This window comes from Rhizobium lentis, assembly GCF_014200175.1.
Taxonomy (GTDB): Bacteria; Pseudomonadota; Alphaproteobacteria; order Rhizobiales; family Rhizobiaceae; genus Rhizobium; species Rhizobium mulingense.
Genome location: NZ_JACHBD010000015.1, coordinates 1 through 97,907, shown reverse-complemented (window position 1 = coordinate 97,907; position 97,907 = coordinate 1). Strand labels below are relative to the sequence as shown.

The following is a 97,907-nucleotide window of genomic DNA, read 5'->3' as shown; positions in this document are numbered from 1 at the left end:
AAATCGTCGGTGTGGCAGATGCCGGTCGCCTTGACCTCGACCAGCACTTCGCCGGCCTTCGGACCGTCGAGCTGCACGGTCATCACTTCGAGCGGCTTTCCGGCCTGAACGGCTACGGCGGCGCGAACGTCCATCTTGGATCTCCCTGCTGATTTTCTCTTTGTGAGTGCCTGTAGCGGAAGCTTGGCATGGCCGCCAAGCCCGGCTCAAGCGAATTCCATGATCACCGCGTCGACGGCCAGGCTTTCACCGGCGGCGGCATTGATCTTCGAGACGACGAGATCGCGATCGGCGCGCAGGACGTTTTCCATCTTCATCGCCTCGACGATCGCAAGTGTTTCACCGGCCTTGACCTCCTGGCCCTCGGCAACCGCGATGGACACGACGAGGCCGGGCATCGGGCAGAGCAGGAGCTTGGAGGTGTCGGGCGGCAGCTTCACTGGCATCAACCTGTCGAGTTCCGCATGGCGCGGCGAAAACACCTTGGTTGTGACGGACAGTCCCTGCCAGTTGATGCGCAGGCCGTTAAGGACGGGGCGGATCTGCGCGGCAATATCCTGGCCGCCGACCTTGCCGCTCCAGACCGAATCACCTGGTCTCCAATCGGTGACAACGTTCCAGGTTTCGCCCTCGATCTGCATGTCCATGTCGAAAGGAATGGAGACGTGGCCATCGAGCAATCTTACAGCGACGTAGCTGACGCCTGATTTGACCACCCAATGCTCCCGCAACGCTCCGGATGCGGCGCGCAGGCGATCGGCGAAACTTTCGCGGCGGTTCGCTTCGATGAGCGAGGCAGACAGCGCGATTGCGGAGAGCGTGGCTTCCTCCTGCTGATCCGGCTTCATCGGCGCGAAACCGTCAGGATATTCCTCGGCAATAAAGCCGGTGGAAAGCCGGCCCTCGCGCCAGCGCGGATGTTTCATCAGCGCCGACAGGAAGGGAACATTGTGCTCGATGCCGTCGACGACGAAGCCGTCGAGCGCCCGGCCCATGGCCTCGATTGCCTCGCTGCGCGTCGGCGCCCAGGTGCAGAGCTTGGCGATCATCGGGTCGTAATACATCGAGATCTCGGCGCCCTCGAAGACGCCAGTATCGTTGCGCACGACAATGTTGCCGGTCCTGCCTTCCGCCGGCGGGCGGTAGCGCGTCAGGCGGCCGATCGAAGGCAGGAAGTTGCGGTATGGATCTTCGGCATAGAGCCGGCTTTCGATCGCCCAGCCATCGAGCCTGACAGCCTCCTGGCCGAAGCCAAGCGGCTCTCCCGCGGCGATCCGGATCATCTGCTCGACGAGATCGATGCCGGTGACGAGCTCGGTGACGGGATGCTCGACCTGAAGGCGGGTGTTCATTTCGAGGAAATAGAAGTTGCGGTCGCGGTCGACGATGAATTCGACGGTGCCGGCGCTTTGGTATTCGACGGCTTTGGCCAGCGCCACTGATTGTTCGCCCATGGCCTTGCGGGTCTTTTCGTCAAGGAAAGGCGAGGGCGCCTCTTCCACCACCTTCTGGTTGCGCCGCTGGATCGAGCATTCGCGCTCGCCAAGATAGACGACATTGCCATGGGCATCGGCCAGCACCTGGATCTCGATATGGCGCGGCTCGACAATGAACTTCTCGATGAAGACGCGGTCATCGCCGAAGGAGCTTTTCGCCTCCGAGCGGGCGCGCTCGAAGCCATCGCGCACCTCCGCCTTGTTCCAGGCAATGCGCATGCCCTTGCCGCCACCGCCGGCCGACGCCTTGATCATGACGGGATAGCCGATGCTGCCGGCGATGGTTTCCGCATGGGCGGCATCCTCGATGATGCCGAGATGGCCGGGCACAGTGGAGACGCCGGCGGCATTGGCGAATTTCTTCGATTCGATCTTGTCGCCCATCGCCATGATCGCCTTCGGCTTCGGGCCGATGAAGACGATGCCCTGCTTTTCCAGCTCGGCACAGAAAGAGGCGCGCTCGGAGAGAAATCCGTAACCGGGATGCACGGCCTCGGCGTCGGTCGCCTTGCAGGCGGCGATGATCTTGTCGGCGACCAGATAGCTTTCCGACGCTGCGGCGGGGCCGATATGGACGGCCTCGTCGGCCATTTCGACATGCAGCGCATCCCGATCCGCATCCGAATAGACCGCAACGGTCCAAATGCCCATGCGGCGCGCCGTCTTGATCACGCGGCAGGCGATCTCGCCGCGGTTCGCGATCAGGATTTTCTTGAACATCGAGACTCCACCCAGAAATGCATTCCGGAGTTTTACGCATAAAACACCGGAACGTACAATCGGGCTTGGCGCAGGCACGCAGGAGACGTGGGATGACGCCGCAGAATGTCAGGCGACGGCGGCTTCCGCGACGGATTCCTCGTCGACGATGCGCAGCCAGCGGCTGCGCCGCGGTTCCGGTCGATCGCGCAGCGTGACGGCGGCCATGATCCCAGCCCAGTGCGGATGGTTGGCGCCTGGCAGCGTTGCCTGCTCGATCTGATGGAGGACGCCATATTCGGCCGGCGACACGGCGATGACGCCGCCTGCGGCGATGCTTCTGAAGATGCGCATCGCAAAATCGACGTCCTGGCGTGTGATGTTCTTGCGGTCGACGGCGCGCGACAGCTTGTAGCCGCCGATGCCGTCGGTGATCGCCAGGCGAAGCTGGTCGAGGGCAAGCGCTCTCAATTCACCCGGGACATCGGCCGAAATCTCCATGACGTGGAGAATGAGTTCGAGCTCCAGCGCCGAGTTGACGACGCCGTCGGTCGTGAACATGCGCCTGATCCAGGCAACGTTGATTTCATCAAGCGAGCCCTGCGGATAGGTGTAATGGACGATGAAGCCGGCGATCTGCTCCACGAAAAAGGTGTTCCACTCCGCACATTTTTCGGGACAGGAATTGTTGAGCGCCAACATTGCAACGACATCCTGGGATGTCCGGATCCCCTCGGGGAATGCATGTTTACGCAGCAGCACGATATCTTCGGCCGTCAGCCGATGCTTGCCGGCCACGACACAGGCCGGAAAAGCGAGACGGAATTCGCTCATGTTTTAACTCCAGGCTTCATCATGAAGCCGGAGACAGTTTTATTGCCCGCGAATTGACGATCCCTCAAGAAGAGGCGTTAACCCGATATTCCCGAAATCTGGAGGATTTTAGCGATTGTGCTGCTGCCGCTCGCGCCAGATGATGAAGAGGCCCGATGCAACGATGATGAAGATGCCGATCCACTTGGAAAAACTCGGGAAATCGTTGAACAGCGCGTAGCCGAGCACGGTGGCCGAGATGATTTCGAAATATTGGAACGGCGCAAGCAGCGACAGCGGCGCAAGCCGGAAAGCCCTGACTACCAGCATATGCGCATAGCCGGAGATCGAGCCGAGAGCGAGAAGCAGCGCGAGACCGAGACCGGAGGCGGGCAGGGAAATGGCGAAATCCTCATTGCCGGCGCCGCTGCCGACGAGAAGGGCGGCGGCCATGAAGATCGTCCCGCCGATGCCGGCCATCGTCTGCATGGTGAGCGGCGAATCGGCCTCGCCGATTGCGCGGTTGAGGAAAAGATAGAGCGAGAACAGAAAGGCGCAGGCGACCGGCAGCAGCGCCGTGAGGCCGAAAATCTCGTAACTGGGCTGAATGACGATCATCGCGCCGCCGAAACCGACCGCGATCGCCATCCAGCGGCGCCAGCCGACCTTCTCTCCGAGGAACACGGCCGACATGGCGGTCAGCATGAAGGGCTCGACGAAATAGATGGCAAAGACGTCGGCAAGCGGCATGTATTTGACGGCGACGAAGAACAGCAGGCTTGCAGCCCCGTGCAGCACGCCGCGCAGAATATTCATCCATGGTCGTTTGGCCGAAAACGCCTTGAACCCGAAAAGAGCGACGAGGATCGGCAGGGTGCAGGCGATCTGGAAAAAGAATCGGTAGAACGTCACCTGGCCCGGCGACATCGCCTCGAAGGTGGCCATGTATTTGGCGATGGCGTCCATGGTCGGCAGGATGAACATGGCGCCGGACATGATGGCCATGCCCTGCAGGGAGTTTTGATGGGACTCTGACATGGCGGCCGATTCTTGCGGGGACGGCGCCCATCAATCATGGGAAAGCCGGGCAAATCAAGCCGTCAAACCTCGCAAGCGATCACGACGCGTTGACCGTCTCGCCAAAAACCGTCTCGAAAGCGGCGCGCAGCCTGATATCGACATCGGCCATCATGACAGGCAGGCCGAGGTCAACGAGGCTGGTCACGCCATAGGCCGATATCCCGCAGGGCACGATGCCGCTGAAATGATCGAGGTCCGGATCGACGTTCAGCGACAGGCCGTGGAAGGTCACCCATTTGCGCAAGCGGATGCCGAGGGCGGCGATCTTGTCTTCAGCCATGGTTCCGTCGGCCAGCAGCGGTTTTTCCGGGCGGCGCACCCAGACGCCGACGCGATCCTCGCGCCGCTCGCCGCGGACGTTCATCATCTCGAGCGTGCGGATGACGACCTCCTCGAGGGCGGCGACGAAGGCGCGCACGTCCTGGCGGCGGCGCTTCAGGTCGAGCATGACGTAGGCGACGCGCTGACCGGGTCCGTGATAGGTATATTCGCCGCCGCGTCCCGTCGCAAAGACCGGGAAACGATCCGGCTGGACGAGGTCGCCGGCATTGGCGCTGGTGCCGGCGGTATAGAGCGGCGGATGCTCGACGAGCCAGACAAGCTCGTCGCCGCCGTCTGCGATCGCCGCTACCTCGCGCTCCATCGCTTGCACCGCTTCCTCATAGGCGACGAGCCCATCCGCGATGCGCCAGCGCACCGGACGGCTATCGAGTTTGGGGAGCATAGAGAATTCGAGATCGGTGCGAAGCATGGCCATTCCCTTGCCGCTTGCCCCGAAATGCCTGATAAATAGGGGCGGCAGGCAACGTATATGGACCCGTTTTCCAGCCAATTCAAATGCTGTGAAAGGTTTTCAAAAAAACTGTCACATCGCCCTTGTGCACCCCAAATGCTTTTGCTACATGCTGCCCCGCCGACGCAAATCGGCACCTACCACGATGCGGTCGTGGCGGAATTGGTAGACGCGCAGCGTTGAGGTCGCTGTGGGGCAACCCGTGGAAGTTCGAGTCTTCTCGACCGCACCATTCCTTTTCAGGGAACGCTCGCCGGGCGAAGATGTCGGTATAAGCTGATCACCTTATATATGTGTAACGCGGCCAGTTGGCCGTGAGTGCCGCCGCGTCGGACAAGCTTCGACGACGGTGAAACACGTCGCGCTGATTTGAACCGCGACTTAGAGCGACAAGTGATTCTCCAAAGATCGCGATCTGATTTGGAGACGCTCTGCGAGATCCCCGTAAACGCCTTCATGGCCACGACCCGTTACCGGCTCGTTCCGTTCGTGTTCTGAGGCGATCGAAGCGAATTGGAAGGAAGGGGCCGGTTTTGCAGCCCCTTCTATTGGATCAATGCGTTGCGCGGCAGGCTTCGGTACGCGAGGCGCCGCTGTCGGCACCCTTGGTATGGGAGCCCTTCGGGCCGACCATGCTGTGGCACGGGGGTAGAGGCTTGATGCTCGCGGTCGCCGTCTTGTCGACCGCGGGGGCGGTCATCGCCACTGGGGCGAAGCCGTCGCTGTCATTGGTGTAATCGCTGGAATAGGCCGGAGCCTTGTGGTTGCTGTAGTGAACCGGAGCGGGCTTGGCCATCGGGCTCGGTGCAAAGCCGTCACTGTCATTGGTATAGTCGTCGGAATATGTCGGCTGAGCGAAGGCAGCGCCTGTGAGGCTGACGGCGAACAGGGATGCGGCGAGGGCAAATTTGATGCGCATGGTTTCTTCTCCTCAATCTGTTGTTGAATTCAACAACATAAACCATCCCCGGCGAGTTAAGAGTTCGCGCCCCAATTAAGGCGAAAGTGTGAATGAAAAACGGTTGGTCCGCAGCCTTTTGTTCAAATGAAATCACAGTCTTGTCAATGAATTTGACGTTTTCGTTACGGCAGCCGCTTAACAAACGGGCCACGGATTGCCCCGCGCTTGCTGCAATCGGAAATTGTTAACTTTTGGTAATGTTGGACGGACCGAACGGGAGGCAGCAGCCCGCCTCCCGTCCTGATCGCCGTTCGCGTGACGCTCAGTCTTCATTGGGGATATGGGCGTCGACGCCGGTCAGCTGCAGCTTGTTGCGCACATGATGGACGCCGTCGACAGAAAGCGCACGGAGCTCGACCTTGCGGGCAATGCCGATCGTCTCCACCGAGCCTTCCAGGGTGATGACGTGACCGTCGGCATGGACCTCGATGCTGTTGATATCGACTTCGGGAATGTTTTCAAGATTGTCGTTTACCCGTGCCTCGAGCTCGTCGCTGTCGTCACGATCGATCGTGCCGGCGCGCAGCGAATCCTTCAGGCGATTCTCGTTGCCGTCCTTATCCGTGCCGTCGACGCGAAAGCCCTGGTTGGGATCGTTGTCGAAATTCGCTTTTGTCTCGCCGTAGGGGCGGTTAGCCGGATCGCTGACGGCGGTACCGTCGGCATAGGGCCAGCCATCGTCGAGATTGCGTTCTTCGAGGTCGCGATAATCTTCCTCACGGGAGAGCTCGGGGGCCTCGCGTGAAATCGGGGTCTTGTCGCCCATCCTTGCCATTATGGTCGCTCCTTGTTTCTCTGCGGGAGAACGCCGACAGAGGCGAATGGTTCGGTGTGCCGGGCGATTTGTCAGCCTTGCGTCTTTTCCCATTTTTTGACGAGGCGGTCGCGCTTCAGCCGCGAAAGCCGCTGCAGCCAGAAAATGCCGTCGAGCTGATCGACCTCGTGCTGGATGCAAATGGCGAGGAAATCTTCGGCGGCCTCGTCGTGCATCTTGCCGTCGGCATCCTGATAGCGGAAGCGGATCGCCCGCGGGCGCGTGACTTCGTCGGTCGCGCCGGGCATGGAGACACTGCCCTCGGCATGGATCATCGTCTCCTGCGACCGCCAGGTGATCTCAGGATTGACATAGAGGCGCACCCCGTCGACCCTGTCGAGCTCCAGCACCGTCACACGAAGGAAAACGCCGATATGGGCGGCGGTGATGCCGACACCGGGGGCCGCGCGCATCGTCGCCAGCAGGTCGTCGGCCAGCGCAGCGAGCGAGGCATCGAAGGCCGTCACTGGCGCGCAGACGGTCTTCAGGCCCTGATGCGGATAACGCAGGATCGGACGGACGGGCATGAAGCGGTGTTCCTCAGTTTGAACGACGGGGAAACTATCGCCGGTCGCAGGCATTGTCATCAAGAAGCACGGTTTGGCGCTTTACGGCAGGGATGCTTTGAGCTAGCAGAAGCAGGAATCCGACTGCGGGAAAGCTTTGCGCGGGATTTACTATCTACTTGTTGACAATGTGTTTTCGGCCAACATTTGCGAACGCGGCGCGGCAGTCGTTGAAATTCGAACCAGGTGCGAGGGCGGCAGATGACGACGACCGATACGGAAGAGCGCATTCGCCGCCGCGATGACGGGGAGGCGGATATTTACGACGAGGACGGCAACGTCCGTGGCGATTTTCTAGCCCTCGTCGGCGCCGCGATCGCCGATCGCGATACGCTGTTCCTGCGCCAGAATGTTGCCCGCCTGCATGAATCCGAAATAGGCGACCTGCTGGAATCGATCCAGCCGGATCAGCGGCTGGCGCTGGTGCGCCTGCTCGGCGAAGATTTCGACATGACGGCGCTGACCGAGGTCGACGAGGCGATCCGCCGCGAGATCGTCGACCAGATGCCGAACGAGCAGATTGCCGCCGCGATCGGCGAGCTCGATTCGGACGATGCCGTCTACATTCTCGAAGATCTCGACAAGGAAGACCGGGAAGAGATCCTTGCGCAGCTGCCGTTTACCGAACGGGTGCGGTTGCGCCGGGCGCTCGACTATCCCGAAAGCTCGGCCGGCCGCCGCATGCAGACGGAATTCGTCGCCGTGCCGCCGTTCTGGACGGTCGGCCAGACGATCGACTACATGCGCGACGAGGAGGATCTGCCCTATTCCTTTTCGCAGATCTTCGTCATCGATCCGACCTTCAAGCTGCTCGGCGCCGTCGATCTCGATCAGATCCTGCGCACCAAGCGGCAGACGAAGATCGAGCAGATCATGCGTGAAACCAACCATCCGGTTCCTGCCGAAATGGACCAGGAAGAGGCCGCCCAGCTCTTCGAACAATACGACCTTCTCTCGGCCGCTGTCGTCGACGAAAACGGCCGGCTGGTCGGCGTGCTGACCATCGACGACGTCGTCGACGTCATCCATGAGGAAGCGGATGAGGACATCAAGCGCCTCGGCGGCGTCGGCGACGAAGAATTGTCCGACAATGTGCTGTCGACGGCGCGCTCACGTTTCCTCTGGCTATTGATCAACCTTGCCACGGCGATGTTGTCGGCCAGTGTCATCGGCCTGTTCGATGCCTCGATCGAGAAGATGATCGCTCTTGCCGTGTTGATGCCGATCGTCGCCTCGATGGGCGGCAATGCCGGCACGCAGACGATGACGGTGACGGTGCGCGCGCTCGCCACCCGCGATCTCGATATCTACAATGCCGGCCGCATCATCCGCAGAGAGGCGGGCGTCGGCATCCTCAACGGCATCATCTTCGCGACGATCATGGGCGCGATCGCAGGCACATGGTTCCATGACTACCAGCTCGGCGGCGTGATCGCGGCGGCGATGATCATCAATCTGATGGCGGCAGCCCTTGCCGGCATCCTGTTGCCGCTGCTGCTCGACAAGATGGGGGCCGACCCGGCTATCGCCTCGTCGGTCTTCGTCACGACTGTAACGGATTGTACCGGCTTCTTTGCCTTTCTCGGCATCGCCACGTGGTGGTTCGGCATCTGACGGCCTGCCGAAATTGACTATTACGTAAAAGTCAATATTATTACCGGTTCGACGACGGGGAACACATGCCGGTGAACAAATATTATAGCATAACGGAGCTCACGCGCGAATTCGGTGTCTCGACGCGCACGCTCCGATTCTACGAGGACGAGGGACTGATCCATCCGGAGCGGCGAGGGCGCACCCGCCTGTTCCGGCCGGCGGACCGCCGGCTGATTGGAGAAATCCTGCGCGGGCGGCGGATCGGTTTCACCATCGCGGAAATTCGCGAGATCATCCAGGTCTACAAGGAGCCGCCGGGCGAACTCGGCCAGCTGAAGCTTTTGATGAAGCGCGTCGACGAGAAGCGTGAGGACCTGCGCCAGAAGCGCAAGGATATAGACGACACGCTGACGGAACTCGACAATATCGAGGAGGCCTGCCTCGGCCGCCTCGCCGAAATCGGCGTCACCACCTGACAGCGGGGGCAGAGTCTGCGTCGGTCCCTATTCCGCTTCGGCGCTGCATTCGGTGACGAGCGTCTGCACCCGTTCATCCTTCTGGACGTCGATCTCGTTTGCCTGCAGTGGAATCAACAGGTTTTGGGCCTGCAATTTTCCGAGCGTACACTGGCAGAAACTGCGGCAGAGCGCTTCACCTTGCTGCATCACGCAAGTGGAGTTGCATTGCCGTAAGTAAGTTTCCGCCGGATCCGGCGTCTGCGGTGGGACGAGAAGGGAAAGCCCGTAGGCGATGGCGATCAGCACAGGCTGGTGGATGAGATAGAAGGCAAGGCTGTGGCGGCCAAGCCGCGCCGGCCACCAGGAGCCGGCGCCAAGAGCGGCAAGCCGGTGCGGCAGACCGGTTCTGATGGCGATCGAGGCGATGCTCAGTCCGGCAAAGAACGGCGTTGCCCAGGGAAACAGCGGCACGTAGTCGTTCGATCGCTGAGGCATCTCGGCAAGGCCGATCCAGGCGAGATATCGCGGATCGAAAAAGGACGAGCGCAGCAAGCCCGGCGTGCCAAAATTATCGGTGATCCAGGCGGCCAGGAGTGCCAACGTGACGACGAGCGCGACGGCGAGCGGCAGCCGGATGAAAACGATGCCGATGAGCGTGAGCGCCGCGATGCAATGCAGAATGCCGAAATAGATCCACCCGTCCGGCATCGCGATGCGGGTGACGATCGAAATGGCCGCGGCTGCCGCGGCAATCATGCCGAAACGCTTCCAGAAGGACGGCCAGCGAATCGTCGGCGTGCTGGAAAGCACCAGACTGACGCCGACGATGAAGAGGAAGGTCGTGGCGATCGCCCGAGCATAGATCTTCAGCCAGCCGGTCTCGGCCGTGCCCGGCGCGAGATATCCCATGAACTCCATGTCCCAGGAGAAATGGTAGCTCGCCATGGCGATCAGCGCGATGCCGCGCGCCGTGTCCAGTAGACCGATGCGTGGCGGTCTTGCCGCCGCATCGGCCTGCATTGCCGGCATGGTCATCAAAGTCTCCCGGTCAGATCATTTCCGTCGTTCGACGGCATGTCGCGGCGAAGAGCGGAAAGGTGAAGATTGGATGGCGGGCCGGCATCCATGATCGCCAGCCGCGCCTCCGAGAAGAACTGCCGCCGTGTCAGCACGAAGATGACGATCGCCGTCGTCAGCATGAAGACATAAGGGTTGATGAACCAGCCGAGATAGCCGATCGACAGGAAGATCGCCCTGAGACCTTCGTTGAAATGGCTGCCCGCGATGACATTCATGCGGATGACCCGTTCGGCGGCGCGCTCGGCGGCGATGACGTCGCTCTCCGTGTCGCGCATCATCGGGATGGCACCGAAAAGGATGGTGCAATAGTTAAACAGCCGATAGGACCAGCCGAACTTGAAGAAGGCATAGCCGAAAAGCGCCGCAAGCCCGCCGACCTTCATCTCGAAGGCGGCATGGCCGCTGTGGAAGACGAAGGGCAGGTCGGCAAAGACGGCGTCGACCTTCTCCGTCGCGCCGAGCAGGGCGAAGCAGCTGCCGATCGCGAAAATCGAGGTGGAGGCGAAAAAGGCCGTGCCGTTCTGGAGGCCGGCCATGATCTGCGTGTCGATCATCTTCAGGTCGCGGCGCAGCGAATTGTAGATCCAATCTCGCCGCCGTTCGGTCATCGCATGGGTCAGGCTGGTACGGCCGAAGAAGGTGCGGCCCTTCAACAGCCAGGAATAACCCGCCCAGACACAGGCAAAGAAGGCCAGAGCGATATAGTCCGCCGTCGTCATCAACGATTCAGTCTCCGCATGAACGCGGCCACCTTACATATGCGCTGCAATGCTGCAATGACCGGTGAGCCTAGCCCGCGCGGTTTATGCGCGTAACTATGACAATCGAATTCGATTTCCGAGCGGATGATGGCCAAGGCAACGGGAGGGAACAGGGCGCGTTGACGAGGTCAGCCGGTTGCGCTAACGTTAGCAAAAATGGAGATCAACATGAAGCTTGTGCGCTACCGGTCCGTCGACGGAATTTACTATGGGGTTGAAAGTGAGGGCAGGATCGATCGCTTAGCCGGCGAACCGTTCGAAGGTATCGAGCGGACGGGGAAGGAGGATCACCTTTCCGACGTCCGTCTGCTGTGCCCAGTGGAACGGCCCCGGATATTTGGGGTCGCTTACAATTACCGACAGCACACCGACGAGTCCGGAAAGGAGCAGCCGACGCTTCCGGTGTTGTTCATGAAACCCAGCACCGCGGCGAGCGGCAATGGAGATGCCATTGAATATCCGAGCGATGGCGAAATCGTCCACTACGAAGCTGAGCTGGTCGCCATCATAGGCAAAGGCGGACGCCACATCAGCAAGGAAGATGCGTTGCGGCATGTGCTTGGCTACACATGCGGAAACGATATCAGCGACCGCATCATACAGCGGCAGGAAAGCAAGTTTGGCTGCCTGCTGGCAGGCAAGGGTTACGACTCCTTTGCACCGTTGGGGCCGGCCATCGTTACCGATCTCGATCCGACGAATCTTGACGTCATCCTTCGTCAGAACGGCGCCGTTAAACAGGCGGGAAATACGCGAGACCTGGTCTATCCCGTTGCTGACATCGTTGCTTATTTGAGCCGCTTCATGACGCTGTTGCCCGGTGATGTAATCATGACCGGTACGCCTGCGGGCGTTGGGCCGATCGTTCCCGGCGACGAACTCGAGGTGGAAATTCCCGGTATCGGTGTTCTGAAAAATCCGGTGGTTGCGGCATCGCACTAGCCGAATCTCTTATAGGGGGTCCGCCACGGCGCGAAAAAACTGATTGACCTCAGAGTTACCAATGGTATTATGCTAACGTTAGCACCTGTTGCAGAGACGGGTTCCGCATCGGACCACGTTGAACAGGGAGATTTGTCAAAGCAAAGTTGAGGGTGGAGAATTGGCACGAGTAAAATATGTCTCGAATACTGAGTTGGCCGAGACCCAACCTGCGCTCAATGAGCGTCTGCTGAAGGAGAGGAAGGTTCCGACCGGAAACATCTTTCTGGCGCTCGCCAACGCTCCCGCGATCCTCGGCGATTTCCTCACTTATGCCAATGCGGTGCGGGCGGCTGACCTCAGCCCGAAGCTGCGGGAGATGGCCATCCTAACGGTCGGGTACTGCACAAACTCCGAGTACGAGGTGAAGCATCATCATTCTCATGGGCTCAAGGCCGGCCTGACGGAGGAGCAGTTCCATGCAATCGCGCACTTCGAGACCTCGGATCTCTTTGACGAGCAGGAAAAGGCTGTGATGGCCTTTGCCAAGGAGTCCACGCTGGACGTCGATGTTTCCGATGAAGTGTGGAACGGCGTCGCAAAGTTCCTGTCGGAGAAGCAACTTGTCGAACTCTCGATCAATGTCGCCTGGTACAATTCCGGTGTTCGCCTCATGGGCGCGCTAAAGATCGATCTTGAAGAGGGATATCGCTGAGCAGGCCGGCGGCGCCCGGCCTGCGTTGCCTCGGCTTACCGTATGGTCTTGGCGGCGCTCATCAAGATAGTTCCAGAGCTTTCAGCGTCCGGCCCTGGATGCGGGATGAATCGCAGCCGATCGAAGAGAGGTGCGTGTCACGGGACGGGCGCCTCTCTCTGATTCCGCTTGCTGCGGCAGATCGACCGCTGCCGGCTTTTCACGGAGTGCCCGTGCTGCCGCGGATGACCAGGTGGGGCGGAGAGATGAAGCTGTAGGGCTTACTGAGATCACCCTTGTTCTGAAGGTGGTGCAGGAACCAAAGCCCGCAGGCGGTTGCCAGCTCTGAAACGGGCAATTGGACCGTCGTCAGCCCCGGACCCCACCATCGATACCCAAGCTCATCACCAAATCCGACGACTGAAATATCTCGGGGAACGCTCAGGGCCTGGTCCTGGATTTCGTCAATGACTCCGGAGGTATTTTGCACCGCGCCGATCACAAGCGCCGTCGGTCGATCCTTTTTTAAGGAAAGAAGGCGACGCACGGCCTCCCGCCCGAATTCCGGCGAGGAGGGCGCGCCAAGCTCCTCATGCACGGTGATCGCTTGGCTGGAGCTTTTCACCGCGTCCCGGAAACCCTGCACGCGAGCCGCACCGGTGGGCAGTTCTTCCGTGCCGCCGATGTAAGCGATCCGTTTGTGACCTGCGTTGATGATGTGTTCCGTGCTCTCGTAAAGCGCCCGTCTGTCATCAATCCCAAACCATTGGTCGCCGAGCAGCGGTGCCCTTCGCAGCAATTGGATGTGAGGTGTCATTTTCAGGATTCGCGCGGAATCAGGATGAGGTTTTGCGCTCGGGACCAGAATGATCCCGGCGACGTTGGCGCTCGTTAGTTCCTTGATGTGGCGAAGCTCGTGCATTCTGTCGTCATCGGTTTCGCACAAGGTCAGCTGATAATTCGCCGAAAGAAGGCACTGCGAGAGGGCGTGGGCAATCGTCGAATAAAAGCTGTTCCGGATATCTGGAATGATCAGCCCGACGAGATTACTCTGCACCCCGCGCATCATGCGGGCAGCACGATTGGCAACGTACCCCGCTTGCGCTGCGGCTTCATTCACCTTTCGCTTCATCTCAGCGCTGATGCGGCGATCGTCGGCAAGAGCGCGGCCCACGGTCGAGGGGGAAACTTGAAGGATCGCCGCGATGTCTTTAATTGTTACCATTGTGCTTGGCTCGGAATGATTATTTTAGCCAACGATAGCACTGACATCGCAGTTGTCAAACCTCTCATACCGTTTAAGTAGCAATCATTTAATTTTCGCCCTCGACGCCCGGGCGCGGCGACCAATCGCCATGTAAAATAAAAACCTTTCAGATGCTTAATCTTTTCGAACGGGCTTGCCGCACCGGTGGTGCTGGGCGCGCAGAGGCGCTTGACAATCAATTAACTTCTTTAAGGCCGTTGACATGAGAGCCGTGCTGTGGGACGAATGTTTGTGCAAACGTTAGCGCAAACGGGAGGAGGCATAACGTGGATATTCTGGTGTTCCCGGCGTTGATCATGTCCGCAGAGGGACGTAGATCCTCATGACCGTCGCTCTTTTCCTGCAATCCGCTGTTGGCGGTGTCTTGTTGGGCGGGATCTATGGCCTGCTGGCGATGGGTCTCAGCCTGAGCTGGGGCCTGTTGAAGCTTGTGAATCTCAGCCACTTCGCGCTGGCATTCCTCGGTGCCTACTTGACCTACCAGCTCGGCACCGTCCATGGCGTTCCGGCATATTTGAGCGCTCTTCTGATCGCTCCGCTGTTCTTCGCGCTCGGCATTGCGCTGCACAGCGTGTTCGTGCGCTTCAAGGTGAAGGAATTCGCCTCTCTCCTGGTGACCTTCGGCGTCACGATCCTGATCGAGTCGTTGATCCAGTGGATCTGGTCGGCCGATTTCCTTCGCTACGAAACGCCCTATGCACAGACCACCATCCGGCTCGGCCCGATCTTCGTGCCCGTATTGGATCTTTCCGCCTTTGTCTGCGCCGGCGTGCTTGCCGGAGCGGCCTGGTACGCATTGAACAAGACCATGCTCGGAAAGGCGCTGCGCGCTGCCGCCCATGACGCTCCCGTGGCGTCGGCATTCGGAATCAATTCCACGCGCGTGTCATACATTCTGGCCGGCCTCTGCTCGGCGACAGCGGGGATCGCCGGGGTCTTTATCGCCCTGATCGGAACTCTGGCTCCATCTCAAATCGAGGCTTGGATCGGGGTCGTCTTTGCTGTCGCCATCATTGGAGGATTGGGCAGCCCTATTGGCGCGCTGGGCGCCGGAATGCTGATCGGTGTGGCCGAGAGCCTTACCATGTCTGTCGTGAACCCCGCTTGGGCGCCGCTCGTGGCATTCAGCGTGCTCATCGTCATCCTCCTGCGCAAACCGGTGATTTGACCATGAAAAAGCTCCTGATTACAGCGCTTGTCGTGGCGATCCTCGCCTCGCTGCCTTACCTGGGAATGGCGGATTACTACCTTTCCTACCTGTACATCATTTTCTTCTGGGTCGTGCTGGCAACGAGCTGGGGCATCCTGAGCGGTTACACCGGCTACTGGAGTTTTGGTCATGCCGCATTTTTCGGTATCGGCGTCTATACGACGGCCACGCTGACGACGCAGCTGTCGTGGCCCTTCGTCGCGACGATACCTGCCGCGGCCCTGCTTGCGGCCGTGGTCGCCGTTCTGATTGGACTGGTTGTCTTTCGCTCGGGTGCTCTGCGCGGCGAGTTCTTCGCGCTGTTGACGCTGTCGGTGACGTTTGTCGTCGCGGCCATTGTGTCGAACACCGCGCTCGATTCGGGCACAGGCGTGTTCCTTTCAGGGATCGAAATCCCGATGATCGGCGCAACGGCGTCCGGCTCCCTCTACATGTTCGGGTTCATTGCGGCCCTTGTTGCGCTGGCGACATCCTATTTCATCTTTCACAGCAAATTCGGTCAGGGCTTGCTGGCAATCCACGACGATGAAGACGTCGCAGAAGTGAAAGGCGTTCCGACGTTCCGCTATAAGCTGATTTCGTTTGCGGTCTCGTCGGCGCTTGCCGGTGCAATGGGGGCGATCCACGCCGTATATGTCGGCTACGTCACCGTTGGCGAAACGTTTGCGGTGACCGTTCCTCTCTATGTCGTGCTCATGAGCATTCTTGGTGGAGCCCGCCATTGGGCTGGACCTGCGATCGGTGCGGTGATCATCACCGTGATGCAGAGCGCCATCGTCAGCGGCGCTCATGCGGAATTCGGCCGTGCGGGTGTGGCTCTTGCGCTGATCGTCGTCATCCTGGTGCTGCCGTCCGGCATCGTTCCCAGTCTTGTTCGCAGGTTTGCCCACAGGCGCAGCGGAGCTGGCGCACCGACGGGGTTTGCTCAGGTCGTCACGCAGTTCGCGCCTTCAGCCCAAGCAGGTTCCGGTCCGGTGCTTCTCAAATGCGAGGATGTCACCAAATCCTTTGGCGGCATCCGTGCCTTGACCGGCGTGACTTTGGAGGTCCGGCGGGGCGAAATCCTGGCTCTGGTTGGGCCAAATGGTTCCGGCAAGTCCACCCTGATCAACATGATCAGTGGTCACTACTCCATGACCTCGGGTAAAATCACACTGGAAGGCGTGGAGATTTCCGGTCGATCGCCGCATCTGATCGCGCAGCAGGGCGTGGCGCGCACCTATCAGATCCCGCGCCTGTTCGACAATCTGACGGTCCTCGAAAACGTTCGGCTCTGCGCGAAATTCGGCAGTGCAGACGGCAGGGGCGCAGCTGCCGTCGATGTAGCCACCGAGGAGGCGCTCGCCTTCACCGGCCTGGCCGATAAGGCCGACGTGCTTCCGGAAGCCTTGAACCTGCATGACCGTAAATTTGTCGAATTCGCCAGAGCGCTGGCTGCAAAACCACGTCTGCTCCTGCTCGATGAGGTGCTTTGCGGCTTGAATCCGGCCGAGGTCGACCATGCGGTCGAAATGATCAAGCGGATCAAATCCGGCGGTACGACGATCATCTTCGTCGAACACCTCATGCGTGCGGTTGTCGCACTGGCGGACCGTGTCGCGGTGCTGGATCAAGGCAAGGTTCTGGCGCTTGGGCATCCAGGCGAAACGATGCGAGATCCGGCAGTGGTCAGCGTATATCTGGGAGGCAGTCATGCTGCTTGAGGTCGATAAGATCGAGGTCGGCTACGGAGACGCGATCGCTCTGTGGGACCTGTCTATCAGTGTAGGGCCGGGCGAGATCGTTTCGGTCGTCGGCCCGAACGGAGCGGGAAAGACGACGCTGGTAAATGCCATCGCCGGCATTCTGCGGCCGCACAAGGGAACGATCGTCATCGAGGGCAACGACGTTTCCAAAGTGCCCAGCCATCGGGTCTGCGATTACGGCATCGCGGTGGTCCCGGAAGGGCGGCGCCTCTTCACGGCGATGACGGTCCTGGACAACCTGTTGCTGGGTGCATACCGCTCCCAGGCTCGTGCGGAGCGCGATGCGACGCTCGCAGAGGTGTTTCAGCTTTTCCCTGTGTTGAAAGAGCGTCAGGATTCGCTGGCCGGCTCCTTATCGGGTGGGCAGCAGCAAATGGTTGCCATCGGCCGCGGGCTGATGGCCAAGCCGCGCGTGCTGCTTATGGATGAACCGTCGCTCGGGCTGTCGCCTTTGATCGTCGGAGAAATGTTCAAAATCATCCAGATGATCAACGAGCGGGGCGTAGCCGTGCTGCTCGTCGAGCAGAATGTGAACAAGGCGCTTGAAATTGCCCATCAGGCCTACGTGATCGAGCAAGGCCGCGTGACGGCCTCCGGAGCGCCCGAGGTTCTCATCAATGATCCAAGCATCAGGGAGGCGTATCTTGGTATCTGAAAATTCGAGCGGGAGAGTTCCCGTGCATGTTCGCCGCGTCGTGACGGAACACAGCAGTCAGGGTATTGCCAGGTTTGCTGAGGACCGCGCCGTTCCGCGCACTGACATATTCAGGACCGTCCCAGGTCTGGTGTCGCGGATGGTTTGGGCGACTTCGGCTTCCACAGCCGTTCCGTTCAACGGAACTGATCCAACTCCTTTGGTGACGAGCTTCGTTCCTGAGCCGGGCGAAACGCGCTTTTTAGTGCTAACGTTCCCACCAGACTCCGTTTTTATGTCTCCGGATTTCGATGGTTCGGCGGCTATGGCGGAGAACCTTGCGGTCAGCCCCGGCTTGGCCGAACGCTTCGAGCCGGATGGCAAACATCAAACGCCTACCGTCGACTATGGAATCGTTCTCGACGGTGAGATCTGGATGGAGCTCGACAATGGTAATGAGACCCGCTTGGTCCAGTTCGACGCCTTCGTGCAGAACGGCACCCGTCACGCCTGGCGAAACAAAAGCGACAGGCCGGCAACCATCGCCGTGGTGCTGGTTGGCGCACCGACCCCCGATACGACGGATTACGATGACGGCCTGTGAGCCTCAATGATCCAAATCTCAATCTGACCTTGTGGACCAACTGAACATGAACAACACCGAAATCCGAAAAGTGCAGGGCCGTCGCGTCTGGGATTCCCGTGGCCGGCCCACTGTCGAGGTAGAGATCGAGCTGGCCTCCGGCGCGATCGGCCGGGCGATCGCGCCAGCCGGTGCATCGACCGGCACCGGCGAAGCTCTCGATCTTCGAGACGGCGGCAGCGCTCTTGCCGGCTTGGGGATCAACAAAGCCCTTGCCTCCGTCAACGGCGAAATCGCCAAGTTGCTGGTTGGCCGCGATGCCAAGGATCAAGCCGAACTGGACGGCGCCATCATCGCGCTCGATGGCACACCGAACCGGAGCAGGCTGGGTGGAAATGCGTCGGTGGCAACGTCGATGGCGCTGCTCCACGCCGCGGCGGCTGCGGCCGATCAACCGATCTGGCGGTATCTCGCGGGCTCCGGCAACGCCATAACCATGCCACTGCCGGAAATCCAGATTTTCGGTGGCGGCGCGCACGCGGCGCGCCGGGTAGACGTCCAGGATTTCATGATCATGTGCCCCGCCGCCTCGACTTTCTCGGAAGCCTTGGAATGGACTGCCGAGGTCTATCGCGCTGCGGGGGACATCATGAAGCGCGCCGGCAAACTTCAGGGCGTGGCGGACGAGGGAGGTTACTGGCCAGCCTTCACCAGCAATGAAGAAGCACTCGATGCCCTGGTGCGTTCGATTGAGGCTGCCGGTCTGAGGCCCGGCGGCGAGGTCGTGATATCGCTTGACATAGCGGCTTCCGAATTCGGCCGAGAGGGCAGATACTCGCTGGCACTGGAGGGGAGGCAGCTCGATACGGCCAAGATGATCGACATGCTCGGCGGCTGGTTGAAGGCCTACCCGATCGTCTCCATCGAGGATCCGCTCGCCGAGGACGATGCGGACGGTTTCAAGGAATTCACCGCCCGCTACGGCTCCAGATGCCAGATCATCGGCGACGACTTCTTTGTGACGAACGCGGCGCGGGTAAGCGAAGCGATCAAGGATAAAAGCGCCAACGCGGTTCTGATCAAGCCGAACCAGGCCGGCACCATCACCGAGACCTTCGAGGCGCTCTCCGTTGCCAAGAAGGCGGGCTTTCGGACGATCGTTTCGGCGCGATCCGGGGAGACGGAAGATGTGACGATCGCCCATCTGTCGGTCGGCTGGGATGCTAAGCAGCTCAAGGTCGGATCGTTCTCCCGCTCTGAGCGAATGGCCAAGTGGAACGAGGTTCTCCGGATTGAGGAGGCGCTTGGAAAAGAGGCTTCGTTCGCCGGATGGTCGGCGCTGGACCTGGCTGAAAAGCCAGCCGCTGTTGCTGCTGTAAGTTAGGATTTGGATGGGGCCGGATGCGGGTCTTGCGCAAAACAGGCATTGACAAAATACCCGGTCGTTTTATGCTAACGTTAGCAAAACCAAACGAGGATAACATGCTTCCGGCTGTTAATTTGAAGCCTCCCTTCAACATCACGCGCTTCAGTCACGTCGTGCTTGAAGTCAATGATGTGGGATGTAGCCGAGACTTTTACGTCAATGTCGGCGGCCTCGTCGAAACAGAATTCACGGATGGTGTTTCCTACCTTCGCGGGCTGTCCGAGGCCTGCCACCACAGTCTCGTGCTCGCACCCGCCGGCGACAAGCCGGCGTGTAGGCGGATAGGTTACCGGGTCTTCCTGGAGGAGGATCTGGACAAGGCCAAGGCCTTCTTCGAGGAGAAGGGCCTTCCGGCAGAATGGGTCGAGGTTCGAAACCAAGGGCGGACCCTGCTTGTCAGCGATCCCTCGGGCGCTCGCATCGAGCTTTGCTCCAGCATGAGCGTCCATCCCCGCAAGTTTCTCGCAGTGCATGAACATCGTGGCGCCCGAGCCCAGGGCCTGGACCATTGCCAGATCATGGTTGCGGATCCGCTGGGTCTCAGCGCGTTCTACGGCGAACTCGGCTTCCGGACTTCGGAATATATAGCAGCGGGCGACACTCTCATTGCGAACTTCATGTATCGCAAAGGTGTCTGTCTCGACCTGGCCTTGGTGCCTGGCATCGGCCCGCAGCTGCATCATTTTGCTTATACGGTTCCCGAAAGCAGCGACATCTTCGCCGTATGCGATTTTGCCAGCCGTTACGGATATGGAGACAGCATTGAGCGCGGGCCCGGACGTCATGGTCCTTCAGGAGTCCTGTTCGTCTATCTGCGCGATCCGGATGGGCATCGGGTGGAGTTCTTCAACAATCACTACACCACGATAGATGCGGAATTGGAGCCCATTCGCTGGGACGCGGCATCCCTTAGCACCAATGTCCATTGGGGAATGCCGGCCGTCTCGAAATGGTTCTTCGAGGCCAGCGAATTTGCGGGAGTACCGCTGGAGCACCCCGAGAAAATGCCGAACCCGATGACGCTCGAACGATACGCAGAAGGGCTCGCGAAGAGCTGAGAGCTGCCGCCGGCGGCAGGAGACCGACGCGCCGCGAGCCCGTGAGCGCGATGACATGCCGGAAGCACTTGGGAGGATGAGATGAATGTGAAATCCATTAAACTGAATAGACGTGCATTTCTCGGGTCTGCGGCCGCCGTGGCAGCTTTCAGCTCAATGCCGAGGGTTTTCGCCCAGGAGGGACCGATCCGCGTCGGCGGAACGCTGCCGTTGACAGGTCCGCTTGCGGGCGTCGGCGCAATCCATAAGCTCGCGGCAGAGGTGTTCGTCGAACAGATCAACGCCAAAGGCGGTATTCTCGGACGGAAGGTGGAGTTCGTCCTTCTTGACGACCAATCGCTTCCCGCCAATGCGCGAACCCTTTACGAGCGTCTGGTGACGGCCGACAAGGTCGATCTCCTGATGGGGCCTTACGGCACGTCCTCGATTATCGCAGCAATGGGTGTTGCCGCTCGGTTCAAGAAGATGCTCGTTCAGAGCAGCCTTGGCGACCCAAGCCTCGCACCCTATCCGCTGCAGTTCCCCTCGCTTCCGATCGGGGCGGAACCGCAATTGACCGACACCGAAGTCGTTCTCGATGCCTATGCCAGCCTGCCGACCCCTCCCAAGACGATCGCCTTCGTCACCAGCAAATTCCCGTCGGCTCTGACGATCGCCAAGGGCGGTCAGCAGGTCGCCGACAAGCGTGGCATAAAAAGCGTGCTGGACCTCGAATATGAATTCGGCACGAAGGACTTCGGCGCAATCGCAAACCGCATCAAAGCGGCTGATCCGGATCTGCTGTGGTCCGGTGCGATCGGCATGGAGGCAGTGCAGCTTCTCGATGCAATGAGCCGGATCGACTACCAACCAAGGAACCAGTTCTACCTGTTCCCGGCACCTGGCCCGACCGCAGCCCACCCCCAAGCGAATGGCTTGACCTCGCTGACCTGGTTCGAGGAGCACGAACCATTCCTCAAGTATTACGGCGCCCAGGAGTTCGTAAGCGCTTACGGCAGCAAGGCGAAGGCGGCAGGCTTCCCCTATCCGCGAACCGAGTATCAGGCCGCCGTCGAATATGCTGCGTGGCAAATCCTTGCGGCAGCAGCCGAAGGGGCAGGGAAGCTGGACGACGCCGCGATGGCTGCATGGTTGCGCTCGAATGCGGTCGAGACGGTGGTCGGGCCAAGGACTTTCGACGGCAAGTTCAATGCCGGGAAGGCATCGACAAAGCTCAAGCAGGTTCAGGGGAAGGACTGGGTGACTGTCTGGCCGGCGGACTTCCGACCGGCTGGAAAGGAGTTCCTGGTCCCCTGACGAATGCCGCTCGGCACTGCAGCGCACCTGTCTGAAACTAAAAAATGCATTCGGTCGGGCACGGTCCGACCGATGTCCCATGGAGGAGTTAATGGTTAAAACTATGATCGCTGCTCGGCTGCATGCTCTGCATCAGCCCATGTCGCTGGATGAGATTCCGGTTCCCGCGCCCCGGCCCAACGACGTCCTGGTGCAGGTCAGGGCTTGCGGCATCGTGCCCAACATGGCCAACGTCATCAATAACTGGCCAACCTGGTTTCCCCACCAGCCGCTGCCGAAGTTTCCGGCAGTGTTCGGCCTGGATCCGGCCGGAGTCGTCGCCGAAGTGGGCGAGGCGGTCACCAATGTCAAAATTGGCGATCGTGTCTATGTCAGCCCTCTCAGATCCTGTGGTTCCTGCAAGGCGTGCCGGTCAGGCAACCGTAGCCAATGCCGCTACTACACCTTAAACGGGTACTTCAGCACCAGCCGTGATGGTCAACGAATCTTCGATCTTTATCCCTACGGCGGCTTCAGCCAATACATGACCGCCCCGGAATATTCACTCGTATGCCTGCCGGACAATCTCAGCTTCGAACAGGCCGGCCGCTTCGGCTATCTCGGCACATCCTACGGCGCCCTGAAGAATGCACAGGCCGGACCCGGCCAGGTCTGCCTCATCGACGGGATTACCGGCACGCTCGGCGTCGCGGCCACCAAGCTCGCTCTTGCAATGGGCCTCTCCAAAATTCTGGGCACCGGCAGAAACAAGGAGTTGATGGACCGCATAAAGGCCATCGCGCCCGACCGCATCGACACGATCATGCTCGGTGAAGGCTCGACGGGAGAATGGGCGAAGGCCCAAACCGGCGGCGAGGGAGTGGATTTCGTCATCAGCGCGCTGGGCGCGAGAGCTCCTGCTGCGACCGTGGTCGATTCCATGCGCGGCGTTCGTCGAGGCGGCCGTGTGGTTGTCGTTGGCGGCGTGGCGGAAGATGTTCCGGTCGACGTGAAGTGGTTGATGGACGAGCAGGTTCAGCTCATCGGCTCCAACTGGTTCAGCGCTGCCCAAGGGCAAGAAATGGCCGACATGGTCCGCACCGGCGCGCTCGACCTCTCCTATCTCGAGCACAAGATCTATCCGCTCGAGCGGGTGAATGAAGCCATTTCCGGCATCGGCGAACGCGATGGCGGCTTCAGCAACTACGTGGTCATTCCTCCGGTCCCTGCCGCCTACCAATAACAATCACCGGTGCCGGCTGCGGCCGGCGCCGCCCTCACGCGAGAAGAGAGAACATGTCCAAGAAAGATATCGCGGTCCTGGTCGGAAGCCTTCGTCAGGCTTCTATCAACCTGAAGCTTGCCCGTGCAATGCAGAAAGTAGCGCCTGACGGGCTGAACCTGGAAATCGTGCCGATCGGCGATCTTCCGCTCTATAACCAGGACCTTGAGACCGAAACGCCGCCGGTGGAATGGGCGTCCTTCCGCGAACGCATCAAGGCTTGCGATGGGGCAATCTTCGTGACACCGGAATACAATAGATCCGTACCCGCGGCATTGAAGAATGCGATCGAAGTCGGCTCTCGACCGTTCGGGAAAAGCGTATGGGATCATAAGCCCGGTGCGGTGACCGGGGCTTCTCCCGGTCTGATTGGCGGCGCTGCCGCAGCACTCCAGCTCCGGGTTATCCTGACCAACATCAACGTGCCGACCATGCCCCAGCCTGAGGTTTACCTCAGCACGGCAGACAAATTGGTGGGCGACCATGGGGTATTCCTCAATGAAGGAACCCAGAAGTTCATCGAGAGCTTCCTGGTTGCGTTCGAAAGCTGGGTCGCCAGGTTCTGAGCCGCAGCAGATCAGGACTTCATCCGCCATCGCGAACACAGCGCGGTGGCGTTTTCTTTTTCATCTGACGTGAAAAGCGTATGGCTCCGGAAAGGCCTGCGTTCCTTACGGAAACCAGGCCTGCGCCACGTCAGCGAGCTTTTGCGGCGGCGAGGCGATCAACGGGATTGCGGCTTTGCGGACGGCCTCGCGCTGACATTCGTCGGTTATGTATTCGACGGGCGATTTGCCGTCGACCCGGGCGAGGAAGAGGGTGGGCAGCAGGCTTGCGGCCCGGGCCTCGAGGGCGTCCCGATCCTCCCAGTCGACCTGATCCATGTAGGCTGCCGTCAAGGCCGCGAATGACGATGCAAGCTCGGATGCCGCCTTTCCGGCAACGATCTTCTTCAGCAACAGATGGTTCAGGCAGAAGGCTAGGTCGAAAGCCGGATCGCCGAACCAGGCGCATTCGGCATCCAGGAACACAGGACCGTTTCTGCCCAACAGGATGTTCTTCGGGCTGACATCGCCGTGGACCAGCGCCAGCTTTGCTGCGGCGGTGCGCTCAACCAGCTCGGCGAGACGATCGCTGACGAAAGGATGTTTGGCGGCAGCGGCCACCAGATAAGGCTCTAGCCGAAGAGCATAAAAGTTCGATCCGGAGTCAAATTTTTCCGGCAACCCCGGTGTGCGGGCACTGACGGAATGGATCTGTCCAATCCGCTGGCCAATGACCGCTGCCGCCTTTCGGTCGACGCTTCCGTGAAGCAGGTTGGTCTTCCAGAGCGGGTAGTCGTCGCTCGGAAGAAACTCCATTGCGAAAACACCAGACGGCGCATCGTGCGCGAGAGGCTTCGGAACGGCAGAAGGGAAATGCTCCGCCACGAAGGAAATCCAGTTCCATTCGTATAGGTTTCTCGACACCGGCGCTTGCCAATCGGCAGATACTTTAAGCTTGGCAAGGGCGCGTTTCACGCAGATGAGCCGGCCGGGGAGCTCCACGCGATAGATATCTGAAGAAACACCACCCGTCAGGGGCTTGTAGATCGCTTCCTCGGAAGCGCTCTTCAGGCCGCTCTTCAGCAGGAAATCGTCGAAAATCGTCGTCTCGTCTACAGACATAAAATCATCGTCCTTGCGGCATTAGCGGCGGAGGCTGTTGCGGGGTTGTTCGGGCATCTCTCCGGAAAGAACCCTGACGACTTCCTCCGCCGCCCGGCGACGCAGTTCGATCAGCGAAGCGTCCGAGGAGAAGGCGACATGCGGCGTGATCATCGCGCCCGGGTGAGCAATCAGCTCCGGAGGAACGCGTGGTTCATCCTCGAGCACATCAAGGCCGACACCGCTCAGAATGCCGGAGGCCAAGCCCTCGATCACCGCGGCAGTATCCACGACGCCGCCCCGGCTGACGTTGATCAGCAGACTTCCGCGACGCATCTTCGAGATGGCGTCCTTGTTGATCAGATGACGCGTCGCCGGCGAAAGCGGCGCATGGACAATGACGATATCGCTCTTGGCCAGAAGCGTATCGAAGTCGGCAAGCTCCACATCTGCGGGGACATTGGAGGCATGGGGATCGTGCGCCACCACGCGGCATCCGAGCGCCTGCATCTTTGCCGCCGTCGCGCGGCCGATGCGACCGAAGCCAATGATGCCGCAGGTCAACTCGGAAAGCCTACGGAGATTTGCCGAAGCGGGGTCCCAGCGGCCTTCGCGAACTTCGCGATCGAAGTGGATCAGGCCGCGGGCCCAGGCAATTGCAAAACCGATTGCGTGGTCGGACACTTCTGCGACGCAATAGTCGGGAACGTTCGTAACCCAAATTCCTTGCTCGGTCGCCGCATCGACTGCAATATTGTCCAGGCCTACTCCGAGGCGGGCGACGATCTTGAGGTTGGGGGATGCAGCGATGGCCCTCTCGCTGACCTGGGCCCAGCAGGTCAGGATGGCGTGTGGCCGATGCTCTGCAGTCAAAGCGTCGATGTCGGCAGAGGGCAACGGCTCGGCAGGGCCGCTGATGAGGACAAATCCAGCCCTCTCGATCACCTCCCGCTCCACCTTGTCATCCGGCCAGGCGTAGTCCGTCAACAGCACGGTCCGTGTCATGATTTCCTCCCAGTTTGCGCAAACGTTAGCGCAATAATTTCGCCAAGGTCAAGAAAAAATAAGCTTGCGCCGCCTGCTTCGGCGGCGTGCTACCCACTGTTTCGCAGCCCTGCGGCGATTCCGTTGATGGTCAGATGCAGCGCCTCTTCCGTGTCCTGATCTCGTTCTCCTGCACGATGGCGGCGCAGAAGGTCGATCTGCATGTGGTTCAGCGGATCGAGGCATGGAAAGCGATGATGGATCGAGTGCTTCAGCGCCGGATTGTTCTCCAGGAGCGAGGTCTGGTCCGTTATGCCGAATAGTGCGGCCGTCGTCGCTTCCCATTCGTCTTTTATGCGCGCGAAGATTTTCTCGTGGGCGGATGTGTCATGGGTGAGGTCCACGTACCGCGCCGCGATCGCCATATTGGTTTTGGCAAGCACCATCTCCATGTTGGCGATCAGCGTCTGGAAGAAAGGCCAGTCCCGATGCATCCTTTGAAGGGTTTGCAATCCGTCGGGGTCTCCGGCCAGCCACTGTCCGACGGCCGAGCCAAATCCAAACCAGCCCGGCAGCATGATGCGGCTTTGCGACCAGCCGAATACCCATGGTATCGCACGAAGGTCTTCGATGCGACGGGACGAACTGCGTGAGGCCGGGCGGCTGCCAATGTTTAGTTTTGCGATTTCGCCAATGATCGTGGTTTCCCAGAAAAACCGTTCAAATCCCTCGGTTTCGTAGACCAAAGAGCGATAGACACCAAAGGCCAGGTCCGACAGCTTCTCCATGGCGCCGAGATATTCGGGATCCGGTTCTTGTGCGTCGGAAGGCAGCAAAGACGCTTCTAGGGTCGCGGCGATCAGCAGTTCGAGATTTCGGCGACCGAGTGCCGGATTGGAATATTTCGCTGCAATGACTTCGCCTTGCTCGGTCAGCCGGATCGAGCCGGCAACGGCGCCGGGGGGCAGGGCGGTGATGGCCTCATAGCTTGGGCCGCCGCCGCGTCCGACGGAACCGCCGCGGCCGTGAAACAGGGTGAGGCGGATACCTTCACGTTCGAAGAGCTGAATGAAGGCCATCTCTGCCTTATAGAGTTCCCATCCCGACGTCAGATAACCGCCATCCTTGTTGCTGTCGGAATAGCCGAGCATGATCTCCTGTTTGCCGCCGAGTGAGCCCAGGTACGCCCGATAGGCTTCGATGGCCAAAACTGTCTGCATCACGTCATGCGAGTTTCGAAGGTCCGAGATCGTTTCGAAAAGCGGTATGATGTTGACGGAGGCTGCTTCGGGTTCATCGGGCCGGAACAGCCCCACCTCCCGGAACAGAACCATGACCTCCAGAAGGTCGGAAGGGCTTCCGGCCTTCGAGATGATGTAATTCGGGATGCTGGCGCGGCCATAGCGCTTATGGGCTTCGGCGGCTTCACGCAGAACGGAAAGCTCCGACATCGTCTCGGGCGAATAGGTCTTAAGCGGTGTAACCAGCAGCTGGGACGACCGAAGTTCCTCGGTGAGCAAGCGGATCTTGTCGCTCTCGGCGAGCGCCTCGTAGCCTGTGCCGGGGCGCACCTTCTCGAAAAGCTCATGAACGACCCGCTCGTGAATCTCCGAATTCTGTCTCAAATCGAGGCTGACAAGGTGAAAGCCGAAGACTTCTATGGCGCGTTGGAGGCTGCGCAGTTTTCCAGCGGCGATCTTTTCTGCGCTATTGGTTATCAGGGATTTGCTGATCGTCGCCAGGTCTTCGGCGAATTCGGCGGGGCTCCTGTAGGAGGGGGCGGCGGCTACAGGCTCACGAACCAATTCCATGCTGCCGAATTTGCGGGCCGTGGCCGCCAGGCGAGCATAGATGCCTGAAATCGCAAGGCGATATGGCTCGTGCCGGCGCTGCTCCGATCTATCGGGAGAGTCAGTGGCGAGGCGCTGAAGGTCCCGCGAGACTTTTACATACCGATCATCCAAGGAAAGTTCGGCGCCAAGGCTGTGCAGCTCGCCGAGATAGAAAGAAAAAACCCTCTCGCTCTGCAGCCGGAGCGCCTCCTTCAGTGTCTCGCCATTGACATAAGGGTTGCCATCCCGGTCGCCGCCGATCCAGGAACCCATGCGCAGGAATGGCGGCAGCGCGTCCTGGCCAAACCTCCAGGGTGAGCCTCGAAGTTGATTTTCGAGATCCTCATAAACTTCCGGGATAACATGGAAAATCGTGCTGTCATAGTAGGACAGGCCGTTGAGGATTTCATCCACGACCTGCAATTTCCGTCCTCGCAAGCTGTTCGTTTGCCAAAGCGTGGTCGTCGCTCTTTCCAAATCTTCCTGATATCGATCCACTTCCTGCGCAGTCAGGCCGGCCTGGTCGAGCCGGCTCAAGCATCGTGCAAGCTCCTGCTCGATGTCGATAACGCTCTTGCGCCGAACCTCGGTCGGGTGCGCTGTAAATACAGGCGAGACCACAGCTTCAGAAAGCAGGTTGCAGACATCTTCCGCCTCTATCCCGGCGGCAGCCAGAACGGAAAGCGATCTGGCAATCGTCCCCGGCATGGCAGGTTCGCCATCGACGATGCTGAGGCGCTGCGCTCTGGCGTGATGAGCGTCTTCTGCGATGTTCACGAGCTGAGAGAACTGGCTGAACGCGCGGACCACGCGCTTCAGAGTGCGCGGAGGCATGCCGGCGCAGAAGGGAGCAAGATTGTCGTTCAAACGCGGGCTGGTCTTTCTGCGGCCTGTCGCCGACAGACTGCGGACCTGTTCCACAATCTCGCGGACCTCTTTGCCGTCGCTGGCCTCAATAGCCTCACACAACAGTCGGCCGAGAAGCCGAACGTCTTTGACCAAGGCTCTGGCCGTCAGGCGTCTTCCCTGCATGCCTGCTTTCCTCAATTGAAGATGCAAATGCCTATTCCTTGTGCTAACGTTAGCATAGGCTGGCAGGATTTGGCTGAAGAGTCAAGAACGCGTGCAATCGGGCATGAGTGAACGGTCGAATGGGCGCGTATTACAGGCTGCTATTGCAACCGCATTGCTGCATCAACCGGCAATGCCTTTCTGGTAATGCGCGACTTCTTCCAGAAGCCATGCGCGAAACGCCGCGACAGGACGGAAATCCTTCCTGCTGAGCGGCGCCACCGCATAGTAGGCGCTGGGGCTTTTGACCTGATGCGGGAAGGCTTGAGCGAGCTGGCCATTTGCAAGCTCGGAGTCGATAAGGAAAAGCGGCATCAAAGCGAGCCCCAGCCCGGCAATGCAGGCTTGTGCCACGCTGCTGAACTGTTCGAACCGCATCGCCTGCGATGGGGCGCCGCTGACCTGGAGGCTCTCGAAGAAGTGGCTCCAGGCTCCCGGCCGCGATGCCATCTGCAGCAGCGGAAGGCGTAGCAGATCCTCAGCCTTCAAGATGGGATGCGAACTCAGAAAAGACGGGGAGGCGACCGGTGCTACCATCTCCTCCATCAGAAATGTGCTTTCCGCACCGGGCCAATCAGGCTGGCCGATATGGATCGCCATATCGATGTCGTCGCGGTCGAAATCGAATAGCCCGATGCGCGTCGCGAAGTTCAGTGTGATCTCCGGATGTCTGGCGACAAACCGGGGAATACGCGGCATCAGCCAGCGCGTGCCGAATGTTGGCAAGATGGCGAGATTGAGCTGATCGTTATGCTGTTTGGTCATGGCCTGCAGTGAAGCAGAGCGGATTTCCGCCAAAGCGCCGGCAATAGCCCGCGCATAATCGGTGCCGGCCTCTGTGAGAATGACGCCGCGGCTGGTACGCTCGAACAGCAAAACGCCCAGTTGCTCCTCCAGCGCGGCGATCTGTCGGCTGATTGCTCCTTGCGTGAGGGAAAGCTCCTCAGCCGCGGCAGAAAAAGTGCTCAGCCGCGCGACGGAATCGAAAGCCGCGAGAGCGGAGGTCGAGGGAAGGAGTCTTCGCGAGAGGTTTGCCATAAGCTATTACTATAGCTCATAGGCCGATGAGTAAACCTCGCTTTCCCAGTCGCGGAAAAGCGGTTCTAATTCCATCAAATCGAACTGCGAAAACCTCAACGGGAGGATGACGATCTTGGCCTTTTCTTGGAATGACCCCTTTTTGCTTGATTACCAGCTGACCGAAGATGAGCGGATGATCCGCGAATCCGCCGCGGCTTTCGCAGAATCCGAACTCTTGCCGCGCATCCACGACGCCTATCTCGAAGAAGCGACCGACCCGGAGCTGTTCAAGTTGATGGGGCAGACCGGCCTTCTCGGTGTCACGCTGCCGGAGGAGTACGGGGCCGCGAACGCATCCTATGTCGCTTATGGACTGATCGCTCGCGAGGTCGAGCGTATCGACTCCGGATATCGCTCGATGATGAGCGTGCAGTCCTCGTTGGTCATTTACCCGATCTTCGCCTACGGCTCCGACGAGCAGAAGAAGAAATATCTGCCGGGCCTCGTCTCGGGTGATCTGATCGGCTGCTTCGGCCTGACAGAGCCCGACGCCGGCTCCGATCCGGGCGGCATGAAGACCCGCGCCGAGAAAATCGCCGGCGGCTACCGATTGCGCGGCTCGAAGATGTGGATCTCGAACTCGCCGATTGCCGATGTCTTCGTCGTCTGGGCAAAGTCGGAGGCCCACAACAACGAAATACGCGGCTTCGTTCTCGAAAAGGGTATGAAGGGCCTTTCGGCCCCGAAGATCGGGGGCAAGCTTTCGCTGCGTGCCTCGATCACCGGTGAAATCGTAATGGACGGCGTTGAAGTCACCGAAGATGCGCTTTTGCCCGGCGTTTCCGGTCTCAAGGGACCCTTCGGCTGTCTCAACCGGGCCCGTTACGGCATCTCCTGGGGTGTCATGGGCGCGGCCGAGGACTGCTGGTTCCGCGCTCGTCAATACGGTCTGGATCGCAAGCAGTTCGGCAAACCCCTTGCAGGGATGCAGCTTTATCAGAAGAAGCTCGCCGACATGATGACCGAGATCACGCTCGGACTGCAGGGCTCGCTTCGCGTCGGCCGCCTGATGGATGAGCACAGGATGGCTCCGGAAATGGTCTCGCTCGTCAAGCGCAACAACTGCGGTAAGGCGCTTGATATCGCGCGGCAGGCCCGGGACATGCATGGCGGCAACGGCATTCAGATCGAATACCATGTCATGCGCCACGCGCAGAATTTGGAGACGGTCAACACATATGAGGGCACCCACGACGTCCATGCTTTGATCCTTGGGCGGGCGCAGACGGGCCTCCAGGCGTTCTTCTAATTTCCATCGCCTGTTCGGCGCAGATCGTCCTTCAACCTACGCATCACCGAGAGGCCGCATGCCTAAAGCGAATAAGATTTCGACCGTCGCCGTCATTGGCGCCGGCCAGATGGGGACTGGGATCGCGGAAGTTTTAGCGAAACATGGCTATGAGGCTTTGATCTACGATCTCGATAAAAATCGAGTCCGTGCGAGCATCGAAGCAAGTGCCGGATATTTCAGACGTCAGGGCGAAACCGGCAAAATGCCGGGCGAGGCGGCTGAGCAGGCGATCTTACGCATAAAGGGAGCTTTTTCCCTTCCGGATTTGGCGAGCGCCGACTTGGTCGTCGAGGCTGTTAGCGAGAATGAAGGCATCAAGAGGAAGGTCTTTGCCGAGGTATGCACCGTCCTCAAGCCCGACGCGATCCTGGCGACGAACACATCGTCGCTCTCCATAACGCGGCTCGCCGCGTCAACCGACAGACCCAATCGTTTTATAGGGATACACTTCATGAATCCCGTACCGGTTATGAAGCTGGTCGAGCTGGTTCGCGGCATCGGAACGGATCAAGAGACCTTCGCTACAGCTAAGGCTTTTGCCGAGTCCATCGGCAAGACCGTCACTGTCTCCGAGGATTTTCCGGCTTTCATCGTAAACCGCGTTCTCATCCCCATGATCAACGAAGCGATCTACACCCTGTATGAGGGTGTCGGAAACGTGGAAGCCATAGACACCGGCATGAAGCTTGGCGCTAATCATCCGATGGGGCCGCTCGAATTGGCCGACTTCATCGGTTTGGACACATGCCTTTCCATCATGCAGGTCCTTCATGAGGGGCTGGCTGACAGCAAGTACCGCCCGTGCCCGCTGCTGGTCAAATATGTCGAAGCCGGCTGGCTCGGCCGTAAGGCGCAACGCGGGTTCTACGACTACAGCTACGTTCCGGCCCGGCCAACGCGCTGATCCCATCCTTTCCAATATCGAGATTTATCAGGCATTCATCATGACCGAAGAACACGCAGACGATAGTCGAGAGAGCATGGAATTCGACGTTGTGATCGTCGGAGCAGGCCCTGCCGGGCTTGCGGCGGCGATCCGGCTGAAGCAGGTCAATCCCGAATTGTCGGTCGTCGTGCTGGAGAAGGGGGCCGAGGTCGGCGCCCATATTCTCTCGGGCGCCGTCGTCGACCCTGTTGGTATCGACCGGCTGCTGCCCGGCTGGCGCGATGAGGCCGATCATCCCTTCAAGACGGAAGTCACCGCGGATCATTTCCTGCTGCTCGGCCCGGCCGGCTCGATCCGCCTGCCGAATTTCATGATGCCGCCGCTGATGAACAATCACGGCAACTACATCGTCTCGCTCGGCAATGTCTGTCGCTGGCTGGCCGGCAAAGCCGAAGAACTCGGCGTCGAGATCTATCCGGGCTTTGCCGCAACCGAGGTGCTCTACGACGACAAGGGCGCGGTGATCGGCGTTGCCACCGGCGACATGGGCATCGAGAAGAACGGCGAGCCTGGCCCCAACTACACCCGCGGCATGGAGCTGCGCGGCAAATACACGCTGATCGGCGAAGGCGTGCGCGGTTCGCTCGCCAAGCAGCTGATCGCCAAGTTCGATCTGCAGAAGGATCGCGAGCCGCAGAAATTCGGCATCGGCATCAAGGAGCTCTGGCAGGTCAAGCCGGAGCACCACAAACAGGGCCTGGTGCAGCACTCCTTCGGCTGGCCGCTCGGCATGAAGACCGGCGGCGGCTCCTTCCTCTATCACCTGGAGGACAATCTGGTGGCGGTCGGCTTCGTCGTCCACCTCAACTACAAGAACCCCTATCTCTACCCGTTCGAGGAATTCCAGCGCTTCAAGACCCATCCGGCGATCCGCGGCACTTTCGAGGGTGGCAAGCGGCTGTCCTATGGGGCGCGCGCCATCACCGAAGGCGGCTACCAGTCGGTGCCGAAGCTGTCCTTCCCCGGCGGGGCGCTGATCGGCTGTTCGGCCGGTCTCGTCAACGTGCCGCGCATCAAGGGCAGCCACAATGCGGTGCTGTCGGGCATGCTGGCGGCCGAGAAGCTGGCGGCGGCGATTGCATCAGGCCGCAGCCATGACGAGGTCGTCGAGATCGAGACCGACTGGCGCCAGGGCGACATCGGCAAGGACCTGAAGCGGGTCAGGAACGTCAAGCCGCTGTGGTCGAAGTTCGGCACCGCGCTCGGTGTGGCGCTCGGCGGTCTCGACATGTGGACCAACACGCTGTTCGGCTCTTCCTTCTTCGGTACGCTCAAACACGGCAAGACCGATGCGGAAAGCCTGGAGTCGGCCGCGCAGCACAAGCCGATCGCCTATCCGAAGCCGGATGGCGTGCTGACCTTCGACCGTCTGTCCTCGGTGTTCCTGTCGAACACCAATCACGAGGAAGACCAGCCGGTGCATCTGCAGGTCAAGGACATGGCGCTGCAGAAGAGCTCCGAACTCGGCATCTATGCCGGCCCGTCGACCCGCTACTGTCCGGCCGGCGTCTATGAATGGGTGGAGAAGGACGGCGACAAGACCTTCGTCATCAACGCCCAGAACTGCGTGCACTGCAAGACCTGCGACATCAAGGACCCCAACCAGAACATCAACTGGGTGCCGCCGCAGGGCGGCGAGGGGCCGGTCTATCCGAATATGTAGCGAAACGACGATCCGCCAACTTGTGAATGATCAGGGAGTTATCGATGCAGTCTCCGCTTGAAGGCGTTCGGGTCTTGGAACTGGCGCGAATCCTGGCTGGTCCGTGGGCCGGACAAACACTTGCCGACCTGGGTGCGACCGTCATCAAGGTGGAAAGCCCGGAGGGCGACGATACGCGTCGCTGGGGGCCTCCTTTCATCAGGGATGGCGATGATGTCGCTGCAGCCTACTTCCACAGCTGCAATCGCGGAAAACTGAGCATCACGGCGGATTTCCACGCTGTGGAGGACGTCGACAAGCTTCGCGCACTGGTCGCGAACGCGGACGTCGTCATCGAGAACTTCAAGGTAGGCGGGTTGAAGAAGTTCGGTCTTGATTACGAGAGCCTGAAGGCGATCAACCCAAGACTGATCTATTGCTCGATTACCGGCTTTGGCCAAACCGGTCCTTATGCCGGGCGTGCAGGATACGATTTTATCGTCCAGGGCATGGCGGGCATCATGGATCTGACCGGTGAACCTGATCGGGAGCCACAGAAAATCGGCGTCGCGTTCGCCGATATCTTCACGGGACTCTATTCGGTCATCGCTATCCAAGCCGCTCTGATCCTCCGAAATACGACAGGTGAGGGACAGTTCATAGATATGGCACTTCTGGACAGTGCGGTGGGTGTGCTGGCCAACCAGGCAATGAATTTCCTGGCCTCGGGAAAGGCGCCGACGAGACTTGGCAATGCGCATCCTAACATCGCGCCATACCAAGTATTCCCGGTGTCTGACGGCAATATCATTATCGCGTGCGGGAACGACGCTCAGTTTGCACGGCTATGCGATATCCTCCGGCTATCCGCTGTAGCCGACGACGTCCGTTTCAAGTCGAATGCGGAAAGAGTTCGTCATCGAGAGGAGCTGACATCGGTCATGGAAGCGCAGACGAAGCTTTTCAAGCGGACGGATCTGCTAGCCGACCTGGCGCGCGTGGGCATTCCCGCCGGCCCCATCAACACCGTCGAAGACGTGTTTGCCGATCCGCAAGTCGCGCATCGAAAGATGGCCGTGGACAATGAAGGGATAGCGGGCATCCGTACACCCATCATTTTCTCAGGGCAGGCGCTCTCCTCGCACCGCAAGTCGCCCAGACTTGGTGAGCACAATGGCAAGGTACAAGCGGATTGGACCTTACTGGACTGACGTTTTAAGCCGGCATTTTCGACATTGACGGCAATGAGAGGCCGCGCCGAAACTGCGCGTTTGAAAAGCGGTCGCAGAAGGCTCTCTGATCCGGGCTGGCCGAAAACCGCGCCGCTTTTGCCGAGCTTTCGTCTGAGCCTTTGCTGAAGCGACATCTTCGTGGCACGATGATCGTCTCTTGCGGTGAGGCGACGATATTCGTAACAATCGGTGCCGCATCGCTGCGTTGCGCGGGTTTTGTCTGTGTCATCCCGGTGTGCAGCCGGAATGTCGCACCCACTCTATGCGATGTCGGTTTGCCGCTTGGATCAGAAACCGGCGGCGTCTAAATTTGCATTCCAGTGTTCAGAAGGCGCATCCATGTTTCTCTCGGTATTCGACGTGTTCAAGATCGGTGTCGGGCCGTCGAGCTCGCACACGATGGGTCCGATGTCGGCTGCCAACCGGTTTCTCGATCTGATCCTGTCGAATGAATGGCCACGCCCGTCATCGGGCGCGCAGGTCGCCGCGATCAAGGTCAGCCTGCATGGTTCGCTCGCCCATACCGGAATCGGCCATGGAACGGGCAGGGCCGTCATCCTCGGGCTGATGGGCGAAGCGCCCGACAGCGTCGATCCCGACAAGATGGACGGTATCATCGATACGGTCGAGCGCACCGGCCGCATCACGCCGGCGGGACATCCGGCCTACCAATTCCAGCCGAAGACCGACTTGGTTTTCGACAAGAAGCAGCCGCTGCCCGGCCATGCCAACGGCATGATCTTTTCCGCTTACGACCGTGACGGCCGGCTGCTCTTGAAACGCATCTATTATTCGGTCGGCGGCGGCTTCGTCGTCACGGACACCGAACTGGAACAGATGCGGGCAAAGAAGAACGTCGTGGGCGCGCGCGTGCCCTATCCTTTCGCGACCGCCAGGCAGATGCTCGACATGGCCGAACGCTCGGGGCTTTCGATTGCGCAGATGAAGCGGGCGAACGAGGAGAGCCAGCGCAGCCGAGAGGAACTCGATCAGGGGCTCGACAGAATCTGGGAGGCAATGCGCTCCTGCATCGAGCGCGGCCTCAAAGTCGAAGGCGTCATGCCGGGCGGCCTCAACGTCAAGCGCCGCGCCCGCAGGATTCACGACAAACTTCAGGAGGAGTGGCGCAGCAATCGCGTCAATCCGCTGCTCGCCAACGATTGGCTCAGCGTCTATGCGATGGCCGTCAATGAGGAAAATGCAGCCGGCGGCCGGGTCGTCACCGCACCAACCAACGGGGCGGCCGGCGTCATTCCGGCGACGATCCGTTATTACGAGCATTTTCACGAGGACTGGGACCAGAACGGTATTCGCGATTATCTGCTGACGGCTGCCGCCGTCGGCGGCATCATCAAGCACAATGCCTCGATCTCCGGCGCCGAGGTCGGCTGTCAGGGCGAGGTCGGCTCGGCCGCGGCAATGGCTGCCGCAGGCCTTGCGGCTGTGATGGGCGGCACGCCGGAGCAGATCGAGAACGCCGCCGAGATCGCGCTCGAACATCATCTCGGCATGACCTGCGATCCTGTTGCCGGCCTCGTCCAGGTTCCCTGCATCGAGCGCAACGCGCTCGGAGCGGTCAAGGCCGTCACGGCGGCATCACTCGCCGTCAAGGGTGACGGCCAGCACTTCGTGCCGCTGGACGCCTGCATCGAGACAATGCGCCAGACCGGCCACGATATGAGCGAGAAATACAAAGAAACCTCGACCGGCGGCCTTGCCGTCAATGTCGTCGAATGCTGAGTTCGCGAGCGCGTTGGAACGGTTCGACATCTCAGCAGGCGCAAAACTGCTGCACAGTTTCGCCCGGCATGCCGTAGACGCTTGACGCTCGCCGCCAAAAGGATTTCAACGGCGGCATGGCATTGCATCTTATCAAGCTCTGTGTCGGCGCCGACTCGATCGACGATCTGCGCGAATGGGTGGCGGAGCGTTCGCTGCGCGCCATTGCCGCCGGGCTCGAGCCGCATTCCGTGCATACGACCCGCATGGTGCCCAAACGCATGGAGGAACTGCTCGACGGCGGCTCGCTCTACTGGGTGATCAAGGGGCAGGTGCAGGCGAGACAGCGGCTGCTCGATATCAAGACCTTCACCGACGACGAAGGGATTTCACGCTGCCGCCTGATGCTCGGTCCAGAAGTCATCGAAACCGCGGTGCAGCCGAAGCGGCCGTTCCAGGGCTGGCGCTACTATGCTCAGGATGACGTGCCGGCCGATCTGACGAGCCTCGGCGCCGGCATCGCCGAAATGCCGGCGGATCTGCGGCGCGAGCTGACTGAGCTCGGCCTGCTCTAACCTTTATCGTCCGAATTTCAGCGCAGCCGCAACTGCACTGGCGCACTGCCATCCGGCGAGGTTACATGCAGGTGAATGCGGGCCTCCGGCTGCGAATAGCGCCAGGCGCGCGCGCCGTGGCAAAGCAGCAGGTTGATGAGATCGCGGGTCTTGGCAGATTTCGCTCTCGGCCGCTGCAGGCCCATCTCAGCGAGCCGCAGCGCTGCTTCGTGAAGCGGATGCAGGGCTGAGCGCCCCTTCGCTCCGATGCGGCGGTCGCCTGGCATTCCTGGAACATTTTCGTTGATCGCCATTGTTTTCCCCGTACGCACTACTGATCGAGTTCAAGAATGGTGGCCGGAAACGCAAACACCGATTCCGGCCGTTACCAATGCCGCCGGCCATGTTGCAGGCAGCATCGAATAGCTCATTGTGCAGCCGCCCAGCACTTGATGCCGGCCTTCTTCAAGGCCTTGCAGGCGTTGACCGCATCGCGCTGATCGTCGAAGCCGCCGAAGCGGGCGCGGTAGACCTGGTCGTTGCCCGTACCGTAGGCGACGGCGAAGGGTTTTGCCGAGGCCAGCGCCTTGCCGACCTTGCTCTTGGCGCCCTCCAGGAGGTCCATGGCCATCTGCCGGTTGGGCGAGACGCCGACCTGTACGACCCAGCCCGCCGGCGCGGCGCTTACCGGGGCGGCGCTGGTCGAAGCAGTCGTGACGTGATCGACGGCGGCGCTCTCCGGTTCGGCAGGTGCTACGGCCGGAGCCTGCTGCTTGAAGCTCGTGGTTTTGACCTTGGTCGGTTCCGGCATGGCCTGGGCGACCAGCGGGTTGTCGGACTTCGTCGCGGATGTTTCGGTGTAGGCGACTTCGGTCGCGGCCACCTGATAGCGAGCGTCCGGCAGCGGTCCCTTGTGCGGCAGGCTGAGATCGGCGGCAGCCGCGGAAATCGGCGGCTGCGCTGCGGTGATCATCTTTGCGACCTGCTGGGAAGCAGCCTGCTGTGGAACGACCGTCTGCCGGGCGACCTGCTGGGCCTTCTGCGGCTGGACGGGGGCAGGCGTTTCGATCACCGCCGGGGCAGGGGTTGTCTGCGCCATCAGCTGCGAAGATCCGCCGCGGCTCGATGCTTTCGGCAGGTAAGCGGCGATCAGATTGCGCATCTGAGCGTCGCGAGCCGGCCCCGAAGCGCCGCCGAGTACAACGCTGACGATCGACTTGCCGTCTACCTGCACCGAGCTCACCAGATTGAAGCCGGCGGCGCGCGTATATCCGGTCTTGATTCCGTCGACACCGCGCACCGAACCGACGAGGCGGTTATGGCTGCGGATCGTGCGGCTGCCGAACTTGAAGGCGCGGGTGGAGAAATAGCCGTAATATTGCGGGAAGTGCTGGCGAAGGGCGATGCCGAGGCGGGCCTGGTCGCGCGCTGTCGTCATCTGTGCCGTATTCGGCAGGCCGTTGGCGTTGCGATAAGTGGTGCGCGTCATGCCGAGCGCGTGCGCCTTGGCGGTCATCATTTGGGCGAAACGGTCTTCGCTGCCGCCCAGCATCTCGCCGAGCGCGGTCGCGGCATCATTGGCCGACAGGGTGACGAGACCAAGGATGCCCTGCTCGACGGTGATTGTGCCGCCGGCGCGCACGCCGAGTTTGGTCGGCGCCTGAGCGGCCGCGTGAGCGGAGAAGGGTACCGGCGTATCGAGGCGGATGCGGCCCTTTTCCAAGGCCTCGAAGGTCATGTAGAGGGTCATCATCTTGGTCAGCGAGGCTGGATATTGCAGCCGGTCGGCGTTCTCGCTGTAGAGAACATTGCCGGTCTTGGCGTCGACAACAATGCCGGCGTATTTGGAGTTGGCCGCTTCCGCTTCGGCATTGACCGAATCGACCAGGACGACCGTGACGGCCACCGAAAGGATCGCCAGGAGCTTCGCGAAAAAGCTGCCGGACCGGAATGATGATACGGAGGAGACTGACCTTGACACTATTCCACTCTTCGCTTGCATTTCAGATATTGGGCAGGAACCGCACACCCCCCGCCGCACAGCTCGTCTTTTAAAATTACCGATTCAGCGTTACCAATCCGTTTATGATGAATCGTTTCACTCACCTTCCGGAAGTATTTTAGGCACCTGTCGCAGAACGGTTCATAAGACGCGCCTCCACAAAGGTGCGGATCGCGGCATCAATATGTTCCCAATCGTCGAGATGGCTGCTGGAGAAGCGGTAGAGCACGCTGAGATCCTTGCCGACCTTGATATCTCGCTGGCAATCACCGCTTGCCGCCTTGTCCGGGGTTGACGGCAATATGCAGCGTACGACGTAGTCCGGTCCGCCTTTGACGGGTGCCGTCAGCAGCACTTCGTCGCCGTAACCGGCGTCGGCGCGAAAACGGTGCAGCGTCAATCCGTCGCGAAAAGCCTCGGCCGGCCCTTCGATCAGATGCGAATAGATCGGCTCCAGCCGGCCGGACATGTCGCGCGACATGGTGCTCTGGGCGATCTGCATGAAGATCAGCCCGGAGGATTGGACGACGTCGTCGAATCGCAAATGGTTGCCCTTGCTGTAACCCCGCATGTCAGGCCAGGCGAGGTAAAGATCGACGCGCTCGGCCGCACCGTCATGCCGCTGACTCGGGAAGCGGATGGCATTTTCGGGGAGTTTCACGGTGTCGCGGCCGATGGTCAGTGTGATTTCAGCTGTGCTGTCGGTGTTGCCGGCAAGGGAGATGTGCCGGCCGAACCAACGGCCGCCGATGCTGAGGGCGACCGTCAGGACCGCCAGGACGGCGATCACCGCCGTCGTGCGGAGGAGAAACCCCATGGAAAGCAGCGGCTGCTCGTCGGGGACGCTTTGCGCGGTATGGCTCATGGCGGCTCGTCGGGTTTCGGTCCGCCGCAGGAAGAACATGAGCCGCCGGTGCCGATGATGAATCTGATCGGCATGATCAGACCGGCAGGGTTAATACTTCGCTAAGATCTCAGGGTCGGAAGCCGTCGCCTCGGCCTAAAATGAAGCGAGCCGTTCCCGGGACAGCAGGAACGGCTCTTGGGCACCGGTCGGGACGGGATGCGGGGACTGACCGGGCCGAAGCCAGCGCCGGCTCGGCCGGCAAGTTATGCTGCTATTTGACGCTGCCCACCGCGACGGTGCGGCCGTCCTGAAGCTTCGACCAGCGGGCCGGATCGTCGGCGGACTGGCGCTTCAGATAGGTGTATTCGGTGTCCGACCACAGCAGCACTTTGTTGCGCATATTGTCGAGGATGAAGTCTCCGTGATCGGTGCGCACCGTCAATACGGCGTGGCCTTCGCCGTTCGGCTGCAGCACGACGGTGATCAGCGTGTCGGATGGCGAGAAGCCATCCTCGATCAGCATCTTGCGCTTCAGCAGGGCGTAATCCTCGCAGTCGCCGACGCTGGTCGGATAGGCCCAGCGCTCTTCGACGCCGTAGATCTGCTCATCCGTTTCCGGCTGGATCGACGAATTGACGGTGTAATTGACCTTGAGGATTTCCTTCCAGCGATCCTCTGTGAGGATGGCCGGTCCGGCATCGCCTCCGGCATAGGCGCATTCCTTCGGGTTGGCCTTGCAGAATTCATAATGTCCGATCGGCGGGCTGGCATTGCCTGCCAGCGCCATGCTGGCGGGCATCGCCTGGCCAGAGCCCGCCATGGTCATCGCAAAGACACCGGCCAGAAGGCCGCCTTTCAGGATATTCGCAGTCGTCATTGCCGTCTCCCCTAAGTTGAGGCGACAATGGCACAGACGTTTTTATCTCGCGCAAAATTACGCAGTAGAATTAAAGGCTTAGTTGAATCAAATGCCGATAAAACTTGGCTCGAATACGAATAAAATTCGCCACGTATTTGTGTCGAAGTCGATTAAAATTGTAGTGGATGCGACAAGGACTTCGCCCCGGGAAAGCCCGTGCTCCGGTCGCGGCGTTAAGAGTTTTCGCTGAGCCGGATAAACGCCGGCGGCGCTGCGGCGTGATGCTCGCGGCGGCGATGCCGGTGGAATCGGCCGGTTGGAACGGGCCGAACGCAGAATATCGCTCGGATTCCGGGGTTCGGCATGAAGATTATTTTTGCGGAAAATCGCGAAATCGATCGGTGGCGGCGACGATTGCCGCGCTCATATCGGGGTTTGCAATGGAATGGGAAGCGTGCGGAAGGAGTTCGAGCTCGCTTTGCGGCCAGGCGCGGGCCAGTTCCCAGGCGGTGACGAGCGGCGCCTCGATATCGAACCGTCCCTGCAACAGGATGCCGGGAATGTCGGCAAGCCGCGCGGCGTTCTTCAAGAGCACGCCATCCTCCAGCCAGGCGCCGTTGACGAAATAGTGGGTGATGATGCGGGCGCGCGTCAGCACATAAGCCGGATCGGCCCAGCGGCGCGGCAGTCCTCCCGGATCGGCGAGCAGGATCGAGGCTGCTTCCCAATCATGCCAGTCTCGCGCCGCCTTGAGACGCGTTTCAGGATCCGGATCGTTGAGGAGGCGGTGATAGGCGCTGACTATGTCCTCGCCCAGCTCTCGCGCGCCGGAGGGGATTCCCTGATGGAAACGGTGCCATTCTTCCGGAAAAAGCGGCGCCATGCCGCGGCAAAGCCAGTCGATTTCCGATCGCCGCGTGGTGGTCACGCCCGATATGACAATCGCCGTGACGCGCTGCGGATGCGTTTCGGCATAGGCGAGTGTCAGCGTCGAGCCCCAGGAGTTACCGAAAAGCAGCCACCTGTCGATGCCGAGAAGCAGCCGCAGCTTCTCGATATCGGCGACGAGATGCCAAGTCGTATTGAGGGAGAGATCGGTTTCGGGATCTGCGGCACTCGGCAGACTCCGGCCGCAATTGCGCTGGTCGAAGAGGATGATCCGATAGGCCTCCGGATCGAACTGGCGGCGCGCCGCGGTCGAACAGCCTGAACCCGGGCCGCCGTGCAGGACGAGTGCCGGCCGTCCCGTCGGGTTGCCGCAGGCTTCCCAATAGATCAGGTTGCCGTCGCCGGTATCGAGCAGGCCGTGATCATAGGGTTCGATTTCCGGGTAGAGAGCTGCCATCGGTTCGGTCCACTTTCGGTCGGGCGGCCCCTTATCCATTACATCGCTGACAAAGGGAAGACGGGTGGCGCGTGACGCGGCGGACGCAAAATCACTGCACGATTTTATGCCACCTGCTTGGCGACGATCCTTGTCGCAACTTGTTCCACCCATAATATTAGCGGTTAATCGGTGGAACCACCTGCGGCAGCACTCCAAGCGTGCCTTCCAAAGCCGGATTTGTTGCCGCTTGCAGGTCTATTGACGCGAGGCGCAGGTGTCTTCAACGCGACCAGACCGGGAGCCCGCCGGACCTCGAAAGCGTCGTCGGTGGAAGTCCGTCGAGAATGCACTGCTGCGGAGATTGGGAAGGGCAGGAGGTTTCGCACCAGCCTGTTAAAGGAATTCCCGCAGCGTCTCGCGGGACTGGATCGACAGGAATTCGATCGCCACGCCTTCGACGAAATGGCGCACGACACGGCCGCGCATATTGCCGAGACGCACCGCCGTTCCGATGGAAGGACGCATCTCGACGTCGATGGCAGCGCCCGACAGCGAAAGGTCCATGATGCGGCAGTCATAGCGCGTGCCGTCATCCAACGTGAGCTCGGTCTTCGTATCGCGCGGCGTCAGGCGGTCGTGGCGCCGATCTTCCGGCAGGCCGAGCTCGTGCTTGTTGGCAAGCCAGGTGAGCTGGGCGGCGAGCTTTTCGCGCTTCCGTTCGGTGGCGTTGATCGACATGGTGAAGCCGCGACCGTCGATTGTCTGGACATAACCTTCGACACGCCCGAGATGGTCGATATAGGCGACGACGCGTTCATTTGCGCGCGGCCGGCCGGAGCAGATGACGTACATATCGCCGGGCGACATGTCGATCACGATGCATTCAAACTCCTCGTAGTTCGCAAGCATCAGCCGGCCCTGCATATTGATCGGCACACGCTGGAAAACGCCTTGTTCAGGGCGCGGCGCAGGTCTTTGCGTCTGAGCTGGCTGGAACGAGTGCATCAAAAGGCTTCTTCATGAAAATCTCAGAGGCCAATCTTTATCCCCAATCCATTAACAGAAGGTTGTCTCGGCGCCCGCCGACATAGCCGAAAACGAGTATGGCCGCGGTCCTGAAACGAGACGCTCAGCGCGCCTCGGCACTCAGGAGCTGCGACACCACGCGGCGCATGGCTTGGCCGAACCCGATGCTTTTTCCCGCGACGATCTCGTTGATCGGGCGCAGTTCGGCCGGCGTGACCTTGCTGGATTTTTCCGGCAGGAGGCGGCTGCGGTCGAGCGCTAGGAATTCGAGTGGCACGATCTCCAGCCAGCTTGCAGCCGCCACCGGCGCGATCGCGCCGAGCACCCGGTCGCAAGCACCGTGCGACGATCGCAGCGGCATCATGATGATCTCGAAGGAGGCCTGGTGCCCGACGGTGCTGTAGCCGGTGGCATTGAACAGGGCCGGCATGGCGTGGTCCATGACACCCATCGCGGTGCGTTCGATATCCGCGTGCTGGCCATGCGCCCAGAGCGATGAAAAGCGCTCGCCGCGCAGGTCCCGGCCAAAGAGATCGCAGATGCGGGTGCCGGCGAGCCGGAAAACGATGTCTCCGTCCTCGCGCGCCTCGAGGATGAAGAGACTTTGCAGTAGATGAGGTACGGCGGACGGTTCGACCTGGGATTTCAGCGGCGCGTCGGCGGCGCCGCGGATACGGTTCCAATAGTCAAAAATTTCGATGGTCGTTTGCACACGCATTTCACACCAACCTGTCCCATTCCGGAGCATTTGCGGGCACTCATTGCCCTTACAGCTTCTACCTTGCGGATTTCATGCCAAATCCCGGCCGTTAAGGTTAAGAAAGAGTTTCGGTTGAGGCGTGGCGTCTGTCGTGGCACTGTCGCGCCATCACTTCGACTTTCGAAGTTCTGCACAACCTGCCCGGGCCGAGATCTTTCCTCAGTGTTCCCGGTACGCCGTCCGACCTTTCGGGCGGCTTTTTTTTTGACCATCGCTCCTGTATGGCTGAGACCACAACGAGGCGAACACAGATGAATGAGCAGACGGGCGAGCCGCAGAAGGTGCCCGAACCTTTTGAGGCCCAGCCGCCGGCGCGGCCCCCGAGCGTACCGGTCTTCAACCTCCCACCGGCGCTGTTTTTCAGCCTTTGCCTGCTTGTCGTCATCTATGCGGTGCAGGCGCTCGTCCTGTCAGACGATGCTGTCAACTGGCTGCTCCTCACCTTTGGCTTCGTTCCCGCCCGCTACGTGATTCCACTGTCGCAGCAGGGTTTCGAGCTGTTCTGGACGCCGGCCACCTATTCGCTGCTGCACGGCAGCGTCCAGCACATCGTCTTTAACGCCTTCTGGCTGATGGCCTTCGGCGCGCCTGTGGTGCGCCGTATCGGGACATCGCGATTCGTGTGGTTCTGGCTGTTTTCCGCCACTGCCTCCGCCGCTCTGCACGCGGTGCTCAACTGGGGAGACGTGTCGCTGCTGATCGGCGCGTCCGGAGTCATTTCCGGGCTGATGGGGGCGGCCTGCCGCTTCGCCTTTCCCGCTGAGCGACGTCCAATGCTGGCGGCGCATCTCAATGCCCGGCTATCCATTGTCGAGGCGCTGCTGAACCGGACCGTCGTCATCTTCATGCTGCTCTGGCTGGTTGGCAACGCTCTGATCGCCGTCGGCATCCCGCTCGTCGGCGACAGCGATCAGGAGATTGCCTGGGACGCGCATATCGGCGGCTTCGTCTTCGGCTTCTTTCTATTTTCGCTGTTTGACCGGCCACCGCAGCCGCCCGAGGAACCAACCGAAGCGGAGAAGGATGTGTTGCAATCCTGAGCGGGGCAGTGCACCATCGAACCATTCGCGATCGGGGGGAGAAACCGTCGCGGATAGCTGTGACAAGCGTTACAGTTTCGACATAGGAGGTTCGAATGACCAGTTCAGTCAAAGCAATCCTCGACCTAAAGGGCAGGGACGTCATTACCGCCGGGCCCAACACGACCGTCGCCGAGGCAGCCGTCATCCTGAGCAAGAAAAAGATCGGCGCCATCGTCGTCGTCGGCATGGAGAATCGGATTTCGGGCATGTTCACCGAGCGCGATCTCGTGCATGCCATCGCCAAACACGGCAAGGACGGCCTCGATCAGACACTCGGCCAGGTCATGACCGCAAAGGTCTATCGGTGCCATGAGGAGACGACCGTTAACGAATTGATGGAACTGATGACCAGCCGCCGTTTCCGTCACGTGCCGGTGGAAAGAAATGGCAAGCTTGCCGGCATCATTTCGATCGGCGACGTGGTGAAATCGCGGATTGCCGAAGTCGAGCGCGAGGCCGAGGATATCAAGGCCTATATTGCCGGCTGAACTTGCCGATTGGTCCGAACGATGCCGTCGTGCCGAGCTGCCTGTTGCGGGACGACGCCTCATGGAGCGCTGGCGTAGACTTCCTGCATGCGCTTGATCTCGGGAAGCCTGGCTCTGGCTTCCTCGTAGCCGCGTTCGATCGCCTCACCGGCCCGGTGGAATTCTGAAAGGCCGATATAGCTGAGGCGCGGCTGCAGCGAAATGTCGGGCGGATCGCCGGCAAGGCGGGCGCGGGCAATCCTGTCTTGAATGATGTTGAAAGCCTGCACCATGACGCCGGTCATGCCGAGGCGGGCGTAGGGCGCCTCTTCCTGTTTCTGCACTTCCTGCGGCGAGAGGCTGGCATTGTGCCGGACGACGGCCGAGCGGCCGTAGAGGTCGTAATTGAGATTGACCGCGACGACCAGCGGCTGCTCATAGGCGCGGCAAACGGAGACGGGAACGGGATTGACCAGCGCGCCGTCGACCAGCGTGCGGTGATTGCTGCGCACCGGTTCGAAGATGCCGGGCAGGGCATAGGAAGCGCGCAGCGCCGTGATCAGTGAACCATTGGCGATCCAGACCTCGTGGCCGGTATTGACCTCGGCGGCGACCGCGACGAAAGGCCGGTCCAGATCCTCTACATTGAGGCCTTCGAGATGCTCCTGCATACGCTTGGTCAGCCGCATGCCGCCGAACAGGCCGCTGCCGCCGATGGTCAGATCGAGCAGGCTTGCGATCCGGCGCATGGTCAGCGAACGCGCGAAGGTTTCGAGTTCGTCGAGTTTGCCGGCAAGATAGCAGCCGCCGACCAGCGCGCCGATCGACGTGCCGGCGATCATGCCGATTTCGACCCCGGCTTCGTCAAGGGCACGCAATACGCCGATATGAGCCCAGCCGCGGGCCGCGCCGCCGCCGAGCGCGAGCGCGATCTTGATTTTCTTGGCAGGCGCAGGAGAAGGAATTGTCTCGAGTATCGTTGGCATGCCGGAACCGGAACCTTCGCCTTCAGCGCTTTGACGATGCAGACTCCAGTTCAGCATTGCGCTCTCCCCTCCCAGTAGAACACTTATGTCACACAATGTGGCCGATCAGTTGCCAAATGGTATATAGAAGCGGTTTCTGGCACAATAAGGGGCAGATGCCGGGAAAGTTCGACCTATTTTCCGTAGATGTCCTGCGGATCGAAATGACGCTCGTCGTCAACGATGTCGAGCATCGGCTTCCCTTCCTGCAGCGTGACCGTCCGGTAGAAGCAGGAACGGCGGCCGGTGTGACAGGTGGCGTCATGGCCGGCGACCTCGACCTTCAGCCAGATGGCGTCCTGATCGCAATCGGTGCGAATTTCCTTCACCGTCTGAAGGTTGCCCGAGGTCTCGCCCTTCTTCCAGATTTTGCCGCGCGAGCGGCTGAAATAATGGGCGGTGCCGGTCTGGATGGTCAGCGCCAGCGCCTGAGCGTTCATATGCGCCACCATCAGCAGTTCGCCGTCGCCGGCGTCGGTGACGATCGCGGTGATCAGGCCGCGATCGTCAAAACGCGGCGTGAAATCGCCGGCGTCTTCCAACGCCGACTTGTCCTCGGATGGTTGATTGAAGATCAGGTGACTCATCGCGGCCTCCTGCGAGAGCCGGTATCAGCGGCTCCGCACCATGCTCATGAAACGGGCCTGATCGGCCGGTTCCGTTTTGAAGGTTCCCGTGAACGTGGTCGTCAACGTCGTCGAACCCTGCTTCTGAACGCCGCGCATCGCCATGCACATATGTTCGGCCTCAATCATCACGGCAACGCCGCGCGGCTGCAGCGTATCGTCGATGGCGCGGGCAATCTGCGCCGTCATCGTTTCCTGCGTCTGCAGGCGGCGGCCATAAATCTCGACGACACGGGCAATCTTCGACAGGCCGAGCACGCGTCCATCCGGCATGTAGGCGACGTGGGCCTTGCCGATGATCGGGACCATGTGATGTTCGCAATGCGAGTAAAAAGGAATGTCCTTGACGAGGACCATGTCGTCGTAGCCAGCGACCTCTTCGAAGGTCCGTCCCAGCACGTCCTCAGGCGCCATATCGTAACCGGCGAAAAGCTCGCGATAGGCTTTGGCGACACGGGCGGGCGTCTCGATGAGGCCTTCGCGCGTCGGATCGTCACCGGCCCAGCGCAACAGAACGCGCACGGCTTCCTCCGCCTCCTGCTGGGAGGGGCGGTCCGAGTCGCGGTTCGGCTGCGGAAAGTTCTTTACGATGGCGTCCATGATCAATGGTCTCCTGGTCCGCACCGCGGACCCATCTGTCGGAATTGCCACTGGTCAGTCCCATGCGGGAATTCATGCACCTTTGGCAGGCTCCGGGGCTTTCGGGGCAATTCATGCCCGTCCGGCACGGTTTCCCAATCAAACTTACACAAGACCATTGCATTTTCATGGCCTTCGAACGACATACATATAGGAAGACGGCCATGGTATGTAAGTATCCTCAGGCGACACTGTGTGTTTTTTGTTTCAATAACAATAACAGCGCCATTAAGGCCGATCCGCAGCGATTTTGGAGCGGAAACCCAGCATGGATGACATCTACAACAGCAAAATCCTCGAATTCGCCGGCAATATTCCATTGACCGGCACGTTGGCGGACGCCGATGCGACCGCTCAGGCACACTCCAAGCTATGCGGTTCCAAGGTGCGGATATGGCTAAAGATGGACGGCGATGTCGTGACTGCTTTTTCGCATGACGTGAAAGCCTGCGCACTCGGCCAGGCATCGTCCTCGATCATGGCGCGCCATGTCGTCGGCGCCACATCGGGTGAATTGCGGCAGGCGCGTGAGGATATGCTTGCCATGTTGAAGGCAGATGGGGTGGGTCCCACCGGACGGTTCGAGGACATGCGCTACCTGTTGCCCGTGCGCGACTATAAGGCTCGCCATGCCTCGACGATGCTGACCTTCGACGCGGTCGTCGATGCGATCGGACAGATCGAGGCGAAACGGGCGGAAGTGATCGAGGCATAACCGAGATGTGCGAGTTCTGCGTCCGGCAAGCTGACGATGAGGGCGATGGCGGCGCGGCCGGATCGAGCCAGCCGCGCGAAAGGCTTGCGCGCTATTCCCGCAATTATACCGGCCCGTTCCGCAAGACCCCCGACCGCCTGCTCGGCATGGGGCTGATCCGCCTCTATCAGTTGACGCTTTCCGGCTTTGTCGGCAATTCCTGCCGCCATATCCCGACCTGCTCCGAATACGGCTATGAGTCGATTGCCCGGCACGGATTATGGGCCGGCGGCTGGATGACGCTGTTTCGCGTCGGCCGCTGCGGCCCGGGCGGCACCAGCGGCCTAGACCCGGTGCCCGAGGCGCTCGGCGACGGCTTCCGCTGGTGGACGCCCTGGCGGTATCTCTCCCTCGGACGCAAAAGCGGGTGAGCGCCATGACGACATTACGCGAAGACGTTCGCGTGGCAAAGTGCCGGGAGCGCCGACGGGCGATGTGCGGTCACCATTCGGTGACCGTGGTTTCTTACCTGGAATAACCGAGGAGTCCTGGCGGCCATGAGCACCTTCATCGCCCTCCTGCACAGCATCGTCCTAACACCTGATCGCCGCGTGATCATGGAAGATTTGCGCGCGCTTGCTAAAGAGCTGGGTTATCGCGAACCGCGCACCTTGGTTTCGACCGGCAATCTTGTTTTCGAGGCAGACGAAATGCGCCCGCATGAACTCGAGGTCGCGCTGGAAGAGGGCTTCGAAGAGAAGTTCGGCAAACATGTCGATATCATCGTGCGCAGCGACTGCACCTGGATGGCGCTTTGCAGTACCAATCCGTTCAGGGACGGCAGCGGCGACCAGGTGATCGTCCGGGTGATGCGCCTGCCGGTCGACCCTGAGAAGGTCGAGGCTTTGAAGCCGCTGATGACGGAGGGACAGCGCATCGCCATCGTCGGTGGCGACCTCTGGATCGATTTCGCCGGCAAGCCGAGCCAATCCAAGCTGCTTTCGGCACTGACGACCAAGCGGATAGGCATCGGCACAATGCGCAACTGGAACACGGTCTGCGGCCTCGCGCACATGATCATGTAGGCCGCTCCTTCTTTACTCCCGAGGGAAATCTGAGTATCAGGCGGCAGCGCATCCAAGGACGGAGGCGCTGTCGTTGCAACCACCCGCATTCGTTGGCGGGACTGGACAAGGAGAATTTCAATGTCCCAAGCTATTTCCCTGACATTCCCCGATGGTTCCGTGCGTAGCTTCCCGGCTGGCGCAACCGGCAAGGATGTCGCCGAATCCATTTCCAAGTCGCTCGCCAAGAGCGCCGTCGCCATTGCGATCGACGGCGCCGTGCGTGACCTTTCCGACGCCGTCACGGATGGCAAGATCGAAATCATCACTCGCAAGGACGCGCGTGCGCTGGAACTCATCCGGCATGACGCCGCGCATGTGATGGCCGAGGCCGTACAGGAACTCTGGCCCGGCACCCAGGTAACGATCGGCCCGGTCATCGAAAACGGCTTCTATTACGACTTCGCCAAGAACGAGCCGTTTACGCCCGACGATCTGCCGAAGATCGAAAAGAAGATGAAGGAGATCATCGCCCGCAACGCGCCCTTCACCAAGCAGATCTGGTCGCGCGACAAGGCCAAGGAAGTTTTTGCCGACAAGGGCGAACAGTACAAGGTCGAGCTCGTCGATGCGATCCCGGAAGGCCAGGATCTGAAGATCTATCATCAGGGCGACTGGTTCGACCTTTGCCGCGGTCCGCACATGGCCTCGACAGGACAGGTCGGCACCGCCTTCAAGCTGATGAAGGTTGCCGGCGCCTACTGGCGCGGCGACAGCAACAACGCCATGCTGTCGCGCATCTACGGCACGGCATGGGCCGACCAGGCCGATCTCGACAACTACCTGCATATGCTGGCCGAAGCCGAGAAGCGCGACCATCGCAAGCTCGGCCGCGAGATGGACCTCTTCCATTTCCAGGAGGAAGGTCCGGGCGTTGTTTTCTGGCACGGCAAGGGCTGGCGCATCTTCCAGACGCTCGTCGCCTATATGCGCCGCCGGCTGGCGGCCGACTACCAGGAAGTCAACGCGCCGCAGGTCCTCGACACGTCGCTCTGGGAAACCTCGGGTCACTGGGGCTGGTATCAGGAAAACATGTTCGCCGTGAAATCGGCGCATGCGATGACCCATCCCGAAGACAAGGAAGCCGACAACCGCGTCTTTGCGCTAAAGCCGATGAACTGCCCCGGCCATGTGCAGATCTTCAAGCATGGCCTGAAGTCCTATCGCGAGCTGCCGATCCGGCTTGCCGAATTCGGGCTGGTGCATCGCTACGAGCCGTCGGGCGCGCTGCATGGGCTGATGCGCGTGCGCGGCTTTACGCAGGACGACGCGCATATCTTCTGCACCGACGAGCAGATGGCTGCCGAATGCCTGAAGATCAACGATCTGATCCTGTCGGTCTACGAGGACTTCGGCTTCAAGGAAATCGTCGTCAAGCTTTCGACCCGGCCCGAAAAGCGCGTCGGTTCCGACGCACTCTGGGATCGTGCCGAAGCTGTGATGACCGACGTCTTGAAGACGATCGAGGCGCAGTCCGAGGGCCGCATCAAGACCGGCATCCTGCCGGGCGAGGGCGCGTTCTACGGTCCGAAGTTCGAATATACGCTGAAGGATGCGATCGGCCGCGAATGGCAGTGCGGTACGACGCAGGTCGACTTCAACCTGCCGGAACGCTTCGGCGCGTTCTACATCGACAGCAACTCCGAAAAGACGCAGCCGGTGATGATCCACCGCGCCATCTGCGGCTCGATGGAACGCTTCTTGGGTATCCTGATCGAGAACTTCGCAGGCCATATGCCGCTCTGGGTATCGCCGCTGCAGGTGGTGGTCGCGACGATCACCTCGGAGGCCGATACCTACGGTCTCGAAGTGGCCGAGGCGCTGCGCGAGGCCGGTCTCAACGTTGAGACCGACTTCCGCAACGAGAAGATCAACTATAAGATACGCGAGCATTCGGTCACCAAGGTTCCTGTCATCATCGTCTGCGGCAGGAAGGAGGCCGAAGAGCGCACGGTCAACATCCGCCGCCTCGGCAGCCAGGACCAGGTTTCGATGGGGCTCGACGCTGCGGTCGAGGGCCTGACGCTCGAGGCGACACCGCCGGACCTGCGTCGCAAGGCCGAAGCAAAGAAAGCCAAGGCGGCTTGAAAATACCCGGAATACGACAGCGCCGAACCTCGGCGCTGTCGAATAAAAGCGGGGCATTCCGAGCCCCAGCTACTCTTCGAAGTATCTTCCAGCCCATAATGGAAACTGACGATTAAAGCGCTGGCCGATCCGCGTGCGCGGTAAAATCAATCCAGGCTGGCGCCGTCACCGCCCTGCGGCACGAGCTGTTCGTAGGAGGGCAGGGGCGCTTCCGGAGCCGGCTGGACACCCGGCGGAGACGGCGTACCGGCCGGCACCTGCTGCACCGTGCGGGCCGCACTCTCCGGCTGCTGCGGCTGCTGGTCTTTCATCAGAACTTCGACATCGGTGTTCCTGCCGGCGACCACTTTGAAATCCCGCTGGTAGATCTTGTCCTTGTTGCGGGCGACGGCGGAATATTCGCCTTCGGCAAGCACCATGGTCGGAAAGGCGCTGACGCTTTCGCCGACGCTGTCGCCGGCTGCCGTCAGGATCGACCAGGCCGTATCGGCGATCGCCTCGCCGCCGGCTTCGGAGACCAGCTTGAAGGTGATCTGGGCGGCGCGATGCTGGATCGTCGCCTCGGTCAATTTGCCGGCCTCGACCTGGATGTCGGCGCGGATGACGGCATTGACGCTGCCATATTCGGACACGATGTGATAGGTGCCGGCATTGAGGCGCACGACCGTGTTCGGAGAGACGTCGGCCACGACGAGGCCGCGCTCGCCGTCGTCGCGGACTTCCGAGGAATAGATCGAGAAGCTCAACTGATCGGGGCGGATGCGGGCATCGGTGCCGGAGACGGCATTGAGCAGCAGGCCGCCGGCATCAAGCACCATCACCTGCTTGTCGACCTGGCCGTCGGCCGGCACCGTCAGCTTCTTGGTGACGCCGGCGCGGCCGAAGGAGACATTAACGAAATAATCGCCCGGAGCGAGCTGGAAGGCGGCGGGTCCGCCCTTGGCGCTAGCGATCAGCGGCAGCTTGCCGTCGGTCCCGGCGATCGGGCTGAAGACGTACCAGGACAGACCATCCTCGACAGGCGTGCCGTCGGCCGTCAGCTTGGCTTCCATCGCGACGTCGCGCAGCTTGGCGGCTTCGGGGGCGGTGCCGGGCGCGATGAAAGCGTTGAGCTTCGGCATCTTCGGCGTCGATTCGATCTGCTTGAAGTCCTTGAAAGCGTCCTGCGCGCCGGCGCCGAGGGGCGTCACTACCATCAGGGCGATGGCGAGGCCGAGGCGTGCAAAAGGCGAAATGCCAAACATCTGTTTCGTGAACCGATTGACTTCTGAAATCGCAAAGGCCACTTCAAGACCAACGCGATGGCAAATTCAAGACCCACGCTTTGCAGCAGCATAAAAATGAAAGCTTCTCCCGCATGAAATCCGACATCAAGCTGATTGACTATCTCGCCGTGCGTCGCTCCATCCCCGCTTTCCAGATGTGCGAACCAGGCCCCGAGAAGGCCGAAATCGAGGAAATCCTGCGTCTTGCCTCGCGTGTTCCCGATCACGGCAAGATCGCGCCCTGGCGCTTCATCGTCTATCGCGGACGGGAGCGCGTCCGCCTCGGCGAGGCGCTGCTGAGACTGGCGCTCGAGACGAAACCCGACCTCTCCGAAGAGATGATCCAGGTCGAACGCACCCGTTTCACCCGCGCGCCTGTGGTCGTGGCCGTCGTCAGCAAGGCAGGGCCGCACATCAAGATCCCGGAATGGGAGCAACTGATGTCGGCCGGCGCACTCTGCCTCAACGTCATCCTGTCAGCCAATGCCCATGGGTTCGTGGCCAACTGGCTGACGGAGTGGTTCGCCTATGATGAGCGCGCCTATCCGCTGCTCGGCGTCGAACCGGGCGAAAAGGTGGCGGGCTTCATCCATATCGGTTCGACGACATTTCCGGCAATCGAGCGGCCGCGGCCGGAGCTTGCCGACACCGTCACCTGGATCGGTGGCGAGGATTGATGTTCTACACCACCGACAGCAACCGCCATGGGCTGGCGCATGATCCCTTCAAGGCGATCGTGTCGCCACGGCCGATCGGCTGGATCGGCAGTAAGGGCAGGGATGGCTCGATCAATCTCGCGCCCTATTCCTTCTTCAACGCCGTCGCCGACCGGCCGAAGCTGGTGATGTTTTCCTCCGCCGGGCGCAAGCACAGCCAGCGCAACGCCGCCGAGACCGGCGTCTTCACCTGCAATTTCGTCAGCCGCGATCTTGCCGAAAAGATGAACCTTTCCTCGGCCGCACTGCCCTACGGCGACAGCGAATTCGGCTTCGCCGGGCTGACGCCGAAGCAGGCCGAACTCATCGATGCCCCCTATGTCGGCGAGGCGTTCGCGGTGCTCGAGTGCAGGGTTACCGAGATCATTGAGCCGAAGACGCTGTCGGGTGCGCCATCCGAAAACGTCATGGTGTTCGGCGAGGTGATCGGCATCCGCATCGACGAGGCGATTGTCAGGGATGGCCGCCTCGACATGTCGATCGCCCGGCCTGTGGCCCGGATGGGCTACATGGATTACAGCGAGGGTAGCGATGTCTTCGAGATGCTCCGGCCGCAGGTCGAGGGCTGACGCGAAGGCATACAAAGGCTTAAGAAATATGGTGAACGAATCTTAAACTTTTTGCCGCTACGGTCGCAGCAATGAAAGGAACGCGAGGGAATCGCGTTCAAGTGCTGGGGCGTCGCGTGATCGTAGAAGCTTTCCTTCGTTGGATCGAAACGGCCAAGACCGGCGATCGGGCCCGGGCCGCGAACGCACTCGGTCGAGCCTATCTGCAATCTCAGATGAGCGTGGAGGAGCGGGCGGCGGCCGAGATGGCAATGACCTTTCTGCTCGACGATCCGTCGCCGCGCGTGCGGCTTGCGCTTGCCGAGGCGATCGCCTGGTCGCCAGACGCGCCGCGCAGTCTGGTCCTTTCGCTTGCCGCGGATCAGCCTGAGATCGCCTGCCACGCCATCACCTGTTCACCGCTTCTGACCGACGCCGATCTCGTCGATCTCGCCGCACGCGGCAATGGCCCAACCCGGATGCTGATCGCGGCGAGGGCGCGTGTGACGCGGCCGGTTTCAGCCGCCCTTGCGGAGGTCGGCGATGAAGAGGAGCTGCTCTGCCTGCTCGAGAACGAGGGCGCTGTCATTTCCCGTCTTTCGTTGAAGCGCATCGCCGAACGGCTCGGCGACTGCTGCGAGATCCGCAATCTTCTCCTCGAACGCAGCGATCTTCCGGCCGATGCCCGCCAGCTTCTGACCCAGCATGTCAGCAATGCGCTGGTCGGTCTGCCGCTCGCTCAGGCGGCAATCGGCCTGCAGCGGCTCCAGCGGATCAGCCGCGAAGCGACTGAGGCTGCCATCGTTTCGATCGCCGGCGATATCGCGCCGCGGGAGATACCCAACCTCGTCGAACATTTGCGCCTCAGCGGCCGCCTGACGCCGTCCTTCATGATGCACGCCCTCTGCTCCGGCAAGGTGGACTTCTTCGCCGCAGCGATCGTCGATCTGACAGGCTGCGGCGAGCGCCGCGTGCGCTCGATCCTGGCGACGGGACGCATGCATGCGGTGCGTGCGCTTTATGAATCCGCCGGCCTGCCGAGGGATATCAGCGTGATTTTCGTCGAGGCAACGCTGCTCTGGCGCGAGGCCTCCAGAAAAGCGCCGGGCAGCGTGCTCGGCAATGTCTGCGGCCGTCTGCTTGAAAAATTCCGCCATCATAACGGCGAACATGGCGCGGTCGGCGAGCTGCTCGACATGGTGGAAAAGCTGCATGTCGCCGAACAGCGGCAGTCGGCCCGCGTCTATGCAGCGCTTGCGGCCGCTTAATCAGCGATCCGTGTCACCACCCAGGAATAGCTGGCGGATACGAAGTGCACAGGCTTAGAGAGTGTCTCCTTGACGTCTCGGCCCGACGGAAGATGTGCGCGGACCTGACCGGCGATGTTTTCAGCAAATCCGGCGAGTCTTCCCACGGGTTCCTCCACAGGCTCGGGTGCTGTAATGGTCGCAGGCACGGGCGCCGGCTTTGGCGGTTCGGCGGCGGCTTTCGGCGCCTCACAGACAGCGATCACCGAGGGGTAATTGACATTGGTATAGGCCTTTAGCCGGCGTTCGGCTTCGGCATCGCAAGCGGCAACCGTTTCCCAGCGTTTGTCGACGGTCGCAACATAATTGCATTGGCTGACGGAATCGTCGCAACCGAGAACGGTCATCACGATGAGCACCGCTTGCATATTCTGCTTCCTTGGCTATTGAACCTGATATCGCCTTAGACGGCGGAATTCCAACCGAAACAAGGCGAGAGCATTAACTCTTCGTCATGTCGAGGCAAAAGTTGCGTCTTGCAAGAATCGGGAGCCAGCATGTCCGTTCGTATTGCCCAGGAGCCGCCGCGGCAGGAGGGCGTCATCCGCCTTCTCGATCTCTCCGATGCCTATGCGGGGGCGCTCTATCCCGCCGAGAGCAACCATCTCGTCGACCTCTCCTCGCTGGAGGAGCCTTCGGTGAGTTTTCTGGTCGCGCGCCATGATGGGGCGATCGTCGGGTGCTGCGCGCTGGTCGAGGCCGGCGACGGCACGGCGGAGATCAAGCGGATGTTCGTCGACCCGCAGGCGAGGGGACTGAGGATCGCCAGCGGCCTGATGAACGCGCTGGAAGCGATCGCGAGGGAAAAGCGGCTGACGGCGGTCCGGCTCGAGACCGGCATCTACCAGCCCGAGGCGATCGCTCTCTACCGCAAATACGGATACCGGGACATCGATCCGTTCGGCGCCTATCTGCCGGATCCGCTCAGTCTGTTCATGGAAAAGCGGCTGGGATAGCAGCCCGCGAGCCCGTTTCAGCCTTCGGCTACACGGGGAATCGGCTTGGACGGCGGGGCCTGTTCATCGATGACGATCTGCGGTACCCGCTCGCTGCTCTCGACATTGCGGGCCTCGTGGACCCACTCGCGCCAGATCGCGACGATCAGCGCCATCAGCACCGGGCCGATGAAGAGGCCGAGGAAGCCCATAGTCTTGACGCCGCCGACCAGACCGAAAAAGGTCGGCAGGAAGGGTAGCTTGATCGGGCCGCCGACAAGTTTCGGGCGCAGCGTCTTATCGACGATGAAGAGCTCGACCGTGCCCCAGACGAAGAGACCGATACCGGCGACATGCGAGCCGCTTGCCAGGAGATAAATGGAGACCAGCGTGAAGGAGAGCGGCGCGCCGCCGGGGATCAGCGCCATCACGCCCGTCAGCACGCCAAGCGTGACCGGCGACGGCACACCGGCGATCCAGTAGGCCACGCCGAGCACGATGCCTTCGCCGATCGCAATCAGCGTCATGCCCATGACGGTGGAGCTGATCGTCGCCGGCACGACGCGGGAAATGCGCTCCCAGCGGTTCGGCAGGATGCGCTCGCCGAGCATGTCGATCTGCTTGGAGAAGGAGAAACCGTCGCGATAGACGAAGAACAGCGCAATCAGCATGAAGAGCAGCGTCAGCAGAAGGTGGAAGGCGCCACCGCCGGCTGCAAGTACGGCCCGATAGATGTTGCCGATATTGGCGCCGCTGACGGCTTGGATGAGTTCCCCCAAGGCGCCGGGACTGCCGATATATTTCGTCCAGACGTCATCGAGATAGGCCCCTGCCCAGGGCAGAGCAACGATCCAATTCGGCGTCGCGGCGCCGGCGCGGTTGGCGTGGATCGCCCACGTGACCCAGTTGCGCACCTCGCCCGTCGTGTAGGTGACCGCAAAACCGATCGGAATGACCAGGAAGGTGACGATGAGGAGGATGGCGATGGTCGCGGCGACCGTCGTATTGCCGCCGACGCGGGCAAGAAGCTTGCGGTAGAGCGGCCAGCTGGCGAAGCCGATGACGAGAGCCGCCAGCACCGGCACGAGGAAGCCGTAGAAGAAATAGACTCCGGCGGCGACGATCAGCACCAGCAGCCAGCGCGCCGCGGAGATGGAGGGGATCAGCGGCGTGCGTGTCTGCGCCGACGAGCCCAGCCATCGCGGTTCATGATTGCTTTTCTGACGGTCAAACACACCCACGCGCGCCTCTTCTTATTCTTGTCTTCTGGTTATGGGCTATGAACCCGGCGGTTTCAAGGTCCGCGCCGTGAAAGCGTCTACAAAGCGTCGCTATTCAACCATCAGAGCTGATGACTTACTATTGCGGACGACGCAAAATCTTGAAGGCGTAGAACTGCGTCTTCTGCGCGCCCGAGAAATTATTGTCCGAGCCGCGAATGAGGACGTCGGTCCATCCTTGGCCTTGCGAGCGACATGGCCTCGATATTGTCGGGAACGAGGCTGATTGCTCTGAGATCGAGCACCTGGCTCTTGCGGGCCGAGACGACGCGCTGGTCGTTCCTGGCGAGCGAGGCGATGGCGAAATGCTAAAACGTAGCGCGCCCATGGTCTCTGTCGAACCGTTCGGCGCGTCTCAGGCCTGCTTAAATATCCAGGTTTTCAGCGAAGGCGGCGCGCTCCTGGATGAAGCGGAAGCGGGCCTCCGGCTTGGTGCCCATCAGATCGTCGACGGCGCTGCGGGTGCCTTCGAAATCCACCTCGTCGATCAGCACCCGGAGCAGGGTGCGCTTGGACGGGTCCATGGTGGTTTCCTTGAGCTGGGCAGGCATCATCTCGCCGAGGCCTTTGAAGCGGCTGATTTCGACCTTGGCCTTGCCCTTGAATTCCGTCTGCATCAGTTCGGCGCGATGATTGTCATCGCGGGCATAGGCGGATTTCGCCCCTTGCGTGATCTTATAGAGCGGCGGCACGGCAAGGAAGAGGTGACCGCCACGCACCAGCTCCGGCATCTCCTGATAGAAGAAGGTGATGAGCAGCGAAGCAATATGAGCGCCATCGACGTCGGCATCAGTCATGACGATGATGCGCTCGTAGCGCAGGTCTTCCTGGCGATACTTCGCGCGCGTGCCGCAGCCGAGCGCCTGGATGAGATCGGCGAGCTGCTGGTTGGCGCCGAATTTCTCGCGGCCGGCGCTGGCGACATTGAGGATCTTGCCGCGCAGCGGCAGGATCGCTTGGTTGGCGCGGTTGCGCGCCTGCTTGGCCGAGCCGCCTGCCGAATCACCCTCGACGATGAAGAGCTCGGCGCCTTCGGCGGTATTCTGCGAGCAGTCGGCGAGCTTGCCGGGCAGGCGCAGCTTGCGCACCGCCGTCTTGCGGTTGACTTCCTTTTCCTTGCGGCGGCGCAGGCGCTCCTCGGCGCGCTCGATCACCCAGTCGAGCAGCTTGGCCGCCTCGTTCGGATTGTCGGCGAGATAGTGGTCGAACGGGTCGCGCAGCGCATTCTCGACGATGCGCTGGGCTTCGACGGTCGCCAGCTTGTCCTTGGTCTGGCCGACGAATTCCGGCTCGCGGATGAAGACCGATAGCATGCCGACGGCCGAGATCATCACGTCGTCAGTGGTGATCTGCGCGGCGCGCTTGTTCTGCGTCAGCTCGGCATAGGCCTTCAGGCCCTTGGTCAGCGCGATGCGCAGTCCCGCCTCGTGCGTGCCGCCCTCGGGCGTCGGGATGGTGTTGCAATAGGAATGCACCTGCGGATCGCCGCCATACCAGGTGATCGCCCATTCCATCGAGCCGTGGCCGCTGGCCTTCTCCGTCTTGCCGGCGAAGATCTCGCGGGTGACGGTAAACTCCTTGCCCATCGTCGCCTGGAGATAATCCTTGAGGCCGCCGGGGAAATGGAAGGTGGCCTTATCAGGCACTTCGGACCCTTCCGGAAGAACGCCGGGCTCGCAGCTCCAGCGGATCTCGACGCCACCGAAGAGGTAAGCCTTGGAGCGAGCCATGCGAAAGACGCGCGCGGCGTCGAACTTCATATGCTCGCCGAAGATCTGGGCGTCTGGATGGAAGCGCACGCGGGTGCCGCGGCGATTGTGAACGTCGCCCAATTCCTCGAGCCCGCCCTGCGGCAGACCGCGGGAGAAGCGCTGGCGGTAGAGCTTGCGGTTGCGAGCCACCTCGACCTCGAGGAAGTCGGACAGCGCGTTGACCACCGAGACGCCGACGCCGTGCAGGCCGCCCGATGTCTCATAGGCCTTGCCGTCGAATTTGCCGCCGGCATGCAGCTTGGTCATGATGACTTCGAGCGTCGATTTGCCCGGAACCTGCGGATGGTTCTCGACCGGGATGCCGCGGCCGTTGTCGGTGACGGTGAGATACCCCTGCAGATCGAGATGCACTTCGATGAAATTGGCGTGTCCGGCGACTGCCTCGTCCATCGCATTGTCGATGACTTCGGCAAAGAGGTGATGCAGCGCCTTTTCGTCGGTGCCGCCGATATACATGCCCGGGCGCATGCGCACCGGCTCGAGACCCTCGAGGACGCGGATCGACGAGGCGCCGTATTCATCCGAATTCGATCCGGCGGGCGCCGGGCGCACAGAAGCGGAGGGCGGCGTCGCGGCGATGGGCGCTGCGGCCGCTGGCCGCTCGGCCGGCGCCACGGGCTTCTGTGCCTCCTCGCGTTTTTCAGAAAGGGGCAGTCCGGAGAAAAGGTCGTTGCTGTCGTCCATGGAGCCGTTCAGATCTTCATCCTGTCTTGGGCTTGCATCCGCCGCCGATCCAAAATCACCGCATTTCATGTCACGTTTGCGAATCAGGCAGATTCTGCCAGAAAGCACCTCTATACGCGACACCGCCAATTCTGGCGGAGTCTGACACATGATTTGCGTTGCCGGGCGCGGAATGGCAAGCGGCGGCAGGCTTCAGGAAACCATCTGCATGCGAATGTCCACAAGTGATTGCACTGTTATATCAGCAATTGCGGCGTTTTTCCTGTCTGCGGTCACGCTGTCATCAGGCGGGCCGGCGCGGGCGGCTGGAGCGCTGGCGCCCTTCAAGGACGAACTGTTCTCGAAGCAGACCGTCCTGCAGACAGGCGACGACGGCGCTTTCGAGGTCATCGACTACGACGAAATGCGCGATATCAACGGCCGCGACCAGATCCCGCAAAAGCGGGTGCAGCAGAAATATGTGGCGCTCGGCATCCGCAAGGCGCAAGTCGACCAAACGCTCTCCCTCGATGGCGTCAGCCTCGATGTCACCAGGGTGGGACCGGCGCAAAATGCCGCCTTCACGGTGATCTTCATCCACGGCCGCGACGGCGACCGCCGACTCGGGGCCAACGACTACAGCTTCGGCGGCAACTTCAACCGGCTGAAGAACCTGGCTGCCGGCAATGGTGGTGTCTACTATTCGCCGACGGTCAAGAGCTTCGACAGCAACGGCGCTGCCGCCATCGCCGGTCTCATCCGCTATGCCAGCGCCCAATCGCCGGGCCGGCCGGTGATCCTCTCCTGCGCCTCGATGGGCAGCCAGGTCTGCTGGGGCATTGCCCGCGACGAGGCCAGTGTCCAGCGGCTGAAGGGCATGCTGATCATGAGCGGGGTTACCGATCCCGATTTCACCAGAAGCGCCTTCTACAGGGCGAAGCTGCCGCTCTGGTTCGCGCATGGCAGTCGCGATCCGGTCTATGCCGCCAGCGACCAGCAGGCGCTGTTCGAAAGACTGTACAAGGCAAAATATCCGACGCGCTTCACGCTGTTTCAGACCGGCAATCACGGAACGCCGATCCGAATGATCGACTGGCGCAGGGTGTTGAACTGGATTCTTGCGGCTTAGCAGCGGATTTTCGGGAAAATTTGCCCGAGAATGGCCGAGATTCCCCTTACGTCAAGGGCATGATGCTTTTCTTTGCCGCAAGCTTTTGATATGGCCGCAGGCATAAGCAGATTTTGGGAAGGCCGGCATGACACCTGACGTGCGCCCGCTCGTGGCGGGAAATTGGAAAATGAACGGCACCCGTGCCTCCTTGGATCAGATCAAGGCGATCGCCGAGGGTGTTCGCCCGCCGCTCGCCGATAAGGTCGAGGCGCTGATCTGCCCGCCTGCGACGCTGCTCTATGTGGCGACCGCGCTTTGCACCGACAGCCCGCTTTCGATCGGCGCGCAGGACTGCCATCAGAAGGCTTCTGGGGCGCACACCGGCGACATCTCGGCCGAAATGATCGCCGACAGTTTCGGCACCTATGTGATCGTCGGCCATTCCGAACGCCGTACCGACCACGCCGAAACGGACCATCTGGTGCGCGCCAAGGCGGAGGCCGCCTTTGCCGCGGGGCTGACGGCGATCATCTGCATCGGCGAGACGGCGGATGAACGCCGCGCCGGTCAGGCGCTCGACATCGTCAAGCGCCAGCTTACGGCTTCCGTTCCTGATGGCGCAACCGCCGAAAATACGGTTATCGCCTATGAGCCGATCTGGGCGATCGGTACCGGTGTTACGCCGACATCAGGCGACGTGGAAAAGGCGCATGCCTTCATGCGCGCCGAAATGGCGGCGCGCTTCGGCGACCAAGGCCGCAAGATGCGCCTTCTCTATGGCGGCTCGGTCAAGCCGGCCAATGCCGGCGAGCTGATGGGCATTGCCAATGTCGACGGCGCGCTGATCGGGGGGGCGAGCTTGAAAGCCGCCGACTTCCTCGCCATCTACCGGGCCTACGAGGGGCTGCTCGCCTGAGGCGTTGTTTATTCCCGGGTTATTCGTTCAATCCGCGACGTATTCTCGGCCGAAGGGCTTGGAATAGATGAACGCCTCATGTAAAGAGCCGCCAGAATTTTCAATTATGTCCGTCTTCCGGCGGGCAGGACTGGACCCATGCAGACAGTATTGATTGTCATCCATCTCATGATCGTGCTCGCCCTCGTCGGCGTCGTGCTCATCCAGCGCTCGGAAGGCGGCGGCCTCGGCATCGGCGGCGGTTCGGGCTTCATGTCGGCCCGCGGCACGGCCAATGCTCTGACGCGTACGACCGCGATCCTTGCCACGCTGTTCTTCCTGACGTCGCTCGGCCTCGGCATACTGACGCGTTATGAGGGCCGTCCAAGCGACATCCTCAACCGCATTCCGGCCACGAGCGGCCAGGGCAACGGCATTCTCGATTCGCTCGGCGGCGCACAGGCTCCGGCCAACCAGCCGGCGGGCAACGGCGTTCCGAGCAGCGGCGCCGCCGCGCCCGCTCCGCAGGCTCCGGCCGCGCAAGCTCCGGCAGCGCAGGCGCCGGCGGCCAGCGCGCCTTCAACGGATGCACCGGCAGCAACCGCTCCAGCAACGACTGCCCCGGCAACGCCCGCAGCTCCGGCCGCGCCGGCGCCGGCTCAGCCCTCCGGCGTCCCGACGGGACAGTAAACCGGTCCTCGACATAAACCGCCGGCAGGCCCTCGGGTCTGCCGGTTTTCTTTTGTTCAGATTCCCGCGTCAGGCTTCGAAAGTTCCGGAAAAGAATTTTTGGGCTGGTGGAATCGTTTTTGAAAAGGTATCCGGTGAATCCCATGGCGCGATACGTATTCATCACTGGCGGCGTGGTTTCCTCCCTCGGAAAAGGAATCGCGGCCGCGGCTCTCGGAGCCTTGCTGCAGGCTCGTGGTTATCGGGTCCGGCTTCGCAAGCTCGATCCCTATCTGAACGTGGATCCGGGCACGATGAGCCCGACCCAGCATGGCGAAGTCTTCGTCACCGACGACGGCGCGGAAACCGATCTCGATCTCGGCCACTACGAGCGCTTCACCGGGCGTTCGGCGACCAAGACCGACAACATCACCACCGGCCGCATCTACAAGAACATCATCGACAAGGAACGGCGCGGCGACTATCTCGGCGCGACGGTGCAGGTCATTCCGCACGTCACCAACGAGATCAAGGATTTCGTCACCGAGGGCAACAAGGACTACGATTTCGTCATCTGCGAGATCGGCGGCACGGTTGGCGACATTGAGGCAATGCCCTTCATGGAGGCGATCCGGCAGCTCGGCAACGACCTGCCGCGCGGCACCGCCGTCTACGTCCATCTGACGCTGATGCCCTATATTCCGGCGGCCGGTGAACTCAAGACCAAGCCGACCCAGCACTCCGTAAAGGAACTGCAGGCGCTCGGCATTCATCCCGATATCCTGCTGGTGCGCGCCGATCGCGAAATCCCGGAAGCCGAGCGCCGCAAGCTCTCGCTGTTCTGTAATGTTCGGCCGTCCGCCGTCATCCAGGCGCTCGATGTCGCCAATATTTACGACGTCCCGATGGCCTACCACAAGGAAGGCCTCGACGACGAAGTGCTCGCCGCCTTCGGCATCGAGCCGGCGCCGAAGCCGCGCCTTGACCAGTGGGAAGAGGTCTGCAATCGCATCCGGACGCCGGAAGGCGAAGTGACGATCGCGATCGTCGGCAAATATACCGGCCTCAAGGATGCCTATAAATCGCTGATCGAGGCGCTGCACCACGGCGGAATCGCCAATCGCGTCAAGGTCAAGCTCGAATGGATCGAGTCCGAGGTCTTCGAGAAGGAAGATCCCGCGCCCTATCTGGAAAAGGTGCATGGAATCCTCGTGCCCGGCGGCTTCGGCGAGCGCGGCTCCGAAGGCAAGATCCATGCGGCCCGCTTTGCCCGTGAGCGCAAGGTGCCGTATTTCGGCATCTGTTTCGGCATGCAGATGGCCGTCATCGAGGCGGCGCGCAATCTCGCCGATGTGCCGGCGGCTTCGTCGACCGAATTCGGCCCGACGAAGGAACCGGTGGTCGGCCTGATGACCGAATGGGTCAAGGGCAACGAGCTGCAGAAGCGCACCGCGGCCGGCGATCTCGGCGGCACGATGCGCCTCGGCGCTTACAAGGCGGCCTTGAAGAAGGGCACGAAGATCTCGGAAATCTACGGTTCGACCGACATTTCCGAGCGTCATCGCCACCGCTATGAGGTCAATGTCGACTACAAGGACCGGCTTGAGAGCTGCGGCCTCGTTTTCTCCGGCATGTCGCCGGACGGCGTTCTGCCGGAGACGATCGAATATCCCGATCACCCCTGGTTCATCGGCGTGCAGTATCACCCCGAACTGAAGAGCCGCCCGCTCGACCCGCATCCGCTGTTTGCCAGCTTCATCGAAGCAGCAACGGAGCAGAGCCGGCTCGTCTGACGAGTGCGGCACCAGATCGCGCGATTACGCGCGATCTGGAATGGATCCGGATATCCTGCCGGATCAGCCTTCATGCAGCCGCCGGCGACGGCCCGATATAGACCGAACGCGGGCGAATCAGCCGGCCGTCGAGGGCTTGTTCGCGCGCATGCGCCAGCCAACCAACCGTGCGGCCGATTGCGAAGACGCCGGTGAAGGCTTGCCGCGGGAAGCCGAGCGCTTCGAGCAGCAGCGCGGTATAGAATTCGACATTGACGTCGAGCGGCCGGTCAGGCTTGCGCGCCTTCAGGATCGCCAACGCGGCGGCCTCCACGGCTTCCGCCAGCGCACCGCGGGCGCTGTCCACCTGTCCCGACGCGAGCAGCGGCTTCAGCGCGCCTTTCAGCGCATCGGCGCGCGGATCGCGCACACGATAGATGCGGTGGCCGAAGCCCATCAGCCTTTCGCCGCGATCGAGCGCGTCGCCGAGCCAACGGCCGGCATTCTCCGCCGTACCCACGGCATCCAGCATGTCGAGGACAGGCCCGGGCGCGCCGCCATGCAGCGGCCCCTTCAGCGCGCTCAGCGCCGCCAGCACGGAAGAGGTGAGGCCGGCCTGGGTCGAGGCGATGACCCGCGATGCGAAGGTCGAAGCGTTAAGGCCGTGGTCTGAGATCGTGACGAGATAGGTATCGAGCGCTGACACTTGCTCCTTGCTCGGCAATTTACCGGTCAGCATGCGCAGGATATCGGCCGCCTGCGGCAGTGCTGCGTCGGGCGCGATCGGCTCTTGGCCGCGCTGCAGCCTGAGAACCGCGGGCAGGAAGACTGCGGGCGCTGCCATAAGGCCGAGCGCGATATCCAAGTCCTCGCCGTCGGGCAGCCGGGCGATGAGCGCCCGCATCGCATCAACCGGCGGCAGTGCGAGCAAGGCGTCGTCGGTGGCCTCAATATGGACGAAGACCTTCGTTCGCGCTTTCGCCAGCCAGCCGCGCAATTCCGCTTCATCGAAGCTCCGCTCCATCAGGCCATCCAGCAACAGGGCGGCAACGCCCTCATAGGTCCCGTCCGCGACGAGATGATCCAGCGATACGCCGCGAATGATCAGGCGCCCCGCTTCGCCATCGACATCCGAGAGTTGCGTTTCGGCGGCGACGGCGTCTTCCAAGCCGTTTTTCATATTGTTTCTCCTTTACGGCAAGGATGATCCGACCTAGTCTCATTGACGTCAATCTTGATGCAAATGATCAATATGGGGCTCCGATGCCGTGGCTGACCGCCGAGGAGGCGCTGCAGGCGCTGAAGACCAAGCCGCAGACCCTTTACGCCAATGTTAGCCGCGGGCGCATCCGCGCCAAACCCGATCCCGCCGACCCGCGCCGCAGCCTCTACCAGGCTGCCGATGTGCAGCGACTGGCCGAACGCCATGCCGGCCGCCGCAAGGCCGAAATGGTGGCTGCCGAGTCGATCCGCTGGGGCGACCCGGTTCTCTCCTCGGCGATCTCCACCATCATCGCGGGACGGCTTTTCTATCGTGGGCGGGATGCCGCCAATTTCGCCGAGGCGGCGACGCTGGAGCAGGCGGCGGCACTGCTCTGGAACGGCGCGGAAACGCTGTTCTCGGGCACAACAACTGGAAATGCCCCGCCATCGCTTCAGGCTGCGTTCCTGGCGCTGGCAGAGCGGGTGACGGCGGATCTGCCATCGCTCGGCCGATCGCAAGCCGCGCTGCGGCGCGAGGCGCACAGCGTTCTCTCGACCATCGCCGATGCGCTGGCGCCGGGACCTTCGGACCAGCCGCTGCACCTGCGGCTGGCGGCGAGCTGGAAGCGGCCGGATGCCGCCGATTGCCTGCGCCGGGCGCTGGTAGTGCTTGCCGACCACGAACTCAACGCCTCGGCCTTTGCGGCGCGGGTCACCGCCTCGGCGGGTGCCGCATTGTCGGCTGCCGTGCTCTCCGGTCTGGCAACGCTGACGGGGCCGCTGCACGGTGCTGCCTGGCAAGGCGTCGACGCTTTGATCGAGTTATCTTCGGCGCTCGGCGCGGAACAGGCGATCCGCCGCTCGCTTGTCCAGGGCAATCACCTTGCGGCCTTCGGCCATCCGCTCTATCCCGATGGCGATGTCAGGGCTTTGGCGCTGCTTTCGCATTTTTCCCTGCCGCCGCAATTTGCTGCGCTTCGGGAAACCGGCGAGGAGATGGTCGGCGAGAAGGTCAATGTCGATTTCGCGCTTGCTGCCATGGCGGCCGCCTTCGGTCTGCCTCGAGAGGCGCCGATCATCATTTTTTCGCTTGCCCGTTCCACTGGCTGGCTGGCGCATGCGATGGAGCAGATCGAGAGCGGAGAATTGATCCGGCCGCGCGCGCGTTATGCCGGGCCGGCGCCGCAGATGAGAAGCGGTTCCTGAGAATACCGGTGGTCTCACCGGTCTACTTTTTCGCCTAGGGAAATATCGGAATTCGGCTATCATGGCCGATATGGAAGAAGACGGTTGGCGGGCGCTTTCGCAAAGCTGTTCCGCGCGGTCACGGGGGCTTTCCATGCATACGACGCTTCGTAACCTGTTTGTCGCCGCGCTGGCTGCCGGCCTCATTCCGCATGAGGTGGCCTTGGCGCAGTCTGCGGGCTGCACGATATCGCGTGACGCCGGCGCCCGTCAGGTGCTGAGCTGCCCTGGCGGCGTCAAGGTGACGGCAGAGGCCGGCGCGTCTTTCCGCCTTACCGACCGCAACCGTGACGGCAGTCCCGATTCGGCGTCGCTACGGCGCAAGGCCATTCTCGTCGATGTCGACAGCAGTCAGCACACAGGTGGCTTCCAGGTGGTGACGCCGCAGGCGATCGCTGCCGTGCGCGGCACGCAATGGGCTGTCGACGTCGCAAGCGGCAAGACCTCGGTGCTGGTCGTCAGGGGCAGCGTTGCCGTCCGTCGGCCGGCCGGCGAGCCGGTGGTGCTGTCGCCAGGCGAGGGCGTCGATGTAACCAGCTCAACCGAACCTCTTGTCGTGCGCAGCTGGCCGGCGCCGCGCGTCGCTGCCCTTCTTGCCCGCCTCGGTCAGTAAATATCATGAGCCATCGTCTGCTGACCGTGATCGCGCTGCTGTTCGCCGGTCTTTGGGGCGCTGCGCTCGGTTATCTCAATCTCAACGGCGAGGCCGGCCTTCTCGACCGGATGGAGGCCACGCTTGCGGATGTCCGCAGCCTCGCCGTCGGGGCAAGAGAGCCGCCTCCTGTCGTGTCGATCGTCGCGATCGATGACCGCACCGCCGCCGCCCACGGCTATCCGCTCGACCGCGCCACGCTTGCCCGTCTTGTCGGCGCGATCAATGCGGGCAAGCCGAAAGCCCTGGCGCTGGACATTCTGCTCGTCGATCCCGGGCCGGAGGAGGGTGATGCGGCGCTGACCGCCGCCTTGCGTCAGGGGCCAACCGTCATCGCGGGGGCGGCCACATTTGCGCAAAGCAGGCAGCAGGTCATCGATTCCGCCGAGGATCCGTTGGCCGCCATCCCCGAGGCAAACCAGCTTCTGTTGCCGCTCCCGCGTTTTGCCGAGGCGGCGGCGGTCGGCATCGTCAATGTCGCAACCGATCAGACCGGCACGCCGCGTTTCGTTCCGCTGATTTCGCGCAGCGCCGACCGGCTGGATCCGGCTTTTCCGTTGCGTGCCGCATCGTTGGCGCTCGGCGCCGATCCCAGTATCGAACGCGATGCCGTCATGCTCGGAGCGCTGCGTATTCCAACGGATATCGGTCAACGCCTGCCGCTGACCTTCTATGGCGGGCGCGGCAGCATCGCCACCTTCAGCGCCGCCGATGCGCTTGACGGCAAGCTGCCGGCAGCGGCGGTGGCAGGCCGCATCGTCGTCATCGGTTCGACGGTCACGGGCGGCGGCGACGTTTTCCCGACGCCGTTCGATCCTGTCATGCCCGGCGTGGAGGTGATGTCGACGGCAATCATCCATCTCGTCACCGGCGACGGCATGGTGCGCGACCGCAGGATGAGGCTGATCGATGCCGGTATTGCCATTGGCTTGGCGCTCCTGCTCGTCTCGCTGATGGCTTGGCGGCGGAGTGCGGCGGGCTACCTCATCACGGTACTGGTGCTGGTGGTCTGGGCCATGCTCAATCTGTCGGCCTTTGCCAATGGCTTTTGGCTGAGTGCGGCGCTGCCGATCGCCGCGGCGCTACCGCCGGCGTTGCTGCTCGGTGCGGCCGAACTCTGGCGCGACCGCGGCCGCGCTCGCCATTTCGCCGAGCAGAGCGCCCTCCTGCAGCGCATCGAGGCTCCCGGCCTTGGCGAATGGCTGGCGCGTGATCCGAATTTCCTCGCCGCGCCGGTACGCCAGAACGCTGCCGTTATCTTCATCGATCTCTCGGGTTTCACGGGTCTCAGCGAAAAGCTCGGACCGGTCAAGGTCAGCGAAGTGCTGAGCGGTTTCTTCGAAATCATCGACGACGAGGCCCGGTCTCAGGGCGGCGCCATCACCAGCTTCATGGGCGACGGGGCAATGATCCTGTTCGGCCTTCCGCAGCCGGCCGATGACGATGCTGCCCGCGCCGTCTCTTGCGCGGTCAGCCTTTGCGAGCGTACGCGGACCTGGCTTGGCGCGCATGCGGGCTTTGCCGAGAAGAAGATCGGCTTCAAGGTCGGCGCCCATTGCGGGCCGATCGTCGCCTCGCGGCTCGGCACCGGCGACCGGCAGCAGATCACGGCGGCAGGCGATACGGTGAATGTCGGCGCCCGGCTGATGGAGGTCGCCGCCCATAACGGCGTCGAGCTGGCGCTGAGCGACGAAATCGTGCGTGCCGCGGGCCCCGACAGCGCGCTACCGCAAGCCGGCCGGATGGAGGGGCCGTTGGAAACGGAGCTACGCGGCCGGGCAAGCCATATCGACGCCTGGCTGTGGCACAGCCGCACGCTTTGACAATCGCTGCGGGAGCGGCTAGGAACGGCGCAAATATCCCGCCGGCTGGCTCCGGCCATGGCGCATTTCGCGCCTGACAGCTCCGAAAGATCGAACTCATGACAGAATTCAACGGCGTCGTTCCGGCGATCGCCAAGGCGTTGCAGAAGCGCGGTTACGCCGAACTCACCCCGGTGCAGAAGTCGATGCTCGATCCTGATCTTGCCGCGTCCGACGCTCTGGTTTCCGCCCAGACCGGTTCCGGCAAGACTGTCGCCTTCGGCCTGGCGCTGGCGCCGACGCTGCTCGAGGGCGGGGAGCGCTTCGGCAACGCCGGCGCGCCGCTTGCGCTTGTCATCGCCCCGACGCGCGAACTTGCGCTGCAGGTGAAGCGTGAGCTCGAATGGCTCTATGAGATGACCGGCGCGGTGATCGCCAGCTGCGTCGGCGGCATGGACATCCGCAGCGAGCGCCGGTCGCTCGAACGCGGCGCCCATATCGTCGTCGGCACGCCCGGCCGTCTTTGCGACCATATCCGTCGCAGGGCTCTCAACATGTCGGAACTGAAGGCCGCCGTGCTCGACGAGGCGGACGAAATGCTCGATCTCGGCTTCCGCGAAGATCTGGAATTCATTCTCGATTCGGCGCCGGACGAGCGCCGGACGCTGATGTTTTCGGCAACGGTGCCGGCGGCGATCGCCAAGCTTGCCAAAAGCTATCAGCGCAACGCCGTGCGCATCAGCACCGCGGCTGAGACAAAGCAGCATGTCGATATCGAATATCGCGCGCTGATGGTGGCCCCCAGTGACCGCGAGAATGCGATCATTAACGTGCTGCGTTATTACGAGGCGACCAACGCCATCGTCTTCTGCTCGACACGCGCCGCGGTCAATCATCTGACCGCCCGCTTCAACAACCGCAATTTCTCCGTCGTAGCGCTTTCCGGCGAGCTGACGCAGAACGAACGCACCCATGCGCTGCAGGCGATGCGCGACGGGCGCGCCCGCGTCTGCATCGCGACCGACGTCGCCGCTCGCGGCATCGACCTGCCAGGTCTCGATCTCGTCATCCATGCCGACCTGCCGACCAATCCGGACACGCTGCTGCACCGCAGCGGCCGCACTGGCCGGGCCGGGCGCAAAGGCATCAGCGCCATGATCGTGCCGCTGAATGCACGACGCAAGGCCGAACGCCTGCTGGAGAATGCCGGCATTTCGGCCGCCTGGGCACGGCCGCCGTCGGCCGAGGAGGTGAACGAGCGCGACGACGAGCGGCTGCTCGCCGATCCGATCTTCAGCGAAGCGCCGCAGGAGGAAGAACAGGGGCTGGTGCAGCAGCTTCTCTCCAGCCACGGCGCCGAAAAGCTCGCCGCCGCCTTCCTGCGTCTCTACCGCACCAATCATTCGGCGCCGGAGGATCTGATCGAGATCACCGTGCAGGATGAGCGCAGCCGCAAGCGCCGCGACAATGCCGAGTCTTACGAGCCGGCGCAGAAGGGACCTCGCGAGGACTTCGGCGCCAGCGTCTGGTTCTCCGTCTCGGTCGGGCGCAAGCAGAATGCCGAGCCGCGCTGGCTGATCCCGATGCTTTGCCGCAACGGCAACGTCACAAAGCGCGAGATCGGCGCGATCAAGATGCAGCCCGAGGAAACCTATGTCGAGATAGCCGTAGCAAGCGCCGACAGCTTCCAGGAGGCGCTCGGACCGAACAAGACGCTCGAGCGCGGCATCCGCGTGACCAGGCTTTCCGGCACGCCGGATTTCAGCCGTGCGCCGGCACAGAAGCCCTATGCCGGCAAGGCCTCGCGTGACGACCGGCCGGGCGATAACTTCCGCGACGAGCGGCCGAAGAAGAAGTTCGGCAAGGGTTGGGGCGGCGGCTATGCCGCGGCCGAGAATACCGGCGGGGAGAAGCGGGACAGCAAGCCCTGGAGCAAGAAACCCGGTAAGCCCGGCTTCGATGGCCCGAAATCCGACAAGCCCAGATACGACAAGCAGAAATTCGAAGGCGGGAAATCCGAAGGCGCCAGATCCGAACGCCCGAAATACGAAGGCAAGGGCGGCGCCGGGCCGAAGAACAAGTTTTCGAAGAAGAAGCCCGGTTGATTTCCCCGGCAGCCCTTCGCCGGGTCAGGCGGAGGGTTTTATCTGACGGTATGCGGCATCTCGACATGAAGAACTATTGAATCGTTGGATTTTATAGCGGGACAGGGAGCATGACGATGATGAAACGCTCTGGCACACCGCGTCCCGATCCGGCCGCCTTTATCCTGGCCAACCTGCCGATTTCACCCGTCCCGGCCATTCCCGAAATCCTGCTGCATACGGCAGGACCCGCGAGTGGCCTTTGGCGACTTGCCGGCCGGGGAGAGACCAACCCAGCGCCCTACTGGGCCTACCCCTGGGCCGGCGGCGCCGTGCTTGCCCGCCATCTGCTCGACCGGCCGAAGATGGTCGCCGGCCGCCGCGTCGTCGATCTCGGCGCCGGCTCCGGGCTCGTCGCCATTGCGGCGGCCAAGGCCGGAGCTGCCGCGGTCACGGCGGTCGATGTCGATACCAACGCCATTGCCGCAATCGGTCTCAACGCTGCAGTGAACGGCGTGAACATCCTGGTCGTCGCCGCCGATATCATCGAGGCACCGCCGCCGGAGGAGACGGATATCCTTGTTGTCGGCGACCTGTTCTACGATCCCGCGCTTGCCTTGCGGGTGATGGCTTTCCTGCGGCGTTGCCAGGCCTCCGGCATCGAGGTGCTGATCGGCGATCCCCATCGCGCCTACCTGCCGCAGAAAGAACTTCAGCGGATTGCGACTCATGCGGTTCCGGATTTCGGCGGGGGTCGGGGGGATGACCCTGTTCAGGCGGGCGTCTTTTCGCTTGTCAGCAATAGCTGAAAGGCGAGATCAATAATTACTGTTGCTACCGCCTTATCCGCTACCCGAGCCAAAGGCTGCGTGCTCAATGAAGACGGAGTGCCTTTATTTTCCGTCATCGACGCAGATGCCGGCTGAACGACAAGATTCAGGATCAATGCCAAAGGTAGCTGAAAAAGACTCGTCAAAACATCTATCGTCTGATGAATAGTCCATTTCGATCAGAGCAAACCATTTCTTTGTGGCTCTCGTCGGATAATAGTCTTCTGTCTGGTAGTAATACCTTCCAAAACATTGACGTGGTTGTGCTGCCTTCGGCAAAATTCCATATTTTATAAGATCCTGAAATTCATCTTGTTCTGCCGATATCTCCTTTTCGATGAATTCAGTGACAATCGGCTGGAGTTCCGGGTAGTTTGCAACGCAATTGCGTACGATCTGGTCCTCATTACCTTTATGCGCGAAGACGATGTAGCCGATGTCTGCCGCTGGCTTGCGCGCCTCAAGCTTGCTTCCATCCAGGATCGTATGGCCTTTCAGCGCACTGAGCTTTTCAATCAGCGACTGGTACCGCTTGAGATGCTCGGCCATGCGATCAGAGCAAAGAATAAGTGTTTTTGGCGTCGCCGCGCCTTTCAGATCGGGCGTTAGCCACTCAATCGCCCAGGGGGCATCGGCGGCGGAAGATGGTTCCAACGCGGGGCTTCCTTGCACTGCCGCAACGGCGGCCGAATAGGCTGCGAGAAGGATGACAGCCGACATCGTGCACCTGGATAACATAAACCCCCCTACAAATGTAGCTCCTGTTGTCCTGATCGGCCGCGGGAGCGGAAAAAGATCGCCCAGAGATCGAAATAAATTGAAACTGCAATATCAGCCGAGCAGGTCCGGCCGCAGCAGCAGGACCGGACAGGGCGCTCCGGCCGGCAGTTCCGGCGCATGCGGCGGGCGGATGATGAGGCAGTCGGCTTGCGCGAATACCTTCATCATCGAGGAGTCCTGTTTGCCGAAGGGTTCTGCGAGCCAGGTTCCGGCAGCAGATTTCGACAGTTTCGCCCTGACATAGTCCTGCCGGTGATCATTGGCGCGCAGTGTGACGGCTGCCTCCACCATTGCCTCGCGTCGCACCTGCGGCAGGGAGGCGAGCTTGCGGATCAGCGGCTCCAGGAAGAGCAGCGAGCAGACGAGGCTCGAGACCGGATTGCCGGGCAGGCCGAGCACATGGATGTCGCCGAAGCTGCCGACCATCAGGGGCTTGCCGGGACGCATGGCAATGCGCCAGAAATCGAGCTGCATGCCGGCCTCGATCAACGTTGCCTGCACCAGATCATGGTCGCCGACCGAAGCGCCGCCGAGCGTGACGATGACATCGGCCTTGGCGTTTCGTGCCGTGTCAATCGCCGCGGTGATCCTCGCCTGTTCGTCCGGGACGATACCGAGGTCAAGCACAACGGCGCCGGCCTTGCGGGCGAGGGCTGCGATACCAAACGTATTGGACGCGATGATCTGCGAAGGGCCGGGCGTGCTTCCGGGCGGCAGCAGTTCATCACCGGTTGCGAGGATGGCGATCAGCGGGCGCCGGAGCACCTCGACGTCGGGCCGGTTCATGCCGGCAGCGACCGTCAACCGCGAGAAATCGAGCACGGTTCCGGCCGTCAGCACGGCTTCGCCTTCGACGAAATCCTGGCCGCGGGGACGCACATGCTGACCCTGCCGGACGGGGAAATTGGTTCGGATACCGTCTTCGATCTTCTCAGCATCCTCCTGCAGCAGGACGCTGTCGGCGCCTGGCGGAACCGGCGCGCCGGTGAAGATGCGGACGGCTTCTCCGCGGCCGACGCTTCCCTCGAAGCCGTGGCCAGCGGCCGAGGTGCCGATGACCTTCAGCACAGCGCCCGGGTCCGGCGCGTCTTCGCGGCGCAGCGCATAGCCATCCATCGCCGATGCATTGAAGGGTGGCTGTGTCAGGCCGGCCGTGAGATCGACGGCAAGGATGCGGTCCTCTGCTTCGGCGAGCGGCAGCGTCTCCGATGCTGCGACCGGCTTTGCCCGAGAGAGCAGGCGGTTCTGTGCCTCGGTGACCGGGAGCAGGTTCATCTCGCCTCCGGATGACGGAAATTGCCGGATTTGCCGCCGGATTTTTCGAGCAGCCTGATGCCGCCGATCTCCATTGCCTTGTCGGCGGCCTTGGCCATGTCGTAGATCGTCAGACACGCGACGGAGACGGCGGTCAGCGCCTCCATCTCAACACCGGTCTTGCCGGTCAGCTTGGCGGTTGCCGTGACGCGCAGGCCGGGCAGGGCCGCATCTTCCGCGATCTCGACCGTCACCTTCGTCAGCATCAGCGGGTGGCAGAGCGGGATCAGATTGGCGGTCTGTTTGGCGGCCATGATGCCGGCAAGGCGGGCCGCGCCGATGACATCGCCCTTCTTGGCATTGCCCTGGCGGATGAGCGCGAGTGTTTCCGGCGCCATTCTCACATGGCCTTCCGCGGTGGCAACGCGCACCGTCTCGGCCTTGTCGGAAACATCGACCATATGCGCCTCGCCTGACGTGTCGATATGGGTAAGGCCAGGCTTTCCGCCGTTCATCTTATTCGGCCGCGATTGCCGCTTCGCCGCCGAGCAGCGCGCGGGTGGCGGCCGTCACGTCGTCCTTGCGCATCAGGCTTTCGCCGACCAGGAAGGTATTGATGCCGGCAGCCTGCAGGCGTTTGCAATCGGCATGGGTGAAGATGCCGCTTTCGCCGACGAGGAGCCGATCGTCAGGAACCATGGAGGCAAGCGTCTCGCTGACGGTCAGGCTGACTTCGAAAGTCCTGAGGTTGCGGTTGTTGATGCCGATAAGCGGCGAGGAGAGCTTCAGCGCGCGTTCCATTTCCGGCGCGTCGTGAACCTCGACCAGCACATCCATGCCGAGCGAAAAAGCTTCGTCCTGCAGACGCTCCGCCTCGTCATCGGTGAGCGACGCCATGATCAGCAGAATGCAATCGGCGCCCCAGGCGCGGGCCTCATGGACCTGATAGGTCTCGAACATGAAGTCCTTGCGCAAAGCGGGCAGGGCGCAGGCGGCACGCGCCGCCGTCAAAAATTCCGGTGCACCCTGAAAGCTTGGCGCATCGGTTAGCACGGAAAGGCAGGCTGCGCCGCCGGCTTCGTAGGCCTTTGCCAGCGCTGGCGGATCGAAATCCGGACGAATGAGGCCCTTGGACGGGCTTGCCTTCTTGATCTCGGCGATCAGGCCGAAATGGCCTGCCTCACGCTTGGCCGTGAGCGCGTGATAAAAACCGCGCGGCGCGGCCTGCCCGGCCTGCATCGCCTTAAGGTCGGTCAGCGACACTGTCGCCTTGGCGGCAGCGATCTCCTCGCGCTTGTAGAGTTCGATCTTCTTCAGGATATCGCTCATTCGGCAATCCTAATCGATATCGTTGGAAACGGCGATGAGTTTGTCGAGAGCGAGGGCGGTGGCGCCGCTATCGAGCGAATGCGCGGCAAGCTTCATGCCGTCGCGGATCGTGTCGACCTTGCCCGAGATGACGAGCGAGGCGGCAGCATTGGCCAGCGAAACATCGCGGTAGGCGTTTTTCGCGCCGCCAAGAACCTCGCGAAGTGCTGCAGCATTGGCGACACCATCGCCGCCCTTGATATCGGCGAGCACGCAGGGGCTGACGCCGAAGTCGGCGGGCGACAGCTCGAAGGTGCGGATCTTGCCGTCTTCGAGGGCGGCAACCTTGGTGATGCCTGTTGTGGTGATCTCGTCGAGACCGTCGCCATGAACCACCCAGACGCATTCGGAGCCGAGATCGCGCATGACTTCGGCCAGCGGCACCAGCCATTGCGGCGAAAAGACGCCCAGCAGCTGGCGGCGGACACCGGCCGGATTGGAGAGCGGCCCAAGAAGATTGAAGATGGTGCGGGTGCCGAGTTCGACGCGGGACGGGCCGACATGGCGCATGGCGGAATGATGAAGCTGCGCGAACATGAAGCCGACGCTGGCCTCAGCAATGCAGCGGGAAATGATCTCGGGACCGACATCGATATTGACGCCGAGTGCAGCCAAATTGTCGGCCGCGCCCGATTTCGAGCTCAGCGCCCGGTTCCCGTGCTTTGCCACCGGCACACCGGCGCCGGCGACGATCAGTGCCGCCAGCGTCGAAATATTGTAGGTGCCGCTGGCATCGCCTCCGGTACCGACGATGTCGATGGCATCGGCCGGCGCCTCGACGGTCAGCATTTTCGAGCGCATGGTGGTGACGGCGCCGACGATCTCGTCGACGCTTTCGCCACGCACGCGCAGCGCCATCAGGAAGCCGCCGATCTGGGAAGGCGTCGCCTGGCCCGACATCAGGATGTCGAAGGCAGCGCGCGCCTCGTCACGCGTCAGCGGCTCGCGGCTTGCGGCCTTGGCCAGGAACGGTTTCAGATCGGACATAAAACCTCCCAGAGCATGACGCCGAAAAGTGTGAGCGTCCTTCGGCGAACATCATGCTCTAACTGTTGAATTCGGAACAGGATTCAGATTTTAGGCCGACCCGGCCTAAAATCATCCTGTTCTAGCGGGCCGCCGTCTGTTCGGCGAGTGTCTGGTTGACCTGCGCGCCGTACTGCGCCTGCAGCAGGTTGACCATCTGATCGAGAATATCATCACCGGCGGCGTTGGCCATGGCGGTGAGCTGGGCATCGCGATTGTTCAGCACGTCGCCGGTCGGCTGGCTGTTGACCTCGGTCACCTTCATCAGGATCTGCGTCGAGGGATCGGCGCCGACAGCGCTTGCCACCGTATCGATAGGGCCGGAGAAGGCGGCCTTGACGCCGGCGCGGCCGAGAACCGGATCGTCGGTGGAGCGGGTAATGCCGCTCTTGCTTTCGACGGCGATGCCGAGTGGCGTCGCAATGTCCGCAAGGGCGGTGCCCTTTTGTGCCTCGGCCTTCAATTCGTCGGCCTTTTTGGCCAGTTCGGCCTTCTGCTGCTCCGCCGTCCAGTCCTCGACGGCTTTTTCGCGCACCTCGGCGATCGGACGGTCGCGGTCCGGCGTGATCTCGCGGACGTTGAACCAGACATAACCATCATTGCCGATCGGAAGCGGCGGCGCATCGACGCCGACCTCGGTCTTGAACGCTTCCCCGAGCAGCTGCTGTTTGGCGGGGATATCCTTGACCTCTTTGCCGTCCTTGTCGGCACCGGTCGCGTCGACAGCATCGATGGTGACGGCGTTGAGCTTCAGCTGGCCGGCGATATCTTCAAGCGTGGCGCCGCCGGCGCGCAGATCCTCGATACGGTCGTGAACGTTGATCACTTCCTGAGAGGCATTGGAAAGCGCCAGCTGCTTGCGTATCTCCTCCTTCACCTCGTCGAAATTCTTCACCGTTTCCGCCTTGATATTGGTGATGCGCAGGATGACGGGACCGAAAGAACCGTCGACAACCGGCGTCGTGCCGCCGTCCTTCGAAACCGCGAAGGCGGCGTCGGCAACGGCCTGGTCGGGAACCTTGTCCTTGGTGAATTCGCCAAGCAGCACGTCGCTTGCCGTCTTGCCCTGGTCGGAGACCAGCTGATCGAAGCTGGTGCCGCTCTTCAACGCAGTTTCGGCGGCGGCGGCAAGATCCTTACTGGTGAAGGTCAGCTGCTCGATGGTGCGGCTTTCGGGCGTACGATAGCTATCCTTGCCCTTATCGAAGGCTTCGCGGACCTGGTCGTCGGTGACGGTCGCGGCATCGGCGATATCGGCCGGCTGCAGCTTGAGATAGGCGATCTTGCGATATTCCGGCGCGCGGTAACGCTGTTTGACGCCCTCGAACCAGGCGGCGAGCACATCATCGGCCGGCGCCTTGATCGGTTCGATATTGGCGTTGGTCAGCAGGAGGTAGTCGACACTGCGGCTTTCATCGCCGTAAAGCTTCAATGCGTCGACCAGCGTCTTCGGCGCGGTGAAGCCGTTGGAAACGGCATCGACGATCTGGCTACGCACGGCCACCTTGCTGCGTTCCTTGATGTAATCGTCCTGGCGGATGTTGGCATTGCGCAGGCGAGAGACGAACAGCTCGCGATCGAACTGGCCATTGATGGCCTTGAAAGCCGGATCATCACCGATCAACTGGGCGAGGCGATCCTCTGACAGTCCGAGATTCATGTCTGCGGCGAGCTGGTCGAGCGAAGCGCCCGCGATGAGCTGAGAGAGGACCTGCTGTTCGACGCCGAAGGCACGGGCCTGTTCGGGCGTGAGACGCATGCCGAATTGCTGGCCGAGGCTTGCCACCTGACGCTGATAGGCGAGGTGGAATTCGTTGACGCCCACACGCTGATCGCCGACGGTCACGACCGTGGTGCTGTTGCCGCCTGATATCAGCTCGCGCGATACGCCCCAGATACCGAAGGAGGCGACCAAGAGAAGCAGGAGCAGCTTGGCAACCCAGGTCTGAGCAGCTCTTCTCAGAAAATGGAACATGGAAACGCAAACCTCGCAGTATTCATTGACCCGCGCGCGGGCAGACATTCGACGTTCCTTAGAACAAACCCGACAGGAAATGAAGGGTTGTCACGCGAAAAGCTGCGCAGAGCGACGGTGACGACGCAAGGCGTTGACCGCACACAAAAGATCGGCTTCGGCGGAACCTTTCGGGCCGCCATTTCGTTGAAGCGGCATCCCATGAAACAGGAGCAGACCATGGCAGATTTGAAAACCGCTTCCGCCGAATCCACCGCTGCGCGCGTCAAGGCGGATATCGCAGCAGACGATCTGTCGGCGCAGGTCACGGCACTCCGTGAAGATCTGTCCAGGCTGACGGACAGTGTGCGGGCGCTGGGGCAGGGGGCGAAGTCGGTGGTTACGGACGAAGCTTCGTTGATGACGGAACGGCTGCGCGACAAGGTTCGCGAAGAACCGATCATGGCGCTCGCGGTGACGGCGGGCATCGCCTATGTTTTCGGCCTGATGAGCCGCCGCTGACACGGAATTCGGGCCAGAAAAAGCCGGACGCAAGGCGCGCCCGGCTTTGAGTCATGTCCGAGAGTTATGTCTGGGCCATTAGCGGCGGATGGCGCGGCCAACGAAAATCAGCAGGCACGCACCGACGAAGCCGGTGATCAGGTAACCCAGCCAGCCGGCCAGCGGCTGAATGTGCAAGAGGCCGAGGATCCAGTTGGCGACGATCGCGCCGACGATGCCAAGCAATATGTTCATGAGCAGGCCCATGCTGCTGCTCATGGCTTTTTCCGCCAGCCAGCCGGCGATACCGCCGATGATGATGGCTGCAATCCAACCCACGCCCGCGCCTTCCATGGTAATCCCTCGTGTAAACCGACTCGCAGCAAAGCACGAAACCGCAGAAAGTTCCACTCCTGGAGGAATTTAGTCGATTATGGCTGCAACAGGGTGACCGGCGTCTCCAGCAGGTAGGCAATCAGCTGGAACAGCAGGCCTGCCACAGTAAGCATTGCGAAGCCGAAAGGCATGATCAGGCTTTTGCTAAACATTCTTACCTATCCCCTTCTGGGTATAGAATAAGCCTAACTTCGATCGACGCAAGGTTATTACTAACAGATAGTTAAGGGTGATGTTTATGTAAAATTAGAAATACCACCAATGCAGTAGTATGATCCGCTGCGACCGGCGATGAAATACAGGTACTACAGGCAATGTCACCGCTAAGAGGCAAACAATCCCAACATTTCATGGGGTTTTTACCTGGCGTAACCTGGATCATTATCGGGTACAGGGCGACGGAACATGCCCCGATTTAATGCACGGATTGATTTTGGCGCGGACTGCATCATTTTTCCTGGAGGTCGCCTCTATCAGGGAAAAACTCGATGTCAAAAGCTGCTATCGCCTTTGCCTGCCTTTGCCTGCTGACGCTTTCCGCTTGCGGCAACACTGCCTACGGACTGAAGAAGGATGGGCAGGAGGCCAGCCACGCAATGGACAACGCGACGCATCGGGTGCTTTCGGCCGGTGCCAAGAAGTAACGGCAGCAGCGAAACGCGCGCCATCACTGGGCGGCCAAGCTCTGCATGAAAAAAAGCCCGCCTGGGGTGAGGCGGGCTTGGCCTAACAGAGAGAATGGACGGATGGAAACCGTCTCGACTAATACAGCATTTCCTTAATCGTATGGCTTTACGTCATTCGACGTAACCGCGACCGGCAGATTCCGGCCGCGACCGCCAGGATCGAGTTTAGAAGCTGCCCCAATTCTGAGCGCGGGCACGGGCGCGAATAATCCGATATTCGCGACCGCCATAGAGCGAACCGATGATCAGCAGAAGAGTGAGAACGTCCCAGATGATATGCATGTTATCCTCTTAGGTTGGACGGCCCTGCCGTCGATCGGTCAAGGTACAATAGCAATCTTTCAAACCCGCTTATATGACAAGAAATCGGGATAGGCGGGGAAGCGGGAAGGGCGCTTCATGAGGAGACGGAGTCGCCATCTTGGGAGCAGTAAGGTGAATAGATCCCCCGGTGGCGGGCCATGACGATTTTTACGGTCCGCCACATCACGGCCTATCGTTACCGCAGGGAGGTCGATTTCGGCGAGCATCGCCTGATGTTCCGGCCGCGCGACAGTTTCGACCAGCGGCTGATCGAAGCGTCGTTGACGACCTATCCGGAGCAAAGTCATGTGCGTTGGATCCACGATGTTTTCGGCAATTGCGTGGCGCTCGTCGATTTTTCGCGGCCCTCCTCCGAGCTTCGCTTCGAAACCTGGATCACGCTCGACCACACACCCCAGTTCGCCCCGGATATTCGAATCGACGAGGCGGCGCTCACCTATCCCTTCTCCTACGACAAGGACGAAATCGCCGATCTCGCGCCGGCGATGCAGCGCCACTACCCCGATCCGGGCGATGAGATCGGCCGCTGGGCGCGCCGGTTTGTGCGCCTGGGGCACCCGACTGAGACTGGGCACCTGCTGATGACGCTCTGTTATGCCATTCGGGAAAGCTTCGCTTATGCGCGGCGCCACGAACATGGGACGCAGGCACCGCTTGAGACCTTAAATCTTCGCTCCGGCACGTGCCGGGATTTCGCACTTCTGATGATGGAGGCTGCTCGCACGCTCGGCCTGGCAGCGCGATTCGTAAGCGGCTATGTTTACGTCCCCGATCGGGACGGCTCCACCGTGCTCGGCGGCGGCTCCACACATGCATGGTGCCAGATCTATCTTCCCGGGGCTGGGTGGGCGGAGTTCGATCCGACCAATGGCATCGTCGGCAACCGCGATCTGATTCGCGTGGCCGTTGCCCGCGATCCGCGCCAGGCTGTTCCTTTGAGCGGCAGCTATGACGGCGACGGGTCGGATTTCGACAGCATGACGGTGCAGGTCAACGTCACCACGCAGCAGGCGGGGATAAAACAGGGATGATGATGGATCACCGCGGCTGGATGACAGTTGCGCGGCCGCTGGAACCGGGCAGCGCAATCGGCGTTCCATACTCACCTCCATGCGGGCAGGACGAGGAAGCCACAATGAAGATACGCGCCGGGTTCCATCTGGGCTATGAATGCATCCAGCCGACGCCGATGCTGCTGGTGCTCAACATTCACCCCTCTCGTCGTGCCGATCTTCTGAGCGAGCAGGTCCTGACATTCGACCGGGCTATCGAAGTCTGGGAGTATACCGACAGTTTCGGCAACGCCTGCAGCCGGATCATCGCTCCGCCCGGGCTGACGACGATTTCGACCAGATTCGAGATTTACGACACGGGGCAACCCGACGTCGTGCCCACCGAGGCCGTGCAGCATGCGATTAAGGACCTACCCGACGAAGTGCTCGTCTTCCTGCTTGGCAGCCGTTACTGCGACACCGACAGGCTTTCGGATTTTGCCTGGAAAACCTTCTCGTCGACGCCGCTCGGCTGGGCGCGCGTGCAGGCGATTTGCGACTTTGTGCATAACCACATCACCTTCGACTATCAGAAGGCCGACGTTCTCAGAACCGCGCATGGCGGCTTTACCGACAAGAGCGGCGTCTGCCGCGACTTCGCCCATCTCGCCATGGCGTTTTGCCGATGCATGAACATTCCTGCCAGATATTGCACGGGCTATCTCGGCGATATCGGCGTTCCAGCCGATCCCAATCCAATGGATTTCAGCGCCTGGTTCGAAGTCTTTCTCGGCGGTCATTGGCACACGGTCGATGCCCGCCACAACACGCCGCGGATCGGCAGAATATTGATGGCGACCGGCCGCGACGCCACCGACGTCGCCATGTCGACGGCTTTCGGCCCGGCCACACTTTCCCGCTTCGAGGTGATCACCGAGGAAGTGCCGTGAAGGCACTCAAAAATTGCCGCGAACGAGCAAATCCTATGCCTTCTTCAGGAATTCCGTTTTCAGCACGAGGCCCTTGACTTGCTTGGTGTTGCACTCGATCTCGCCGGGATTGTCGGTCAGTCGAATGCCCTTGACCAAGGTTCCACGCTTCAGCGTCTCCGAGGTGCCCTTGACCTTAAGGTCTTTGATGAGAGTCACGGAATCGCCGTCGTGAAGCTGGCTTCCGTTGCTGTCTTTTACAATAATGTCCTCAGCCATGATGTCCTCGCTTGATGATGCGGCAGGGGAAATCACGACGACACGGGATAGTCAACCGCCGCCCTGCCGCGCCTCCCGAGGCCATTCACCTGGGTATGCAGATCACTTTTGCCGTCGCGGCCACATTGATCGCCGCGGCACTCGCCATCGCGGTCGGGACTTACCGTCGTGGCCGAGCGCCCGCGGGGCATTGAGACCGGACGGGGAGGCGACGCAGATCACTCCCCCGCCCGTCGCTCTTCGAGCCAAACCGACCAAGGTCCGATCAGAACCGGACTTCGTGCCGATACCAATGGCTTGGTTGCTGCAATAGTTTTCGCGGCGGGGCGGAATTCAGGAGCTTTATAGCGGTGACGAAAATTATCGTTGTAGGAATGATACTGACGCCGGTGATCTTCTGGGGTTCTATCGGCGTCTGGGTCTACTCGCTATTATCGTGAGGGCCCCCTCACACCTTCAGTCCACGATCATTTCATCGGGTATTCGGGCGAAGCGAAGTCATGGCCGGCGACGGTCCTGGACAATCTCCATCAAAACCAGGATCATGCTCAAGGCTTCTGACCAAGAGTGCTGATCAACTGGAAGGCCGAGCCCGGTTCGTTATTTTGGCACGAGCCCGTCAAGCAGGAAATCCAGACCTTTCCTGAAAGCGCCGTCCCAATCATTATCCAGCAGCAGACGAGCACGCTCGATCGTCGGATATTTTTCGCTGAGATGAGCAAGGCGCTGCTGCGCGGCGGCCATGTCGGCGTCGGAAAGGTCGAAATTCGCACGGGTGATGGTCGCGCCGATCACATAGTTCCAGAGCGACCATATCGCCCCGTTCAAATCTGCCTCGGCGACGCCGGCTCCGTATAAGATCCGACCCAGCAATTCCAGGCGACTGAGGATGTTCGGGCCGAGCGCCCGGCGCGGCAGCAGCGATGCCGACCAGGGATGGCGCAGCATGCCGGCGCGCCAGTCCTCGAGCATGTGAAAGATTGCGCCGCGCCAGTCCGCAGTCTCGCCGCCTTGCGGCCCGCGATATTCGAGAACCGAGTCGAGCGCCAGATCAAACACTTCCTCTTTGTTGTCGACATGCCAATAAAGGCTCATCGCGCCCGCGCCGAGGCGATCGGCCAGGCGGCGCATCGTCAATCCGTCGACACCTTCGGCATCCAGCAGTTCGACCGCGGTCGCGACGATCCGTTCGATCGAAAGCGCCCGTTCGCTGCCCTGCTGCATGGACGGGACCGACCCAGCTTGCCGTCGAGGCCGTTTACCCTGAGCGCCGCCGCCTTTGGCTGCCATGCGTCCTTCCTAAATGATCTGACGGTCGTTTTAAGCCGACAAAGCTGCAATTGTCGACTCCGGCCGATTGACTCGTACAACGTACGATGAGATTTGTTCGTACGTTGTACGAGTCAATCATGCGACGATCGAACGAGTATTCAATCGGAAGACCGCGGGCGCCATCGCTCGCAGTCCGCACGGCCAAGAAAATCATGTCACACACCATCAAACATTTGCTTTTCGGAGGGCTGATCATCATGACCACGGGAATTTCCACTGCGGCGACGGCAAATGCGGTCGACCTCAAGCCAACCATCGTCAATCCGAAAGACCTCTACGACCCGACGCCGAACGGCTACAGCACGGCGGCGATCGCACCGCGCGGCGCTCGGTTGGCCTTTATTTCAGGACAGGGTGGCCAGGACAGCACCGGCGCCTTGTCGCCGGACTTCGCTGTCCAGGTTAAGCAGGCTTACGCAAATCTGCGCGCCGCTCTCGATGGGCTCGGCGCAAGGCCGGATCAGGTCGCCAAGCTTACGGTCTTCGTGGTCGATCACGACATGTCCAAGCTCGAAGTGCTGACCAGAAACGTCAAAGAAACCTTCGGCGCGGCGCTGCCGGCGCAGACGCTTGTCCCGGTTCCCAAACTTGCAATAGACACGATGCTCTTCGAGGTCGAAGCCGTGGTCGTTCTAGAATAACGGCCGCGAGCGATCCGGCTGCGGCAAGGCTGCCGGCTCTCTTTTCGACCCGAGGATTATCGCTGCAGAAAACGGCGGGGCCGCCGTTTTCACCCGCCGCCTGCACTCGATCGCGCACGCGCCAAAGATTGCTTAATCGGGCGGCAGAACGTTGGCACATGAAAATGGATGGCGGAAGAGGTGGGATTCGAACCCACGGTACGGTTTCCCGTACGCCGGTTTTCAAGACCGGTTCCTTAAACCACTCGGACACTCTTCCAAGTAATTGAGAAGCTGTAAGAAATTCCGCCTCGGGATTTCCAGTGCATCGGTGGTTTCTGCCGATTTGCTGCCCATTCACTCACAGGCCGGCTATTTAGCAGCTTTGACCGCAGCGTCAACTGTTCTGCAGAGAAGCGGCTATGACAGCCGCTTCTCTGCAGTCGTCAGACCAGGACGGTGAAGTTGTCAAATGCGAGCTGCGGAAAGCCCGTCGGCTCTACATCGGGCTGAATATCGAAGCGGATGAAATCGACTGCTCCCAAGGCTTCCAGCGAAATGTGCTGGCCGTCGGCAATGGTGTCGCCATAAACTGTCAGCGACATCTCGCTCACCTTGTTGCCGCCGATATAGCCTTCGAACGTCACAAGGGCATCGACACCTTGATAGGCCGGGTCGAAAACCGTCGCGACGTCGACACCCTCCACGGTGAAGAGTTTGCCGTCAACGCGATTGAAGAATGGATTGTAGGGGTTGGTGACGACGTATTCGTTGCCGCCGGATTCGGCGACCGTCCACAGATTGCCGTCGAGCTTGTCGCCAAACTTGAAACCGGCATAGCCCGAGGCGATATCCGGCTGCCCGGGATATTCCGTCGGAGCCTTCTCGAAATCGATGGAATACAGCCCTTGCGGAGGCGTATGCACGCCGATGTTGAGATTGGCGACATCCGTGCCGCCTTTTCCATCGGAGATCTTGAAGGAGAATTTCTCGGCGAAGACTTCACCGGGTTCAAGGCTTGCGGGATCACTGACCGTGTAACTATAGCTGCCGTTGCTCCAGATCGTCAGCGTTCCGTGCTGACCCTCGATGGTCAGATATCCTGCTTCACCCGTCTTGTTGGGAATTCTTATTCCGTTGACGAACTGAACCTGAAGCAGGTCGCCATCGGAATCCGAGGCGCTATCGAGAAGGTTTCCTTCAATGGCTTCTGCTGGTGCGTAGTCGTGGATCGACACGTCAGGCACTGCTGGTTTGTGATTTGCCATAGCTCGGCTCCCTAAAGATGAGCGTGGAAAGGATGCGGGCTACGACCCGAACGCGGCAAATAAACTTTCTACTCCACTTTGAGTCAAGCAACAAACTACACGCCTCAAGGGAGTGACCGCTGCGGTTACTGGCGCAGGCTGCCCCCGACGGCGTGAAGATCAAGCCGCGCCACCACCCTGAGGCGAAAGTTCCAACTCCAGCGCAAATCGGCGGCCTCCTGGCGCTCGGTGGCCATTAACCTTCATGTCGCAGCTGTTTCGCTCCGGGGCATCTCGCGCTCCGATAGCTGGCTTTGCAATGCCAAATGATCCGCATCGGCACGCCGATTGCGGCTCTGACTGCAGCCGTGGAAGGGTAGGGCGGCCGCTTCGCGTTAGCGATTTGTAAACCATAATCATTAGAATTGTCGCTATCGCTACGAAAACGTTCGTAAATTCGCCACGAACCCAGCAAGATTTAAAGTCTCGTTAGGCGGGTGGGCATAAGGCGTTATTGGCCCAAGATGGGGCAAGGTTCCTTAACCATAACGATCTTTGAGCGGCGTGGGACATATGACATTGGGATACGGGGCGAGGTCTTTCGCAACGACAGCGCGGTGGCTGGCGATATCGGCGATGTGTGCGACGGTTGCTGCATGCGGCACGACACAGGCCGTGCCGAAGAAAAAGGCCCATGGCAAAGAGTATTTCTCAGAATCCGAATATGGCGTGAAGGCCAGCCCCCGCGTCGCCACCGGCAACAACATCCCGAAGGGCGGCGGCCGCTACATGGTCGGCAATCCTTATGTGGTGAAGGGTAAATGGTATTATCCGAAGGAAGACTTCTCCTATAGCAAGGTCGGCATCGCTTCATGGTATGGTTCGGCCTTTCATGGACGCCTGACGGCGAACGGCGAAGTCTACGACCAGATGCATCTTTCCGCCGCGCATCCGACTTTCCCGCTGCCGAGCTATGCTCGCGTCACCAATATCGAGAACGGCTCATCGATCATAGTGCGCGTCAACGATCGCGGTCCCTATCATGAAGGCCGCATCATCGATCTTTCCAACAAGACCGCCGATATGCTGGATCTGCAGCACAGCGGCACCGGCAAGGTGCGCGTGCAATATGTCGGCCGCGCTCGTATGGACGGCCACGACATGCCCTATCTGATGGCTTCCTACGTACCAAAGGGCAGCCGCATTCCCGGCGTCAATCCGGAAGGGCAGATTGCGAGCGGCGTCATGGTTGCCTCCAACAGCCGCAAGATCACCCGCGATCAGCTGCAGAGTGCGGAAGATTACGAGGCGCAGCCGACCAAGGTACCAGTGCCGATGTCGGCGACCTCCTATGCCGGCTCGACGCCGAGCGCGCGCTACAATGCGGCGCCCGCGCTTGCCCCGGGCGCCCATGTTCTGGTGGCGCCGACGGCACCGTCCTCAAATGCCGCGCCGGCCTTCGATCAGGTGGTCGTGCTGCCGGAGATCGGTCCCATGCCCTATGAACGCCCCTATGGCGGCTCTCAGCCTTCCCTCGCGCTTGGCTATCAGAACGAGGGCGTGAAGACGGTGACGGTCGATCTCGCCTTCGACGCGGTGATGGTGCGCAATGACGGATTGACGCAGGCCTCGATCCTTGCCTCGGCCAAGCGCCAGCAGGCAAAATCCGCGGCGCGCTGAGCATGGCGATTGCATCGGATTTCGCCGCGCTCTAACCTTCTCAAAACTGCCGTTCACCGATGGGAATTGCGATGCTGAGGCCTGTGCTTCGCCTTCTAGAGCGGTTGCGCTTTTCACCGAAGCGCAGAACCGCTCTAACCTTTTGTCTTTCCGCAGTTCCGAAGGCAAAACCGCTCGGCACTTTTGCCGCATTTGCTCTTGCATGCCTGATGCCGCTCGCCGGAGGCGCGCAAGCAGCCGATGGGGGTGCTTCCGGTTTCGCCACCAAGGCGGCGCAGGCCTATATGATCGAGGCATCCACCGGCACGGTGCTTCTCGCCAAGAACGAGGATCAGGGCTTTTCGCCGGCTTCGCTTGCCAAGCTGATGACAATGGATCTCGTCTTCGAGGCGGTGACCAAGGGCCAGATCACCCTCGACACTGAATATCCCGTTTCCGAATATGCCTGGCGCACCGGCGGCGCGCCGTCGAGGACGGCGACGATGTTTGCCGCCCTGAAATCGCGCGTGCGCGTCGAAGACCTGATCAAGGGCATCGCCATCCAGGGCGCCAATGACAGCTGCATCATTCTCGCCGAGGGCATGGCCGGAAGCGAGCAGCAATTCGCCGAATCGATGACGCGCCGCGCCCGCGAGATCGGCATGGAGAAGGCGGTGTTCGGCAATTCCACCGGCCTTCCGGATGGCAAGAGCAAGGTGACGGCGCGCGAGATGGTGACGCTTGCCGCCGCCCTCCAGCAATCCTATCCCAATCTTTATCCCTATTTTGCCCAGCCCGATTTTGAGTGGAACAAGATCTTTCAGCGCAACCGCAACCCGCTGCTCGGGCTCGATCTCGGCGCTGACGGACTTGCGACGGGCTTTAGCGAGGGTGAAGGTTATTCGATCGTCGCCTCGGTCCAGCGCGACGGCCGGCGGCTGTTTCTGGCACTCGCCGGAATCGCCTCCGACAAGGAGCGGACGGAAGAGGCCAAGCGTGTGCTCGAATGGGGCCTGACGGCCTTCGAGAGCCGGCAGATTTTCGCCGAGCATGAAGTGATCGGCGCAGCCAGCGTCTATGGCGGCGCGGCGCGCACCGTCGATCTGATCGCCAAAGCGCCGGTCAGCGTCTATATTCCGGTCAGCAATCCCGACCGGCTGTCGGCGCGCATCGTCTATCGCTGGCCGCTGACAGCGCCGGTGCAGCCGGATTATCAGGCCGGCACACTCAGGATTTTCGCCGGCAGCCGGCTTCTCAGGGAAGTCCCGCTCTATACCGCGCAGGCGGTGGGCGAAGGCTCGCTCAGCAGCCGCGCCGTCGATGCCATGCTGGAGCTCGGCGAATCGCTGTTTTTCTCCTGGCTCTGGGACAAGTCCGCGCCCGGCTGAAGCCGGTATCGCCAAGCGGCTGCACTGTCGGGCGCCAGATGTTCAAGACTTGAACGCCAGGCCTTCTGTTATAATTTGCCGGGGAAGGTGATTATGTCGCCGCGGCGAAAGGTTTTCCTTCCCGATGTCTTCGGATAGATAGAAGAGGCGGGGCGCGCGCGCGTGCGGCGCCCGGAATGCGGGAAGCTGTCATTGTTATCCGGTACGGGATTGTTCGTTACGTTTGAAGGCGGGGAAGGCGCGGGGAAATCCACGCAGATCCGCCGTCTCGCGGAGGCGCTGAAGGGCGAAGGTCACGATGTGCTGATAACGCGGGAACCGGGCGGATCGCCCGGCGCCGAGGCCGTGCGCCACGTGCTCTTGTCCGGGGCTGCCGAGGCCTTCGGCACACGGATGGAGGCGATCCTTTTTGCCGCTGCCCGCAACGACCATGTCGAAGAGGTGATCCGGCCGGCCCTTGCCGCGGGCAAGATCGTGCTCTGCGACCGCTTCATGGATTCCTCCCGTGTCTACCAGGGCATCACCGGCAACCTCGACCCCGATTTCATTGAGACGCTGCAGCGCATCGCCATCAATGGCGTCGTGCCCGATTGCACCTTGATACTCGACATTCCCGCAAAGGTCGGCCTGGAGCGGGCGCAGAAGCGCAGCGCGAGTGAGGCGCCCGACCGCTTCGAGAAGGAGCGGCTCGAAACGCATGAAAAACGGCGCGAGGCCTTTCTCGATATCGCCGCGCGCGAGCCGGAGCGCTGCCACGTGGTCAACGCCATGCAGACGGAGGAGGCGATCGCGGCCGAGATCCTGGCGATCATCAGGCAGCTCAAGTCGCCCGCAGACCGCGCCCGATTGCCGGAAGTCGCCCATCATGAGTGAATTCCATTATGAGTGAGGAGAGGCCGGGATTGCTCGACGGCGCTATTTGGCCGGCCGAGAACACCAGATTGTTTGGCCATGAGGAGGCGGAGGCCTTCCTCGCGCAATCCTACCGATCCGGCAAGGGGCATCACGCCATCCTGATCGAGGGGCCGGAGGGCATCGGCAAGGCGACGCTCGCCTTCCGCTTCGCCAACCACGTGCTCTCGCATCCCGATCCCGAGACAGCGCCGGAGACGATCGGCGATCCGGATCCCGCCTCCGCAGTCAGCCGCCAGATCGCCTCCGGCGCCTCGCATAATCTCCTGCATCTTGCCCGGCCGGTGGACGAAAAGACCGGCAAGGTGAAATCGGCGATAACAGTCGACGAGGTACGCCGCGCCGGCAAGTTCTTCTCGCAGACGTCAGGCACCGGCAATTGGCGGATCGTCATCATCGATCCGGCCGACGACATGAACCGCAATGCGGCCAACGCCATCCTGAAGATCCTCGAGGAGCCGCCGAAGCGGGCGCTATTTCTGGTGCTATCGCATGCGCCGGGTCGGCTGCTGCCGACGATCCGCTCGCGCTGCCTGCCGCTGAAACTAGCGCCGCTTGCCGACGACGCGCTTGTCGCCGCCCTTGCCCATCTCGGCATATCGGGAGAGGGCGGGGCGGTGCTTTCGGCCGCCAAGGGCAGCGTCGGCGAAGCGTTGAAGCTCTTGAACTATGGCGGCGGAGAGATCATCGCCGCCTATGACGAGGTGCTTTCCGCCGAAGGGCCGGCGGCCCGCAAGGCGATGCACCGGCTGGCCGATGCGCTGTCGGGCAAAGAAAGCGACACGATCTTCGATTTCTTTGTCAGCCATGTCGGCGACGACATCATGAACCGTGCACGTGTGGCAGCGGTGGAGGGGCAGATCGCTGCTGCCGAGCGTCTGGCGCGGCTCTATTCCGAGATCACTGAGCGGCTGACCATTTCGGATGCCTATAATCTCGACCGCAAGCAGACGATCATCAGCATTCTAGCCGATATCAAGCAGCCGGGCCTCTAAAGCGCGTCGCATCAAATTTGATTCATGCGACGCGCTTTAGCTCTTTGTTTTGATGCATGTCGTTGTCCCGGAACCACTGCACACTTCCGGGTGACATGCATGAGATTCCTGAGCCTGGTCAGCCGGTCAAGAGCTTGCCTGCGACGACGGCAAGCGTGGCGGCCAGGACGATGCGTATGGTGCGTTCATGCAGCTTCGGCGCCAGAAGGCTGCCGATAACGATGCCGGGAATCGAGCCGACGAGCAGGGCAAACAGCATCGCCCAGTCAATTTCGCCGATCAGCCAATAGCCCATGCCGCCGATTAGGGTCAGCGGTACCGCATGGACGATATCGGAACCGACGATCTCGCGCACGTTAAGCCTGGGATAGAGTACCAGCAGGATCGTCACACCGAGCGCACCGGCGCCGACCGAGGTCAGGGTGACGAGGACGCCAAGACAGAACCCAAGAATGACGGTGAGAATGAGGATGGTTGCCGGCTGCGGCGGCGTGCGATCGCCGATGGCGCGCCGCGCCAATTCGAGGATTGAGCCTCGGAAGACCAGCATAATCGCGGTCATGACAAGCAGCCAGCCGAGCGCAACCGTAATGGTGTTGGTCACGCCGATGCTTTTACGATCGACGCCTGCCAACAGCCAAAGCATCAGCACGGCGGCCGGCACACTGCCGGCGGCGAGGCTGCCGACGATCTTCCAATTGATCCGTCCATGCACGCCGTGAACGGCAGTGCCTGCCGTCTTGGTGATCGCCGCATAGAGGAGATCGGTGCCGACCGCGGTTGCGGGGTGGACGCCGAAGAGCAGCACCAGCAGCGGCGTCATCAGCGAACCGCCACCAACGCCGGTGATGCCGACAAGCGCGCCGACAAACAGGCCCGAAATCGAATAGAGCGGCTCGAATGTCAAACAAGCGGCCCCAACGGCGCGCGGCCACAACAAACCGGATCGATGAAAACTGACACTTCGTTCTGTCCCGCCCTCTTTCTGACGACCGGTAAATTGGGTGCGAAGCGGAGTCAAGTTCACGACCCCGTGTCCCGGAAATCATAACGGCGCCAAAACTTGATGTTTCGCTTGGCGGAGACATGCGCTAAGAGCGGCTGACCATTTTTATAGAGTAAGCCGGACATTGGCCGCCATGACAGACAAGACACCCTTCTATATTACCACCGCGATTTCCTATCCGAATGGCAAACCGCATATCGGCCATGCCTATGAGCTGATCGCGACGGATGCGATGGCGCGCTACCAGCGCCTGGACGGCAAGGATGTCTTCTTCCTGACCGGCACCGACGAACACGGCCAGAAGATGCAGCAGACGGCGCGCGCCGAGGGGATTACCGCGCAGGCGCTCGCCGACCGCAACTCCGGCGAATTCGAGGCGATGGCGAAGCTGCTCAACGCCTCGAACGATGATTTCATCCGCACCACGCAGGAGCGCCATCACGAGACATCGCGCAACATCTGGAAGATGATGGCCGACAATGGCGACATCTACAAGGACAGCTATGCCGGCTGGTATTCAGTGCGCGACGAGGCCTATTACCAGGAAAACGAGACGGAACTGCGCGCCGATGGCGTGCGTTACGGCCCGCAAGGCACGCCCGTCGAATGGGTGGAAGAGGCAAGCTATTTCTTCAAGCTCTCCGAATACCAGGAGAAGCTGCTGGCGCATTACGAGGCCAATCCCGATTTCATAGGTCCGGCCGAGCGCCGCAACGAGGTGATCTCCTTCGTCAAATCGGGGCTCAAGGACCTGTCGGTTTCGCGCACGACCTTCGACTGGGGCATCAAGGTGCCAAACGATCCGTCCCACGTCATGTATGTCTGGGTCGACGCACTGACCAACTACATCACTGCGACCGGCTATATCGAAGACAGGAACGGCCCGCGGGCCAAATACTGGCCGGCGGATGTCCACATCATCGGCAAGGACATCATCCGCTTCCATGCCGTCTACTGGCCGGCCTTCCTGATGTCGGCGAAGCTGCCGCTGCCGAAGCGGGTCTTTGCCCACGGCTTCCTGCTCAACAAGGGCGAGAAGATGTCGAAGTCGCTCGGCAATGTCGTCGATCCCGTCAATCTGGTGAACCATTTCGGTCTCGATCAGGTGCGCTACTTCTTCCTGCGCGAAGTTTCCTTCGGCCAGGACGGCAGCTACAGCGAAGAGGCGATCGGCACGCGCATCAACTCCGACCTCGCCAACGGCATCGGCAATCTCGCCAGCCGCTCGCTGTCGATGATCGTCAAAAACTGTGACGGCAAAATCCCGGAATGCGGGGCGCTAACCGACGAGGACAAGGCGATGCTGGCGCAGGCCGACGCGCTGCACGCGTCGACGCATGAAGACATGGGCAAGCAGCAGATTCACCGGGCGCTCGGTTCGATCATAGCCGTCGTTTCCGAGACCGACCGCTATTTTGCCGGGCAGGCGCCATGGGCGCTGAAAAAGACGGATCCGGCGCGCATGGGTACGGTGCTGTACGTCACCGCCGAAGTCGTGCGCCAGATTGCCATCCTGCTGCAGCCGTTCATGCCGGAATCGTCGGGTAAGCTGCTCGATCTCGTGGCTGCGCCTGCCGACAAGCGCGATTTTGCCGCCCTCGGCGAGGCCGGCCGCCTGATCGCCGGAACGCCGCTCGAGGCTCCGACGCCAGTCTTCCCGCGCTACGTGGCTCCGGAGGCTTGAGGCCGTGCTGATCGATACGCATTGCCATCTGGACTTCGCAGACTTCGAGGCCGAGCGCGACGAGATTGTCGCGCGCGCCCATGAGGCCGGTGTCAAACAGATGGTGACGATCTCGACGCGCGTGCGCAAGCTCGACGGGCTGCTCGCCATCACCGAGAAATATCCCTCGGTCTTCTGCTCGGTCGGTACGCATCCGAACAATGCCGACGAAGAGCTTGATATCCAGACGGAAGACCTCGTGCGTCTGGCGAACGCCCATCAGAAGGTGGTCGCGATCGGCGAGGCGGGTCTCGATTATTTCTACGACACGCAAAAGCCCGAGGACCAGCAGACCGGCTTTCGCCGGCATATTGCCGCCGCTCGGGAAACGCAGCTGCCGCTCGTTATCCACAGCCGCAGCGCCGATGAGGACATGGCAACGATCCTGACCGAGGAAACGGGGAAGGGGGCTTTCCCCTTTATCCTGCACTGCTTTTCGGCGGGTCCGGAACTGGCGCGAACCGGCGTCGAACTCGGCGGCTATGTCTCCTTCTCCGGTATCCTGACCTTCCCGAAGTCGGAAGAGCTGCGCGAGATTGCCAAGACGGTCCCGCAGGATCGGCTGCTGGTGGAAACGGACGCGCCGTATTTGGCGCCAAAACGCTGGCGCGGCAAGCGCAACGAGCCTTCCTATGTCGTCAACACGGCCGAAGTGCTCGCCGAGACGATCGGCCTTTCCTACGCGGAGATTGCACGGATCACGACGGAAAACGCTTTCCGCCTGTTCTCGAAAATGCCGAGGATCTAGCGGCGTGCTCTACCGGCGGCGTTTCACCATTCTCGGCTGTTCGTCGTCACCGGGCGTGCCGCGCATTTCTGGCGACTGGGGCGCCTGCAATCCCGACAATCCGAAAAACCGGCGCACGCGCGCCTCGTTCATGGTGCAGCAATTCGGCCATGACGGCGTCACTACGGTCGTCGTCGACACGGGGCCGGATTTTCGCGAGCAGATGATCAGGGCAGGGGCCGACCATGTCGATGCCGTGCTTTACAGCCATCCGCATGCCGACCACATTCACGGCATTGACGATCTGCGCGGTTATTTCCACAATACGCGCCGCCGCGTGCCGATCTTTGCCGACCAATATACGATGGACAGGCTGCGTGAAGCCTTCCGCTATTGCCTGGAAACGCCGCCCGGCAGCAATTACCCACCGATCGTTCTGCCTGTTGTCATCGAAAATATCGACGAACCCGTCGAAATCCGCGGCCCCGGCGGCAAGATCGATTTTTACCCGCATATCCAGCAGCATGGCGATATCCATTCGCTCGGTTTCCGCATCGGCGATGTGGCTTATTGCAGCGATATCAGCGATTTCCCGCCGCAGACCGTCGAGAAGCTGCAAAATCTCGACGTTCTGATCATCGACGCCCTGCAATATACCTATCATCCGAGCCATCTGTCGCTGGAACAGTCGCTCGACTGGATCAGCCGGCTCAAGCCGAAACGGGCGATTCTAACCCATATGCACACGCCGCTGGATTACGACGCGGTGATGGCTGAGACGCCCGAGCATGTGGTGCCGGCGTTTGACCAGATGAGCTTCGAGATTGAGGTCAGGCTCTAAAGCTTGAACCCGCTCGCTTGCACGTACGGCCACAGTTCGACGCCACCGCGGTGGATCATGTCGAGCGAGACGTACAGGATGATTAGGAGGCCGACATAGGCGATCCAGCGATGGCTGCTGAGCAACCGGGCGATCAGGTTTGCGGCGATACCCATCAGCGCGATCGATAGGGCAAGACCGATAACCAGCACGCTCGGATGTTCGCGCGCAGCACCGGCAACGGCGAGCACGTTATCGAGCGACATCGAGACGTCAGCGATGACGATCTGGGTCGCCGCCTGGAAGAAGGTCTTTCTCGGCGCGCCTTGAGCACCCACCGCCTCGTGGCTCTCGTGATGACCGGCGCGGAGCTCGCGCCACATCTTCCAGCAGACCCACAGCAGAAGCAGTCCGCCGGCCAGCAGCAGACCGACGATCGCCAGCAGATAGACCGCGACGCTGGCAAACAGAATACGGAGAAGGGTCGCGGCGACGATGCCGACGATGATCGCCTTGCGGCGCTGCGTAGCCTCGAGACCGGCAGCGGCAAGACCGATAACCACGGCGTTGTCGCCAGCGAGAACGAGGTCGATAGCAATGACCTGCAGCAAAGCCGTAAGACCGGCTGCCGTGAAGATGTCCATATGAAATGTCCCCAATGCGTCAAAAGCCGTGCTAGCGTCTCCACCGTTTGACGTCAACCGCCGAGGGATGCAACAGCCGGCGCAATTCACCGCGCGGTGCAGCCGAAATGACAAGCGGCAGCATTATGGAACTGACCGTCAAGTCGCCATTGCCTTGGAACATTCGTCTCGGCTGCCGGTTCTCCGAGTCAGGAAACCAGGCGTCGGGTCGGCGGCTGGAACGCGACATCGAGAGGAGAGTGTTCCGTGAGCAATATTCACAACGATACCAACCCCGGTTTTTCAGGCCCCGTGGGCGGCGGCAGCCTTACCGCATTTTTCGACAGCCGGTCGGAGGCCGAATCCGCGATTTCCCGCCTCGAGGATGCCGGCGTCCCCGTAGCGAGAATTCGATTGATGCCGGGATATGAGGCGGATGAAAAAAATGCCGGCGTCATGAGCGACGACCGCAGCGGCTTCTTCGACGCGCTGGCCGACTTCTTCTTCCCGGACGAGGATCGCGCGATGTACGCAGAAGGGCTGCGGCGAGGCGGCTTCCTCGTTCAGGTCAACGATATCGATGACGCGCTCTACGAAACCGTTCACGATATCCTGGACGACGAAGGCAGCATCGACATCGACGAGCGGGCGGATCTCTGGTTATCGGAAAGCGGACGCCAAGGCGGGTCGAATACCGGTTTTGCGGGCTCGGCCCATGGCGGCAAGGCCGCGGACGACCTGGCAGTATCCGAAAGCGCATTCGAAGGGCCGGCTTCCGACGAGGCGCCGGTCGCAGTGCGCGACACCGCGCATGGAAGCGCCAAGGTTCGTGCCTATAAATTCATCGGCGCTTCCGCATCATCGAACGATTCGCAACAGCAGTCGCAGACGCAAGGCGGATCGCAGCAGAGCCAGAGTTTCCGGCGCGATCATTGATGTGCAGCGAGGCCGGCGGCAATGCCGAGCCTCGCTGCGCTCACTTATTCGAGGACAAGTCGATGCAATCATCCATCAACCGCGACGGCTTTCTTCCGCCCGATCCCGATGAACTGGTCGCAGAAGGCGAACCGCCTTTTGCCGATGCGGCCGCCGAGTCCGCGCGTGAAAAGGCCGACCAAAGTCTGCACCACCTGCAGCGGGAATTGCGGCTGCTTCAGGCCCGCATCGGCCTGCTACGTGACGATGCGGAAGCAGCGCTGAAAGCCAAGGCAACATCCGTCGATGCGAATGCCCATGTCCAACTCGGCGACTATCCGTGGCTGAAACTCGCCTTAGCCACCGGCGCAGCCTTCGTCGCCGCGAGGGCGATCAGAAGCTTGCCGTTCGGCGTATTGCTGGGCGAATTTGCCGGTCATGTCTCGCAGACCAGACGGTGGTGAACGATCCGGCAAGGCAGAGCGAGTCCGGCGCCACGCACGACGCGACGAGGAAATCCTTCGACGAGGCTCCTGAAGTCCAGCCGTGCTACTACGTGACGGGCGAAGTGGTTTCATGCTGATCGTTGCCTTCCGAACCATGGGAGCCTACGAAGCCATGGCCCGGCGCCTGTTCTTCGCCAACAGGAACGTCAAGCGGTTCCGCAGTTTTATAGCGATGGAGAGAGTGAAGGTGGGCCTCATTATCGCGCTGGAGCCGCAACGCGATCGGAGCTGAGCCGGACTGGGGCAGCGCAAAGGCGGACGACATAAGCCTTTGGTGTGGCTGACAAAGGTTTGCGTTCCATAATCTGTCTTATGCGATATTTGTTTGTAGGAGCTATTTAGTAATGCGACAGTTGGGCCAGTTAGAGATGCGACAGTCTCGCCTCTCGACGTGCTGGTCAATGCCAACGTTGGGAGCAAG

Annotated in this window: 92 protein-coding genes, 2 tRNA genes and 4 pseudogenes; 54 read left to right on the top strand and 44 right to left on the bottom strand. The window is 61.3% G+C overall.

What is annotated here, in order from left to right; translation table 11 throughout:
• The 5 genes and pseudogenes from GGI60_RS27720 to lipB all read right to left on the bottom strand — a co-directional run.
• A pseudogene (locus GGI60_RS27720) lies at positions 1-134 on the bottom strand (S-(hydroxymethyl)glutathione dehydrogenase); the annotation flags it as partial.
• Positions 135-206: 72 nt separating this feature from the next.
• Positions 207-2,216 carry an acetyl/propionyl/methylcrotonyl-CoA carboxylase subunit alpha gene (locus tag GGI60_RS27715; RefSeq protein ID WP_183913660.1) on the bottom strand — a complete coding sequence of 670 codons (2,010 nt, stop codon included), beginning with the start codon at positions 2,214-2,216 and terminating at the stop codon, positions 207-209.
• Between the two features lie 108 nt (positions 2,217-2,324).
• On the bottom strand, positions 2,325-3,029 hold the full coding sequence (locus GGI60_RS27710; RefSeq protein WP_183913663.1) for a hypothetical protein: 705 nt from the start codon (positions 3,027-3,029) through the stop codon (positions 2,325-2,327).
• Between the two features lie 64 nt (positions 3,030-3,093).
• Positions 3,094-4,046, bottom strand: a pseudogene (locus tag GGI60_RS27705) (DMT family transporter).
• Between the two features lie 79 nt (positions 4,047-4,125).
• Positions 4,126-4,845: a lipoyl(octanoyl) transferase LipB gene (gene lipB / locus GGI60_RS27700; protein WP_183913667.1), complete on the bottom strand. Its 720-nt coding sequence runs from the start codon at positions 4,843-4,845 to the stop codon at positions 4,126-4,128.
• Between the two features lie 183 nt (positions 4,846-5,028).
• On the opposite strand from lipB, the gene GGI60_RS27695 reads away from it, so the two are divergent.
• Positions 5,029-5,113: transfer RNA gene (locus tag GGI60_RS27695), tRNA-Leu, on the top strand.
• A gap of 321 nt (positions 5,114-5,434) precedes the next feature.
• Here GGI60_RS27695 and GGI60_RS27690 read toward each other — a convergent pair.
• From GGI60_RS27690 to GGI60_RS27680, 3 genes are all read right to left on the bottom strand, one after another.
• Entirely contained in the window at positions 5,435-5,800 is a 366-nt protein-coding gene (locus GGI60_RS27690) for a hypothetical protein (RefSeq protein WP_183913669.1), read from the bottom strand.
• Between the two features lie 304 nt (positions 5,801-6,104).
• Positions 6,105-6,617, bottom strand: coding sequence for a BON domain-containing protein (locus tag GGI60_RS27685; protein WP_183913671.1), 513 nt, complete (start codon positions 6,615-6,617; stop codon positions 6,105-6,107).
• A gap of 71 nt (positions 6,618-6,688) precedes the next feature.
• Complete coding sequence (locus tag GGI60_RS27680; RefSeq protein ID WP_183913673.1) at positions 6,689-7,183, bottom strand: peptide deformylase; 495 nt, start codon at positions 7,181-7,183, stop codon at positions 6,689-6,691.
• A gap of 240 nt (positions 7,184-7,423) precedes the next feature.
• On the opposite strand from GGI60_RS27680, the gene mgtE reads away from it, so the two are divergent.
• Positions 7,424-8,836, top strand: a complete 1,413-nt coding sequence (mgtE, locus tag GGI60_RS27675; RefSeq protein WP_183913675.1) for a magnesium transporter — start codon at positions 7,424-7,426, stop codon at positions 8,834-8,836.
• A 65-nt stretch (positions 8,837-8,901) separates the two neighbouring features.
• A complete protein-coding gene (locus tag GGI60_RS27670) occupies positions 8,902-9,294 on the top strand; it encodes a MerR family transcriptional regulator (RefSeq protein WP_011425479.1) in 393 nt (130 codons plus the stop codon).
• Positions 9,295-9,321: 27 nt separating this feature from the next.
• Here GGI60_RS27670 and GGI60_RS27665 read toward each other — a convergent pair whose 3' ends face one another.
• The gene (locus tag GGI60_RS27665; protein WP_183913677.1) at positions 9,322-10,311 is read right to left on the bottom strand and encodes a heparan-alpha-glucosaminide N-acetyltransferase; all 990 of its coding nucleotides are present in this window, start codon (positions 10,309-10,311) and stop codon (positions 9,322-9,324) included.
• Positions 10,311-11,075: a DUF599 domain-containing protein gene (locus GGI60_RS27660; protein WP_064685816.1), complete on the bottom strand. Its 765-nt coding sequence runs from the start codon at positions 11,073-11,075 to the stop codon at positions 10,311-10,313. Before GGI60_RS27660 ends, GGI60_RS27665 begins: the two co-directional genes overlap by 1 nt.
• 210 nt (positions 11,076-11,285) lie before the next feature.
• On the opposite strand from GGI60_RS27660, the gene GGI60_RS27655 reads away from it, so the two are divergent.
• On the top strand, positions 11,286-12,059 hold the full coding sequence (locus GGI60_RS27655; protein ID WP_183913679.1) for a fumarylacetoacetate hydrolase family protein: 774 nt from the start codon (positions 11,286-11,288) through the stop codon (positions 12,057-12,059).
• 118 nt (positions 12,060-12,177) lie between these two features.
• Positions 12,178-12,753 carry a carboxymuconolactone decarboxylase family protein gene (locus GGI60_RS27650; protein ID WP_246720504.1) on the top strand — a complete coding sequence of 192 codons (576 nt, stop codon included), beginning with the start codon at positions 12,178-12,180 and terminating at the stop codon, positions 12,751-12,753.
• 199 nt (positions 12,754-12,952) lie between these two features.
• Here GGI60_RS27650 and GGI60_RS27645 read toward each other — a convergent pair whose 3' ends face one another.
• Positions 12,953-13,957, bottom strand: coding sequence for a LacI family DNA-binding transcriptional regulator (locus tag GGI60_RS27645; RefSeq protein WP_183913681.1), 1,005 nt, complete (start codon positions 13,955-13,957; stop codon positions 12,953-12,955).
• 364 nt (positions 13,958-14,321) lie between these two features.
• Here GGI60_RS27645 and GGI60_RS27640 point away from each other — a divergent pair, with 364 nt between their 5' ends.
• The 9 genes from GGI60_RS27640 to GGI60_RS27600 all read left to right on the top strand — a co-directional run bounded on the left by GGI60_RS27640 (position 14,322) and on the right by GGI60_RS27600 (position 23,778).
• Positions 14,322-15,167 (top strand): branched-chain amino acid ABC transporter permease, encoded by an 846-nt coding sequence (locus tag GGI60_RS27640; protein WP_183913683.1) that lies wholly within the window; start codon positions 14,322-14,324, stop codon positions 15,165-15,167.
• A gap of 2 nt (positions 15,168-15,169) precedes the next feature.
• Entirely contained in the window at positions 15,170-16,912 is a 1,743-nt protein-coding gene (locus tag GGI60_RS27635) for an ABC transporter permease subunit (protein ID WP_183913685.1), read from the top strand.
• Positions 16,902-17,609: an ABC transporter ATP-binding protein gene (locus tag GGI60_RS27630; RefSeq protein ID WP_183913687.1), complete on the top strand. Its 708-nt coding sequence runs from the start codon at positions 16,902-16,904 to the stop codon at positions 17,607-17,609. The genes GGI60_RS27635 and GGI60_RS27630 overlap by 11 nt, the downstream gene beginning before the upstream one ends.
• Positions 17,610-17,631: 22 nt before the next feature.
• Positions 17,632-18,192, top strand: coding sequence for a cupin domain-containing protein (locus GGI60_RS27625; protein ID WP_312863478.1), 561 nt, complete (start codon positions 17,632-17,634; stop codon positions 18,190-18,192).
• Positions 18,193-18,238: 46 nt separating this feature from the next.
• Entirely contained in the window at positions 18,239-19,555 is a 1,317-nt protein-coding gene (gene eno / locus GGI60_RS27620) for a phosphopyruvate hydratase (protein WP_097605091.1), read from the top strand.
• A gap of 26 nt (positions 19,556-19,581) precedes the next feature.
• Positions 19,582-20,655 (top strand): VOC family protein, encoded by a 1,074-nt coding sequence (locus GGI60_RS27615; protein WP_246720502.1) that lies wholly within the window; start codon positions 19,582-19,584, stop codon positions 20,653-20,655.
• A gap of 156 nt (positions 20,656-20,811) precedes the next feature.
• Complete coding sequence (locus GGI60_RS27610) at positions 20,812-21,951, top strand: amino acid ABC transporter substrate-binding protein (RefSeq protein WP_246720501.1); 1,140 nt, start codon at positions 20,812-20,814, stop codon at positions 21,949-21,951.
• Positions 21,952-22,054: 103 nt separating this feature from the next.
• Positions 22,055-23,173 carry an alcohol dehydrogenase catalytic domain-containing protein gene (locus GGI60_RS27605; protein ID WP_170964946.1) on the top strand — a complete coding sequence of 373 codons (1,119 nt, stop codon included), beginning with the start codon at positions 22,055-22,057 and terminating at the stop codon, positions 23,171-23,173.
• A gap of 53 nt (positions 23,174-23,226) precedes the next feature.
• Positions 23,227-23,778: an NADPH-dependent FMN reductase gene (locus tag GGI60_RS27600; RefSeq protein ID WP_183913692.1), complete on the top strand. Its 552-nt coding sequence runs from the start codon at positions 23,227-23,229 to the stop codon at positions 23,776-23,778.
• A 105-nt stretch (positions 23,779-23,883) separates the two neighbouring features.
• Here the strand turns inward: GGI60_RS27600 and GGI60_RS27595 are convergent, their stop codons facing one another.
• The 4 genes from GGI60_RS27595 to GGI60_RS27580 all read right to left on the bottom strand — a co-directional run bounded on the left by GGI60_RS27595 (position 23,884) and on the right by GGI60_RS27580 (position 29,783).
• Positions 23,884-24,879 (bottom strand): phosphotransferase family protein, encoded by a 996-nt coding sequence (locus GGI60_RS27595; RefSeq protein ID WP_183913694.1) that lies wholly within the window; start codon positions 24,877-24,879, stop codon positions 23,884-23,886.
• A 21-nt stretch (positions 24,880-24,900) separates the two neighbouring features.
• Positions 24,901-25,863 (bottom strand): C-terminal binding protein, encoded by a 963-nt coding sequence (locus GGI60_RS27590; RefSeq protein ID WP_183913697.1) that lies wholly within the window; start codon positions 25,861-25,863, stop codon positions 24,901-24,903.
• 89 nt (positions 25,864-25,952) lie between these two features.
• Positions 25,953-28,706 carry a phosphoenolpyruvate carboxylase gene (gene ppc, locus GGI60_RS27585; protein WP_183913699.1) on the bottom strand — a complete coding sequence of 918 codons (2,754 nt, stop codon included), beginning with the start codon at positions 28,704-28,706 and terminating at the stop codon, positions 25,953-25,955.
• Between the two features lie 162 nt (positions 28,707-28,868).
• The gene (locus tag GGI60_RS27580; protein WP_183913701.1) at positions 28,869-29,783 is read right to left on the bottom strand and encodes a LysR family transcriptional regulator; all 915 of its coding nucleotides are present in this window, start codon (positions 29,781-29,783) and stop codon (positions 28,869-28,871) included.
• Positions 29,784-29,889: 106 nt separating this feature from the next.
• Here GGI60_RS27580 and GGI60_RS27575 point away from each other — a divergent pair, with 106 nt between their 5' ends.
• The 6 genes and pseudogenes from GGI60_RS27575 to GGI60_RS27550 all read left to right on the top strand — a co-directional run bounded on the left by GGI60_RS27575 (position 29,890) and on the right by GGI60_RS27550 (position 37,230).
• Positions 29,890-31,074: an acyl-CoA dehydrogenase gene (locus tag GGI60_RS27575; protein WP_183913703.1), complete on the top strand. Its 1,185-nt coding sequence runs from the start codon at positions 29,890-29,892 to the stop codon at positions 31,072-31,074.
• 58 nt (positions 31,075-31,132) lie between these two features.
• Complete coding sequence (locus GGI60_RS27570; RefSeq protein WP_183913705.1) at positions 31,133-32,020, top strand: 3-hydroxybutyryl-CoA dehydrogenase; 888 nt, start codon at positions 31,133-31,135, stop codon at positions 32,018-32,020.
• Positions 32,004-33,725 (top strand): annotated as a pseudogene (locus GGI60_RS27565) (electron transfer flavoprotein-ubiquinone oxidoreductase); the annotation flags it as partial. The gene GGI60_RS27570 and the pseudogene GGI60_RS27565, both read left to right, overlap by 17 nt.
• A 44-nt stretch (positions 33,726-33,769) precedes the next feature.
• Positions 33,770-34,915, top strand: coding sequence for a CaiB/BaiF CoA transferase family protein (locus tag GGI60_RS27560; RefSeq protein WP_183913709.1), 1,146 nt, complete (start codon positions 33,770-33,772; stop codon positions 34,913-34,915).
• A 360-nt stretch (positions 34,916-35,275) separates the two neighbouring features.
• Positions 35,276-36,676 carry an L-serine ammonia-lyase gene (locus tag GGI60_RS27555; RefSeq protein ID WP_183913711.1) on the top strand — a complete coding sequence of 467 codons (1,401 nt, stop codon included), beginning with the start codon at positions 35,276-35,278 and terminating at the stop codon, positions 36,674-36,676.
• A 116-nt stretch (positions 36,677-36,792) separates the two neighbouring features.
• Positions 36,793-37,230, top strand: coding sequence for a DUF1489 family protein (locus GGI60_RS27550; RefSeq protein WP_183913712.1), 438 nt, complete (start codon positions 36,793-36,795; stop codon positions 37,228-37,230).
• A 17-nt stretch (positions 37,231-37,247) separates the two neighbouring features.
• Here GGI60_RS27550 and GGI60_RS27545 read toward each other — a convergent pair whose 3' ends face one another.
• From GGI60_RS27545 to GGI60_RS27515, 7 genes are all read right to left on the bottom strand, one after another.
• Complete coding sequence (locus GGI60_RS27545) at positions 37,248-37,523, bottom strand: hypothetical protein (protein WP_009994808.1); 276 nt, start codon at positions 37,521-37,523, stop codon at positions 37,248-37,250.
• Between the two features lie 113 nt (positions 37,524-37,636).
• A complete protein-coding gene (locus tag GGI60_RS27540; RefSeq protein WP_183913715.1) occupies positions 37,637-39,211 on the bottom strand; it encodes a D-alanyl-D-alanine carboxypeptidase in 1,575 nt (524 codons plus the stop codon).
• A 118-nt stretch (positions 39,212-39,329) separates the two neighbouring features.
• A complete protein-coding gene (locus GGI60_RS27535; protein WP_183913717.1) occupies positions 39,330-40,115 on the bottom strand; it encodes a hypothetical protein in 786 nt (261 codons plus the stop codon).
• A 214-nt stretch (positions 40,116-40,329) separates the two neighbouring features.
• On the bottom strand, positions 40,330-40,935 hold the full coding sequence (locus GGI60_RS27530) for a transglutaminase-like cysteine peptidase (RefSeq protein WP_183913719.1): 606 nt from the start codon (positions 40,933-40,935) through the stop codon (positions 40,330-40,332).
• Positions 40,936-41,287: 352 nt separating this feature from the next.
• Positions 41,288-42,262, bottom strand: a complete 975-nt coding sequence (pip, locus tag GGI60_RS27525; protein ID WP_183913721.1) for a prolyl aminopeptidase — start codon at positions 42,260-42,262, stop codon at positions 41,288-41,290.
• 375 nt (positions 42,263-42,637) lie between these two features.
• On the bottom strand, positions 42,638-43,249 hold the full coding sequence (locus GGI60_RS27520) for a PilZ domain-containing protein (protein ID WP_183913723.1): 612 nt from the start codon (positions 43,247-43,249) through the stop codon (positions 42,638-42,640).
• A 124-nt stretch (positions 43,250-43,373) separates the two neighbouring features.
• On the bottom strand, positions 43,374-44,018 hold the full coding sequence (locus GGI60_RS27515; protein ID WP_183913725.1) for a PAS domain-containing protein: 645 nt from the start codon (positions 44,016-44,018) through the stop codon (positions 43,374-43,376).
• A 263-nt stretch (positions 44,019-44,281) separates the two neighbouring features.
• Between GGI60_RS27515 and GGI60_RS27510 the strand changes: the two genes are divergently transcribed.
• Together GGI60_RS27510 and GGI60_RS27505 are read left to right on the top strand one after the other, a co-directional pair.
• Positions 44,282-45,070 (top strand): rhomboid family intramembrane serine protease, encoded by a 789-nt coding sequence (locus GGI60_RS27510; RefSeq protein WP_183913727.1) that lies wholly within the window; start codon positions 44,282-44,284, stop codon positions 45,068-45,070.
• 95 nt (positions 45,071-45,165) lie between these two features.
• Positions 45,166-45,600 carry a CBS domain-containing protein gene (locus GGI60_RS27505; protein ID WP_183913729.1) on the top strand — a complete coding sequence of 145 codons (435 nt, stop codon included), beginning with the start codon at positions 45,166-45,168 and terminating at the stop codon, positions 45,598-45,600.
• A gap of 59 nt (positions 45,601-45,659) precedes the next feature.
• On the opposite strand, the gene GGI60_RS27500 is transcribed toward GGI60_RS27505, so the two are convergent.
• The 3 genes from GGI60_RS27500 to folE all read right to left on the bottom strand — a co-directional run bounded on the left by GGI60_RS27500 (position 45,660) and on the right by folE (position 47,830).
• Complete coding sequence (locus tag GGI60_RS27500; RefSeq protein WP_183913731.1) at positions 45,660-46,622, bottom strand: patatin-like phospholipase family protein; 963 nt, start codon at positions 46,620-46,622, stop codon at positions 45,660-45,662.
• 116 nt (positions 46,623-46,738) lie between these two features.
• Positions 46,739-47,191 carry a phosphoribosyl-AMP cyclohydrolase gene (gene hisI / locus GGI60_RS27495; RefSeq protein ID WP_183913733.1) on the bottom strand — a complete coding sequence of 151 codons (453 nt, stop codon included), beginning with the start codon at positions 47,189-47,191 and terminating at the stop codon, positions 46,739-46,741.
• Between the two features lie 24 nt (positions 47,192-47,215).
• Positions 47,216-47,830: a GTP cyclohydrolase I FolE gene (gene folE / locus GGI60_RS27490; protein ID WP_010004221.1), complete on the bottom strand. Its 615-nt coding sequence runs from the start codon at positions 47,828-47,830 to the stop codon at positions 47,216-47,218.
• Between the two features lie 307 nt (positions 47,831-48,137).
• On the opposite strand from folE, the gene GGI60_RS27485 reads away from it, so the two are divergent.
• The 4 genes from GGI60_RS27485 (at position 48,138) to thrS (ending at position 51,775) form a co-directional block, all read left to right on the top strand.
• Positions 48,138-48,584 (top strand): iron-sulfur cluster assembly scaffold protein, encoded by a 447-nt coding sequence (locus GGI60_RS27485; RefSeq protein ID WP_183913735.1) that lies wholly within the window; start codon positions 48,138-48,140, stop codon positions 48,582-48,584.
• A gap of 5 nt (positions 48,585-48,589) precedes the next feature.
• The gene (gene yidD, locus GGI60_RS27480) at positions 48,590-48,994 is read left to right on the top strand and encodes a membrane protein insertion efficiency factor YidD (protein ID WP_183913737.1); all 405 of its coding nucleotides are present in this window, start codon (positions 48,590-48,592) and stop codon (positions 48,992-48,994) included.
• Between the two features lie 126 nt (positions 48,995-49,120).
• The gene (locus GGI60_RS27475) at positions 49,121-49,648 is read left to right on the top strand and encodes a DUF1697 domain-containing protein (protein ID WP_183913738.1); all 528 of its coding nucleotides are present in this window, start codon (positions 49,121-49,123) and stop codon (positions 49,646-49,648) included.
• Positions 49,649-49,768: 120 nt separating this feature from the next.
• Positions 49,769-51,775, top strand: coding sequence for a threonine--tRNA ligase (gene thrS, locus GGI60_RS27470; RefSeq protein ID WP_183913740.1), 2,007 nt, complete (start codon positions 49,769-49,771; stop codon positions 51,773-51,775).
• A gap of 146 nt (positions 51,776-51,921) precedes the next feature.
• Here the strand turns inward: thrS and GGI60_RS27465 are convergent, their stop codons facing one another.
• Positions 51,922-53,019 (bottom strand): hypothetical protein, encoded by a 1,098-nt coding sequence (locus tag GGI60_RS27465; RefSeq protein WP_183913742.1) that lies wholly within the window; start codon positions 53,017-53,019, stop codon positions 51,922-51,924.
• Positions 53,020-53,132: 113 nt separating this feature from the next.
• On the opposite strand from GGI60_RS27465, the gene GGI60_RS27460 reads away from it, so the two are divergent.
• The 3 genes from GGI60_RS27460 (at position 53,133) to GGI60_RS27450 (ending at position 55,572) form a co-directional block, all read left to right on the top strand.
• Complete coding sequence (locus GGI60_RS27460) at positions 53,133-53,717, top strand: nitroreductase (RefSeq protein WP_183913744.1); 585 nt, start codon at positions 53,133-53,135, stop codon at positions 53,715-53,717.
• Positions 53,717-54,325, top strand: a complete 609-nt coding sequence (locus GGI60_RS27455; RefSeq protein WP_183913746.1) for a flavin reductase family protein — start codon at positions 53,717-53,719, stop codon at positions 54,323-54,325. Before GGI60_RS27460 ends, GGI60_RS27455 begins: the two co-directional genes overlap by 1 nt.
• Positions 54,326-54,426: 101 nt before the next feature.
• Positions 54,427-55,572, top strand: a complete 1,146-nt coding sequence (locus GGI60_RS27450; RefSeq protein ID WP_183913748.1) for a DUF2336 domain-containing protein — start codon at positions 54,427-54,429, stop codon at positions 55,570-55,572.
• Here the strand turns inward: GGI60_RS27450 and GGI60_RS27445 are convergent.
• Positions 55,569-55,979 (bottom strand): hypothetical protein, encoded by a 411-nt coding sequence (locus tag GGI60_RS27445; RefSeq protein WP_183913750.1) that lies wholly within the window; start codon positions 55,977-55,979, stop codon positions 55,569-55,571. The genes GGI60_RS27450 and GGI60_RS27445 overlap by 4 nt on opposite strands.
• A 129-nt stretch (positions 55,980-56,108) precedes the next feature.
• On the opposite strand from GGI60_RS27445, the gene GGI60_RS27440 reads away from it, so the two are divergent.
• Positions 56,109-56,567 carry a GNAT family N-acetyltransferase gene (locus GGI60_RS27440; RefSeq protein ID WP_183913752.1) on the top strand — a complete coding sequence of 153 codons (459 nt, stop codon included), beginning with the start codon at positions 56,109-56,111 and terminating at the stop codon, positions 56,565-56,567.
• 17 nt (positions 56,568-56,584) lie between these two features.
• On the opposite strand, the gene GGI60_RS27435 is transcribed toward GGI60_RS27440, so the two are convergent.
• From GGI60_RS27435 to parE, 3 genes and pseudogenes are all read right to left on the bottom strand, one after another.
• Positions 56,585-57,787 (bottom strand): AI-2E family transporter, encoded by a 1,203-nt coding sequence (locus GGI60_RS27435; protein WP_183913753.1) that lies wholly within the window; start codon positions 57,785-57,787, stop codon positions 56,585-56,587.
• Between the two features lie 118 nt (positions 57,788-57,905).
• Positions 57,906-58,128: pseudogene (locus GGI60_RS32255) on the bottom strand (esterase-like activity of phytase family protein); the annotation flags it as partial.
• 63 nt (positions 58,129-58,191) lie between these two features.
• A complete protein-coding gene (gene parE / locus GGI60_RS27430; RefSeq protein WP_183913756.1) occupies positions 58,192-60,282 on the bottom strand; it encodes a DNA topoisomerase IV subunit B in 2,091 nt (696 codons plus the stop codon).
• A gap of 208 nt (positions 60,283-60,490) precedes the next feature.
• Here parE and GGI60_RS27425 point away from each other — a divergent pair, with 208 nt between their 5' ends.
• From GGI60_RS27425 to GGI60_RS27410, 4 genes are all read left to right on the top strand, one after another.
• A complete protein-coding gene (locus GGI60_RS27425; protein WP_183913758.1) occupies positions 60,491-61,390 on the top strand; it encodes an alpha/beta hydrolase in 900 nt (299 codons plus the stop codon).
• A gap of 127 nt (positions 61,391-61,517) precedes the next feature.
• Positions 61,518-62,288: a triose-phosphate isomerase gene (tpiA, locus tag GGI60_RS27420; protein ID WP_183913760.1), complete on the top strand. Its 771-nt coding sequence runs from the start codon at positions 61,518-61,520 to the stop codon at positions 62,286-62,288.
• A 138-nt stretch (positions 62,289-62,426) separates the two neighbouring features.
• On the top strand, positions 62,427-62,957 hold the full coding sequence (gene secG / locus GGI60_RS27415) for a preprotein translocase subunit SecG (protein WP_183913762.1): 531 nt from the start codon (positions 62,427-62,429) through the stop codon (positions 62,955-62,957).
• Positions 62,958-63,100: 143 nt separating this feature from the next.
• The gene (locus tag GGI60_RS27410) at positions 63,101-64,729 is read left to right on the top strand and encodes a CTP synthase (RefSeq protein WP_064685859.1); all 1,629 of its coding nucleotides are present in this window, start codon (positions 63,101-63,103) and stop codon (positions 64,727-64,729) included.
• 70 nt (positions 64,730-64,799) lie between these two features.
• Here GGI60_RS27410 and GGI60_RS27405 read toward each other — a convergent pair whose 3' ends face one another.
• Positions 64,800-65,888: a citrate synthase/methylcitrate synthase gene (locus GGI60_RS27405; protein ID WP_183913764.1), complete on the bottom strand. Its 1,089-nt coding sequence runs from the start codon at positions 65,886-65,888 to the stop codon at positions 64,800-64,802.
• Positions 65,889-65,971: 83 nt separating this feature from the next.
• On the opposite strand from GGI60_RS27405, the gene GGI60_RS27400 reads away from it, so the two are divergent.
• The 5 genes from GGI60_RS27400 (at position 65,972) to GGI60_RS27380 (ending at position 72,503) form a co-directional block, all read left to right on the top strand.
• A complete protein-coding gene (locus GGI60_RS27400) occupies positions 65,972-67,117 on the top strand; it encodes a citrate synthase (RefSeq protein WP_183913766.1) in 1,146 nt (381 codons plus the stop codon).
• Positions 67,118-67,250: 133 nt separating this feature from the next.
• Entirely contained in the window at positions 67,251-67,769 is a 519-nt protein-coding gene (locus GGI60_RS27395) for a FecR domain-containing protein (protein ID WP_183913768.1), read from the top strand.
• Between the two features lie 5 nt (positions 67,770-67,774).
• Positions 67,775-69,631, top strand: coding sequence for a CHASE2 domain-containing protein (locus tag GGI60_RS27390; protein WP_183913770.1), 1,857 nt, complete (start codon positions 67,775-67,777; stop codon positions 69,629-69,631).
• Positions 69,632-69,729: 98 nt separating this feature from the next.
• Positions 69,730-71,715 carry a DEAD/DEAH box helicase gene (locus GGI60_RS27385; protein WP_183913772.1) on the top strand — a complete coding sequence of 662 codons (1,986 nt, stop codon included), beginning with the start codon at positions 69,730-69,732 and terminating at the stop codon, positions 71,713-71,715.
• Between the two features lie 119 nt (positions 71,716-71,834).
• The gene (locus GGI60_RS27380; protein ID WP_183913920.1) at positions 71,835-72,503 is read left to right on the top strand and encodes a class I SAM-dependent methyltransferase; all 669 of its coding nucleotides are present in this window, start codon (positions 71,835-71,837) and stop codon (positions 72,501-72,503) included.
• Positions 72,504-72,587: 84 nt separating this feature from the next.
• Here the strand turns inward: GGI60_RS27380 and GGI60_RS27375 are convergent, their stop codons facing one another.
• From GGI60_RS27375 to GGI60_RS27350, 6 genes are all read right to left on the bottom strand, one after another.
• A complete protein-coding gene (locus GGI60_RS27375) occupies positions 72,588-73,262 on the bottom strand; it encodes a hypothetical protein (RefSeq protein WP_183913774.1) in 675 nt (224 codons plus the stop codon).
• 93 nt (positions 73,263-73,355) lie between these two features.
• Positions 73,356-74,579 carry a gephyrin-like molybdotransferase Glp gene (gene glp / locus GGI60_RS27370; RefSeq protein WP_183913775.1) on the bottom strand — a complete coding sequence of 408 codons (1,224 nt, stop codon included), beginning with the start codon at positions 74,577-74,579 and terminating at the stop codon, positions 73,356-73,358.
• Positions 74,576-75,073, bottom strand: coding sequence for a cyclic pyranopterin monophosphate synthase MoaC (gene moaC, locus GGI60_RS27365; protein WP_183913777.1), 498 nt, complete (start codon positions 75,071-75,073; stop codon positions 74,576-74,578). Before moaC ends, glp begins: the two co-directional genes overlap by 4 nt.
• A gap of 1 nt (position 75,074) precedes the next feature.
• Positions 75,075-75,887, bottom strand: a complete 813-nt coding sequence (gene trpC, locus GGI60_RS27360) for an indole-3-glycerol phosphate synthase TrpC (protein ID WP_183913779.1) — start codon at positions 75,885-75,887, stop codon at positions 75,075-75,077.
• Between the two features lie 9 nt (positions 75,888-75,896).
• Positions 75,897-76,913 (bottom strand): anthranilate phosphoribosyltransferase, encoded by a 1,017-nt coding sequence (trpD, locus tag GGI60_RS27355; protein ID WP_183913781.1) that lies wholly within the window; start codon positions 76,911-76,913, stop codon positions 75,897-75,899.
• Between the two features lie 121 nt (positions 76,914-77,034).
• Positions 77,035-78,927, bottom strand: coding sequence for a peptidylprolyl isomerase (locus tag GGI60_RS27350; RefSeq protein WP_183913922.1), 1,893 nt, complete (start codon positions 78,925-78,927; stop codon positions 77,035-77,037).
• A gap of 219 nt (positions 78,928-79,146) precedes the next feature.
• Between GGI60_RS27350 and GGI60_RS27345 the strand changes: the two genes are divergently transcribed.
• Positions 79,147-79,428: a hypothetical protein gene (locus GGI60_RS27345; RefSeq protein ID WP_183838904.1), complete on the top strand. Its 282-nt coding sequence runs from the start codon at positions 79,147-79,149 to the stop codon at positions 79,426-79,428.
• 78 nt (positions 79,429-79,506) lie between these two features.
• Here GGI60_RS27345 and GGI60_RS27340 read toward each other — a convergent pair whose 3' ends face one another.
• Positions 79,507-79,761 (bottom strand): GlsB/YeaQ/YmgE family stress response membrane protein, encoded by a 255-nt coding sequence (locus GGI60_RS27340; RefSeq protein ID WP_183913783.1) that lies wholly within the window; start codon positions 79,759-79,761, stop codon positions 79,507-79,509.
• Positions 79,762-80,291: 530 nt separating this feature from the next.
• Here GGI60_RS27340 and GGI60_RS27335 point away from each other — a divergent pair.
• The 3 genes from GGI60_RS27335 (at position 80,292) to GGI60_RS27325 (ending at position 82,755) form a co-directional block, all read left to right on the top strand.
• Complete coding sequence (locus tag GGI60_RS27335; RefSeq protein WP_183913785.1) at positions 80,292-80,447, top strand: entericidin; 156 nt, start codon at positions 80,292-80,294, stop codon at positions 80,445-80,447.
• Between the two features lie 503 nt (positions 80,448-80,950).
• The gene (locus tag GGI60_RS27330; RefSeq protein WP_183913787.1) at positions 80,951-81,844 is read left to right on the top strand and encodes a transglutaminase N-terminal domain-containing protein; all 894 of its coding nucleotides are present in this window, start codon (positions 80,951-80,953) and stop codon (positions 81,842-81,844) included.
• A 104-nt stretch (positions 81,845-81,948) separates the two neighbouring features.
• The gene (locus GGI60_RS27325; RefSeq protein ID WP_183913789.1) at positions 81,949-82,755 is read left to right on the top strand and encodes a transglutaminase-like domain-containing protein; all 807 of its coding nucleotides are present in this window, start codon (positions 81,949-81,951) and stop codon (positions 82,753-82,755) included.
• A 33-nt stretch (positions 82,756-82,788) separates the two neighbouring features.
• Here the strand turns inward: GGI60_RS27325 and GGI60_RS27320 are convergent, their stop codons facing one another.
• Positions 82,789-83,013, bottom strand: a complete 225-nt coding sequence (locus tag GGI60_RS27320) for an alkylphosphonate utilization protein (RefSeq protein ID WP_064710564.1) — start codon at positions 83,011-83,013, stop codon at positions 82,789-82,791.
• 600 nt (positions 83,014-83,613) lie between these two features.
• On the bottom strand, positions 83,614-84,303 hold the full coding sequence (locus GGI60_RS27315; protein ID WP_183913791.1) for a TetR/AcrR family transcriptional regulator: 690 nt from the start codon (positions 84,301-84,303) through the stop codon (positions 83,614-83,616).
• A gap of 194 nt (positions 84,304-84,497) precedes the next feature.
• Here GGI60_RS27315 and GGI60_RS27310 point away from each other — a divergent pair, with 194 nt between their 5' ends.
• Positions 84,498-84,986 (top strand): RidA family protein, encoded by a 489-nt coding sequence (locus tag GGI60_RS27310; protein ID WP_183913793.1) that lies wholly within the window; start codon positions 84,498-84,500, stop codon positions 84,984-84,986.
• Positions 84,987-85,155: 169 nt separating this feature from the next.
• On the opposite strand, the gene GGI60_RS27305 is transcribed toward GGI60_RS27310, so the two are convergent.
• A tRNA-Ser gene (locus GGI60_RS27305) sits at positions 85,156-85,245 on the bottom strand.
• A gap of 166 nt (positions 85,246-85,411) precedes the next feature.
• Entirely contained in the window at positions 85,412-86,233 is an 822-nt protein-coding gene (locus GGI60_RS27300; RefSeq protein WP_183913796.1) for an Ig-like domain-containing protein, read from the bottom strand.
• A gap of 552 nt (positions 86,234-86,785) precedes the next feature.
• Here GGI60_RS27300 and GGI60_RS27295 point away from each other — a divergent pair.
• From GGI60_RS27295 to GGI60_RS27280, 4 genes are all read left to right on the top strand, one after another.
• A complete protein-coding gene (locus GGI60_RS27295) occupies positions 86,786-87,892 on the top strand; it encodes a septal ring lytic transglycosylase RlpA family protein (protein ID WP_183913797.1) in 1,107 nt (368 codons plus the stop codon).
• A gap of 209 nt (positions 87,893-88,101) precedes the next feature.
• Positions 88,102-89,259 carry a D-alanyl-D-alanine carboxypeptidase family protein gene (locus GGI60_RS27290; RefSeq protein WP_183913799.1) on the top strand — a complete coding sequence of 386 codons (1,158 nt, stop codon included), beginning with the start codon at positions 88,102-88,104 and terminating at the stop codon, positions 89,257-89,259.
• A gap of 192 nt (positions 89,260-89,451) precedes the next feature.
• Positions 89,452-90,132: a dTMP kinase gene (tmk, locus tag GGI60_RS27285; RefSeq protein ID WP_183913801.1), complete on the top strand. Its 681-nt coding sequence runs from the start codon at positions 89,452-89,454 to the stop codon at positions 90,130-90,132.
• Between the two features lie 8 nt (positions 90,133-90,140).
• Complete coding sequence (locus GGI60_RS27280; protein WP_183913802.1) at positions 90,141-91,166, top strand: DNA polymerase III subunit delta'; 1,026 nt, start codon at positions 90,141-90,143, stop codon at positions 91,164-91,166.
• Between the two features lie 118 nt (positions 91,167-91,284).
• On the opposite strand, the gene GGI60_RS27275 is transcribed toward GGI60_RS27280, so the two are convergent.
• Complete coding sequence (locus tag GGI60_RS27275; protein ID WP_183913804.1) at positions 91,285-92,073, bottom strand: sulfite exporter TauE/SafE family protein; 789 nt, start codon at positions 92,071-92,073, stop codon at positions 91,285-91,287.
• 232 nt (positions 92,074-92,305) lie between these two features.
• Here GGI60_RS27275 and metG point away from each other — a divergent pair, with 232 nt between their 5' ends.
• From metG to GGI60_RS27260, 3 genes are read left to right on the top strand one after another with little or no spacing between them, the layout of a single operon-like run.
• Entirely contained in the window at positions 92,306-93,856 is a 1,551-nt protein-coding gene (gene metG / locus GGI60_RS27270; RefSeq protein WP_183913806.1) for a methionine--tRNA ligase, read from the top strand.
• Between the two features lie 4 nt (positions 93,857-93,860).
• Complete coding sequence (locus tag GGI60_RS27265; protein WP_183913808.1) at positions 93,861-94,643, top strand: TatD family hydrolase; 783 nt, start codon at positions 93,861-93,863, stop codon at positions 94,641-94,643.
• Between the two features lie 4 nt (positions 94,644-94,647).
• On the top strand, positions 94,648-95,463 hold the full coding sequence (locus tag GGI60_RS27260) for an MBL fold metallo-hydrolase (protein ID WP_183913810.1): 816 nt from the start codon (positions 94,648-94,650) through the stop codon (positions 95,461-95,463).
• On the opposite strand, the gene GGI60_RS27255 is transcribed toward GGI60_RS27260, so the two are convergent.
• Positions 95,460-96,086 (bottom strand): TerC family protein, encoded by a 627-nt coding sequence (locus GGI60_RS27255; RefSeq protein WP_183913812.1) that lies wholly within the window; start codon positions 96,084-96,086, stop codon positions 95,460-95,462. The genes GGI60_RS27260 and GGI60_RS27255 overlap by 4 nt on opposite strands.
• 246 nt (positions 96,087-96,332) lie before the next feature.
• Here GGI60_RS27255 and GGI60_RS27250 point away from each other — a divergent pair, with 246 nt between their 5' ends.
• The 3 genes from GGI60_RS27250 to GGI60_RS32840 all read left to right on the top strand — a co-directional run bounded on the left by GGI60_RS27250 (position 96,333) and on the right by GGI60_RS32840 (position 97,718).
• Positions 96,333-97,001 carry a hypothetical protein gene (locus GGI60_RS27250; RefSeq protein WP_183913813.1) on the top strand — a complete coding sequence of 223 codons (669 nt, stop codon included), beginning with the start codon at positions 96,333-96,335 and terminating at the stop codon, positions 96,999-97,001.
• Between the two features lie 62 nt (positions 97,002-97,063).
• Positions 97,064-97,444: a hypothetical protein gene (locus GGI60_RS27245; protein ID WP_183913815.1), complete on the top strand. Its 381-nt coding sequence runs from the start codon at positions 97,064-97,066 to the stop codon at positions 97,442-97,444.
• Positions 97,445-97,556: 112 nt separating this feature from the next.
• Positions 97,557-97,718 (top strand): AsnC family transcriptional regulator, encoded by a 162-nt coding sequence (locus tag GGI60_RS32840; RefSeq protein WP_183913929.1) that lies wholly within the window; start codon positions 97,557-97,559, stop codon positions 97,716-97,718.
• Positions 97,719-97,907 lie beyond the last annotated feature (189 nt).

Bases quoted from the DNA above. Each gene is read 5' to 3' on its own strand.
- GGI60_RS27715 (WP_183913660.1), bottom strand. From the start codon at position 2,216: ATGTTCAAGAAAATCCTGATCGCGAACCGCGGCGAGATCGCCTGCCGC.
- GGI60_RS27710 (WP_183913663.1), bottom strand. From the start codon at position 3,029: ATGAGCGAATTCCGTCTCGCTTTTCCGGCCTGTGTCGTGGCCGGCAAG.
- lipB (WP_183913667.1), bottom strand. From the start codon at position 4,845: ATGGCCATGCTTCGCACCGATCTCGAATTCTCTATGCTCCCCAAACTC.
- GGI60_RS27690 (WP_183913669.1), bottom strand. From the start codon at position 5,800: ATGCGCATCAAATTTGCCCTCGCCGCATCCCTGTTCGCCGTCAGCCTC.
- GGI60_RS27685 (WP_183913671.1), bottom strand. From the start codon at position 6,617: ATGGCAAGGATGGGCGACAAGACCCCGATTTCACGCGAGGCCCCCGAG.
- GGI60_RS27680 (WP_183913673.1), bottom strand. From the start codon at position 7,183: ATGCCCGTCCGTCCGATCCTGCGTTATCCGCATCAGGGCCTGAAGACC.
- mgtE (WP_183913675.1), top strand. From the start codon at position 7,424: ATGACGACGACCGATACGGAAGAGCGCATTCGCCGCCGCGATGACGGG.
- GGI60_RS27670 (WP_011425479.1), top strand. From the start codon at position 8,902: ATGCCGGTGAACAAATATTATAGCATAACGGAGCTCACGCGCGAATTC.
- GGI60_RS27665 (WP_183913677.1), bottom strand. From the start codon at position 10,311: ATGACCATGCCGGCAATGCAGGCCGATGCGGCGGCAAGACCGCCACGC.
- GGI60_RS27660 (WP_064685816.1), bottom strand. From the start codon at position 11,075: ATGACGACGGCGGACTATATCGCTCTGGCCTTCTTTGCCTGTGTCTGG.
- GGI60_RS27655 (WP_183913679.1), top strand. From the start codon at position 11,286: ATGAAGCTTGTGCGCTACCGGTCCGTCGACGGAATTTACTATGGGGTT.
- GGI60_RS27645 (WP_183913681.1), bottom strand. From the start codon at position 13,957: ATGGTAACAATTAAAGACATCGCGGCGATCCTTCAAGTTTCCCCCTCG.
- GGI60_RS27640 (WP_183913683.1), top strand. From the start codon at position 14,322: ATGACCGTCGCTCTTTTCCTGCAATCCGCTGTTGGCGGTGTCTTGTTG.
- GGI60_RS27635 (WP_183913685.1), top strand. From the start codon at position 15,170: ATGAAAAAGCTCCTGATTACAGCGCTTGTCGTGGCGATCCTCGCCTCG.
- GGI60_RS27630 (WP_183913687.1), top strand. From the start codon at position 16,902: ATGCTGCTTGAGGTCGATAAGATCGAGGTCGGCTACGGAGACGCGATC.
- eno (WP_097605091.1), top strand. From the start codon at position 18,239: ATGAACAACACCGAAATCCGAAAAGTGCAGGGCCGTCGCGTCTGGGAT.
- GGI60_RS27610 (WP_246720501.1), top strand. From the start codon at position 20,812: ATGCCGAGGGTTTTCGCCCAGGAGGGACCGATCCGCGTCGGCGGAACG.
- GGI60_RS27605 (WP_170964946.1), top strand. From the start codon at position 22,055: ATGATCGCTGCTCGGCTGCATGCTCTGCATCAGCCCATGTCGCTGGAT.
- GGI60_RS27600 (WP_183913692.1), top strand. From the start codon at position 23,227: ATGTCCAAGAAAGATATCGCGGTCCTGGTCGGAAGCCTTCGTCAGGCT.
- GGI60_RS27595 (WP_183913694.1), bottom strand. From the start codon at position 24,879: ATGTCTGTAGACGAGACGACGATTTTCGACGATTTCCTGCTGAAGAGC.
- GGI60_RS27590 (WP_183913697.1), bottom strand. From the start codon at position 25,863: ATGACACGGACCGTGCTGTTGACGGACTACGCCTGGCCGGATGACAAG.
- ppc (WP_183913699.1), bottom strand. From the start codon at position 28,706: ATGCAGGGAAGACGCCTGACGGCCAGAGCCTTGGTCAAAGACGTTCGG.
- GGI60_RS27580 (WP_183913701.1), bottom strand. From the start codon at position 29,783: ATGGCAAACCTCTCGCGAAGACTCCTTCCCTCGACCTCCGCTCTCGCG.
- GGI60_RS27575 (WP_183913703.1), top strand. From the start codon at position 29,890: ATGACGATCTTGGCCTTTTCTTGGAATGACCCCTTTTTGCTTGATTAC.
- GGI60_RS27570 (WP_183913705.1), top strand. From the start codon at position 31,133: ATGCCTAAAGCGAATAAGATTTCGACCGTCGCCGTCATTGGCGCCGGC.
- GGI60_RS27560 (WP_183913709.1), top strand. From the start codon at position 33,770: ATGCAGTCTCCGCTTGAAGGCGTTCGGGTCTTGGAACTGGCGCGAATC.
- GGI60_RS27555 (WP_183913711.1), top strand. From the start codon at position 35,276: ATGTTTCTCTCGGTATTCGACGTGTTCAAGATCGGTGTCGGGCCGTCG.
- GGI60_RS27550 (WP_183913712.1), top strand. From the start codon at position 36,793: ATGGCATTGCATCTTATCAAGCTCTGTGTCGGCGCCGACTCGATCGAC.
- GGI60_RS27545 (WP_009994808.1), bottom strand. From the start codon at position 37,523: ATGGCGATCAACGAAAATGTTCCAGGAATGCCAGGCGACCGCCGCATC.
- GGI60_RS27540 (WP_183913715.1), bottom strand. From the start codon at position 39,211: ATGCAAGCGAAGAGTGGAATAGTGTCAAGGTCAGTCTCCTCCGTATCA.
- GGI60_RS27535 (WP_183913717.1), bottom strand. From the start codon at position 40,115: ATGTTCTTCCTGCGGCGGACCGAAACCCGACGAGCCGCCATGAGCCAT.
- GGI60_RS27530 (WP_183913719.1), bottom strand. From the start codon at position 40,935: ATGACGACTGCGAATATCCTGAAAGGCGGCCTTCTGGCCGGTGTCTTT.
- pip (WP_183913721.1), bottom strand. From the start codon at position 42,262: ATGGCAGCTCTCTACCCGGAAATCGAACCCTATGATCACGGCCTGCTC.
- GGI60_RS27520 (WP_183913723.1), bottom strand. From the start codon at position 43,249: ATGCACTCGTTCCAGCCAGCTCAGACGCAAAGACCTGCGCCGCGCCCT.
- GGI60_RS27515 (WP_183913725.1), bottom strand. From the start codon at position 44,018: ATGCTCCGGAATGGGACAGGTTGGTGTGAAATGCGTGTGCAAACGACC.
- GGI60_RS27510 (WP_183913727.1), top strand. From the start codon at position 44,282: ATGAATGAGCAGACGGGCGAGCCGCAGAAGGTGCCCGAACCTTTTGAG.
- GGI60_RS27505 (WP_183913729.1), top strand. From the start codon at position 45,166: ATGACCAGTTCAGTCAAAGCAATCCTCGACCTAAAGGGCAGGGACGTC.
- GGI60_RS27500 (WP_183913731.1), bottom strand. From the start codon at position 46,622: ATGCTGAACTGGAGTCTGCATCGTCAAAGCGCTGAAGGCGAAGGTTCC.
- hisI (WP_183913733.1), bottom strand. From the start codon at position 47,191: ATGAGTCACCTGATCTTCAATCAACCATCCGAGGACAAGTCGGCGTTG.
- folE (WP_010004221.1), bottom strand. From the start codon at position 47,830: ATGGACGCCATCGTAAAGAACTTTCCGCAGCCGAACCGCGACTCGGAC.
- GGI60_RS27485 (WP_183913735.1), top strand. From the start codon at position 48,138: ATGGATGACATCTACAACAGCAAAATCCTCGAATTCGCCGGCAATATT.
- yidD (WP_183913737.1), top strand. From the start codon at position 48,590: ATGTGCGAGTTCTGCGTCCGGCAAGCTGACGATGAGGGCGATGGCGGC.
- GGI60_RS27475 (WP_183913738.1), top strand. From the start codon at position 49,121: ATGAGCACCTTCATCGCCCTCCTGCACAGCATCGTCCTAACACCTGAT.
- thrS (WP_183913740.1), top strand. From the start codon at position 49,769: ATGTCCCAAGCTATTTCCCTGACATTCCCCGATGGTTCCGTGCGTAGC.
- GGI60_RS27465 (WP_183913742.1), bottom strand. From the start codon at position 53,019: ATGTTTGGCATTTCGCCTTTTGCACGCCTCGGCCTCGCCATCGCCCTG.
- GGI60_RS27460 (WP_183913744.1), top strand. From the start codon at position 53,133: ATGAAATCCGACATCAAGCTGATTGACTATCTCGCCGTGCGTCGCTCC.
- GGI60_RS27455 (WP_183913746.1), top strand. From the start codon at position 53,717: ATGTTCTACACCACCGACAGCAACCGCCATGGGCTGGCGCATGATCCC.
- GGI60_RS27445 (WP_183913750.1), bottom strand. From the start codon at position 55,979: ATGCAAGCGGTGCTCATCGTGATGACCGTTCTCGGTTGCGACGATTCC.
- GGI60_RS27440 (WP_183913752.1), top strand. From the start codon at position 56,109: ATGTCCGTTCGTATTGCCCAGGAGCCGCCGCGGCAGGAGGGCGTCATC.
- parE (WP_183913756.1), bottom strand. From the start codon at position 60,282: ATGGACGACAGCAACGACCTTTTCTCCGGACTGCCCCTTTCTGAAAAA.
- GGI60_RS27425 (WP_183913758.1), top strand. From the start codon at position 60,491: ATGCGAATGTCCACAAGTGATTGCACTGTTATATCAGCAATTGCGGCG.
- tpiA (WP_183913760.1), top strand. From the start codon at position 61,518: ATGACACCTGACGTGCGCCCGCTCGTGGCGGGAAATTGGAAAATGAAC.
- secG (WP_183913762.1), top strand. From the start codon at position 62,427: ATGCAGACAGTATTGATTGTCATCCATCTCATGATCGTGCTCGCCCTC.
- GGI60_RS27410 (WP_064685859.1), top strand. From the start codon at position 63,101: ATGGCGCGATACGTATTCATCACTGGCGGCGTGGTTTCCTCCCTCGGA.
- GGI60_RS27405 (WP_183913764.1), bottom strand. From the start codon at position 65,888: ATGAAAAACGGCTTGGAAGACGCCGTCGCCGCCGAAACGCAACTCTCG.
- GGI60_RS27400 (WP_183913766.1), top strand. From the start codon at position 65,972: ATGCCGTGGCTGACCGCCGAGGAGGCGCTGCAGGCGCTGAAGACCAAG.
- GGI60_RS27395 (WP_183913768.1), top strand. From the start codon at position 67,251: ATGCATACGACGCTTCGTAACCTGTTTGTCGCCGCGCTGGCTGCCGGC.
- GGI60_RS27390 (WP_183913770.1), top strand. From the start codon at position 67,775: ATGAGCCATCGTCTGCTGACCGTGATCGCGCTGCTGTTCGCCGGTCTT.
- GGI60_RS27385 (WP_183913772.1), top strand. From the start codon at position 69,730: ATGACAGAATTCAACGGCGTCGTTCCGGCGATCGCCAAGGCGTTGCAG.
- GGI60_RS27380 (WP_183913920.1), top strand. From the start codon at position 71,835: ATGAAACGCTCTGGCACACCGCGTCCCGATCCGGCCGCCTTTATCCTG.
- GGI60_RS27375 (WP_183913774.1), bottom strand. From the start codon at position 73,262: ATGTTATCCAGGTGCACGATGTCGGCTGTCATCCTTCTCGCAGCCTAT.
- glp (WP_183913775.1), bottom strand. From the start codon at position 74,579: ATGAACCTGCTCCCGGTCACCGAGGCACAGAACCGCCTGCTCTCTCGG.
- moaC (WP_183913777.1), bottom strand. From the start codon at position 75,073: ATGAACGGCGGAAAGCCTGGCCTTACCCATATCGACACGTCAGGCGAG.
- trpC (WP_183913779.1), bottom strand. From the start codon at position 75,887: ATGAGCGATATCCTGAAGAAGATCGAACTCTACAAGCGCGAGGAGATC.
- trpD (WP_183913781.1), bottom strand. From the start codon at position 76,913: ATGTCCGATCTGAAACCGTTCCTGGCCAAGGCCGCAAGCCGCGAGCCG.
- GGI60_RS27350 (WP_183913922.1), bottom strand. From the start codon at position 78,927: ATGTTCCATTTTCTGAGAAGAGCTGCTCAGACCTGGGTTGCCAAGCTG.
- GGI60_RS27345 (WP_183838904.1), top strand. From the start codon at position 79,147: ATGGCAGATTTGAAAACCGCTTCCGCCGAATCCACCGCTGCGCGCGTC.
- GGI60_RS27340 (WP_183913783.1), bottom strand. From the start codon at position 79,761: ATGGAAGGCGCGGGCGTGGGTTGGATTGCAGCCATCATCATCGGCGGT.
- GGI60_RS27335 (WP_183913785.1), top strand. From the start codon at position 80,292: ATGTCAAAAGCTGCTATCGCCTTTGCCTGCCTTTGCCTGCTGACGCTT.
- GGI60_RS27330 (WP_183913787.1), top strand. From the start codon at position 80,951: ATGACGATTTTTACGGTCCGCCACATCACGGCCTATCGTTACCGCAGG.
- GGI60_RS27325 (WP_183913789.1), top strand. From the start codon at position 81,949: ATGAAGATACGCGCCGGGTTCCATCTGGGCTATGAATGCATCCAGCCG.
- GGI60_RS27320 (WP_064710564.1), bottom strand. From the start codon at position 83,013: ATGGCTGAGGACATTATTGTAAAAGACAGCAACGGAAGCCAGCTTCAC.
- GGI60_RS27315 (WP_183913791.1), bottom strand. From the start codon at position 84,303: ATGGCAGCCAAAGGCGGCGGCGCTCAGGGTAAACGGCCTCGACGGCAA.
- GGI60_RS27310 (WP_183913793.1), top strand. From the start codon at position 84,498: ATGTCACACACCATCAAACATTTGCTTTTCGGAGGGCTGATCATCATG.
- GGI60_RS27300 (WP_183913796.1), bottom strand. From the start codon at position 86,233: ATGGCAAATCACAAACCAGCAGTGCCTGACGTGTCGATCCACGACTAC.
- GGI60_RS27295 (WP_183913797.1), top strand. From the start codon at position 86,786: ATGACATTGGGATACGGGGCGAGGTCTTTCGCAACGACAGCGCGGTGG.
- GGI60_RS27290 (WP_183913799.1), top strand. From the start codon at position 88,102: ATGCCGCTCGCCGGAGGCGCGCAAGCAGCCGATGGGGGTGCTTCCGGT.
- GGI60_RS27280 (WP_183913802.1), top strand. From the start codon at position 90,141: ATGAGTGAGGAGAGGCCGGGATTGCTCGACGGCGCTATTTGGCCGGCC.
- metG (WP_183913806.1), top strand. From the start codon at position 92,306: ATGACAGACAAGACACCCTTCTATATTACCACCGCGATTTCCTATCCG.
- GGI60_RS27255 (WP_183913812.1), bottom strand. From the start codon at position 96,086: ATGGACATCTTCACGGCAGCCGGTCTTACGGCTTTGCTGCAGGTCATT.
- GGI60_RS27245 (WP_183913815.1), top strand. From the start codon at position 97,064: ATGCAATCATCCATCAACCGCGACGGCTTTCTTCCGCCCGATCCCGAT.
- GGI60_RS32840 (WP_183913929.1), top strand. From the start codon at position 97,557: ATGCTGATCGTTGCCTTCCGAACCATGGGAGCCTACGAAGCCATGGCC.